Below are 115343 nucleotides of genomic sequence, written 5' to 3'. Positions count from 1 at the left end.
GGAAAAGTGGTTGCAGCGATTCAGCGTGAAGCGATGCCCGGAGAATTCAGAGCAAACATTCACCTTGGCGGAACTGCATCTATTATCAAAGTAACTGCCGAAGAGAAAAAAATTGCTATAAAAGCTGCAAAAGCAATGGATTTGAAGGTAGCAGGAGTTGACATTATTCGTTCTTCAAAAGGGCCATTATTACTTGAGGTAAACTCTTCTCCGGGACTTGAAGGAATCGAAGGCGCAACCAATAAAGATATTGCCGGCGAAATGATCAGAGCAATCGAGAAGAATTTTAAAATAGTCAGTTAGTTCACCCTAACTTAATATTATATATTTATTTTAGCAGCTTTGTCAAAGTTTTGAACTTTGACAAAGCTTTTTTTTTATTATTTAAATCTTTAAAAAATGATGCTATACCCTTACCTGGATATTATTGCAAGAAGTATTGCTGTTTATTTTTTCATGACAATTGCATTGAGAATCTTTGGAAAAAAAGAACTTTCTCAACTGAATACGGCCGATATCATTCTGATTTTATTGATTAGTAACTCCGTTCAAAATGCAATGGTTGGGCCTGACACCAGTCTTTCAGGAGGTTTAATTGCCGCTCTGGCATTGTTTATCATTAATTACATTATAAAAAAGCTTACACACAAATACAAAGGTCTGAACAATTTATTATTAGACAAACCCGAAATCCTGATTCATAACGGAATAATAGATTTTAAAACTTTGAGTAAATTAGACATTTCGCACGAAGAATTAAAAGAAGCGGCACGTGAGCATGGTTTAGAACATTTGACAGATATAAAGCTTGCTATGTTAGAAATAGACGGTACTATTAGTATTATTTCTGAAGACAAAAAGAATATCAAACAAACACACTACAAACGTAAACACAATCATAAAAATCTACAGAAATAAAATTACAACATTTTAATTATTTGATTTACAGTTAATTAAAATGTTTTAATTAAAAACCTAGCTATATACTTTGTTATACTATGTATTTTGTTATACATTAGCAGAATGAACGAAACATTTGTAACAAACTGGAAATCGCAGGTAAAGAAGGGTACATTGACTTTCATTATCCTGAACGTGCTCAAAAATCATGAGTACTACGGTTATGAACTTATCGAACAAATAAGAAAACATACTGAAATAGAAATTGCCGAGGGAACGCTTTATCCTTTGATGAATCGTCTAAAAACCGAAGAATTGGTAGATTCAAAATGGGTAGAACAAGAAACAGGCATTCCCAGAAAGTATTATTCATTAACCGAAGCCGGAATAGAAACTCTAAGTCAGATGAATATTTACTGGGAGAATCTTGAAAAATCAATCAAAAAAATCATTCAATGAGAATAGAAGACATCAAATTCGAACAAAAAGCTTCGCAAAGGATTTATAGCGATTATATGAAGCGTATTAAAAAAGCAACAGCTTCGTTATCAAAAATAAGTCAGGATGATATTTATATGGAATTTAACAGCCATATTTTTGAAGCTATTCAATATAAAAATCAAGAAAACGAAATAGATTCACTTTTAGACATTATCGAAAAATTAGGAGCACCAGAAGAGGTTTTAAAACCCCTTGTTGCCGATAAAAAATTAGAACAAGCCACAAGAACATTTAATCCTGTTCATGTTTTCAAAGCTTTGATCTTAAACTTTACCAATGGTATTTCGTATGTTTTTTTCTTTGTTTTGTACCTTTTCCTTTTTGGTTTTGTATTCCTGATTTTTGCAAAAATCTTCAATCCAAATCTTGTAGGCCTTCATATGAAAGATGATTCCTTTTCTGTTTTTGTATTAGGAATAATGAGTCAGGAAGACAAAATTAAAAATCATACGCACGAAGTATTGGGTAACTGGTTTATTCCTGTAATGTTATTAGCAATCGTAATTTTCTATTTTCTTATCACCCTTTTATTAAAGTTCAAAAAATCAATTAATCAAAAATCATCATCATGAAAAAAATCATCAGCTGCTTGTTTGCTCTCGTCTTTACGAGTGCATTTTCTCAAACCTTCAATGCAAAAAAACTGGATAGTTTGTTTCTTCTTTTAGAGAAAAACAACAAATACATGGGAAGCATTGCCCTTTCTGAAAACGGAAAAACAATTTATACAAAATCAATTGGTTTTGACGATGTTGCGACTTCAAAAAAATCAAGTATAAATACAAAGTACAGGATTGGTTCCATCTCTAAAACATTTACTGCAACGCTTATTTTTAAAGCGATCGAAGAAAATAAAATCGCTTTAAATCAAACTATTGACAAATATTTTCCAACGGTAAAAAATGCCAAAACAATTACAATTAGTAATTTATTGAACCACAGAAGCGGTATACACGATTTTACAAACGACGATGATTACCTAACCTGGAATACTGAATATCAATCGAGAGCTAAAATGATCGAACGAATTGCAGCCGGCGAAATTGCTTTTGAACCAAACACAAAAGGACAATACAGCAATTCTAACTATGTTTTATTATCTTTTGTATTAGAAGATATTTACAAGAAATCTTTTGGTGAAATTTTAAACCTAAAAATTGTTAATCTATTAAAATTAAAAAACACTTATTTAGGAAAAAAAACAAATATCGCGAACAACGAATGCTATTCGTATACAGCTGAGAATGGGAAATGGAAAAAAGAAAGCGAAACAGATATGTCTATTCCGCTTGGTGCCGGAGCAATTGTTTCTAATCCAACTGACTTAAACATCTTTTTTGAAGGTCTTTTTGCCGGAAAAATTATTTCAGCAGATCATTTAAATCAAATGAAAACTGCACAAGATAAATTTGGAATGGGATTATTTGAATTTCCTTACTACGAAAAGAAAAACTACGGTCATACCGGAGGAATCGATGGTTTTAAATCTGTTGCAGGCTATTTTCCAAATGAAAAACTAGCTTTAGCCTTAACTTCAAACGGTTTAGATTACGACATTAATAACATCTTATTATGCACTTTAAACTCCTATTTTAATAAACCATTTACAATGCCGGTTTTTGGAAGCGTTGCTGTTAGTCCGGAAATTCTGGATTTGTATTCCGGAACCTATGGTAGTACACAAATTCCAATAAAAATAACGATCTCAAAAAAAGACAATACATTAATCGCACAAGCTACCGGACAACCTTCTTTTCCGTTAGAAGCCACAAGCACCAAAGTATTCAAATTTGATACTGCGGGTATTGTTCTTGAATTCAATTCTGAAAAAAAGGAAATGATTTTAAAACAAGGCGGTCAAGAATTCTTGTTTACCAAATAGTAAATACACAATTACATGTTTAACAAAAAAAGCTAGTTTTAATAAAGAAACTAGCTTTTTTTTATTTTTAAAAATGATATTTTACCTTCTATTACTCGCAATTTAAGAATCTGTAGCAATCTTTTTAATTGTCTTATTAGTCAACCCAAACGGTTTTAACCTATGATTTAGATTCACTAAAATATAATCTTTTTCTACAGGAAATTTTTCAGCTATCAATTTATAATGTTTCAAAAGCCTTTGATCTTCTACCCCATCTAACGCCTGCAAAGTAATATGAATAACTCTATTTGAATGATCCTTTAAACCAGCTACAAAAACATCAATATAATTACTTTTATTCTCTAATTGTCCCAGCGCATAATAAGCACTAATTCTTATGTTTTCATTTTCATTAAAAGTAAACGGCACAATAATATCGCCATAATCAATATTCATTTCCTTTAATAAATAAGTACAAAAACTAAAGGTTTCGTCGTCGCTAATATTTTCAGCATTTGATTTTATAACATCCAGCCAATCCGAACTTTTATCTTTTGCATACCAAAACACAAACTGAAAAACATCTAATAAACTTTCTTTTGTAAAATCAACCAAATAAGGATAAGCCCTTTGATAATCAAACTTTGTAAGGATTTGAAGTATCTTTTTATGAATTGCTCCTGAACTTAATTTATATTCAGCTTCTAAAACATCAAGAGCTTCTGAAGCTATTTTTTCTTTCTTTAAAATCCCATTTAAACCTTCAATCTTGGTTTCATTATCATGCGCAGAAAAATATACTTCCAAAATATAAATTACACTACCTCCTAATGTATACTGAAACAAATCAGGTTCATCTATCATTATATTTTCAGGTATAATTTCATCCAGCCAACGTTCGTACCAATCTAAAAAATTAGATTCAAAAGTAAAAAATGGCTTTTGTCGATCTAGATCAACATTCACAATCTGACCTTTAAATTCACCGTTTAAAACAAGCCCATAATAATAAGTACAGCCTTGAGTACCAATAGGCAAAATCCCCGAATATATTTTTCCTGATTCCGCCTCAAAATCTTCATTAGAAATTTCATCATTCTCCTCAATATTTCTGGTCAGATCTTCCCAGAAATCATCACTCATATTGGGGTACAACTTACAGTCTTCTTTTAAATATTTTTCGGGATTAGCATAAATGAATTCTTCCACGTTTTTTCCGAAAGGAAATATTCCATAACCTGGTCCTGCTGCAGAATTTTGATACGATTTTCCGCCATTGCCAATATGAAGCAAAAAAGCGCTATAATCTTCAGGAAGCTCCAGATTATAGTCTTTTTCGAAGTTTAAAATTTGATCGTTATTTGCAGTTTCGTCCAAAAAGTATTTATGACTGTTTGCACCAAATACTTTTAAATCCTTATCTGTATTTTTTACTATAACTAACTTCTTTTTTATTCTTTCTATTTGGCTTGAAGTTTTTTGATCTATCATAAATGGCTTTTAAATTAGCATCAAATATATTACTTTATAATAATTGAAAAAGATATTTTCAAAAACAAAAAAGCCGATTTCAATTTGAAATCGGCTTTTTATATGTGTTTTAAAATGCGATTTTATCTCTCACATTTTACAAAAATCATTTTATTAGGATATAAATACACTTAGGATGTAATATACCAAACCTGCTAAAATAGCTGAAATTGGAATAGTCAGAATCCATGCCCAGATTAAACTTACTGTAACTCCCCAACGAACGGCAGAAACACGTTTTGTTAATCCAACCCCGATGATAGAACCTGTAATGGTATGCGTTGTACTTACCGGAATTTTTAAATGCTCTGTAAAATAAAGTGTCAAAGCACCAGCAGTTTCAGCAGCAACACCTTCAAACGAAGTTACTTTTGTGATTTTAGAACCCATTGTTTTCACAATTTTCCAACCACCACTTAAAGTTCCCGCAGCAATTGCAGAATAACACGCTAACGGAATCCATCCCGGCATTACTCCTTTTATACCTAAATCATCATTTGGCAATACAACATCTAACCATTCAGCCATATGAACACCCGGGTTTGTATTGATATAAACCGCTACAGCAGCAGCAATAATACCCATTACTTTTTGAGAATCGTTTCCTCCGTGTCCTAAACTAAAAGCCGCGGAAGATAGTAATTGCATTTTCTTTAAAGCTGCATCTGCCTGATGTAGATTTAAACTACTAAAGATCAAACAAAATGCACTTACCGTTAAAATAATAAAGGCTACTAAGAACCATTTAATATTATGCGGATCGAAAGCTACACTCCAAAAATGCGAGTCGAATCTTGGTTTTCCATGTTTAACAATCTCTTCATAAGGTACCATTAAAGTACTCACAAACCAAACCGTAGCAATCATCAAAACCACTGTAAATATCTTAGGTCCAATAACTTTACGAGAAGCATTTAACAACCAGATCGAAATTAAATAAGAAGCCAAAGCTCCTAAAAGCGGTGCCAAAACAATAAAAGCAATGATAATAAGAACCCCCGAAGGCATTCCGCCATCTTTTCCGGCCTTATACCAGCTTACGATTTGATACCAATATTGCGTAGTTCCGTCTTCACCAATATAACCTGAAAAACCATGTACAGCGATCGCATGAGCAACTGCTGCTCCGGCAAAACCACCAATTAAGGTATGAGAAGAACTCGAAGGAATCCCCAACCACCAGGTCAATAAATTCCAGCAAATAGCTGCAATAACACCGGCAAGAATAACTACCAGGTTAATCTCCATAGTGTGCGCTGTTTTTGCAACAGTATCCGCAACACCAAATCCAAAAACCCAATAAGCCAGGAAGTTAAAAAATGCTGCCCAAAGAACCGCCTGAAAAGGCGTAAGAACCTTTGTAGCAACAACTGTTGCAATAGCATTTGCCGCATCATGAAAACCATTGATGTAATCAAAAATTAAGGCTAATACTATAATAATTATAAGTAGCGTCATAAATTATAACTTCAGAATGAAATAAATTGAATTTAAGAATGTTTTACAGAAATAGATTCTAGTATGTTCGCAACACTCTTACATTTATCTGTTGCTGATTCTAAAACAGATAACACTTCTTTATATTTAATAATATTTTTAGCGTCTGTTTCGTTTTCAAAAATTTCAAAAACTGCTTTATTATAAACGTTATCTGACTTGTTTTCCAGTTTATTAATTCTGGCACAAGCATCTTTTATGACTTTGAAATTCTTTAAATTTCTCAATTCTTTTACTGCACTATCAATATTTTGACAAGCTTCAAGATTGATTTCGGTCATTTTTCTGATCGATTTTGTAATCTTATCAACCTGATACAATCTCATTCTGCTTGCTGCTCCGTGCAAATAATCTGCAACGTTGTCAATAGAAGTAATCAATGTGTGAATATCCTCTCTGTCAAACGGAGTAATAAAGTTTCTACTCAATTCAAGATTGGTCTGACGTGTAATGTCTTCTCCTCTTTGCTCTAATTCGTCAATTTTCTGAAAAAGAACTTCTCTTTCTTTTAATGGAAGATTTACAGCTTCGTGTAAATTAGAAGCTAATTCAATTAAATTGCTTGAAGCCTCTTCAAAAAGTGGAAAGAATTTCTTGTCTTTCGGCACTAAAAATTGGAAAATACTGTTTATTGACATTTTTATATTTTTGATAGTGCAAAATTACTTCATTAATATTCTACAATGTTAAGCCATTGTTAACAAATCGTTTTCAATTTGGAAACTATCAAGGAATTCAACGGTTTTTTCGATGTCATAATGTAAGATTCTATCCTCCTTAACAAGTGGTACTACTTCTCTGTAACTACTCAAAAACATCTCGATAAAATCACTAGATTTCAATGGTTCTCTGTAAGCAATCGCTTGTGAAGCATTCAGTAATTCGATTGCCAAAATGCGCTCTAAATTATCTAAAACACGTAACGCTTTTGTCGCTCCGTTTGCCCCCATACTTACGTGATCTTCCTGTCCGTTGCTTGATACAATACTGTCTACACTTGATGGAGTTGCCAATTGCTTGTTTTGACTTGCAATACTAGCTGCTGTATATTGCGGAATCATAAATCCTGAATTCAATCCCGGATTGTCGACCAAAAATGCCGGAAGATTACGTAATCCTGAAATCAATTGATAGGTTCTTCTTTCAGAAATACTTCCTAATTCGGCCAAAGCAATTGCCATAAAATCTAAGGCCAAAGCCAAAGGTTGTCCGTGGAAATTTCCTCCCGAAATAATCTGATCTGCCTCAATAAATATATTCGGGTTATCGGTAACTGAATTAATTTCGGTTTTGAATACTTTTCGAACATAATCGATCGCATCTTTTGAAGCGCCGTGAACTTGTGGCATACAACGGAAAGAATACGGATCCTGAACGTGTTTTTTCTCCTGAGCAATAATCTCGCTTCCTTCCAAAAACTCATTAATACGTTGTGCTGTCACGATTTGCCCTTTATGCGGACGTATATAGTGAATCAATTCATTAAAAGGTTCGCTTCTTCCATCAAAACCTTCCAAAGAAATTGTTCCTATTAAATCTGCCAAATAAGAATATTTATAGGCTTTTATTAAAATGTGAGCTCCGTAAGCACTCATAAATTGAGTACCGTTCAACAATGCCAAACCTTCTTTTGACTGTAAAACGATTGGTTCCCAGCCAAAATGTTTCAAAACTTCGGCAGAAGCCACTTTTTTTCCTTCAAACAAAACTTCTCCTTCTCCTAATAAAGGTAAAGACAAATGTGCCAAAGGTGCTAAGTCGCCCGAAGCCCCAAGAGAACCCTGAGTATAAATAATAGGTAAAACATCATTATTATAAAAATCAACCAAACGATGTACGGTTTGTAACTGAATTCCGGAATGTCCGTAGCTTAAAGATTGAATTTTAAGCAACAACATCAACTTTACAATTGCAGCAGGAACTTCTTCTCCAGTTCCGCAAGCGTGGGACTTTACAAGATTTTCCTGAAGTTTGGATAAATTCTCATTAGAGATTTTTACATTACATAAAGATCCAAAGCCTGTATTGATACCATAAATAGGTTCAGAATGCGAAGCCATTTTTTTATCTAAATAATCACGACATTTTTGAACGTTTACTTTCGCTTCCTCTGATAGTTCAAGTGTTTTCTGGTTCACTATGATTTCTTGTAAAGCTTCTAAGGTTAAGACTTCAGTACTTATATAATGGATTTCTCTCATGTTGTTTGTATTTTAAGACATCAAAATTCAGCAAATCAATATTAAAAAGCAACATTTGTTCATAATAATTAAATTTTATAGCATCTCGCCTTCTTAGCTTTATTTATTTCATAATGTTTATCGTACCAAAATCAGTCCTTTAATTATCACAAATGTCAATTTTAGGTTTTTATCCAAAAAACATAAAAAAACATTTCCTACTTAATATATAGGATAAAATCGTTGTTTTTTATCTGCTTTCTAATAAAATGAACATCATAAAAACTTTAAAGCCTTTATAGAAAAAGCGTTAATTATATGAATAAGCCATATTTAGAGTTTTAATTTTAACAATTACTCAATATTAAAATGCTTACATTTGAATTATTGAAATATTCGTAAAAAGGATTTTCAGTTTTTTAACTTTTATAAAAAACTGTACTTTTGAAAAATCAAAATGAAAAGTAACAGCGCAAAATATCAATCTACAATGACAACTCTAACCGGGGTTGCAATTGCTGCTACAACAATTTCTACTACAACTACTACTACCCCTTAGGGGTATACATTTTACATATAATCCTTGGTTATCTATACTTTTTTCCTGAAAGAAGAAAGACGATGGGTACATAAAAAACATTTACAAAGAAAAAAAATAGTCGCAGTTTTCAGTTTCAGTTCACAGTTGATAACCTTTGAACCTTTGTTACTCAAAATCTTTGCACCTTATTAAAAAACATAAAAATGAAAGTATTAAAATTTGGCGGAACTTCGGTTGCCAATGCTCAAAATATAAAACTCGTTCTCGAAATTATAAACCAGAATTCTAAACAAGATAAACTAGTAGTTGTTGTTTCAGCTTTAAGCAAAGTAACCGATTTATTGCAGTCAGCGGCAGCAAAAGCAGCAGCCAACGATGAAAGCTTTAGAGATATTGTTGCTGAAATCGAAAAAACACACCTTGATACCTTAAAAGATCTTATTCCGGTAAGTGAACAAAGCAGTTTATTAAGTCACGTAAAAAGAATCATCAATCATCTTGAAACTTTATTAGATGGCTGTTTTCTATTGGGCGAATTATCTCCGAGAACTGCTGATACTATTTTAAGTTTTGGAGAATTACTTTCGTCTTACATCATCGCGCAGGCTTATCAGCAAATCGATAAGGATGTAGTTTATAAAGACAGTCGTGAACTGATTAAAACGAATAACAACTTTGGTAAAGCAGTTGTAAATTTTGAAGTTTCGAACCAATTGATTCAGGAATATTTTGGTGGAAATCAATCTCAAATCAATATTTTACCAGGGTTTATCTCTCAAACTTCTGACGGAATTACTACAACTTTAGGTCGTGGAGGTTCTGATTATACTGCGGCTATAATTGCCGGAGCGCTCAACGCATCACAATTAGAAATCTGGACTGACGTAAACGGAATGTTTACTGCAAACCCTAAAATCGTAAAACAAGCACAGCCAATTGCAAATATCTCTTATCAGGAAGCAATGGAATTATCGCATTTTGGTGCCAAAGTGTTATATCCGCCAACGATTCAGCCCGTTTTAAGAAAAAATATTCCAATTTTAATCAAAAATACTTTTGAGCCCGAAGCTGTAGGAACTTTAATTTCTAATCAGGTTTCATCAAAAGATACTGTTGTAAAAGGAATCAGTCATATCGATCATATTTCGTTAGTAACTCTTGAAGGTCCGGGAATGATTGGAGTTTCGGGTTCATCAAAACGTTTGTTTGAAGTATTGTCTCAGGAAAAAATCAATGTTATTTTTATTACTCAGGCTTCTTCTGAACATTCGATTTGCATCGGAATTTTAAACTCTGATGCTGAAAATGCCGAAGCTGCGATCAATAAAGCTTTTGAAGTAGAAATTCTTCAAAACAAAATTGATCCTGCCATTGTAGAGAAAGACTTGTGCATTATTGCTTTGGTTGGAGAAAACATGAAAAATCACCAGGGTTTAAGCGGAAGAATGTTTAGTACTTTGGGAAAAAACAACGTAAACATTCGTGCGATTGCACAAGGTGCATCTGAGCGTAATATCTCGACTGTAATCAACGAAAGAGACGTTAAAAAAGCATTGAATACTTTGCACGAAAACTTCTTTGAAGAAAATACCAAACAGCTGAATTTATTTGTAATGGGCGTTGGAAATGTGGGTGAGAAATTCATCGAGCAAATTCACAATCAAAGAAAGTTTTTAAAAGAAAATTTAAAGATCAATGTTCGCGTTATTGCTTTATCGAATTCCCGAAAAATGCTTTTTGATGAGGACGGAATCTCTTTAAAAGACTGGAAATCGGCATTAGATAAAGGTGAACACGCTATTCCGACAGAATTTATCGCACGCGCCAGAGAACTGAATTTACGTAATAGTATTTTTGTGGATATTACAGCAAACGCAAGCGTTTCTGAAACTTACGAAAAATTCTTAAAAGAAAGTATTGCCGTTGTAACTTGTAATAAAATTGCCTGTTCATCTGCTTACGAAAATTATAAAAAACTAAAAAGTTTATCGCGTCAATACAATGCGCCGTTTTTGTTTGAAACCAATGTTGGTGCAGGATTGCCTATTATTGACACAGTGAAAAACTTAATTGCTTCTGGCGATAAAGTGCACAAAATTCAGGCAGTTTTATCCGGAAGTTTAAATTTCATTTTCAACAATTTTGATAAAAACAATTCTTTTCACGATGTCGTAAAAGAAGCCGGAGTACAAGGTTTTACAGAGCCCGATCCAAAAATTGACTTAAGCGGAATTGACGTTGCACGTAAAATCCTGATTCTTATTCGCGAAAGCGGTTACGAAATGGATATTGACGCCATCGCCAACGAATCATTCTTACCTGCTGACTGTTTAGCAACAACAAACAACGAAGACTTTTTTGCCTCGTTAACCAAACATGCTGCTCATTTCGAAAAAATCTACGAAGAAGCATTAGCTAAAGATTCTAGATTAAAATACGTAGCACAATTCGAAAACGGAAAAGCAAGCGTAGGATTGCAATTCATCCCAAAAGACCATCCGTTTTACAATCTTGAAGGAAAAGACAATATCGTATTGTTCTACACAGATCGTTACGTAGATCAGCCGTTATTGATCAAAGGCGCCGGAGCCGGAGCTGCGGTAACAGCATCAGGAATTTTTGCGGATGTAATTAGAATAGGAAACAATTAAAGTTGCTAAGGTTCTAAGATGCTAAGGTTCTGAGTTTTTTTCTTAGTATCTTAGAAACTTAGAGTCTCAGAAGCTAAAAAAAATAAACAGTTGCAAAGAAATCTTAGAACCTTAGCAACTCAGAACCTTTAAAAAAATGGAAATTAAACTATTTTGCCCGGCAACTATCGCGAATCTTTCGTGCGGATTTGACGTATTGGGACTTTGCTTAGACAATGCGGGTGATGAAATGATTGTTCGAAAAACAGAAGAAAAAGGAGTTCGCATCACCAAAATTGTGGGTGCCGATTTACCTATGGAAACCGAAAAAAATGTTTCGGGTGTTGCGGCAATTGCGATGCTTGAAGCTTATGAAAGAGATTTTAATCCGATTGATTTTGGATTCGAAATTGAAATTTATAAAAACATAAAAGCCGGAAGCGGAATTGGAAGCAGCGCTGCAAGTTCTGCCGGAGCGGTTTTCGGGATTAATGAATTATTAGGAAAACCGTATTCGCGTAAAGATTTGGTGCAATTTGCCATGCAAGGCGAAAAATTAGCCAGCGGAAATGCCCATGCTGACAACGTTGCTCCTGCCCTTTTAGGCGGATTTACTTTGGTAAGAAGTTATGCTCCGCTTGATATTATCAGAATTGACAGTCCGGAGGAATTGTTTGCAACGGTAGTTCATCCTCAAATTGAGTTGAAAACCTCTGATGCGCGTTCGGTATTAAAACAAACCGTTTCCCTAAAAAGCGCCATTATGCAATGGGGAAATGTGGGTGGATTAATAGCAGGTTTATACACAAAAGATTATGATTTGATTGGAAGATCGCTTCATGACGAAATCGTTGAACCTTTAAGAAGCGTTTTGATTCCGGGATTTGATTTAATCAAACAAACGGCTCTTGAAAACGGTGCTTTAGGTTCCGGAATTTCAGGTTCTGGTCCGTCGATTTTTGCTTTAAGCAGAGGGAAAAATACCGCCGACCAAATCGCCAAAGCCATGAGCGATGTTTACGAAGCAATGAATTTGCCGTATGAAATTCACGTTTCGAAAATTAATCCTGATGGAGTTAGGATTCTTTGAAAGAATTAAAAATTTATAATTAAAAATTAAAAATTGTGCGTCATGTTTGTCAGACTGAGCGATCCCGAGGCTTCGGGAGAAGTCCCGCAAAGTATAACAAACAAAGTATAACACAAACAGTTTGTCATTCCGAGGAACGAGGAATCCCCTCGAGAAACTCGACAAAGATTGACGATTTAGTTTGCGGAGCTACTTGCGGGGATTTGCTTCGCCAGTCGATATCGCTCGAGTCTCCTCCGTCGAAATGACAAAAAAGCGTTTAATCAATACAATTATCAAAATAAAAATAGTACCACAAAGCTTTGCGAACTCTGCGTTTTCAAAAGAAACCGATTCCTTGCGACCTTTGCGGTTAAATAACAACAACCAATGAAATACTATAGTTTAAACCATAATGCACCGGAAGTTTCTTTTAAAGAAGCTGTGATACAAGGATTAGCGAGTGATAAAGGATTATATTTTCCTCAAACTATTACGCCATTAAATCCTGCATTTTTTAATGTAATCGAAAATTTAAGCCATAACGATATTGCTTTTGATGTGATTCAGCAATTTGTAGGCGATGAAATTCCTGAGGACAATTTAAGAGAAATCATAAAAGATACTTTGTCTTTTGATTTTCCGGTTGTAGAAGTTGAAAACGGAATCTATTCGTTAGAATTATTCCACGGACCAACTATGGCTTTTAAAGACGTTGGCGCGCGATTTATGTCACGTTGTCTGGCCTATTTTAATAAAGATAAAAAAGACAGTAAAAATACGGTTTTAGTAGCTACTTCCGGAGATACCGGCGGAGCTGTTGCAAGCGGATTTCTAGGCGTTGACGGCGTTGATGTTGTCATTTTATATCCGTCAGGAAAAGTGAGCGATATTCAGGAAAAACAATTGACTACTTTAGGAAAAAACATCAAAGCACTTGAAGTAGATGGCGTTTTTGACGATTGCCAGGATATGGTAAAAAAAGCGTTTTTAGATGAAACTTTAGCACATAAAAACCTGACTTCGGCAAATTCTATCAATATTGCGCGTTGGCTGCCACAAATGTTCTATTTCTTCTTTGCTTACAAAGCCTTGAAAAGCCAAAACAAACCGTTGGTTTTCTCTTGTCCAAGTGGAAATTTTGGGAATATCTGCGCCGGAATTATGGCAAAAAAATTAGGTTTGCCAATTGAACATTTTGTAGCGTCTACAAACGTAAACGATACTGTACCAAGATTCTTAGAAAACGGAAAATACGATCCAAAACCTTCTAAAGCGACAATCTCTAACGCCATGGATGTTGGAAACCCAAGTAACTTTATTAGGATTCAGGAATTGTACAACAACGATTTAAAAGCTTTCGAAAAAGACTTCTCATCTTATAGTTATACTGACGAAGAAACGCTTGAAGCTTTAAAAAACATTTATAAAGTTGATGGTTACATCGCAGAACCACACGGTGCTGTTGGGTATTTAGGTTTGAAAAAAGAATTACAAAAACACGAAAATGCGATTGGTGTTTTCTTAGAAACGGCACATCCTATTAAGTTTTTGGATGTAGTTGAACCTGCATTAGGAATTAAACTTCCTATTCCGGAACAAATTAAAAGTGTTATTAATGAGGAAAAAGTGAGTGTGAAGATTAAGAGTTATGAGGAGTTGAAAGCGTTTTTGGGATAACATTTAACTTTTAAATATTAAAAATATGACCGTAACCGAATTAAAATCAAATTTGATTCCTAAACTTGAAGAATGGGTTAATTTTTTAGACATCTCTATTAAATCATTAGGAAAGGAATTTGATTCTTCTTACGGGTTTGGAAATTACATTTTAATAAGTAGACTTGAAAATCATTTTGCAATTGAAATCTATGGTTTTCAAGAAATTAATGATAAGCCAAAATTCATTATTGAGGACAAACCAAATAAGTACAATTTAAACTTTTTTATAAATGGAGGAAAATATTATTCACAATACGATGGATTAAATTGTATTGTAAATGGTAAAAATGCAAATAATCAGCGAGCAGTTTACAGTTTTTCAGATTTGCTTTTAAGCGTTTCAAACTCCAACGATGTTATTGATGTGCTTTTTGAAGACACTAAATTATATAAAGATAAAATTCTTAAAGAAGGATGTGATCTACCATTTCATTTTTCAAATGAATGCTCTAACATATTTTTCAGTAATATCTCAATTGTAAGTCAAATTAATGGTTTTTATTCATTTAGAAGACATTCAACAACATTAATTGTGAATTCGTCAATTAGTGAACAAGATTTTACTTACTTTTTAAATGAAGTTTTTGATTGTGCAAATTTTGATATTGGGAAACCATTGAATGGATGTAAACATAAATTTCAAATAATATCAGAATTAAAAAGTCTAGCTTATTATAGAATAGATGAAACAGCAATAGATAAATTTATTCAATTAATTTCAAATCAATTCGCTAAGTCTTTAGGATACATTTCGGCAAAAAGTAATTTAAGATTAGAAATTCAAGATTCTATAAGTTCAGATACAGAAAAAAAATATTTAACTCCTGATTTTTTAATGGAAAGAAGCGATGGCTTTTATGATATTTTAGATCTAAAAATCGGGTTATTAAATTATGATTTTGCTTTTGGAGATTGGACAAATTCTCATTTTAGTGGTTATGCTTCAAAATTAATCGGACAATTAGCAGGATACAAAAGATACTTCTCTGATTCACAAAATGCTAAATGGGCATACGAAAATTATTCAATTAGAATAAAAGATCCAAAATTAATAGGAATTGCTGGAAATCATAATAATTTCGATAGGGAGATTGTTGATAAAGCACTTGAAGGGCAAATTTCTGATTTTCATTTTATTAGTTATAACGAACTAGCTGATTTATTAAAAAGACATAGTTAGACTATGCAGTTGCAAACCCGCTCACGCTAGCAATTAAAAAACACATATATTTGAAAAGAAGAAAACAAAATTAACTTTCACCAAACCAAACTGTTTTTTTTAGACTAATACATTTTTTCATTCATAATTAACAGCAATTTTGCAATGACTACACAAGAAAAAATTTTACAGGATAAATGGCTTGAATGCGTTTTTCATCTAGATAGAATGAACGAAAAATGGCTAAAAATTCAATCTGAAAAAGCAGAGAAAAATATAGTTTCCAGAGAATTTAAGTATGAATTCAATTCTTTTGTTAATAGTTGTAGAAGTGTAACATTTGTTATGCAAAAATGTTTCAAAAATAAAGCAGTGGGTTTTGAAGATTGGTATCAAGGAGTACAAGATGAGCTTAAAAAAAATAATTTTGCGAAAATTTTAGTTGATATAAGAAATACCAATCAAAAAGAGGGTAATAAATATCCCGATATAATCCAAGTTAAAGCTATAAATAAATATTTCCAATCAGAAACTACGTTTTCACCATTTCCAATTCAAGAAAGCAATTTTCTTAACGGTTTAGAATTTTCAGAAGAAGAAAAAAAATTGTTACCGAACAACATTTCTAATTTCAATCTTGTTCCTATAATTGAAAATTTTGGTATTAATTTAGTTTATGATAACAAACCAGACGAAACTTATGAAGAAGTAAGAGATAAAATGGAAAAAATATTGTTACAGAAAATTTCAAAAGAGATTTCTATTAAAATGTCTGAAATTACAGAAGAAGAACTTAGAAATGCACAAATCACACTAAATAAATTAAAAATTGAACAGAAGATTTTTACATGGGAGGAATTTTATGGAGAATGCAAAAAAATATTATTATTCCATAAAGAAAAGTGTCTTGAGTGTATTAAACTATTTGTTTAAAAATTATATAATAGATATTTGACAACTATTAATTATGTCTTATTAGAATGAGCATTATATCCATGATAACTAATAAACAAAAAAGAGATCTATTAAGTAAGCTCTTTTTTTTATTTAATATGTCTAAAACGTTATTTCCCGTTCAATAATTTCTCTAAATATTCCACTTTATCTTTTTCAGCTTGCACCCGCTCTGCAAAGTATTACGATCGCTGTGCGAAGTCTCCCGACTTCGTACCCGTTCCAATTGAGCAATTTATGTGGAACATAGTAATGTGCACGAAGTCGGGAGACTTCGCGCAGCGGGTGGGAAATAAAGAAAATTAATTTCAAATGAAAAAAGAACATAGGATCATACTTGATTTATTAGAAGAATATTTAGAAAAAAATCCAAGTTTAAGATTTGGGCAAGCACTTTTTAATTTAGGTGTTAATCAATTTCAGGAAACTACTGATCCTCGAAATCCCAATTATAATTTGAGAGATATCCACAATGACCATGATTTAGATATTATTGAAAGAATTAAAAATCAATTAATTTGGTTTGAATCTCAAAGAAGCAAATAATCTAATGGCAGAGAAAAAACAGACTAAAAGAATAATTCAACTCACTATTGTGGGAGGATTATTTATTTTTATCCTTTACAGATCATATCAGGCAGATAATGTTTTTGCTCCTTTTTTCTACATCATTTTAGGCGTTTTAGAAATTATCTTATTATCAAATGTAATTCCTGAAAATTTTAAAATTTTCAAAAAGCATAAAAACATTTATAATTTACTTCCAACTTTTTTAGCTTCTTTCATTATCCTTTTTACTTTAGGGCTTTATCTCTATTATGAAAGTTTAGAAAATTCTAAAACATACATTCACGCAAGTGGAAATGGGCTAATTATCGACTTAAAAGAAGATGGAAAATATATCATTAAAAGTGGAAGCTGGGGAGGACGAACTCATCATTATGGAAATTACAAAATAAATGACAGTATCATATTTCTTGATAATAATAAGTTTGGAAAAATAAACATATCTGGTCAATTTAAACAAGGAAAAATTTATATTGATAAAGAAAAAATAAGAGAAAATGTGCTTTTTCAAACTAAAGAAAATAAAATTTTAGAAAATACAGAGTATTTCTACATTAATTAAACCTTCTTTTTAATTGCTTTATTTAATAAAGAATGCAATTGCTTTGTCAATAAAATTTAAATCATGGAGAAGTTTTTCCTTATAATATTAATTATTCAAATGCTATGTTATGGCATTGCGGATCACTTTAAAATTAAATATGGCCGTTTTATAATTCTATCAATATTTCTATCGCTTTTTTTAATTGTCTTCCCTCTTTATTTTCGTTTACCGGAAGAAGCTATTCAAAATTATTGTGGATTTCACAACTACTTTGATTACTTTCACATCTACTGGAACATTGGGATGACTTTAGTTTTAGCAGCTCATTTTACTTATTGTTATTTAATCAATAGAAAAACAAAATAACTTACTACAATTTCGGCTAAAGCCAATGCTAAATATCATAATTTTGTTCCTCCAGCTAAAGCAGGAGGCTATTCAAATATTAAAAACCGCATAATATAAACATGATTACAAAAGCAACATTACAAGATATTCCATCATTAAACATATTAATAAACTCAGCATACCGAGGAGAAACTTCTAAAAAAGGCTGGACTACAGAAGCTCATTTATTAGAAGGAAAAAGAACCACCGAAGAAGAATTAACTGAAATCATTTTAGATCCTAAAAATACATTTTTGAAATTTACTGAGAACGATCAAATTATTGGGTCGGTTTTGTTGGTTGAGAAAGAGCATCAATTGTATGTGGGAATGTTGACGGTTTCTCCTGAATTGCAAAATAGAGGAATCGGGAAAAAGATGTTGGCTGAAGCCGAAAATCATGCTAAATCTTTAGGATTGTCTACTCTTAGTATGACGGTTGTTTCGGTTCGTGCAGAACTTATTGCCTGGTACAAACGTCATGGTTATGTGGATACTGGCAAAAGAGAAGCTTTTCCTTCAAGCAATATTCATATTAACATTTCTGATAAGCCATTGGAGTTTATCTATTTAGAGAAAAGCCTTTGAGAATTTAACCGCTAAGATCGCAAGGGTTTACGCTAAGTTCGCTAAGCTTTTTATTGCTTGACTTTTATAATCTCCCAAAGGCGCAAAGTTTTTTCACCATATAAGTGATATAAGTTCATTTAAAAGCAAGGTTAAAATCCATCTGGAAACTTGAAGTCATATAAAATATTCAATAAATGAAAATAAGCTTTTTGCCTAAAAAAGACAGCAAAGCCTCTATTTGGAGTGGCGGATTGACCTATGAATATACGATCTATCCTGAAACAGCAAGTTATGCCGATAGAGATTTTGCATTCAGAATAAGCAGTGCTACAATAGAAAAAGTTCCTTTAGAGTTTACCAAATTTAAGGGCTATCATCGCTATTTGGTTATGCTTGATAACGCTCTTGATATTGAGGTAAACAAAGAGAAAAAAATATATGAGAAATATGAAATTATGGAATTTAATTCGGATGATGAAGTGACTTCTTATACAAAAGGTACTGATTTTAATTGGATGGTTTCTGAAATAATAAGCCATCATAAACTGAAAATAGCAAATGGTAATCAGAATTGTAATGCTCAAATAATAATTTTATTTTCTTTAGATACAACAGTTATTACAATTAATGAGAAGTCATACAATCTACAACCTCATGATTTATTAGTCATTGAAAATCCAGAAAAGGAAAATGTAATAACTCATCTTTCTAATGAATGCCTTATCGGAATATTGGTTTTTTAATTTGGAATGTTTCAGGTTTAACCGCAAAGAACGCAAGGTTTTACGCGATGTTCGCTAAATTTTTTAATCGCGCAAAGACGCTAAGTCGCTAAGTTTACTTTCTTTGCGACTTAGCGACTTTGCGCGATTTTTTTTAAAGTCTTAGAAACTTAGCATCTCAGGACCTTAGCACCTCTTTTTAATCTTCGATAAAAACTCGTGCGACACACCAAGATAAGAAGACAAATTTCTGTTATTGATTTTATCTGCTTTTTGCGGATGTTTCTCAATAAACTCCAGATACCTCTGTTTCGAGGTTTTGTTTAAGACATCTATAAGTCTTTGCTGAATGGCAATATTGGCTTTTTCGACCATAATGATGTGAAACTGGATTAGCTTGGGTACTTGCTCAAATAAAATTGCTTTGTTTGTTTTGTTAATCACCAGAATCTCGCTGTCTTCTATCGCCTTGATGTTGTAGGTTGTAGGCTTTTGATGATAGAAACTTTCGAGGTCACACATCCATTCGTTTTCGAACGAAAAGAAAATTACACTTTCGGTACCATTATCATTCAAAATGTAGGTTTTGAAAGCACCTTTTAAAATAAAGCCTTCGTAGGAACTATTAGAATTCTGAATCTGTAAAAATTCATTCTTCTTGAGTTTTATGAACTCGGCTTTTTCAACAATAAAATTCCATTCTTGATCTGTTAACGGAATTTTGAGTTCAATACTTAATCGTAGGTTTTTATACATGTGGTTTTTTACTTTTATTCTTACTCAGGGGCGTAAGTAGGTGAATGAATGAAAAATAATGTAATCGATTACGTAAAAGTACCCTTTTTATGCATTTTTGTAAATTAACAACTGTTAAAAAAACACTTTTAATCAATTTATTTTCAAAATATTGAACTTGTTCAACTTTTTAGCAAATATTTATAGTCAGTTTTGCAGTGTTAAATTATATAAACCCCCAAATTTATTATTATGAAAATTAAATCAACAATGTCAGTGTTCTTACTAACACTGATTTTAGGTTTTACAGCCTGTAACACGGAAGAAATTGCTTCGTCTGCAAATGATGAGAGTGCTAGTATTGAAACAACTACACCTGTATCTGGTAGTGTAACCGCAAAAATTGGAAACTGTGCGCAGGTTCCGGGATGGGCTTCGCAAAACGGAAGTGTAACTGGTGGAGGAACTGCTGCTGAAACAAATGTTACTACGTATGCTCAATTGAAATCTGCAATTGAAAACAGTTCTGTAAAAGTGATCAAAGTTACGGGTACCATTACTGTTACAACAAGATTGTCATTTCAGGATCAAACAGGTAAAACTATTTATGGTGCGAATGGTGCAAAATTAGTTTCGACTAATCAAACTAAAGATGCATCTGGTATTATCAACATCAAAAGATGTAAGAACATCATTATCAGAAATCTTATTTTTGAAGGACCTGGTGCTTACGATACTGACGGTTGGGATAATGCTATTCTTGACGAATGTACAAACGTATGGGTTGACCACTGCGAATTTAGAGATGGTGTCGACGGAAACTTTGACATCAAAAACAAATCTGATTATATTTCGGTTACTTATTCTAAATTTCATTACCTGAAACCACCAAAAGCCGGAGGTTCAGGAGGATCTGATGATCACAGATATTCTAACTTAATTGGTTCAAGCGACGGTGCTACAGGAGATCGTGGAAAATTAAGAATTACTTTCGCTCGTTGCTGGTGGGCTCCGGGATGCAAAGAAAGAATGCCAAGAGTACGTTTTGGAAAAGTGCATATCGTAAACAGTTTCTTTAACAGTACTGTGAGCAATAAATGTATCGCTGCCGGTTTTGAAGCTGATATTCGTGTTGAAGCAAACGTTTTTGAAGGTGTAAAAACTCCTATTGATTTGATGACAGGTTATACAGCTGTTACAGCAGTTGATAATGTTTTCACCAATACATCTGGAAATCAAACAGGAAGTAAAACCGCTTTCACTCCTCCTTATTCGATCGTAAAACTGGATAAAACGGCTGTGAAAGCTGATGTTTCTGCAAATGCAGGAGCTACTTTAGGCGGAAACATCTGCGGATCGTTTTAATAATATGAGTTAGTTTTTTAGTTTTTTTTTATTTTAAACCATATAAGTTTATGAGGAAATTTAAGTCACCAGGCTTATGATTTCTTATATAACTTATATGGTTATTTTTTTTACTGTTTTTTGCCACAAAGGCACTAAGACGCTAAGTTTTTGTTTTAGCCTATTTTTATAATCTCGCAAAGACGCAGAGTCGCAAAATTTTTTTCTTATAATTCTTTGCGATTTCGCATCTTTGCGAGATTATTTTAAGTAAAGGCTTAAATTTTCTTATATAACTTATATGGTTTAAAACGATTATAACACCTGTTCTTCAAACAAACGCTGAATCGTTTTTTCTAAATCCTGAGATAATCCTGAATGCGGTCTGGAAGTTTGAATCGCTGAACTACGAATAGCGGTTAACCAGCGAAAACGTTCCGGAATCTCCATTGCTCCTATTGGGCCGCTGTCTTTGGTTCCGTTTACTATTTTTTCTAATGCTATTATATTACAATGCAGTTGTTCGATATCAAAATCGTTTGATAAGGCTTCGATTTTAGCATCGTTTATGTGATGCAATACTTTTATAAATTTGGCTCTTTTACAAAACAAAATGATTCCGATATTCAGGAATTCTTCGCGCTCTACTCTTGGCACAACACGAATTACGGCATACTCATATAAGTGACTATCTTGCATTTTGAGCCTGATTTACAAAGATTTCGGAATTATTTAATCTGGTTTGCAAAAACTGTAAATATACATTTCGCAAAGCTTCGGGAGTTTCATCTGTGTCTTCCCATTGCAGCCACTCTTCTGGAATTGTATTTACAATATCTACCAGAATTTCGGGTGTTAAAAGTGCTTTATATTCGGCGTCAACTTCTTTTAGAAGTGAGGCTTGTGGCAATAAAACATGATCTTTTATCAATGCAAAAGGGCTTTTGGCGTGTTGTTCCCAATTGTTCCAGGAATGATGAAAATACAAACATGCACCGTGATCAATAAGCCATAATTCTTTATGCCAAATCAGCATATTGGTATTTCTGAATGTACGATCGACATTGGTAATATAAGCATCAAGCCAAACAATTTGCGACGCTAGTTTTGGGTCTACAGTTGTTACAACAGGATCGAAAGTAATAGCACCGGATAAAAAATGAAGTGCCAGATTTAATCCCTGGCTTCCTTGTAGTAAATCCTGAATTTCTTCATCGCCTTCGTTTCTGCCAAAGGCTTCGTCGAGATTAGCAAAAACCAATTCGGGTAATTGTAATTTAAGGGCTTTTGCGATTTGTCCGCCTACTAATTCGGCTATTAGGGCTTTTACGCCGTGACCGGCTCCTCTAAATTTTAGGACGTATTTAAAATCGTCATCGGCTTCTGCCAAAGCGGGTAAAGAACCGCCTTCGCGCAAAGGCGTTATATATCGGGTAACGTTTACCGTTCTAAGATCGAAATTGTTTTTCATTTTTTTTAAGATTCAAAGATGCTAAGAAACTGAGTTGCTAAGTTTCTAATCTTTGATATTACAAACTTACGTTTTTTTGATTTTAGATTGTAGAAGGTAGATTTTAGATTTTTTTCTTGTTCATACAGATTTTGCAGATTTATTCTCATTTTATGTCATCCTGAGCGAAGTCGAAGGACTTGCCAATTGGAACGTGGGCTTCGACTTCGCTCAGCCTGACAAGCTTAATGCAACAAGCTACAACAAAAAATCTTTGCGAACCTTGCATAAACCTTAGCGTCGTTTGCGGTTAATTTTTTAAGTTTCCAAGCTCAAAAATGCTTTACCAAGATTCTCAATAATATCTGATGCTATAAAAGATTGATATCCTGTTTGTGGCAAAGCAATATCGGCTGTTAGGCCATGAAGATAAACGCCCAATTTTACGGCATATCTGGGTTCGTAACCTTGCGCTACAAAACTTGTTATGATTCCGGTTAGGGTGTCGCCGCTTCCTGCGGTGGCTAAGGCTGCATTTCCTGTTGTATTTTCGTAGATTTCGGTTTTATTGATGATGTAGGTTGGTGCGCCTTTCATGACGATAATCACTTTGTATTTTTCGGAGAAAGCGATTGTTTTTTGAAATTTTTCGGATTCTGAATTCCATTTGCCTATTAAGCGTTCGAGTTCTTTTGGATGTGGTGTAAGAATTGTGTTTTCGGGAACTAATGCTAACCAGGATTGATTCTCGGCGAGGATGTTTAACGCATCGGCATCGAGTACCAAAGGTACTTTGTTGATTCTTAAAAATTCGAATAAGGCTTTTTGTGTGCCCAGCTCCTTCCCTATTCCGGGGCCAATTGCGATGGCTTGTGGCTGAATAGGAAAATGAATATTGGTGATAAAATTGGCATTTTCATCGGTGACAACCATCACTTCGGGAATTGAGATTTGAAGGATTTGATAGCCACATTTTGGTGTAAAAGTAGTTACGAGTCCGCAACCGGATTTTAGGCAGGATTTTGATGCTAAAACTGCCGCTCCTATTTTGCCGTAACTTCCGGCAATAATCACTGCGTGGCCCTGAAGTCCTTTGTGTGTATGAGGATTTACGGGCTTGTAGAATTTTAGAATTTCTTCTTTTGTGATTAAAAGCGGATCTTTCATTTGAGCTTATTTATCTATTGTAATATTTTAATTATCTATGAATTTAGGTTAATTCTAACGCGGATAAAACGGATTTACTTCGTAAAAACGCGGATAAAAACGGATTTTTAATTTGGCTGCTGTACGCTCTTTCTTAATTTAATAAATAGCACGTTGAGTATATTTTTTAAACACATAGAAACATTAGCATGATTGAATTCAGAAAAGGCGTTTTACTTGCATTAACACATCCCGATAGCTATCGGGACTATGTGTGAGAAACGAGTTTCTTTTTAATTTACTTTTTCAAAATCATAAAAGCTATGTTTCTATGTGTTTAATTATTTTTTTTACGCTTACACCAATGGATTAAATTAGTTAATTAAAGTTACATAAAAATTGAAGAAGAAAATGTTTCTTATTATCGAAATGTCCTAGCCCAGATTGCAGTGAAAAGCCCGGAGTAAAAAAAGCAAAAGTTTCTTGTTCTAAAAAAGCGACCAACGGAAGCTCTTTTTAGAACATTAGAAACTTTGCTTTTTTTATGAGGACTTGTAACGAAAAGCTGGAATTGCTCCCAATTATTGCGAAATTTATAATTTAGACTATCATTTTTATATATTTTTTGAATAAATTTGCGACACAATTTTATAAAACAACACAATGAAAAATACTGCGCTTACGCACATACATGAGAGTTTGGGAGCGAAAATGCTTCCTTTTGCGGGTTATAATATGCCTATTACTTATGAGGGAATTAACGCTGAACACGAAACGGTTCGTACTGGTGTGGGCGTTTTTGACGTTTCGCATATGGGTGAATTTTTGTTGACGGGGCCAAATGCTTTGGCTTTGATTCAGAAAGTAACTTCGAATGATGCTTCGACTTTGACGATTGGTAGAGCGCAATATTCTTGTTTGCCAAACAATGAAGGCGGAATCGTAGATGATTTGATTGTGTATAAAATGAAAGAGGAAGAGTATTTATTGGTTGTAAATGCTTCGAATATTGACAAGGACTGGAACTGGATTTCATCGCACAATGATTTGGGTGTTGATATGAAAAACCTGTCTGATGATTACTCTTTATTAGCGATTCAGGGGCCAAAAGCGGTTGAAGCTATGCAGCCTTTGTCTTCTATAGATTTATCGGCGATTGCTTATTACCATTTTGAAGTGGCTGATTTTGCTGGTTTTAATGATGTAATTATCTCTGCAACTGGTTATACCGGTTCTGGTGGATTTGAAATTTACTGCAAAAATGAAGATGCTGAAGCGATCTGGAATAAAGTTTTTGAGGCTGGTGCAGCTTTTGGTATTAAACCAATTGGATTAGCGGCTCGTGATACTTTGCGTCTTGAAATGGGTTTCTGTTTGTACGGAAATGACATTAATGACTCTACTTCTCCGCTTGAAGCAGGATTGGGATGGATTACTAAATTTACTAAAGATTTTACCAATTCTGAAGGTTTGAAAAAACAAAAAGAAGCTGGTGTTACGAGAAAATTGGTAGCTTTTGAAATGCAGGAACGCGCGGTGCCAAGACATGATTACGAAATTGTTGATGCAGCTGGCGAAGTAATTGGTATTGTAACTTCGGGAACAATGTCGCCTTCTATGAATAAAGGTATTGGTTTAGGATATGTTACAGTAAACAATAGCGCGGTTGACAGCGATGTTTTTATTAGAATCAGAAAAAATGATGTTCCGGCTAAAGTGGTTAAATTACCTTTTTACAAGAAATAGTTTTTAATATAAAAATTTCAGCAATGCGTTACTTAAAAGTAGCGCATTTTTTTTTGGCACGAACTCACGAATTTTTTATTTAAACGCTATCAAATAATTCATGAATTCGTGGCTATTTTTTTTAGTGATTTGAAAATCGCCTATTAAAAACAAATCGTTACGATGTAAGAAATTTTAGAAAAATTGTAACTTTTTATCAAAAAATAAAGTGTAATTTTAGTCTAAACGAAGATTTTCGATTTATGAAAAAAATATTATTAGTATTGATGTTGTTTACCAATGTTGTATTTAGTCAAAGTAGCGACAACACTTGTGAAATACTAAACAAAATAAATGCACTTATTCAGGAGGAACATATTAGACCAAAACTGGTAGACGATAGTTTATCGGTTTTTGTTTTTGATAATTTAATTAATGAATTAGATCCCTCGAGAAACATCTTTTATAAATCTGAATATGACGAATTAGCCGATAAATATCGTACCAATCTGGATGACCTTATCCTGAGCGATCATTGTGATTTTTTAGCCGATATTACATCTGTATATAAAAAGGGCCTTTTGAGAACGAAAACTGTTCTAGAAAAAATTCAAAAAGAACCGATGGATTATGCTAAAAAAGACACCATCAGGTTTTATAAAAAATCCTTTGCTTTTTACCTTAAAAAAGAAGATCTCGAAAAAGTATGGTCTAAAAAAATCCGTTATCAGATTCTGGACGAAATTGCTGAATCCAGTGATAATTTAGATTCTCTTAAAACTAATTTTAAGTCGATTGAATTAAAGTCTAAAAACCTGATTGTTGCAAATGAAATTTGCAGAATAAACACACTTTTAGAAACCAATACGAAACAGGAAGAAAAGCTCTACAATTACTTTTGTACTTATTTTGATCCGCATACAGCCTATTTTAGTGATGATTCTAAAACGAGTTTTGTTGCTTCGTTATCAAAAGAACATTTGTCTCTTGGGATGACTGTGAGCCTAAACGAAAAAAATGAAATTATTATAGCAGAACTTGACCCTAATGGCCCGGCTTATCAGACGGGGCAAATAAAAAAAGGCGATCAGATTGTTTCGATATCCAATCAAAAAGAATCGCTGCAGGTTTCATGTGCTTCGTTAGAATCTATTTCGACTATGATTTTGTCTGAATCGAATAAAAGTATTACGCTTACGCTAAAGCGAAATTCGGGTAAAAGCTTTGATGTGTATATCGAAAAGCAGGTAATGAAGGATGAAGATAATTCGGTTTTCAGTTTTATTATTGGCAAAGACAGTAAAATTGGCTACATCAAAATTCCGAGTTTTTATGCTGATTTGGATGGTAACAGCCGAAAAGGTTGTGCCGATGATGTGGCTCGAGAAGTGATAAAACTGGAAAGAGATAATATAAAAGGCCTTGTAATTGATTTAATTGACAACGGCGGAGGATCTATGGAAGAAGCCATAAAACTGGCCGGAATGTTTATAGATTACGGTCCGCTTTCGATTGTTGTAGATAACAAACATGGTACATCGGTCATAAATGATCCTTATAAAGGTTTGATTTATAAAGGGCCAATTGTGATTTTGGTGAATAGTAATACAGCTTCGGCAAGCGAATTTTTCTCTTCTATAATGCAAGATTATAATCGTGCGCTATTGTTAGGCAGCAATACGCTTGGAAAAGCTACGATGCAAACTATTCTTTCGCTTGACGAAACTAAAAATACCGACTTTCTAAAAATTACAATAAACAAATTTTACCGGGTTACAGGGAAAAGTCATCAGTATATTGGAGTAAAACCTGATGTAGTTTTACCTGAATTTTACGAAGGTGTTTATCAAAAGGAAAGCGATTTCCCTACGGCTATTAAAAATGATAGCATTCAAACCTCTTTAAAATTCAGACCTTACGTAAAAAGAGCTCTCATCGATAAACTGGCAAAAAACAGTACGAACCGATTGGCAGATAATTATTTCTTTAATAATATTAAAAAGATAAATCTTAAAATTGATCAGCTTGTTAATACGCCAAAAGCAGAGATTCCGATGACTTTGGATGCGGTTTTTAAACAGAAAAAAACTGTAAATTCTCTTTGGAAAGAAATCAATACTTTTAATGATGAAAATAATCCGTTAGACGTTTATAACTCTACCGTGAATCAGTTTTTGTTAGGTGCTTATCCTAATGACAAAACCATAAATCAATACCAGATTAATAATCTCAAAACAAATCCGTACCTGAATGAAGCGGTGAATGTTATTAATGAGTTTAATGCGGCGAAGTAGATTTTAGATTTTAGATTTTAGATTTTAGATTTTAGATTTTAGATTTTAGATTTTAGATTTTAGATTTTATCACATTTTCAAAGTCTTCTACTTTGAAAATGATATTATGGATAAAACTTGTTGAAGTTATCTAAGATTAATCTTTAAAACCTTTGCGAGCTTAGCGTAAATCTTAGTGATCTTAGCGGTTAAATTATTCGCAAAACATAATTTAAAAAAGAATACAATTGATTTTGCTAAAAAAAGGAATAACCGTATTTTTGCATCTCAAAACTAAAAATTAGAAATGGGAAGAGCGTTCGAATTTAGAAAAGGAAGAAAAATGAAACGTTGGTCAGCAATGGCCAAAACATTTACCAGAATTGGTAAAGACATCGTTATGGCTGTTAAAGAAGGCGGTCCTAACCCTGACGCCAATTCTAGATTAAGAGCTGTAATACAAAATGCAAAAGCCGCTAACATGCCTAAGGACAATGTAGAGCGCGCGATAAAAAATGCAAGTAATAAAGATACTGCCAACTATAAAGAGATTTTGTTTGAAGGATATGCTCCTCACGGAATTGCGATTTTGATTGAAACTGCCTCTGACAACAATAATAGAACTGTAGCCAACATTCGCAGCTATTTTAATAAATGCAACGGTACAATGGGAACTCAGGGTTCTGTTGAGTTTATGTTTGACCATACTTGTAATTTCAGAATTGCAAAAGGTGATCTTGATCCTGAGGAATTAGAGTTGGAACTAATTGATTTTGGTGCCGAAGAAGTTTTTGAAGACGAAGACGGAATCTTAATCTATGCGCCTTTTGGAAGCTTTGGTGCTTTACAAAAAGAATTAGAAAACAGAGGTCTTGAGATTTTATCTTCTGGTTTTGAGCGTATTCCGCAAATCACCAAAGAACTTACTGAAGCTCAAATCGCTGACGTTGAAAAACTAATCGAAAAAATTGAAGAAGATGATGACGTTATGAACGTTTATCATACTATGCAAGAAGCGTAATATTCTCTTTTTTTATAAATATCAAAAAGTCCTGAAATTTTTCAGGACTTTTTTTATGACATCATTTTACTCTTTTTTATATCATCTTAATAAAGTAAATCATAGACTCAGATATTAATATAAAAGAATATAGGCTAATTAAAATAAACTGTTATATTTGTTAATCTCAGTAAACAATTAATTTAAAATATACTTCTATGCAAACATCAAAATATACAAGATACGCAGTTATCGTTTTGGTAATTTTATTTGTAGTTCTTAGCGTTATCAGCTAAAAACATATAAATTACAAACTTAAAAAAGCCTTCTAAGAATCAAATTCAGGAGGCTTTTATTATGTTTTCAACTTTCATAAAAAAAACTTCACAAACAATAGGTATACTTTTATAGCATCAGAAACTTCATTAAAAATAAATGATTTTTCAGTTCTCAAAACTGAATATACAGTTGCATTTTGTGAAAATGGTTCTTAATTGGGGATACCGTCATATTTAGAAAACTTCACAATGGTGATTCAAAATCTGTACTAATGATAAAACGTAATAGAGAACAAATAAGAAATTATTATGGCTTTGTAGATTATGTTAGCTTAGTATTATTAATTTTAATAATTCTTGGCTATATCTTGATCCCTGAAATTTTGAAAAAAATAGAGTAATCTTATAAATTATAATTTTAAAAAAAACTTTTATTTTAACTTATTTATGGATTCAATTCATGAAGGACAAATGAACCAACTAAAGAAAGTTTTTCTTGCTCCCATTTTATTACTGATCTCTACAATTCTATTCTTTATATCGTCACATTTAATCAAATTAGAATATCAAGAATATTTTAATTACGGACAAATTATAACAGGAAATATAATTGATACTTATTGGGAAAGTTCCGGAGACAACCCACCAACTTCTATCTTTTTTTGTAAAGTAAAAACAGGATCAAAAAATTACATTTACGAAATTCAAAATGCAGATAATTCTTTTGCTTTATCTGATGAAGAACAACATCTGATCGAACAAATAAAAAAAGGTGATTCTGTTAAAATAAAATTACTAAATGAAAAAAAAGGAAAGATTTTAGAATGGAATAAGGCAGTCATTAATTCCTCAAACTCCTTTTGGAGTATTTTCGGAATTTGGCTGACAATTTTTATTTTATTAGCGGCAGCAATCGCTTTATTATATAAATTATTTTTAATAATAACAAAAGCATGAAATGTCATGAAAGAAATTCAAATTGAAAAAATCAGGCTATTATGAATAAAATTTCAATTATAAAAAAAATACAACTAGGAGATAATAGTTTTCCTATTCAAAATCTTTATTCAAAATTAAGTTTTAGCTTTTATTGTGTAAATGGTAGAATTAAACATGAAGTAATTTTATCATTTGAGACTTCATTTTTGCTGAATGATTTAATAAAAAACGAACAAATAACCACAGACACTTTAGCAAAACATCAAATTAGCAAACTTGAAAACCTGAATAATACTGAAAGAAGTTTTTTATATCGATATCAATTCTTTCAACCTAAAGAATGTAATAAATCTTATATGATAATTTTTGATATTGATGAATATCGGGAATATTGGGGTTGCCATATTTATGGTGTATTAGAAATTGAGTAACTTACAAATATTAAAATTGGATAAAAAAATAACTTATGAAAAAATGGTCAATAGATAATCTGCAAAAAACCCGATCGCTCAGATATATTAACGAAACGATAGCGCAGAAATTCTTTCCGTGCCCGCTGCTATAAGACACAAGAAAAGTCATAATTAAAGAAATCTATTAAATTGAGAGATTATTTTTCTACTTCAATGGGAATCATGCAGATTTAGAAATTAATTTAAGTTAGTTCTTCTAAATTGATATACTTTGCGGGCACGGAAAGAATTTCCGCGCTATCGTTGTCTAAATCTGCCATATCCGAGCGATCGGGGTATTTATTTAGAATTAAAGGCATCTGGATATATAAACACTCTAGGGAAAAAGTGGGAGACAGAAAAGTATAATGAAAAAATAATGTTAGTAAAAGAAAATAAAAAACCATGAAAACACTTTGTTTAATATTAATATTTTTAGGAGTATCAATAATAGGAATTGAAATAGTAAATGATTTTACTAAGACTAAGATATTTTTTGCCTCATTTAATCCTCAAAAATATTATCATAAAGATATATTGGTGGTAAACGAAAAAATTCCCCCAATGAGCAGTAGCAGTAATAAAACTTCTTGGATATTTTATGGATATTGCAAATCTGATAAATTAAAAAGCGGAATTACTCTTTCTACAAGCACAGTTGAAAATCAAAATACAAGTGAAATTCCAATTTGGAGAATAAGTTCTGTAAAAAATAAAATAATTTACAGACGACAAGATAACATAATAAATAGTCCTTTTTCTTATGAAATGCGCGACTACTGGATGACTCCAATATTTATGTTAGCCATAATACCGGCCTTATTTTATTACATCAAGATCAAAAGAAAAGAAAGAAAAACCCCAGTAAAATTGACATGAAAAACTTAATAATAACTATAATTATCCTTTTTTTTTAAACAACTTTATTTGCACAAGTTAATGTAAAAGAAGGCATTCCTTTAGAGTATAATGATCTAAAAGAAATCATTTTTAAAACTTTTAACCCCGCACTCAGAATTAACAAAACAGATTATACTTCAGAAATAGATTATACTAAAGTTGAAGGTTTAGTACAATCTTATTTTTCTGCTTCTGACTCCATTTGGGATAAAAGTGACTATTATGATAAAGATCATAAATCTGTTAAAGATCAAGAGCACTATAATTTAGTAAAGAAATCAAACAAAGAAAAAGAATATATAGAAATTGAATCTATCTACGAGTTTAATCAAAATGGGGAAAAGATAAATTTTGTAAAATATGCAATAACAATGGATGGCTTGCCTTTTCAAATTATAGCAGTAATGTCTTGTGCTAAAATTAACAATCGTTGGTATATTTATGATATGTTTAATCAAGGAAATATTCAAACATTAATTAAAGGTCTTGATTCTAAAAAGCTTAGCTCCATTTTTCAGGATAACAAAGAAAACAATGATCTCCTTAAAGATATAAAGAGAAAGATATCAATAAATAACCTTATAGATATAAATGCTTTCTACTCGTATTATAAAACTTGGTACAAAGAAGAAAATTCACAATATCTAAAAGAAATTAGAGATGAAAGAAATTGGATTGAAAATTACCACTACACAAAAGCAGAATTAGGTATTATGCCAACGGTAACTAAATGTCAAATCAGCATGCCTTTTAGTTTGGATAATTCCATTTTTCAAATCTATAAAAAGGGAAGTGACATCTTGATTAACACTCCTGAAAATCTTGAAAAATATAAAAATTCTATCGAAGAATTTCTAATTCCATCCACAAATGAGAGTATTAAATTAATTCATAAATTTAAATTTTCTTCAAATAACTCCACCTATTATATCATTAAATACGAAAAAAAATGGCAAATTTTATACAGAGACTTTTTTAGAAAATAAAGGAAAAACAGAAGTTAATTCCCCCCTATTTAACACTCTCAATAATCTTATATTAAAACTAAAATCTAATACATTTATTGATTTAAACTCCACTGATCCTATTCAAAAAGATTTAGAACCTATTAGACTAAAAGCACAAAATCAATCACAGAAGATGATAAATATAAACGTTCTGAATCAATTGATAGAAAAAAACAAAGCCTCGCTCTCAAAATATTTAGATAATTAATCTCAAAAAATATGCAAACATCAAAATACACAAGATATTTAGTAATTATTCTGGTAATTCTATTTGTAGTACTTAGCGTAATTAACTAAACATACAAACTATAATACAAAAACCTTCTACAGTTAAACTTCAGAAGGTTTTTTAATATTAACCCGATCGCTCAGATATATTAACGCAACGATAGCGCGAAAATTCTTTCCGTGCCCGTTGCTATAAAACACAAGAAAAGTCATAATTAAAGAAATCTATTAAATTGAGAGATTGTTTTTCTACTTCAATGACAATCATGCAGATTTAGAAATTAATTTAAGTTAGTTCTTCTAAATTGATATACTTTGCGGGCACGGAAAGAATTTCCACGCTATAGTTGTCTAAATCTGCCATATCCGAGCGATCGGGTTATTTGGGTTCCTTAATTTAAGAAAGAAAACAAACAATAATCAACATATAATAATAGAGGGAAACCATTTATTTTATGTTAACCTGTTTATAAGTATGAAAAAATTCATTTTTTATGTTATTATTATTTATTCAATCTTTTTCTTAATTATTGAATTAACATATAATTTTCCAAAAACAAAGACAGCATATTCATTTTTATTTACTAAAAAAGGAATAATCAGTGATACACTTATAGTGAGCTCTGATAATCCAGCCTCACATTCAAATACAACTTCTACATCAATTGTATATAAAGGAAAATTAAGCTCTAATAACAAAGTCGCACAAATAACATTATCTAATACTATCTATCCCTATTTTAACGAGAGACACAAAGATTATTCTATATTGAAGCCAAATAAAATAGTTGTTTATCATTCAAACCTATCAAGTCACTTTTTATTTTATAAAAAACCTGATAACTTTTTGTCACTTGGATTAACCTATTTTATTGACCCTATACTTTTTTTATTATCAATATTTCTGCTACCAAATTTAGTTTTTCGAATGAAGAAGAAATATAAATAATAATTAAATATCTAAAACAAAACCTTAGGAACGATATCAGGTTATTTTTTCCGATTCTGACACGAGCATCATGCTCGTAAACGCGATGTATTACTTTTAAAATAACAAAAAAATATCCCACTCAAAAAAAGAAGTATTTCTTACATTAGTTCAAAAAAAATAAATAAGCAGAAAATACAAGTTTGGAGAAAAAACCGTAGCAAACTTATCAGTTTTACTACTGTTTACTGAATAGATGTATTTACAAGAGACTAATAAAAGGTATTGATAGTTAGCGAACTTTCATTGTTTATATATACTCTAAATAGACTCTGGATCGTTTAAAATTCATATTATCCCATATATTTGTTCCAAAACAAAAAATCAACGATCTCTATGAAAACATCTAAATACACTAAAGTTGCCGTAATCATTATGGTAGTCTTATTTGTTGTTATTAGTGTTATTAGCTGCAGCACTCATGTTCACAATAGCAACAATAACGGAAATCAAAAAATTCCACCAGGACAAGCTAAAAAAATGTCAGGAAGCAAAAGTGCAAAAGCATATGCTCCCGGACAACAGAAAAAGAAATAATAAAAAACGCCTTCTAAAATCAGAAGGCGTTTTTATTTGTAAAATTAAATCACGTTCTAATACAAAATGCAATAAGAAATCCGATTTAAGAATTGATTTATATTGTAATTTACTTTTTAGAAGGATTATTTGTGACTTTAATCAAATATGTCCCCTCCGGTAAATCTCCAATATTAGATGCATTACTTCCTGCTATTTTTTTTCCTTGCGAGAAAACCTCAACGGTTTTAGAACCAGTATTTGCTTCAGTTGTACTTGCCGAAACAGACGGTAACGATTTTGCAGCAACTACAGCTTTTACAGGACTAGCTTTTTTTATTGCATTAGAAGACTGAGTATTTTCAGCTACAGCTGTAGTAGTTGGTTTCGAACTGTTGTAAGATTCCATAACTTGCTCATCTGTCATTGCAACACTGTATATCTTAAGGTCGTCTATGTCAGCATTAATCCCAACCGTGCCATTTAATGCACCCAATCTTAAAATGTATCCTTTTGTTAAGCGCGAAACACCTTCAACAGATTTTAATAATTCGCCGTTACGGTATATTTTTGATTTGGCACCATCATAGGTTACAGTGTATTGATACCAAACGTCTTTTGCAAGAGGAACTGAAACTATAATATTATTTGTATCTCCCCATCCTACAAGACTTAAATCTGAATTTCCTGATGACGCCGCCTGTTGTAATAAACCAAAATACTGGGTATTTACTGCACTTCCATATCCAAAAATATAATTTGCCGAAGCAATAGCATTGAATTTTACCCAAATAGATATTGATCTGGGTTTATTATCCTGCGGAAGATCTCCCACTACACCCTGCAGAACTTTATTAGTCAGGCGCTGTGCTCCTTTTGCAACGCCTATTCTGTCATTTACAAAATTGGGTGTACCTAAAAATGAGATTGTATTGTCGGTATTGTTCAAATTTCCGTTGAAATTGAATTCCTGAACCGGATTTTGGGCATTGGTATTTAAAAAACTTACAAACAGTAATGTCAGTAATAATTTTTTCATAGGTAACAGATTTTAGGGGATTTAAAAAAGTGTTCTTTCACAAACACCAAGCTATATTAAAATGCAAAAACTCAACAAATCTCAGTATCACAAATCACTATTTTAATGTTTTAAATACTTTTAAAATTCAATTATAGTTTCAGAAATTTTGTTAAAACTATAAATTTTATTCAAAGCTACCAAACTCTTACTGACTATAAGTGCGATATTCTTATTTTAATTAATAAAATTGAAAACTAAATGACATTATCCGATTCTTTTGTAAAAACATCTTTACAAAAAATCATTTACTATTAAATAAATAATTAAAAAGCCTCCCAAAGTAAACTTCACAAGGCCTTTTACTATCAAAAAAAATTAACTGAGACTAAAAAAATAACTAACTAGTAACTATAAAATAAAAATCTTGTTCTTAATTTGAAGGTGCATTCGTTATTTTTAGCAAATATGTTCCTTCAGGAAGATCATTTATACTCATTGTATTATTACTACTTCCATAAATCTTTTCTCCTTGTGAGAATACCTCAACATTTTTAGGTACATCATTAAGATCCGCTGGCGCAATAATTGCCGATGAAGCAGACTTTGGAGCTGTTTTTGCTTTTACCCCGTCTTTTTTTACTGTTTTTGCAGTACTTACTGGTTCAACAGCAGCGATTCTAACAGGTTTGGAACTGTTGTACAATGCAATAACCTGTTCTAAAGTCAAAGCAACATCGTAAATCTTCAAATCGTCTATATCAGCATTAATACCCACTGTAGTGTTTATTTCACCAAGCCTAAAAATATTACCTTTAGTAGAGCGTGTAATTCCTTCTGCAGATTTAAGCAACTCTCCGTTACGGTATATTTTAGAAACTTTTCCGTCGTATGTTATTGTATAATTGTACCATGTGTCTTTTGCAAGCGGCGTAGAAACAATTACATCATTAGAAGCTCCCCAACCCGCTAAACTTAAATCTGAGTTAGAAGAAGTCGTCCCTTGCTGTAATAAGCCACAGTATTGCGCATTATAAGCCGTACCGTAACCCCATATATAATTTGCCGAAGCAATATCATTTAATTTTACCCATACACTAACTGATCTCGGACCATTACCCTGAGGAAGATTGTCTACAACAGCCTCCATAGCTTTATTAGTTAGTCGTTGCGCTCCTTTTACCAATCCTGCTCTGTCTGCAACAAAATTGTTTGCACCAATAAAAGAAGTGGTATTGGCCGTATTATTTAAAGTCCCATTGAAATTAAACTCCTGAATTGGATTTTGAGCATTAACATTCAAATAACTTACAAACATTAAAGTGAGTAGTAATTTTTTCATAATAGTAGATTTAGGGATTAAAAAACATTGTGTCTTTTTAACACCGCTAAACTATATTATTATGCATTTGACCTGAAATTTATTCGACAACGAACCTAAATAATCGTTTAAATAACCAAAATCGATTATTTAAAAGCCTCAATTGTATTTATTTATAGTAATAGTCATTTTATTAAAACGATAAATTAAAATCAAATAAAAATATATTTTCTTACGTATAAATACGGTATTCGCAAATAAAACTAAAACATTAACACTTAATAATAAGGTGTTTTATATTAAAATCTAACAGACAAATAAAAACTATTAAAAAAGCACATAAAAAAAGCTCCATTCGATTCACGAATGGAGCTCTATATTTTAAAAAAGCAGTTGAACTACTTTACAAATTCAATTTTTTGAACTTCCTCTTCATTGACACTGTCAAAGAATCCTTGTTCATTCATCCAGTCATCACTAAATACTTTACTCATATAGCGAGAACCGTGATCAGGGAAGATAGCAATAATATTACTGTCTTTCGTAAATTCACCTTCCTCTGCGTATTGTTTAATAGCCTGCATTACTGCTCCTGAAGTGTATCCAACAAATAATCCTTCTTTTCTGGTGATCTCTCTGGCAGAGTGAGCACTTTCCTCATCAGTTACTTTAATGAACTTGTCGATGATGTCGAAATCTGTAGCAGATGGAATCAGGTTTTTACCTAAACCTTCTATACGATACGGATAAATTTCTTTGTTATCGAATTCTCTTGTTTCGTGGTACTTCTTTAAAACCGACCCGAAAGCATCTACACCAAGAATTCTAATATTTGGATTTTGCTCTTTCAGGAATTTTGCAGTTCCGGAAATCGTTCCTCCGGTACCGCTACAAGCTACAAGATGTGTAATTTGTCCTTTTGTCTGTTCCCAAATTTCAGGACCTGTAGTGTTATAGTGGGCATCAATATTCAATTGATTAAAATACTGATTGATGTATACTGAGCCTTTTGTTTCTTCGTGTAAACGTTTGGCTACGTTGTAGTAAGATCTCTCATCATCTGCTGATACGTGTGCGGGACAAACATAAACCTTTGCTCCTAAACTTCTCAACATGTCAATTTTATCTTTCGATGATTTTGAGCTTACTGCTAAAATACAATTATACCCTTTTATAATACTCACCATTGCCAGACTAAAGCCCGTATTACCTGATGTCGTCTCAATGATCGTATCACCTGGCGTTAGGATTCCTTTTTTCTCAGCTTCTTCAATAATATATAACGCTATTCTATCTTTTGAGGAATGTCCTGGATTAAAAGCTTCTACCTTTGCGTAGAAATTACCTTCTAACTCTTCGGTAATTTTATTTAGCTTAATAAGTGGGGTATTACCTATTAACTCTAAAACATTATTATAAGCGTTTATTTCTTCTTTCATAAAAAAATAGTTAATCGAAGGTATTTTTAAATACCCTTGATAGGTTGCAAATTTAACAAAAAATTTCTAATTAGCTTTTAATTTTTTCTAAATCTAATAAAAAACTAAATTCCTTTGCTAAGTCTCTTAAAGCCTCAAAACGTCCTGAAGCTCCGCCATGTCCGGCATCCATGTTGGTATCTAAAAATAAAAGATTATTATTTGTTTTTATATTTCTCAACTTCGCTACCCATTTAGCTGGCTCCCAATATTGTACCTGCGAATCATGTAATCCGGTAGAAACGTACATGTTAGGATAGTTTTGCGCTTTTACATTATCATACGGTGAGTAAGATAACATATAATCGTAATATTTTTTATTATTTGGGTTTCCCCATTCGTCGTATTCTCCAGTTGTTAACGGAATACTGTCGTCTAACATTGTTGTAATAACGTCAACAAAAGGCACCTGAGCAATGACCCCGTTATATAATTCCGGAGCTTCATTTATAATTACGCCCATCAAAAGTCCTCCTGCAGATCCTCCTTCAGCATATAAATGTTCAGGAGATGTAAAATTTTCGTTAACTACAAATTTAGAGCAATCAATGAAATCTGTAAAGGTATTTTTCTTTTTTAACAGTTTTCCGTCTTCGTACCACTGTCTTCCTAAATCTTCTCCGCCTCTAATATGTGCTATGGCGTAAACAAAACCACGATCTAACAAGGAAAGTCGTGTCGATGAGAAATAAGTATCCATTGTAATTCCGTAAGATCCGTACGCGTAAAGTAACAACGGATTTTTACCGTTTTTCTGTAATCCTTTACGATAAATCATCGAAATAGGCACTTTTACACCATCTCTGGCAGTTGCCCAAATACGCTCTTCGATATAATTTTCTTTATCAAATTTTCCGCCTAAAACCTGTTGCTCCTTAAGGATTTCCTTGGTTTTAGTTTTCATATTAAAATCAATTACAGATGAAGGCGTAGCCAGCGATTGATAGCTATAACGTAAAACATCTGTATCAAAATCGATATTGGTAGTTGTGTAAGCATTGTAGGTTTCGCTGCCAAAAGGAAGGTAATAATCGGCATCACCATTCCACGGCAGAATGCGAATATGATTTAATCCGTTTGAACGCTCTTCAACAACTAAATAATTTTTGAAAATTTCGATATCTTCTAATAAAACATCTTCACGATGCGGAATAAGATCAACCCAGTTTTTCTTTCCTGTCTTATTTTCAGGCGTTTTCATCAACTTAAAGTTGGTCGCCTTGTCTTTATTCGTTAAAATATAAAAAGAGTCCTCAAAATGCGAAATACTGTATTCTAAACCACGTACACGAGGCTGAAACACCACAAATTCTCCATCTGGAGTATCAGAATTCAAAATTCTGTATTCTGTCGTCAAAGTGCTTCCTGAACCAATTACAATATATTTTCTTGATTTTTCTTTACTTACAGACACATTAAAAGTATCATCAGTTTCATTAAAAACCAAAACATCAGCAGTAGATTCTGTATTTAATTTATGTCTAAAAACCTTATCCGCTCTTAAAGTGACTTCATCTTGTTTGGTATAGAAAATCGTATTATTGTCATTTGCCCAAACAGATCCTCCGGTTGCATTTTCGATTTTATCTGCTAAAATTTCTCCTGTTTCTAAGTTTTTGACCTGAATAGTGTAAATTCTTCTTCCCACAATATCTACTCCAAAACTGGCAAATTTATTATTTGGACTTACGCTTAAACCTCCTAGTTTAAAGTAAGCGTGATCTTTTGCCAATTCATTGCAATTGAATAAAATTTCCTCATCTGCCGAAAGGCTTCCTTTTTTTCTTGAAAATATGGGGTAATCCTGACCAGTTTCAAAACGAGTGATGTAATAGTAACCATTATAAAAATAAGGAACAGATGAATCATCTTCTTTAATTCTGCCTTTCATCTCTTCATACAAATTTTCCTGAAGATCTTTTGTATGCGATGTCATACTCTGGTAATATGAATTTTCCTGATTCAGATAGTCGATAACTTCAGGATTTTCGCGGTCATTTAACCAAAAATAATTGTCAATTCTTGTCTCTTTATGTTTTTTTAATGATTTAGGAATTTCTTTGGCTTGTGGAGCCATTATATCGTTTTGCATTGATTAAGCATTAGTTTTTAAATACGAAGGAGCAAAAATACTACAAAGACAACAGAACCAAATTAATTTTTTCATAAAATATTCTATTGATATCATAAAGCAATATACTAATTTTGTACGAAACAATTTAAAAAATCAACAAAAATGGATTTAATGGGAATGATGGGCAAACTTAAAGAAACCCAACAAAAAATTGAAGATACGAAGAAGCGTTTGGATACTGTTTTGATTGATGAACAAAGCGCTGACGGATTACTAAAGGTAACATTAACTGCAAATAGAAAAGTAAAATCAATCTCTATTGATGATTCTTTGCTTGAAGATAAAGAACAATTAGAGGATTACTTAGTTGTAACGCTAAACAAAGCAATAGAAAGAGCTACAAGCGTTAACGAACAAGAACTTGATGCTGTTGCAAAAATGGATATGCCAATGATTCCAGGAATGGATAATTTATTCAAATAAGAGATTTTTTTATTTCTTTTAATTAAAATCCGATTCATTTTTAACGAAATGAAACGGATTTTTTTTATGCCTTTTTCTTTCCTTTTTTCTTTGAAAATTTCTTTGTTGCAATCGAAATAGTCAAGCCTTTACGTTTTATTTAGCGCCTCCTTTTTTTTGTTTTTCGAAAGTACAAAACACCTCTTCCACCCTTCTTTTTTACCTCACTTTTCAAGTGTAAAATGATGATTTTCAATAGAAAACGTTTGCGTAGATTTTTTTTTCGACTGACAAATATCATCTTTATTCTATTGATATGTCTTGATATTTGATACAGATAAAAAGCAAAATCTTATCCTTTTTTTTTCTTTAGAAGCAAAAATTTGTAAGGATTAAGCAATCCAAAAAACATTAAAAAAATGAATAAAAAAAGATAGAATGAGAAATTAGTTATAATTAGATTTTTAGAGTTAATCCTACATCAGACTCAAAAAAACTTTCGTCGTAAAAATAATTAGTGATCACAATCTATAAAACTGCATTAAAAGTGAATATTAACTATAACACAAATTACTATGAATGAGAAAACTTTAAGTCCAAATGGAACCGAAAACAAAACAGCAGAAAAACAAAGTGCTGGATTAGTAAAAGATCCCGTAAAGGAAACTCCAAAAGTTGATGCTATTGCTCATGTCGAAGAACTTGCCAAAAAAGGAGCCATTGCTCTGGAACAATTCCTGGAACTTAATCAGGAACAAGTTGATTATATTGTGGCCAAAGCTTCTGTTGCTGCTATAGACAAACACGGCGAACTTGCTTTGCATGCTGTCGAAGAAACAGGCCGTGGTATTTTTGAAGACAAAGCAACCAAAAACATGTTTGCTGCCGAAAATGTAACCAATAGCTTAAAAAACTTAAAAACCGTAGGGATTATAGGTGAAGATCAATTATCTGGAATTGTAGAAATTGCAGAACCAGTAGGCGTAATTTGTGGTGTTACACCAACAACCAACCCTACTTCTACCACTGTTTTCAAAGCATTAATCGCTCTTAAAACCCGTAATCCAATTATATTTGGTTTCCATCCGTCGGCTCAACAGTGCTCTAAAGCTGCTGCAATTGTAGTTCGCGATGCTGCAGTTGCTGCCGGAGCTCCGGAAAATTGTATTCAATGGATCGAATATCCATCTGTAGAAGCTACCAATTCTTTAATGAACCATCCTACAATTGCCACCATTCTGGCAACCGGAGGAAATGCAATGGTTCGCGCCGCTTATTCTTGTGGTAAACCAGCTCTGGGCGTTGGTGCCGGAAACGTTCCTGCATATATTGAGAAAACCGCCAATATAAAACAAGCCGTTTACGATATCGTACTTTCAAAATCATTTGACTGGGGAATGATATGCGCCTCTGAACAAGCTGCTATTATCGATAAAGAAATTTATGAAGAAACAAAAGCTGCTTTTAAACACCATCATGTTTATTTTGCTAATGAAAAAGAAAAAGCAAAACTTGAAGAATTAATGTTTGGCGTTACTGCAAAAGGTATAAACTGCGGTGGTGCAAAACTAAACTCAAGTGTTGTTGGAAAATCTCCGCAATGGATCGCAGAGCAAGCTGGTTTCTCTGTTCCTGAAAATGTGGTCATCATTGCAGTTGAAGTAACAGAAGTTGGCGTAAATGAACCTCTGACCAGAGAAAAACTTTCTCCTGTTTTGGCGATTCTAAAATCAAATTCAACAGAAGAAGGTATTAAACTATCTGAACAAATGGTAGAATTTGACGGATTAGGTCACTCAGCAGCTATTCATACAAAAGACGAAAAAATAGCTAAAGATTTTGGAGTTGCCGTAAAAGCGATTCGTGTAATCTGGAACTCGCCTTCGACTTTTGGAGGCATCGGAGACGTTTACAATTCATTTATTCCGTCTCTTACCCTTGGCTGCGGGTCTTATGGAAAAAACTCTGTTTCAGGAAATGTTGGTGCAATAAATTTAATAAATATCAAGCGAATTGGTAGAAGAAATAATAATATGCAATGGTTCAAAGTCCCTTCAAAAATCTATTTCGAGCCTAACTCGATTCAATATTTAAAATCAATGCAATCTCTTGACAAAGTAATGATTGTAACTGATTTGATTATGCTAAAACTTGGTTTTGTTCAAAAAATCATAGACGTTTTAAACCGTCGTGCCAACAAAGTCGATGTTAGAATTTTTTCTAATGTAGAGCCGGATCCAAGCATCGAAACGGCCAGAGCAGGTGCAGAAACCATGTGTGAGTTTCAGCCGGATACTATTATTGCGCTGGGCGGAGGATCTGTTATGGATGCTGCAAAAGTTATGTGGCTGCTATACGAACAACCTCAGGTTTCGTTTGATGATGTCAAACAGAAATTCCTGGACATTCGTAAACGTGCCGTGAAGATCCCAACCTTAGGAAAAAAAGCAAAAATGATTTGTATACCAACAACCTCAGGAACAGGTTCAGAAGTAACTCCTTTTGCGGTAATTTCAGATCATTCTGTCAATAAAAAATATCCTTTGGCAGATTATGCTTTTACACCAACTGTTGCGATTATCGACTCTGAGTTGACGAAAACCGTTCCTCCGTCAGTTACTGCAGATACAGGAATGGATGTACTTACGCACGCAACAGAAGCCTATGTTTCGATTGTAGCAAATGATTACACAGACGGACTTGCTCTTCAGGCTATTAAAATGGTATTTCAATATCTGGAAAGAACCTATCTTGACGGTAAAAATGACGACGAAGCGCGCGATAAAATGCACAATGCTTCGACAATTGCAGGTATGGCATTTGCCAATGCGATGTTAGGAATCTCTCATTCTATGGCGCATAAAATTGGCGGAATGTTCCATACACCACACGGTCGTACAAATGCTATTTTATTGCCTTACGTGATTAAATACAATGGCGAAGTTCCAGGAAAACTCTCGGTATGGCCTAAATATTCTACTTATAAAGCAGATCAAAAATATTTCGAAATTTGCCAAATGTTAGGCCTTCCGGCAAAAGGACCAAAAGACGGACCTCAGGTCTATGCTCAGGCCTGTTATGAACTGGGTAAAAAAGTAGGCATAAAAATGAGTTTTAAAGAACAAGGTCTCGATGAAAAAGAATGGCTTGCAAAACTAAACACACTTGCCATGAATGCTTTTGAAGATCAATGTACTCCGGCAAACCCTCGTTTACCTTTGGTAAAAGATATGGAAGAAATTATGCGTAAAGCGTATTACGGAGAAAAAATCTAAATCATAGATTTAGATAAACACTAAAAAAACCGCCTTTTGGGCGGTTTTATGTTTTTATAAAAATACGAAAATTAAAACTTCTGAAGCGTTTCAATCACATACGTATGCATCACTTCTTTATAATCTAAATGAGTTACAAGCCTTAGTTTATTGCTCCCCATTGAACTTATCAAAATATTTTTTTGTTTTAATTTTTCAATCAGAAGCTGATCACTGTAACCTTCTGCCAATGAAAAGATCAAAATATTGGTTTCTACAGGTTCTATATGCGATACCCACGGTTTTGTGCTTAAAATTGCAGCGATTTCTTTGGCGCGTCTGTGATCTTCTGCCAATCTTTCGATATTATTGGCCAAAGCATATAATCCGGCTGCAGCCAAATAACCAACCTGACGCATTCCACCACCCAATATCTTCCTGATTCTCAACGCCCTGTGAATATCAGCTTTACTTCCTAGCAAAATTGAACCAATTGGAGCGCCTAATCCTTTTGATAAACAAACCGAAATAGTATCGAAAATAGCACCAAAATCTTTCGGATTTTGTCTTTTTGCTACCAATGCATTCCAAATTCTGGCTCCATCAAGATGGAATTTCAAATTATTAGCATCGCAAACCTTTTTTATTTCTCTTAAATCTTCTAATTCATAACAAGCTCCGCCACCTTTGTTGGTTGTATTTTCGACACAAACCAAACTCGTTAACGGACTATGATAAAATTCCGGATCATTAATCGCTGCTGCAACCTGACTTGCCGTAATCATACCTCGATTTCCATCTAATAAGCAACAAGAAACGCCACTATTAAACGAAACTCCTCCACCTTCATAATTATAAACGTGGGCATATTTATCAGCAATTAATTGCTCTCCGGGCTGTGTATGTAATTTTATAGCGGTTTGGTTAGCCATAGTTCCTGACGGAAAAAATAGTCCGGCCTCCATACCAAAAAACTCAGCGACCCTGGTTTCCAACTCAATAACTGTAGGATCCTGTCTGTATACATCATCGCCAACATGAGCGTTAAACATATACTGCAACATTTCGTTGGTAGGTTTGGTAATAGTATCGCTAATTAAATTTATCTCCATATTCTAAAAAGTATATCTTTTTTGTACAGCAAAATTACGTATTACTGATAGTTATTCTTGGCAAGTTTTGCTAAAATTTAACTTGTAAATACAATTAAACCAAATTAACGTAATATTTACAAAAATCATATAAAACTAACATTAATATTCTAAAATTAGCTTATAATTTTAGAAACCAATTTGTTAGACGCAAAAATTACTGCTTATATGCATCAAAGGCCAAACACATAAACAACTGATATTCAAACAATAAATTCAATATTAAAATTAAACTTAAAAAAGTCCATTATTATTACTTTAGCGCGAAGCAAACAAAAAATAAATGCTAATTTTTTTCTTTAGTAATTAATTCCTGAAAGCAAAATTATCTTCCGGCAACTTATTTAATGCAAAAAGACTTTTAGAGACTATTTTATATGTTAAAATTAATGTTAGAATCTAAAAACTATATCTTATTTTTGTACAATAAAAATTACGTGTTTATTAAGAGTTCTTTTTCTATAAGCTTCAATAATCACGTAAAATTCAAGAAACAATAAAAACTACTATTAATTTATGACAACTACCGAACAAATAAAAGGTATTGTGGAGCGCCTTGGTGCGTTGAGGAGGTATCTTTGACGTTGATGCCAAACTAATTGAAATTGCCAACGAAGAAGAAAAAACCTTCGCACCAGACTTTTGGAACAATGCAAAAGAAGCCGAAGTCATTGTAAAAAACCTTCGAAACAAGAAAAAATGGATCGAAGATTATAACAAAGCCATCGAACTTACAGATGAATTGCAACTAGCGTATGATTTTTATAAGGAAGAGGAACTTTCTGCAGAAGAATTAGACGAGCATTACAATACAACGCAAGCTCATATCGAAAACATCGAATTTAAAAACATGCTTTCAGACGAAGGAGACAGTTTGAGTGCCGTAGTACAAATTACTGCTGGTGCGGGCGGAACCGAAAGTTGTGATTGGGCAGGAATGCTAATGCGTATGTATATGATGTGGGGCGAAAGTTATGGTTTTAAGATAAAAGAACTGAACTTTCAGGCTGGCGAGGTTGCGGGAATTAAAACCGTTACGCTGGAGTTTGAGGGCGATTATTCTTTTGGATATTTAAAAGGAGAAAACGGCGTACATCGCTTGGTTCGAATCTCTCCTTTTGATAGTAATGCTAAACGTCATACTTCATTTGCATCTGTATATGTTTATCCGCTTGTTGATGACAGTATCGAAATCGACATTAATCCTGCCGATATCGAAATTACAACTTCACGATCCAGTGGTGCCGGAGGACAAAATGTGAATAAGGTTGAAACCAAAGTACAATTGGTACACAAACCAACCGGAATCCAGATTCAATGTTCTGAAACCCGATCTCAGCAAGACAACAGACAACGTGCCATGCAAATGCTACGTTCGCAATTGTATGAAATCGAATTGAAGAAACAGCAAGCACAACGCGCTGATATCGAAGCCGGAAAAATGAAAATCGAATGGGGTTCGCAAATACGTAATTACGTAATGCAGCCGTATAAGTTAGTAAAAGATGTTCGTACAGGCTATGAAACCAGTGATGTCGATGGCGTTATGAACGGGAATATTGATCCTTTCCTAAAAGCATTTTTAATGATGATGGGGCAAAAAGAGGAAGAATAAATGAATAAATATATCAAAGGTTGTTTAGTAATAATAGGTGTTTTTATTACTCTGGTAGCAATAATGATTGGTTGGTTCTTGTGGTCATCAGATCACCGAAAAAAACAAGCCGAAATTGATGCAGTCGAGTTCTCAAAAGAATGCGATACAGTCAAACTTATTACTGAACAACCTGAGATTCAGTTTGCAAAATTCAAAAAGAATGAAATTAATATTCTTAAGTTTCAGATACTAAGACAAGGAAAATTTATTCAGGACACATTGATTAAAAATGGGTTCAATAAAAGAACCAGTTATGATGAATATAAATCCATCAATATTCCTTATAAAACATTCTTGAAAACAGACACCATTGTAGTTACCACACAAAACAAATTACATTATTATATTTCGGGCTATCATCATTATGCTTACTTACATTACGGAATGACGGGATATGTTGGAAGTAATGACTGTAGATTTTCTGATAATCCTACAATTAACAATGAAGTTTTTTTGCGACCGGTACTTTTCAGGGAACACGGTTGGATTAATCCCGAAGTATCAAAACATATTCGTAAAATTAGCGTATCAGATAGTATCGAGTATTATAATTTTGCCAAAAAAAGCAAAATAAAAATAAAAGACGCAGATCGTATCCTGAAAGAAAAAAGAAAAGATCAGGTTTTTAGATCAATCACAACTGACGGAATTGAGGTTGGCCCAAAAAATAGTTACTACATATTTGGCGAAGAAACAGAATCAGGAACACTTCCTGATGACTTAGTTCCCAGAAACCTTAAACATTATGTGGTTAAAATAAATTGCGAAACCGGAGAATATAAACGATATGAAAATTATCCATTTGATAATTAATTATTTACTTTTATAAGTAACAGTAAATATTCTTATTACCTTTTAAGTATCTTAAGAATAGTTCAATCTTTTTAATTTAAAATTACGACAATGATAAAATGGGCAGATATAATTCGTTTTACGAATAAAGGAAATCCAACTCCGGATAAAAGAGTGGAGAAAACACCAGAAGAATGGAAACAGCTTTTAACGCCGGAAGAATTTCAGGTGGCACGATTAAAAGGCACCGAAAGATCTTTTAGTTCTGAACTTTGCAGTTTATTCGATCCGGGAATTTATGAATGTAAATGTTGTGGCACTTTACTTTTTGACGCAACCGAGAAATTCGAATCAGGAACAGGCTGGCCTTCTTTTACACAACCATTAAAAGAAAATGCTATTGCTTATCATGCAGACAAATCATACGGAATGATTCGTGTTGAGGTGGTTTGCAATACCTGCGATGCACATTTGGGACACGTGTTTCCTGATGGTCCTGAACCAAGCGGTTTGCGTTATTGTATTAATGCTATTTCTCTTTCTAAAATAAAAGAATAATATTTTAAAAGCGATTCACTTTAATAAAAAGGAGTCGCTTTTTAATTTTAATTCTGTTCTAAAAGCAGTTTTTAAAATAATTTCAAAAAAGAAAACCTTTAAAAAAATAAGATTTAACTTACTAATTATAATATCTATAAAAAATAATTTGAAAATTCAATCAAAAAACTGAAATCAATCTTACCATTTTCATTTATCTTTCTTTAAATATTCTGTAGTGTGATTCAAAAAAGCGTTTTTAAATTCACAGATCATAAACCTACAAAATATCATGATGCTTTTGCAATCGCTCACAAAGCCATTTTAAAGATAAAAACCAATTGATTTAAAACAAGATAACATCATAATAATTACCTAAAATACTTAGTTTTAAATTTAGAAACTAACACTTTAAAACCTACAAAATATCAGACATAAAGTTTACATCACGGTCTGACAATTCAAAATCAATCAAAAAATTAATAGATTTTATGTTAAAATTGTAATATTTAAACTATTATTTAAAATACTATATAAAAAACTTCAAAATAAGATTAGGTAATTTAAATCTAATTGATTTTATTTGGTGCGAATTAACCCCTAAAACAATTAAAATCATTCGATGAAATCCTATTCAATTCAAGAAATTAATGAAGTTATTAATGGCGTAATTTACGGCACAACTTCGCAAAGCATAACCGCAACAGAACAATTAGAAAAAGCCACCACTTCTGAAATTTCATTTATAGGAAATAAAAAATATGAAAAATTTTGGGAAGGATCAAAAGCTTCAATTGCAGTTGTTAACGAAGATATTTCAATTGAACCCGGAGATAATCGTGCTTTTATAAAAGTAAAAAATGCTGATTTGGCTATGTCTCAAATTTTAGCACTTTTTGCACCTCCTACTCCAATATTTCGTAATAATATCCATAAATCAGCTAATGTTGATGAAACAGCTATTATTGGCGAAGGTGCAAGAATTGGTGCTGGTTGCTATATTGGTCCAAAAGTTGAAATTGGTGCAAATGTTACTATTTATCCAAATGTTACCATTTTAGACGAATGTACTATTGGTAAAAATACAATTATTTGGTCAGGGGCTGTAGTTCGTGAACGTTGTCATATTGGTAATGATTGTATCATTCACCCAAACGCAACAATCGGAGCTGATGGTTTCGGATTTCGTCCTTGTAGTGAAAAAGGTTTAGTGAAAATTCCACAAATTGGAAATGTAATTATTGGTAACGGTGTTGAAATTGGAGCAAATACTTGCGTTGATCGTGGAAAATTTAGTTCTACAGTTCTTGGAGACGGATGCAAAATCGATAATTTAGTTCAAATTGGACATAATAGTAAATTAGGTAAATTTTGTATTATGGCCGGAAATAGCGGTTTAGCTGGTTCTGTAACATTAGGAAATGGTGTTATTATTGGCGGAAGCGCTTCTATAAAAGATCATACTACTATAGGAGACGGCGCTATTGTTGGAGCTGGTTCAGGAGTCGTTGGTGATATTCCTGCCGGAAAAACAATGTTAGGATATCCTGCTGTCGAAGCTCGTGATGCCTTAAAACAATGGGCAATTCTAAAAAGAATGGTTGGCGATTCTAAAAAATAAAAGTCATTATTTTATGCATATAAAAAAACAGAAGCTTGCTTCTGTTTTTTGTTTTATAAAGCTTCGCATTCAAAGCCTACAACTTTCATTAAAAAAATTACCTTCTCGATAATATTGTCACTACATTCGAATCTTAGAATATTATCACAATCTTCCAAATCAAAATTCCATTTCGAATTAGGAAATAACTTATTCAGTTTAGGCGCTATCTTTTTTACTTTTGATATATTATCAACGTTTGTTTTAAATACAAAAATCATAGTTATTACTGGTTTTTAATTTTACTTAGAATTTTAGCATCGATATAAAAAGTTCCAAACGGAATAACACACGCCAAAAGCACTTTCCAGGTAGTGTCTTTAAAATTCCAGTTTTGCTCTACACCAACACTCAAAGTATTAAAAATAAAAAGCAGAAATAAAGCGCCATGTATGGTTCCTATTGGCCTTGTTAGAAAAGGCATTTCAAATAAATACTTCATAGGCATTGCTATAAAAAGTAACGTTAATAGAGAGGGTCCTTCAAGAAATCCAATAATTCGTAATCGTCCGGTATTGGTTTTTAATAAATTTTTCATGTTATCTAAAATAAGGTCGGTTTGCGAGAAATGAGAATGGCCACGGAATTGCTATAAAAATGATTAGTACTGCAATAGAAAACCAAACTAACATGGTTTTAAATTTATCGCGATCACTTTCTTTTCTTTTTGCCAAAGCGGAGCCAATTGTTATTAAAACAATCGAAACCAGCATTAATACAATATGAATCAATCCAAAAAAAGCGGCATCAATATTTTGAATAGCGGTTGTAAAATTTGCCCAAAAGTATTTTACAATAGGACTTTGCACATAAATTAATATTCCAAAAATCAATTGAATATGGGCAATAGTTGCCGTCCAGTGCCTGACTAAATTATCTTTTTTAGTGAAAGATAATTTTAGCGAATAACCTTTGTAAGCTATAAAAATCGAGTAGAATAAACTTCCTAAAACAAACCACCGTAGAATCGAATGGCAAAATAATAGTGTTGTATACATTGTTTTAAAATTAAGACAATGCAAATATATTCAAAAAACATACTAACTAGTATGTTTTAGTTTTAAATTTTATTTCAAATTATCCAAATAACTTCTAAGCTCCTTTATATAAACAATATAGCAAGAATTATTATTCTTAATTTTTCCAAAATTTCGTATCCCCCAATATCCAGATATCATAAAAAAAGCTACTTGTTCGCCACTTACTTCTTTTTTGATTAAACCTGAGTTCTGAGCATTTAAAATCGTTTTTTCAATAGTTTGCTTCCATTGATCAATTAGTCCTAATAAAGCCTCACTAAACTGATTATTCCATGGTGTCATTTCCTGCGTTAAATTTCCAACAGGACAGCCATACCTTATTTGTAAAAAAGGATCTTCAAGAAGTAGATACGAAATCATATTATATAAATCATCAACAGGATTTTGTGAGTTTTCAATCGGTTTTATAAAACTTTCGAGCATCACAGGTTTTAAAATTTCCTCGATTATAGCAACTCCCATTTCATCTTTGGTCTTAAAATGGTAATAAAATGCACCTTTTGTAACTTGTGTAGTCGCTATGATATCATCAATACTTGTTGTTTGATATCCTTTTGAGTAAATTAATTCAAATGCTTTCTGAAGAATTGTAAGTCGGGTATTGGCAGCTTTTTTAGACATAAAAAATACTAATTGGTATGAAATAACAAATTAAAGCAAAAAATACCATTTAATACATATTTTATCTTTGGCTTATCTATAAACAAAAGCTGGGTTTATAAAATCTATAAATTCATTTATTACTCATTAAACCTCTATTATTTTTAAAATATCAATGCCTATTTTTTATTATAGTTAAGAAAACATTTATTATGTGGGTTTCAATTGATTTTGTAAATTAGCCAACACTATTTTGTAAAAACCACAATATATCATGGATTTAAACTTCAATAAAAACGAAGATCACAATAAACTATTACTTTCTGACTTAAAACAAAGATTTGCCAAAGTAAAATTGGGCGGAGGCGAAAAACGTATAGAAAAATTACATGCCGAAGGAAAAATGACCGCACGTGAGCGTATCGCTTATTTGCTTGACGAAGGCTCAAAGAGTATTGAAATTGGAGGATTTGTTGGAGACGGGATGTATGCAGAACATGGCGGATGTCCTTCAGGAGGTGTTGTTATCAAAATAGGCTACATAAAAGGCAAACAATGTATAGTTGTTGCCAATGATGCTACTGTAAAAGCTGGCGCCTGGTTTCCTATTACCGGAAAGAAAAATCTACGTGCGCAGGAAATTGCCATGGAAAACAGATTGCCTATTATTTATTTGGTAGACAGCGCAGGGGTTTACTTGCCACTTCAGGATGAAATTTTTCCTGACAAAGAGCATTTTGGCCGAATCTTTAGAAACAATGCGCAAATGAGCAGTATGGGTATTACTCAAATTGCTGCTGTTATGGGGAGTTGTGTTGCCGGTGGCGCTTACTTACCTATTATGAGCGACGAAGCTTTGATTGTGGATAAAACCGGAAGTATTTTTCTTGCAGGAAGCTATTTGGTAAAAGCTGCCATTGGAGAAACGATTGATAACGAAACTTTGGGTGGCGCCACAACACATTGTGAGATTTCTGGCGTGACTGATTATAAGGCTAAAGACGATAAAGACGCATTAGATAAAATAAAAAATATAGTAGATAAAATAGGCGATTATGATAAAGCGGGCTACAACCGAATTAAATCTGAAAAACCTGCTTTAGAACCTAAAGACATTTACGGAATCCTGCCAAAAGCGAGAAACGAACAATACGATATGATGGAAATCATCAATCGCTTGGTTGATAATTCAGAGTTTGAAGCTTATAAAGATGGTTACGGTCAAACTATTATTACCGGTTATGCCAGAATCGATGGCTGGGCGGTAGGAATTGTTGCCAATCAACGAAAAGTGGTTAAGACCAAAAAAGGAGAAATGCAATTTGGCGGAGTTATTTACTCTGATAGTGCTGATAAAGCCACTCGATTTATTGCCAATTGTAATCAGAAAAAAATTCCGTTGGTATTTGTTCAGGATGTTACCGGTTTCATGGTAGGATCAAAATCTGAACATGGCGGAATTATAAAAGATGGTGCCAAAATGGTGAATGCCGTTAGTAATTCGGTGGTTCCAAAATTTACTGTAATTGTCGGCAATTCGTACGGAGCAGGAAATTATGCCATGTGCGGAAAAGCCTATGATCCGAGATTAATTTTTGCATGGCCAAGTGCAGAACTTGCTGTTATGGGAGGAACTCAGGCTGCAAAAGTTTTAGCCCAAATCGAAGCTTCTTCGCTTAAAGCAAAAGGAGAAATCGTAGACGAAGCCAAAGAAGCTGAATTATTTAATAAAATTAAAGCGAGATACGACGAACAAACTTCTCCCTATTATGCTGCGTCAAGATTATGGACAGATGCCATCATCGATCCTTTAGATACGCGTACCTGGATTTCTATGGGAATTGAAGCTGCCAACCATGCTCCTATTCAAAAACCATTTAACCTAGGAGTTATTCAGGTTTAAATTTATCATATTTCGATATATGCGTTAAAAAAATACAAAAATCTCACTTTCAAATACTTAAAATTAAATATCTCATTAAAAAGTAGTAACTTTATATGTAATTTTTAATCACGTAGTATCATGGAAAATGTAAAAAGTTTAAATAAATGGGCAAATGCGCACACTTATTTACCAGTTGATTTAGTACGTATTGTTTTGGGTGTATTTTTATTTATGAAAGGAGTTTCATTTGTAACCAACATTCAGTATTTGCATGATTTAATTTCGCCAATTGATCAGTTTGGCGGCGGAATGTTTCTCTTACATTATATTGCACCAGCTCATATGATTGGTGGTATTATGATCTTTTTCGGATTACTTACCAGATGGGCAATTGCAGCTCAATTACCGATATTATTTGGGGCAATTCTCATCAATTTTATGGGGCATATGCATTCTGAAAGTTTAATTCTGGCAATTGTCGTTTTATTAGTTTGCGTTTTCTTCCTGTTTTACGGAAGCGGAAAACATTCAGCTGATTACTATTTCAAAATGCAACAGTAATTTTATTTTATCCTCAACTCATTCAAAATTTTGAGGATAAAATAATAACCCTACTTTTAAAGTTAATTAATTCTTTAAAATTTCTTTAATTGTATTTTATGAGTTAAATTCGCCACCATGAATTGGATTCGTAAAACTGTTATTTTTATATCACTTTTGATAATTGCCTTTTTTGCCGCTCAGGCAAACGAGTCTGCTATTGAAATAACTGAAACTCAAAAAACGGATACCAATTTCTCTATAGATCACGCCGATTCACTGGCTTTTATACAACCGCAAACCAGTTATCAGTTTGCAGCAAATATAAAATCAAACTCATCTGGTTTAATTAAATGGTTTGATTCTGTACTGATGGTGATTCCTCAGCATAAAGCAGTTAAATCAACATCTAACTTCGCAAATCAATTTTCAGCTCAGAGCAAAAAAGTACTTTTAATGCTCTACCCCTTCCATTTTTTCTGGTAGAAATTATATGAATTTTAATTAAGGAAAAAAAAACCTTACCAATTGAGCTGTTTTCTATTCTGAAAACTGCCTCACATTTCATAATAATTTACCCAATTTTTTTAAATCAATGGAAACAAGTGTAACCATAATTGGTATTGTGATCGCGATCATAGTAGCAATTCCAGTATATTTTTCAGCACGAACGAGCGCTGCAAGCAAATCAAAAATTTTAAACATCAAAAAGAAATTCAATCCAACACATCCGGAAGATTTCGATTTAACTGAATCTCAAAGCAATAAGACGCTTACAATTGATCAAAAAAACAGACGATTTATATTGATGAATTTCAATCCAAATCAACAAGAATCTACTTATTTAGATCTTAAAAGTGTTTCATCCTGTAAACTAGTTTTAACAACTGAAGGACCTTCTGACACAATTGTAAAAATTGATTTTGAATTTCAGGATAAAGACACTCCTAAAAAGATCACAATACCATTCTATGATTTTGACGATGACCGTATCAAACAAATAAGCGTTTATCAAGATCATGAATTTGCAAAAAAATGGCTTAAAATCATCCAAGATTCTATTTCACGTTAATTATTTAATTCAGAAAAGAGGCTCCTAGTGAGCCTCTTTTTTTTGCCTAATATATGATATTTGTCATTTTATGCCTCATCCATAAATTCTAATTTTGAATTATACAAAATCCGACTTTATGAAAATCTCACTGACCCAAAAATACAATGTCCCAGGTCCCAGATACACTAGTTATCCAACAGTTCCATACTGGAATGAAAGTGATTTTACTACTCAGGAATGGATAGCGTCTTTTCATAAATCATTTTTAGAAAGTAACTCTCAAAACGGAATTAGTTTATACATCCATTTACCATTTTGCGAAAGCATGTGTACTTTTTGTGGCTGCAATAAACGCATTACAAAAAACCATTCGGTAGAAGAAACTTATATACAAGCTGTTTTAAAAGAATGGGATTTATATTGTAATTTATTACCTGACAAACCACTCATCAAAGAAATTCATTTAGGCGGAGGAACTCCAACCTTTTTCTCAACAAACAATTTAGAATTCCTTATAAATGGCATATTCTCCAAAGCTGATAAAGCCGAAAACTACGAGTTCAGTTTTGAAGGTCATCCTAACAATACTACCTACGAACAACTTAAAAAATTATACGATTTAGGCTTTCGCCGAGTAAGTTTTGGCGTGCAGGATTATGCCGAAAAAGTTCAAAAAGCAATTCATCGAATTCAGCCATTTCATAATGTCGCAAAAGTAACTTTTTGGGCAAAAGAAATTGGTTATAAATCGATAGGTCATGATATTATTTTTGGATTACCATTTCAAACGATTGAGAACGTAATTGATACTGTCGAAAAGACAAATTCTTTAAAACCGGATCGTTTGGCATTTTACAGCTACGCTCACGTACCATGGATAAAAGGTAACGGTCAACGCGGTTTTAATGAAGAAAACCTTCCTAAAGATGCTGAAAAACGCAAACTATACGAAACAGGGAAACAAATGTTATCTCAAAATGGTTATCACGAAATTGGTATGGATCATTTTGCACTAATTTCTGATAGTTTATACAAAGCAACCGCTAATAAAGAATTACATCGAAATTTCATGGGTTATAGTGCCTCAAAAACGCAACTTATGATTGGTTTAGGCGTTTCATCTATTAGTGATAGTTGGTACAGCTTTGCGCAAAACACAAAAAGTATAGAGGAATACTATCAATTATTAGAAGAAGACAAATTGCCTGTTGTTAAAGGCCATATTTTAAGCGATGAAGACTTAATCATTAGAAAACACATATTAAACCTAACCTGCGAATTTGAAACTTCCTGGAATAATGAAGACTTATATTTCAAAGAAATCCCAAATGTATTAGAAGACCTAAAAGAAATAGAAAAAGATCAGTTGATTATAATCGAGGAAGGTAAAATAAAAATCACTGAAGCAGGAAGACCTTTTGTTCGAAATATATGTATGGCATTCGATTTACATCTAAAAAGAAAATCACCGGAAACAAACTTGTTTTCGATGACTGTTTAATGACAATTAGGAGTTCCTTGTACAAACAAACTCATATTTGAAGGAGAAATATAAGAAATTCCTAATCCCAGTCCTCTAAGGATAAATAAAACACCAATTACTACAGCTACATACGGAATTGCCTTTTGGATTTTATTTCTGAAAGGCAATTTTATTAATGAATGTACATAAACAACCACTGTCATTAAAGGAATTGTTCCCAATCCAAACAAAATCATATACAAAACTCCAAAGCCTGCACTTTGCATGGCAATTGCGCCAAATAGCGCTACATACACCATTCCGCAAGGCAAAAAACCATTTAATAATCCTATTGTAAAAAGAGATTTATAGGTTTTCTTTTTAAATTGATTTCCTAAACTTGATTTTACTCTGGAAATAATTTTATAAACCGGTTTTGAAAAATTATACTTTGAAAAAACTTTCTCCGGAATCAAAACCACAAGAATCATCGCCAGGCCAATAAAAATAGACATCTTTTGCTGCAAACCAGCCAGAAAAAATCCTCTTCCCAATAATCCAAAAATTAATCCAATTGTGGCATAAGCAGTTAATCTTCCTAAATGATATGTAATGATCTGTGTTACTTTTTTAGCATCATTTTGCTGATCTACAGGTAACATCATAGCTATTGGACCGCACATTCCTATACAGTGTAAACTACTAATTAAACCTAATATGAAAGCTGAGTAGAGCATATCTATTTTAATTTTTCTTTTATCAAATGAATACGTTATAACAGAAAGAATATCTCTTTAAAACAACATATCAATTTACATAAATCACTTCTTTGGACAGGTATTTTGTGCCCTTATATTCCCATTCCATATTAACATCCCAACGTCCTTTAATCAATTTCTTTTGTGGAATAAGTAATGATGAATTGGTTAAAGCAATTTGTGTATCAAAATCAAATTTTTTATTTGATGGTCTGTATAACAATATATTTCCCTTTACTTTATCATTTTCAAAAGTTGCGGGAAAAGCTACTTTTACACCATTTTCAGTATAAACGATAGACGGTTTTTGTTGTAAATCATGAGCATTTTGAATTCGGGCCATTTCATCCTGAAAATGCGAATCGTGTTTATAGTATTCTTCAACAACCAAATCATTGTCGTATTTACTATTAGACTGAACTTCAAAAACAAAATATAAAATAAAAGACATAAACAATGCAAATGCTATGACAATTCCTGTTCCCCAATTTATTTTCATAATACTATATTTTTAATTAAAACTTCGTGGGCCTAAAAAATTAGTTGTTGTGGTTTCAAGCAATTCTTTTCCATTATAAACTCCAATTTGAACTTTGGTTTTATCACTTTCCAAAAGAGCCTGATCAATCTCTATAAATAATGTTCCTTGCGAAATCCCTTCTTTTAAGACTTTAAAATGCTGTTTACCAACATTTTTAATATTTCCTTTTTGATCTATTAATTCAAAATGAATATCGTGGTAATCTTTCATTGTTTTGTTAACGATCTTATAAGTATAAACATTACTGATCATATCACCTTTATGCTGAAACAATTGTCCCGGCAAGCGTAAAACAACAGCCTGAACTTCGGTTCTCAAAAATAACATCCCTACAAAAACACTTAATAAAATGAATAAAACGGCTGTATAACCTTTCATTCTTGCTGTAAATTTAAAAGGTGCTTTCTTCGTAATTTCATCTTCAGAAGCGTATCGAATTAAACCTTTTGGCAAACCAACACTTTCCATAATGGTATCACACTCATCAATGCAAGCAGTACAATTAGTACATTCCAGCTGTGTTCCGTTTCTAATATCAATTCCCATTGGGCAAACATGAACACACTGATGACAATCTATACAATCTCCTTTTCCGGTAGTTGGTCTATCTTCTTTTTTATTGAATTTTGCACGACCGGCTTCTTTTTCTCCTCGTACAAAATCATAAGCTACATTAATCGATTTATCATCTAAAAGTACTCCTTGCAATCTTCCGTACGGACAAGCAATAATACAAACCTGTTCCCGAAACCAAACAAAAACAAAATAGAAAACTCCTGTAAAAATTAGCAGTGCAATAAAGTTGCTAGCTTGCTCAATAGGTCCTTGTTCAACCATCAAAAACAATTGGTCACTTCCTACTAAATAGGCCAGAAATACATTTGCAATACCAAACGATATCAGAAAAAAGACCGTCCATTTAGTTACTCTTTTTCTAATTTTTTCCGAATTCCATTCTTGTCTTGCTAATCGCATTTGAGCGCCACGATCACCATCAATCCAATATTCAATTCGGCGAAATACCATTTCTAAAAAAATAGTCTGCGGACAAATCCATCCACAGAATATACGACCAAATACAACTGTAAACAAAAGAATAAAAACAATACCCACGAGCATTGAGATTACGAAAAGATAAAAATCCTGCGGCCAAAATGGAAAACCAAAAATATTAAAACGACGTTCTAAAACATTGAACATCATAAATTGGTTTCCATTTACTTTTATAAAAGGATTGGCAATTAAAATAGCTAATAAGATGTAACTAACTATTTTTCTATACTCATAGAATTTACCAGACGGTTTTTTAGGAAAAATAAATTTTCGATTACCTCCTTCATCAATAGTTCCGATGGTATCTCTAAAAGCTTCGTCTGGTAAATTTGACATGATGTATTGTAATTATTTTTTAACTTCAGTACTATCTTTAGCAGTACTTGCTGTGGTATCTTTTGTTGGAGCAGTTTCATCGACCCAAATTTCGCCTTCTGCTTCTTTTGGATCTTTTGGATTACTTCCTTGTAAGGATAAAATATAACTTGCTACTTTTTGAATTTCTTTTGGTTTTAATGTTCCTTTCCAGGCAATCATCCCTTTTCCGTCACGACCTCCATTAGTTATAGTATGGAAAAGATTTTTAATTCCTCCGCCCAAAATCCAATGATTATCGGTAAGGTTTGGCCCAATTTGCCCTCCAGCATCGGCACGGTGACATGCAGCACAATTGGTTGTAAATATTTCTTTACCTGTTGCCAGATTTTCAGGATCTGTTAATAAAACAACTGTTTTTTCATCCATTAAATCCGGTGCTGTTTTTAGGTATTCATCTACATCAATTTTTGCCTGAGCCATTTCTTTTTTAAGCTCCATCTCCTGATCATCTCCACCAAAAATTTCATAACGGGCAAAATAAACTACTCCAAAAACAATACAGATATAGAATAAATACACCCACCACGGCGGTAAATTATTATCTAACTCCTTGATTCCGTCATAATCATGATCCATCAGCAAGTCACCTTCTTTTTCTATAGGTTGGGTTTTAGTAAGCTTCTGCATTAAGTCCTTATACCAGGTACTTTCTGTTAAACTCAGGCTATTTTCATATTCCAGTTTCGCCTTTTCTTCCGGCGACATCAATTCGTACATAACGCGATCAACTGCACTTAATGTAACTTCGATCGCGATCAAAATAAAAAGAAAAACAAACAAAAAAACCGAAACCATTGGATATTTTATAAATGCAGGTCTATCGCCTGAATCTATAAAATATTCCATTAAACCAAACACGATGAAAAAAATCAGCGGTACTCTTACATATACTGGGAAAAACTTTTTCATTTTAATTATCTTTTGAAATTATACTATTCCCTTCATCTAAAGGTATCTCACTCATTTCCTTAATCTTTTCTTTTCCATATGTAAATACCCAAAAGCCTAATCCTACAAAAAAGAAAAAGAATATCAGGAGAGAAACTATCGGGTATACTTCAATACCCGAAATAGTCTCCATATTGTGTTTTATTTGTTCAAACATAATGTTGTTATTTAGAAGTCTCTTTTACTTTTATATCAGTTCCAAGTCTTTGTATATAAGCAATCAAGGCAACAATTTCTCTCTCGTTCATAGGAACAAATTTTTCGCCTTTTGCAGCTGCTTTTTTCTTACTTTCTTCATAACTTTTTACAAAGTCAGGATCGTTTTCTAAGTTCTTTTCGATTGCGATAGCCTGAGCTCTCAATGTTTTTTGAGCATTTGCTACTTCAGCTTCTGTATAAGGAACTCCAAGAGTAACCATGGCTTGCATTTTCTTTTGAGTTAAAGAGATATCCATTGGCTCATTATCAAACAACCATTTGTAACCCGGCATAATCGAACCTGCAGAAATACTTTGCGGATTCCAGAAGTGATTAAAATGCCAATTGTCATTATATTTTCCTCCTACTCTCAATAAATCAGGACCTGTACGTTTTGATCCCCAAAGGAATGGGTGATCGTATACAAACTCACCAGCTTTTGATTGTGGTCCGTAACGCTCTACTTCACTTCTAAAAGGACGTACGGATTGCGAGTGACATCCCACACAACCTTCTCTAATATATAAATCACGTCCTTCAAGTTCCAAAGGTGTATAAGGCTTAACACTGGAAATAGTTGGTATGTTCGACTTCACCATAATAGTTGGCACAATCTGAATAATACCTCCAATTAAAATGGCAATTGTTGCTAAAATGGTTAACTGAATTGGTCTTCTTTCTAACCAGGTATGGAATTTTTCACCTTTTAATCTTCCGGTGCTTATTCTTTGTAAAGCCGGAGCCTGTGCTAATTCATCTTCAATAGTATTACCCGCTCTTACGGTCATGATAATATTGTAAACTAATGTCAGCATTCCTACAAGATACAAAGTACCTCCTATTGCTCTCATCCAGTATAATGGCATGATTGCCGTAACTGTTTCAAGGAAATTACCATAAGTTAATGTACCATCAGGATTAAACTGTTTCCACATTGAGGCTTGTTGAAAACCTGCCACGTACATTGGTAAAGTATATAAAATGATACCTAACGTACCGATCCAGAAATGGAAATTTGCTAATTTTTTTGAAAACAATGTGCTTTTTGTCATTCTTGGAATCAACCAATAAATAATACCAAAAGACATAAATCCGTTCCAGGCTAATGCACCAACGTGTACGTGAGCAACGATCCAGTCAGTATAATGCGCGATAGCATTCACATTTTTTAGAGAAAGCATCGGACCTTCAAAAGTCGCCATTCCGTAACCAGTAATGGCTACCACAAAGAATTTTAAAACTGGTTCTTCACGCACTTTATCCCAGGCACCTCTTAATGTTAAAAGTCCGTTGATCATACCTCCCCAAGACGGAGCAATAAGCATTACAGAAAATGCAACTCCTAAATTTTGAGCCCAGTTTGGTAAAGCTGAATATAATAAATGGTGTGGACCTGCCCAGATATAAATAAAAATCAAAGACCAAAAGTGAATAATAGATAATCTATATGAGTAAACTGGACGGTTTGCAACCTTTGGAATGAAGTAATACATTAGACCTAAAAATGGAGTTGTAAGGAAAAATGCAACTGCATTATGTCCATACCACCATTGCACCAACGCATCCTGAACACCCGCGTAAACAGAATAACTTTTTAATGCTGATACCGGAATTTCGATATTATTAAAAATATGTAAAACGGCTACGGTAACAAATGTGGCCAGATAAAACCAAATCGCTACATATAAATGACGTTCTCTACGACGCAACATTGTACCTATCATATTGATCCCCATTACTACCCAAATAAGCGCGATAGCAATATCAATAGGCCATTCGAGTTCAGCATATTCTTTTGATGAAGTATAACCTAAAGGCAATGTAATGGCTGCGGCAACAATAATAAGCTGCCAACCCCAAAAATGCAGGTTACTTAAAAAATCACTAAACATTCTGGCTTTCAACAATCGCTGTAACGAATAATACATTCCCGCAAAAAAAGCATTTCCAACAAAGGCAAAAATAACAGCATTGGTGTGCAAAGGTCTTAAGCGGCCGTAGCTAAGCCACGAAATACCATCTGTGATGTTGGGAAAAAGGTACATAACCGCTAAGGTTAGCCCTACTAACATACCTACTACTCCAAAGAGAATAGTGGCGTAAATGAATTTTTTTACAATTTTGTTGTCGTAATAAAACTGTTCCATTTCCATAATTATACTTGTTTTTCTTCTGTTGTTGATTTTTTATTGTGGGAGGTAATTTTCGTTTCATCGTCAAAAAGCATTCTGACTGAAGGGGTATAATCATCATCATATTGTCCTGATTTTACAGCCACAATAAAGGCTATAAAAAAACAAATCGCGACGAAAATACTAACTGATATTAATAGATAAATGACACTCATATCCTTAAATTTATGTTAACAAATTTACTAGTTTAGAGGCTTTTAGAATATGATAATTATCATGCTTTCAAGAATTATAAATGTAGGAAAAATAAGTTAACAAACTATTCATAATCATTTTAAATTACTATTACTGAAATAGTTAGACATTAAAGTAACAAAACTGACAATTGTAATTGTACTTAAAGGCATAATAATAGCAGCTACTAACGGAAGTAAGTTCCCGGTTACTGCAAAAGAGAGTCCAACAATATTATAAAGCAGCGATAAAACAAAACTCATCTTAATTATTGTAATTGATTTTTTGGATAATTTTAAAAAATAATTCAGACGTGAAAATTCAGTTGCATCTAAAATAGCATCGCAAGCCGGAGAAAAAACATTCACATTTTCAGAAATAGAAATCCCAACATTACTTTGCGCCAATGCTCCTGCATCGTTTAATCCATCTCCTACCATCATTACATTTTGACCTTTATCTTGCAAGTTTTTTATAAACTCAAGTTTTTGCTCAGGTTTCTGATTAAAAATTAATTCTGTTTCCAGAGGTAAAATCGATTGTAGACTTGCCCTCTCTCCATCGTTATCACCAGAAAGAACCTTTATTTGATAGGTTTTACTTAAATTAAAAAATAAGTTTTCTAAACCTTCACGGTATTGATTTTGAAAAGTAAATTTTCCGTAATAAATATCATCAATCTTAATATGAAGTGCCGTTTTTTCAATTTGAGATGTATCTAATCCTGGACTTTCCACAAATTCAGCAGAACCAATTTTGATCGCTTTATTATTGGCTGAAGCCAAAATTCCTTTTCCGGTGATTTCCTGAAAATCATCTATTTTAACCTTATTTGTTTCTGATAAAAAGTCGTAGAGCATACGGCTTAGTGGATGATTTGAACCTCTAAGCACATTCTTTATCAAAATATAATCTTCTTCAGAGAGTATGTTTCCTTCGTATGAAATATTTGATTTTTTGTTGGTGGTGATCGTTCCTGTTTTATCAAAAACAATAGTATCTACCTTTGCTAATTGTTCAATCACCAAGGCATTTTTCAGATACATTTTCTGTTTTCCCATTATTCTGAGAATATTTCCGAAGGTAAAAGGCGCTGTAAGAGCCAATGCACAAGGGCAGGCAACAATTAAAACCGCTGTAAAAACATTAAATGCTGTATTGGCATCAATAAATATCCAATATCCAAAACCTGCAAAAGCAATTAGTAATAATATAGGAGTAAAATAACGGCTTATAGCATCTGTAATCGTTTTGTGTTTTTGAAACACATTTTTCTGGAAAATTTCATTACTCCATAATTGGGTAAGATAACTTTGTGAGACTGAGTGCAGCACTTCCATCTCGATTACTTTACCAATTTGTTTACCGCCGGCAAAAACTTTATCTCCGGATTTTTTAGTAATAGGAATAGCTTCACCGGTTACAAAACTATAATCGATTTCGGCTTTCTCACTAATTAAAATACCGTCTACCGGAATTAATTCCTGATTTCTGATCAATAATCGATTTCCTTTTTGAACATCATATATTGGAACACTTTCTTCTGATGTATCTGAATTTATTCTGGTTACTGCAATTGGAAAATAAGATTTAAAATCTCTTTCGAAACTTAAAAAACTATACGTTTTAATCTGGAACATTTTTCCGAGAAGCATAAAGAAAACCAGTCCCGTTAAACTATCAAAAAAACCTGATCCGTAATTCATTACAATATCAAAAGTACTTCGAATAAACATTACGATTATCCCTAAAGCAATTGGAATATCAATGTTGAGCATTCCTGATTTTATACTTTTGTAAGCCGAAACATAATAACCACTTGCTGAATATAAAAAACTTGGCAAAGCCAAAATAAAAATTAGAATTCTAAAAAATGGTTTGTAATTATCTAGCCAAAATTCTTTGATCTCAAAGTATTCCGGAAAAGACAGCAACATTATATTTCCAAAACAGAAAAAAGCAACACCTAATTTATAGGTTAAAGTTCTATCGACATTTGTTTTTCCTGTTTCATAGTTTTCTAAACTAATATAAGGTTCATAACCAATAGAACTTAGCAGATAAACAATAGCTTTTAAGGAAACGAGATCTGAATTGAATGTAATTCGGACTCTTTTTTCAGGAAAATTAACTTGTGAAACACTTATTCCCGGTTGAATTCTGTTTAAGTTTTCCAGAATCCAAATACAAGAACTACAATGAATATGAGGAATATTTAGTGAAACAATTGCCGTATTTCCTTCCTGAAACTCTAGTACTTTTGATAAAATTGCTTCATTGTCTAAGAAGTCATACTTGCCTTTAATATCTTGCGGAGTAGCACCTGGCGATTTTTCAAAATCATAATAGCAGGTCATATCATGAAGACTAAAAATTTCGTAAACGGTCTTACATCCGTTGCAACAAAACTTTTTTTCATCAAAATTGATTTCTTCATTTTTAGCTATGGTTAACCCACAATGAAAACAACTCTGCTCACTCATAAAATTTGCTTTTTTTGATACAACAAATGTTAAAAAAACTAGAGACGATAAAAATGATATTTATCATGTTATCGTGAAATCGAATTCTAAATTTAACGAAATAAAACAGGGAAATAACAATTATATATTTTTTCTGCATTTTTTTCAGGAATAATAGCACCTACCAAAGCTAATATTGGTTAATTTTGCAATAAATATTTTTTGCCATGAATAAATGTGATCAATGCATCGTACGACAGCTTTCTTCTCTTAAAGCACTTAATAAGGATGAAGTTGTAAAATTGGCTAACAGCAAGACTACCTATAAAATTAAAAAAGGAGAATCCATTTTTGAAGAAGGTGAAGTAACTAATGGCGTTTTTTGTATAAAAGATGGTGTTGGAAAACTTTCTAAATTAAGTGCAAACGGAAAAGATCAGATTGTAAAACTGGTACAATCAGGGGAACTTTTGGGTCAACGTTCTATGATTAGTAATGAACCTGCCAATTTATCTGCCAAAGCAGTTGCAGATATGGAAGTTTGTTTTATTCCTAAAACTGAAATTTTACACTTTTTTAATAATAACAATCAGTTCTCAATGAACCTGATGCAATCTGTTTGTGAAGATTTAAAAGAGTCTGAAAATGACAAAATTGCTTTAGTTCAAAAAACCGTAAAACAACGTTTGGCCGAAACGTTATTGCAATTGCATGATTCTTTTGGTGAAAATGCAGATAAAACTTTGAAAGTTCAACTTACAAGGGAAGAACTGGGTGGCATAATAGGTACTGCTACAGAAAGCTGTATCAGATTATTATCTGATTTTAACAAACTGGATCTGATTGAATTAGTAGGTAAAAAAATCATGCTTAAAAACATTAAAGCATTAAAAAAAATAGCGGAGTAATTATAGCTTTTTAGCTTCGTTCCAAAATACATCCATTTCTGCCAAAGTCATGTCCATTAAAGGTTTTCCTAACTCTCCGGCTTTACTTTCGAGATATTGAAAACGCTTAATAAATTTTTTATTTGTGCGTTCTAAAGCATCTTCAGGATTTACATTTAGAAATCTGGCATAATTGATCATAGAGAATAAAACATCACCAAATTCAGCTTCAATTTTATCCTGATCACCTGACTTTACCTCTACTTGCAATTCTTCTAATTCTTCCTGAACTTTATCCCAAACCTGGTGTGGTTCTTCCCAATCAAAACCTACACCTTTTACTTTATCCTGAATTCGGCTTGCTTTTACCAAAGCTGGTAAACTTCTTGGAACACCTTCCAGAACTGATTTTTTACCTTCTTTCAGCTTTAATTTTTCCCAATTTTGTTTTACTTCTTCTTCATCCTTAACAATAGTATCGCTATAAATATGAGGATGGCGATGAATTAGTTTCTCGCAAATTTCATTACAAACATCTGCAATATCAAAATCGTTGGTTTCAGACCCAATTTTCGCATAAAAAACAATATGCAGCAGCAAATCACCTAATTCTTTTTTCACTTCATTTAGGTCATTATCTAAAATAGCATCTCCAAGCTCATAAGTTTCTTCGATAGTAAGATGTCTCAGAGTCTGCAAAGTCTGCTTTTTATCCCACGGACATTGCTCACGAAGTTCATCCATAATAATTAATAATCTTTCGAAGGCTTTAAGTTGAAGTTCTTTGCTCATTTTATGAAGTTTTTTTTCGGATTGTAACAAGTAATTGTAAAAGTAAAAAATCCTGTCAAGAAAACATCTCAACAGGATTAATATATTTGAATGCAGTAAACTACTATTCTTCTTTTTTAGCTTTTGCTTTTTTAGCAGCAGGCGCTTTTTTTGCTTTTTCTTCAACAACCGGAGTTTCCTCAGGAGCTTCAGCAGCGGCCGGAGCTAAATCAGTTACTAAACCTTTTGTCTGAAGCGTATTGTACCAGTTTAATACTTTTTTAATATCAGAAGGATAAACTCTTTCCTCATCATAATCAGGAAGAATTTCTTTAAAATAAGCCGCTAATGTAGCATTATCTTCTTTATGAGAAATTGCCTGACCTTTGTTTTCTTTAGTAGCAATACGTTGCATTACTTCAGTCAATGGTTTTTCTCCGTCGTAAGTATAAATTGAAATCTCTGATAACAAACTAACGTTACTTTTCAGGTTAACAGTAATTTTTTTTCCGTCTGTCAATGATTCTGCCACAAAGCCTGTACGAGTTTGCACTTTCAATACATATAAACCTGGTTTCCCAGAAATGGCTAAAATTTTCTCTAAATTCATGTTTATTAAAATTAGTATTAAGAATTTGATTTATTATATTTTATTGATTCTAATTTCTTAGATCAATTATCTCCCTTTTTTAGCAGCAGCAAATTTCATTCTATATTCCTGAAACGTTTTGCCTTCGGTAATATTTTTTAATTTCTTTTGAATCAAACGTTTTTTCAAAGATGATATTTTATCTGTAAATAAAACTCCTTCGATATGGTCGTATTCGTGCTGAATAACTCTAGCAATCAAACCATCAAAAACTTCTGTTTTTACTACAAAATCTTCTTCGCAATATTCTATCGTCACGGTTGGTTTTCTGTAAACATCTTCGCGAACATCAGGAATACTCAGGCAACCTTCATTAAAACTCCATTCTTCACCTTCTTCTTTTACAATCTTAGCATTGATAAAAGTTTTCTTGAAACCTTTTAAATCTTTTTGCTCATCTGAAGGTAAATCATCATCATCACTAAAAGGAGTAGTATCTATAACAAACAAACGAATTGGCATACCCACTTGTGGCGCAGCAAGTCCTACTCCGTAAGCGTTGTACATGGTTTCATACATGTTTGCTATTGTTTCTTTTAAGTTTGGATATTCTGGCGTAATTACCTCACCCACTTTTCTTAAAACAGGATCACCATATCCTACAATTGGTAAAATCATTTGTCTTTTTTTAATATTTTATCTAATGAAAACTCCTGAATTTAGTTCTCATAATTCAGCTGGCAAAAATAGTAAAAAATAGTCAATGAATAATTCTAAAGATATATTATATCGCATTTTTTAGCAGCTTCGTAAAATCTCATCCATAATTATGCCAAATTAATTCGTACAATTCGTACTTTTGTTGGTAAACCTTACCATAATGTTTGATCGTATCTCGAAATTTACTAACAGTACTTCTTTTTTAAACGCCTCTAAAGTAACTATTGCTTCTGTTGTTCCTGTTTTAATTTTGAATTTTCTAGGTCATTTCGAAATTGGCTTTACAATTGCCTTAGGAGCTTTCTATACTTATCCCAGTGATGTTCCAAGCTCTCTAGGACATAAAATAAAAGGCCTTATTGTAGCTTCTTTTATAGTTTCGGGTGTCAATTTATTAGTAAATCTGGCATACCCCTATCCTTATTTATTTTATCCTTTTTTAGGATTGTTGCTTTTTTTATGTTCGATGATTTCTGTTTACGGGCAGCGCGCTACCTTGGTATCGTTCTCGGCTTTATTATCTATTTCACTATCCTTTGGACATTTACATGAAGGTTGGGAAGCTTTTGAATATTCCGGTTTTATATTTATTGGCGGTATATTGTATTTGATTGTTTCACTGGTTTTTCATTTTGTACAACCTTATAAATATGTCGAATTACAAATTGCCGAAGGCATAAAATTAACCGCTAAATATTTAAAGTTAAGAGGTGATTTATGGAGTCCTGAAGCCAATCGCCAGAAAATCATCGAAAAACAACTTGCCACACAAGTCGATCTGAATTTAATTCATGAGGATTTGCGAAGAATGCTTATTGGCAATCAAAACGCATCGGCAACTACAAGTCAAAACCGAAAAATGCTGCTCGTTTTTATCACTTTGGTTGAGATTCAGGAACTTGCCTTATACACATCATTCGATCACAGCAAGCTTCACGAAAAATTTGCCAAACATCCTGATGTTTTAAGAACCTATCAAAATGTAGCGTATAAACTCGCATCGACATTAAAAAAACTTTCTAAAAACGTACATAATATTAGTGTATACGTTGATAAAAATGATTTGAAGAATGAACTTGATGCGCTTGAATTTGCCATTTTTGACTACGAAAAAACCTTAGGAAAGGAAGAAGCGGCAGAAGGCGTTTTGATGCTGACCAATATGCTGAAATATGCGAAGAATCAGGTTGGGAAAATTAAAATTATCCAACGTGCTTTCTCACTTGCCATGCAGTCATTTAAATTAAAGGATAAAGATAAAGAGTTAGAAAAATTCTTAACTCCTCAATATTATCCGTTGCGTACTTTAATCGAAAATTTAAGTTTTTCTTCTTCTATTTTCAGGCATTCTGTACGATTAACTATCACCATTTTAATTGGCTTTACAATTGGACAATTTTTAGCCTTTCAGAACGTCTATTGGATTTTATTAACCATTGTCGTGATCATGCGTCCTGGTTATGGCTTAACAAAAGAACGTTCCTATAACAGAATCTTCGGTACTATTCTTGGAGGTTTATTGGCTTTTGGAATTGTATCTGTAATACAAAATCACGTTGCACTTAGTATATTATCTATTATATGTATGCTTTTAGGAATTTCTTTTACACAAATCAATTATAAAATAAGCGCCACTTTTGTTACGATGTATGTGGTTTTTATTTACGGAATTTTAACTCCTGATGTTGTCGAAGTAATTCAGTTTCGTGTTTTAGATACATTAGCCGGAGCGACTTTAGCCTTTTTGGCTAATCAGTTTTTATGGCCGGCCTGGGAATTCATTAATACACCAATTCATATTGAAAACTCGATTAGAGCCAATAGAAATTACCTTAAAGAAATTGCAGATTTTTATAATAAAAAAGGCGAAATCCCAACTTCATACAGATTAGCAAGAAAAAATGCCTTTGTTGAAATTGGCAATTTAATGACCTCGTTTCAGCGTATGATGCAGGAGCCAAAATCGAAACAAAAAACGCTGCCGTTAGTTAATAAATTGGTAGTTTTAAATCATTCGATATTATCAGCTTTAGCATCATTATCGACTTATATTCAGTCACACCAGACAACATCAGCCTCAGAATCATTCAATTATATTATTAAAACAATACTTTCAAACTTAGATCATTCGATTTCTATTTTACGAAATGAAGTGATTTTAACAGACACTTTTTTTGATAAGGAAGATGTGACTTTGCAATTTGAAGAACTCAAACGTGTTAATTTTACCCGTTTGATTAAAGATGATGAACTTGACAAAGAAACACGTCAGGCCAAAATGCAGGAAGCTCAAATGGTCATTGAACAATTGATCTGGATGAGTAATCTGGCCGAAAAGATCTTGAAAATTACAGAAGAATTTAAAGCAACAAATCCAGATTAATTCATCTGGATTTGTTGTTTTATACTATAAAAAATTGAGCTTAATTATTTAGTTTTAAAACTTCAGAAGTATGTTTTCTAAGTTCTTTTAAAAGCTCTGGCTTATCATTTAATGTCTGTCCGTAAGAAGGAATCATACTTTTCATTTTCGCTTGCCATTCCGGTGTTTTCAACTGATCAGTAAAACATCTGCTAATTAGATCCACCATAATTGCAACTGCAGTAGATGCTCCGGGAGAAGCTCCTAGTAATACGGCTAATGTTCCGTCATGAGTATTAATTACCTCTGTACCAAATTCTAAAACTCCACCTTCTTTTTCATCTTTTTTAATTACCTGAACACGTTGTCCAGCTTTCTCTAATTTCCAGTCTTTAGAACGTGCTGTTGGTAAATATTCGCGTAAAGCTTTCATTCTGTCTTTTGGAGACTGACTAACCTGCTCAATTAAATATCTCGTTAAAGGTATATTATGAAATCCCGCTGATAACATCGGAATTAAATTATTTGCTTTTATTGATAATGGTAAATCCAAATAAGATCCGTTCTTTAAGAAACGAGTCGAAAATCCTGCGAAAGGTCCAAAAAGCAATGCTTTCTCACCATCAATAACACGTGTATCGATATGCGGAACAGACATTGGCGGCGCCCCTACACTTGCTTTACCGTATACTTTTGCCTGATGTTTAGCAATTACTTCAGGATTGGTACATTTTAGCCATTGACCGCTTACAGGGAAACCTCCGTAACCGTTTCCTTCAGGAACATTTGCTTTTTCTAATAAAGGTAATGAACCTCCACCGGCACCAATAAATACAAATTTGGTATATGCTTTTCTTGTTTGACCGGTTGTTAAATCAGTGATTTTAATTCTCCATGATTTATCCTCGCGTTGTCTTAATTTTTTTACTTCATGATTAAAATATAGAGAAACACCATCTAGTTTTTCTAAATAATTAAACATACTTCTGGTCAAAGCTCCAAAATTCACATCGGTACCAATTTCCATGTGGGTTGCTGCTAATTTTTCAGTAGCTTCTCTACCTTCCATGACAAGTGGCATCCATTGTTTTAGTTTCTCAAAATCAGTACTAAATTCCATTTGAGAAAAAATAGGGTTGCTTTGTAAAGCTTCGAATCTCTTTTTAAGATATTCGACATTTTTATCTCCCCACACAAAACTCATATGAGGAACACTTTTAATAAAATTATCTGGAGACGGTACTTTGTTTTCTTGTACCAAATAAGACCAAAACTGACGCGAAATCTCAAAAGATTCTGCTATACTTATTGCTTTTTTAGGATCGATACTTCCATCAGCCTTCTCTGGGGTGTAATTTAATTCACAAAAAGCAGAATGTCCTGTTCCTGCGTTATTCCAAGCATCAGAGCTTTCGGCAGCAGCGACATCTAAACGCTCATAAATTTCAATTTTTATATCGGGTTGCAGCTCTTTTAAAATTAATCCAAGAGTTGCGCTCATAATTCCAGCTCCAATAAGCACTACTTCACTATTGGAACGTATTGTATTGTCAGGCATAACAGTAATTTGTTTTTAAAGTGCAAAGGTACTTTTTATAATTGCAAAAAAAAACTAAAATCACATGATAAAAGTTATGTTTTTACTAAAAAAAGCAGCGTTAGAAAATTGGAAAACTGTAAAAATTAGAAACGATTTGATGAAAGATAATCCTGAAGCATTATCGTAGCTGAGATTTCATCAATTAGCCCCTTGTTTTGACGCTGTTTTTTGCTTAATCCGCTATCGATCATGGTTTGAAATGCCATTTTCGAAGTAAAACGTTCATCAACACGAACCACTTTCATATCCGGAAAAATATTAGAAAAATGAGTAACAAATCCTTTAATTACAGCAGCACTTTCTGATGGCTGACCGTTCATTTGTTTGGGTTCGCCAATTAAAACGGTTTCTACTTTTTCTTTCAAAAAATAATCCTTCAAAAAATCGATCAAAGTATTGGTTGGAATTGTAGTTAAACCTGACGCTATAATTTGCATTTCGTCAGTAACAGCAATTCCTGTACGTTTTTGTCCGTAATCTATAGAGAGAATTCTTGGCATTTTTCAATTTTCAACAAAGATAGAAAAGGAATTAACAACTTAAAAAATAATCTCTGTGTTTATATCTCTAATAAATATATACCTATTAGGCTATTAATTTGCAATATTATATACAAAATTAACATATTATCTTTTTAATCAGAAAAATGTTGTTTATTATTTCATAATTTGAAAAAAAATAAGTTCTTTTGCGAGAAATTTAGCGGATCCTTTTAAACAATTAAATACCACGTATTTAAACCAAATAAGAAGGCGTAAAAATAATTTAAAAACATTAAATCTCAAATGAATAACTACAAAAAATGTATTGCTCTATTTTTAAAAAGATTTTTTTTAATCGTTATCATATACCAGTTAAGCAGAGCTCTATTTTATTTTATGAATTTGGATTTGTTTGATGATTTTACACTTCAAACTTTTACAGGAGGAATTTTGTTTGATTTGGCTGCTATCAGTTATTTAAATATTATTTTTCTTGTTGCTCATTTAATTCCGGGAAATTTCAAATACAACAACCTTTACCAACGCATACTTAAGATTACTTTTTATGCTGTAAATCTGATCTTTATAGCAACTAATTTTATCGACATTATCTACTATCGCTTTACTTCAAGAAGAAGTACTTTTGGCATGATTACCGCAAAAGGTATGGAGCAGGAAGCAATTGGATTAATACCTTCATTTTTAGCAGAATTCTGGTATATTGCGCTTATTTTTATTGCCATTAGCATCTTATTTTGGAAATTACTTCCTGATTTGAATAAAAACATTACAAGACAAGATTTAACTAAAAAAGACTACTTTTTAAAATTTAGCTATCTTATCGTTTCGGTTGCAGTTTTATTAATTCTGGGACGTGGAGGACTGCAAAAAAAACCTATAAAAATTGTTGACGGAATTAAATACGGCGCCTTAAGTAACACTGCTTTAGTACTGAATACTCCTTTTACTATTTTAAAAACTATTGCAAAAAAAGAAGATATTGAAAACACTACTTATTATAATACAAAAGAATTAAAAGCAATATATAATCCTGTTATTTCATTACACCCCAATAAAGCTGCTATCAAAAAAAACGTAGTAATTTTGATTTTAGAAAGTTTTGGAAATGAAAATGTGGGACGCGGACAAACTCCTTTTTTAGATTCTCTTATTACAAAATCATACTATTTTAAAAATGGTTTTGCCAACGGAAAAGTATCTATCGATGCTGTTCCTTCTATACTTTCGAGCATTCCTAGTTTAATGAATAATTCATTTATCACCTCTAGTTATTCTTTGAACAAAATAAATGGTCTTCCGAAAATTTTTAAAGAAGAAGGTTATAAAACTTCCTTTTTTCATGGCGCTTTCAACGGAAGTCAAAACTTTGACCAATATGCAAAAGTAGCTGGTTTTGATCAGTATTTTGGAAAAGATGAATATACAGGTAAAGAAGCGTTTGACGGACGATGGGGAATTTTTGACGAAGAATTTCTACAATTTTACGCCGAGAAATTATCCTCATTTAAACAGCCTTTTTTCAGTTCGCTATTTACCATTTCTTCTCACAATCCTTATATTATACCGGAGAAATACAAAGGAAAATTCCCTAAAGGAACAACTGTTATCCAGGAAAGTATTGCTTACAGCGATTATGCATTGAAAAAGTTTTTTGAAACTGCAAAAAAACAAAAATGGTACAACAACACTCTTTTTGTAATTTCTTCTGATCATACTTCCGCGGGAGGCGATAAAGAGACTGATCAAACCAATATTGGAAAATTTAGAATTCCAATTTTATTCTTTGATCCTTCAAATCCTGAATTGGTAGGTGTTAATGAGAAGAACTTTCAACAGATAGACATTATGCCAAGTATCTTAGATTATCTAAACATAAAAACCGATATGATAAGCTTTGGTAAAAGTTATAAGTCTAAAGATAACTTTGTGGTGTATTATCTTCAGGGAACATACCATTATATTAAAGACGACTATTATTTAGCCTTTGCAAACAACCAAACCATCGGTCTTTATAACTGGAAAAAAGACGTTTTATTAGAAGACAATTTAATTAACAAGGACAAACCTAAAGTTAAAGAATACGAAAAATTTATAAAAGCTTACATACAATCTTTCAACGAAAGAATTATTTATAATAAGCTAGCACTGTAAATAAAAAGTCCGTTTTGATAACTCAAAACGGACTTTTTTTCCAAATATTCAAACCTAAAAAAATCAAATACTATCTATTAAATAATCTTCTGAAGAAACCTCTTTCTTCCTCTTCTTCCTCCTCCTCTACTATTACTCGTTCTTCATATTGAGTAAATTTTGCCTGACCTCTTTCGTGTTCAAAAATTAAGTCCTTAATATATTCAACATAACTTTTCTTTTTTTCTTCTAAGAATCCAATCAGGTATTTTTCACTAAATTCCATTCCGCTTGCTGCTTCAATCTGCAAAAGTTTTTTATAAAGAGGCTCAATATGCAATGCAATAACTTCTTGTGGTACGGCCTGGCGTCTTCCAAAATAATTCACAATAACATCGTTCTCATCTCTCGAAATTTCAAAATCCGTAATAACCCAATAGAACCTTCCTGATTTGGCCAGATTTTTTACAATAGCGTGAAAGTTTTTTCCGTTTTTAAGGTTTTCCCAAAGTACTTTAAAGATTACTCGCGGCATATCCGGGTGGCGAATGATATTGTGCGGTTGCCCCATTAATTCATAATCCTCATAACCACAAACATCAACAAAAGTCTCATTGGCATATTCAATAATACCAAAGGCATTTGTTTTACTCATAATCACCTGAGTTTTGTCCCAAGAGACTTCTTTATCAATAATAGTTCTTTGTCCCTGAAGTTGATTTTCCTGATTCATGTCTTGCTGCTTATATAATTTGTTTTGGAATGGTATTTTAATTTCTCTTATCTTTTTCGAGAAATTCATGGTGCGAAATTACTTAGAACAAAAAAGTCAAAACCTGACTTTTGTCATATTCTGACATTAAAAAAACTTTTAGTGGCGTCATTTATCGAAAAAATCACTTATAAGAATTGTATTTTATTTATCAAATTAAAAACAAAAAGTTAAATCTGTAACATTTTCAAAAGCTTTTACCTTTTTGCATTTGCACAAATACGCTATCTTTGCCAAAAATTAAAACTTATGAATTCTTTACAGACTATAATCGAACAAGCTTGGGAAAACAGAGCTTTATTACAAGAAACTACTACAACTGATGCTATCAGAGAAGTTATAGAATTGGTAGATGCAGGAAAATTACGTTGTGCTGAACCAGTTGGAGACAAATGGCAAGTAAACGAATGGGTGAAGAAAGCTGTTGTGATGTATTTCCCAATTCAAAAAATGGAAACATGGGAATCTGGTATTTTCGAATACCACGACAAAATGTTACTAAAAAGAGGTTATGCTGAAAAAGGAATTCGTGTAGTACCAAATGCTGTTGCGCGTTACGGAGCTTATATTTCTAGTGGTGTTATTTTGATGCCAAGTTATGTAAATATTGGTGCTTATGTTGACGAAGGAACTATGGTTGACACTTGGGCAACCGTTGGTAGTTGTGCTCAAATTGGTAAAAATGTTCACTTAAGCGGTGGTGTTGGTATTGGTGGAGTTTTAGAGCCATTACAAGCTGCTCCTGTAATTATCGAAGATGGTGCATTTATTGGTTCTCGTTGTATTGTTGTCGAAGGTGTGCACGTAGGCAAAGAGGCTGTTCTTGGTGCTAACGTTTGTTTGACAGCTTCTACAAAAATTATCGATGTTACCGGAGATGAGCCTGTTGAAATGAAAGGTTTTGTTCCTGCACGTTCAGTTGTAATTCCTGGAAGTTATACTAAAAAATTCGCTGCTGGTGAGTTTCAAGTACCATGTGCCTTGATTATTGGTACACGTAAACCATCTACAGATTTAAAAACTTCATTAAATAACGCACTTCGCGAATACGACGTTGCGGTATAAATTTTAAATTGTAATATTTTAAAATCCAAATTCCAATCTTATCAATTGGAATTTGGATTTTTTTTGCTTCAATTTGTAGACTCTTAATAAGATTAAGCTTTCTATATGAAGATACTTGTAATTCAACAAAAAATGATTGGTGATGTTTTGATTAGCAGTATAATATGCAATAATTTGCGTGCTGCTTATCCAAATGCTCAAATAGATTATTTAGTTTACACTTCTACAACTCCTGTTTTAGAAGGGAATTCAAATATAGATAACATCATTTTGTTTGAAGAAAAACATCGAAAAAGCAAAAAAGAACTACTGAACCTTGGAATTCGGATTCGAAAAGAAAAGTACGACTTACTTATTGATGCTTATTCAAAATTAGAAAGCTGGATTTTGGTATTATTAAGTAATGCCAAACAAAAAATCTCATACAAAAAACCAGGAAGAAACTTTTTATATACTGATAATGTTCCGTTTGAAGCTCTTCCTAAAACCAATCTAGGTTTGGCAATAGAAAGACGTCTCTCGCTATTAGAACCTCTTGATTTAACAATACAAATTGATCCAATTCCTAAATTGTTTGTTTCTGAAAAGGAAAATCAGGAAGCAATTGCTCTTTTTGAAAAACATAACGTTCAAAAAGACCGAAAAATAGTCATGATTAGTCTTTTAGGAAGCGAAAAATTAAAAACATATCCTCTAGAATTCATGTCTAAAGTGGTTGATTATGTTGCGGATAACGCCAATGTAAATATTCTTTTTAATTACTTCCCAAAGCAATTAGAAGATGCCAAAACCGTTTTTAATGCATGCAAACCTTCAACTCAGGAAAAAATATATTTTGATTTACTGGGCGATGATCTTCGTTCGTTTATTGCTATTATGAATCAATGCGATCTCATTATAGGAAATGACGGTGGTGCCATAAATATGGCAAAAGCACTCAACAAACCATCATTTATTATTTTCTCTCCTTGGATAGAAAAAAGAATCTGGGCAACTTTTGAAGACGGAATTCATCATCTTTCTGTACATTTAAAAGATTATCGTGCCGATTTATTTGATCAGAAGACAGAAAAAATGCTCAAAAAAGAGTCTTTGTCATTGTATAAAGAATTTAAACCTGAATATTTTACAACTCAAATCGAATCGTTTTTAAATCAAAATTTAAGCAATTCGATCTAATGACTTTGTCTAATAAACAAGCTTTAACAGCATTAGTTATTACTTATAATGAGGAGCACAATATAAAAGCTCTTCTTGATCATTTGGCTTTCGCCGATGAAATAATTGTTGTGGATTCTTTTAGTTCAGATGTTACTTTTGAAATAGCTTCTTCCTTTAAAAATGTAAAAGTTGCTCAACGTATTTTTGATAATTTTGCCTCTCAACGCAACTATGCGTTAAGTTTAGCTACAAATTCATGGATTCTTTTTATTGATGCCGATGAAAGACTGACAACTGAACTTGAAAAGGAAATCAGCACTATTATTAACGAGCAAAATAGTGTTTCGGCGTATTTTATATACAGAACTTTTATGTTCCAGAATCAAAAATTGCGTTTTAGCGGCTGGCAAACAGATAAAATCATCCGACTCTTCAAAAAAGAAGAAGCATATTACAATCATGAAAAAATTGTACATGAAAAATTAATCGTAAACGGAGCAATCGGAAAATTAAAGAATAAATTAATCCATTATTCGTACTCCGATTATGAGGATTATAAGCAAAAAATGATTCTTTACGGACAATTAAAAGCGCAGGAAGAATTAGTGAAAAAGACAAAACCCCAATTTTTCCATTTTTATATACGCCCAGTTTATCAATTTCTAAATCAATATATCATTCGCTTAGGAATTTTAGACGGAAAAAAAGGGATTATTATTTGTTACTTAAATGCTTTAAGCGTTGCAGTACGTTTTCAGGAGCTTAAAAAACTAAGATCGAAAATTACGATTTCCAAAACTTAAGTTTCTTTTTCAATCTTTTCTTTCTGGCAAATTCTTCCTGAAAATGAGCAGTTGCCTGCCACATTTTTTCGAAAATTTCATCTTCTGTTTTTTCTTTATAGAACTTAGAATATTCATTACTCATTATGGCAATCATTTCTTTTTTAGGTGTTAAGCGGCTAAAGTTATTCATACGTTGCTCAAAACTCATGTTTTCGTGAAAATTCATTCGGTTTAGATCAACTAAAAAGAAACTATATATATTGTTTTCGTTCTTCTTGATCAATGTATTTCCCGGAGAATGATCTAAAAACTCTACCCCTTTTTCATGAAGGCCGAAAGTGAATTTTGTAAACTGTCTTAAAATCGTATCGTTATCGGGGTAATCCGGAATTTCAACCAATTCTCTATAAGTTAATTCAGTTACCAAATGTTCACTCGCATAATAACTGTCTTTTAAGCCTACAATATTAAAATTTTCAAGAAATGCGATTGGCTGCGGAGTTCCAATTCCTTTCTCTAATAAAATGGTAGCATATTGAAAAGAACGCTTTGCTTTTGATTTTCTAAAATAACGATACGCTATTTTGTTTACTATATTCGGAATTTTAAACGATTTAATATTAATCTTTTTTCCGCCTAAATCAAACAACTTTATTTTATTGCGATCTCCATTCCCAAACAGTTCGCCTGAAGAATTAAACTTTTTAATTGTATCAAGTAGTAAAGGAGTATTGTTTTCGAAAAGAGGATTTACTTTAAAATTCATCAGTAGCTTTTTATAAGGGACAAAAGTACATATACGATTTAACACTTCAAATTATTATTGTATTTTCGTAAAAAAAAGAACAAATGTCACAAAAAAGTATTTTCCTTGAAACGCATAATATAAACAACAGAGCATCCGGTTTAGGAACTTTTAATTATGAATTAATCAAAGGATTGTCGACATTAGACCTTAACAACTTCGAATTAACTTTAAACAGCGCAAAACCAGAGCTCCTTAAAGATGAATTCAATGATAAATTCAAATATCATAAATACAGCAGCCTTTCGCGCCATCCGTTATTTAGAATTCGAAAAAAATACGATTTATGGCATTCTGTAAATCAAAATATAAAAGTTGAACCTTTTTTCAATACTAATTACTTGCTTACGGTTCATGATATTCATTTTGTCGAAGAAGTTTCCTCTGATAAAAGTGCTAAGCTGCATAAGCTTTTTGAAAAGAAATTAGAAAGATCTACGGCAATTACCTATATCTCAGAATTTGCCAAGAAACATACACACGAACACTTTAACGTTCCCAATGTTCCTGAATATATCATTTATAACGGAAACCCGATTTCGACAATTCTGGATACCTCAAATTTCATTTCGGCAGTTTCTGTAGACAAGCCTTTTTTCTATTCGATTGGAGATTTTATCGAAAGAAAAAATTTCGATTCGATTATCCTTATGATGAAAGAAATTAAAAATTTTAATTTGATCATTTCAGGAAATAATGATAAAAAGTATGGTGAAGAAATTAAAAAGCTAATTATTGATAACGGCTTAAGCAATCAGGTTTTCCTGACCGGAAAAGTATCTGATGAAGGAAAACAATTCTACATGAAAAACTGTACTGCATTTCTTTTCCCATCTATTCGCGAAGGTTTCGGACTTCCGCCAATTGAAGCTATGAGTTTTGGTAAACCTGTATTTTTATCGGATAAAACCTCACTGCCGGAAATTGGAGGTGATGTATCAAATTACTGGACCAATTTTGATCCCGAATATATGAAAGAAGTTCTTTTTGACGGATTAACACATTTCGACAATAATAAAATTGAAATTGAAAACCTGCTCAAAAAAAGAGCTGCAAGTTTCGATTGGAAAATTGCAGCTGCTGAATATTTTAATGTTTATAAAGAAATACTAAATAAATAGTATTTCTTTATAAATGTTTGAACCATTGCCCGATATTCTTACCCCAAACATATATATTCGAAGGTATTACTCTGCAAAAACTAATATTATCTCTGATTTCATTAAAACTTGAACCTTCTACAAAGGCTAGTTTTTTCCATTTTTCAGGCTCCATATAAAAGAAGTTTCTCATGCTTTTATAGTTGCTTTTATTAACTAATTTCCATTTGCGCATAAAAGATTCCGGGTTCACTTCATCATTATGCCCCCAGTTCTTGAATTTATATTCGATTTCTTCTGCAGTTCTTGACAATGTTTCATGCCATAAAACATTACGCGTATATATAATTCTCTGGCGCGTATTTCGTGCCACTTTATAATCAGGATAATTTGTAGCCATAAGCCCTCTCGTGGCTTTATCTACATACAATAAACCTCCATCAGTATACTTAAACATATTAATTAAAAAAGCAGCAACCTGTATTCTGTTATTTTCCGGATCATCTAAAAAGTTGTCATGTTTTCTTAAATCTTTTACAAACTTTTTAAAATCTAAAAAATATTCATCACTGTCCACTTGTATAAGCCAATTCCCGATTCCCATTTTCAAAGACAGCATATGACGCTCTCTATTGTCATTTTCGATAGCCGAAAGTTCGGGCACATAAAAATTATCCCGATAAATTGTAATTTTATTCTGAGTATCAAATAGTTTTATCCACTCGAAAAACTCATCATCAACCTCAAAAATTTCACCTGACCAGGTTCGGAATTTTTCATCAACTGCTAAAAAGATAGCATCAGCATCATTATATACAAGAGGGATTGATATTTTTAGTTTTTCGTAATCATAAGAAAATAAAAAGCCAACGTGGATTTTTTTCATTTATTTAAATTTGTTAGGGCAAAGATAAAAACATTCCGAAATTATCTATAAAATTACCACTGATTCTTTAAGATAATTTTAACTTAAATATTATCTTTGCCATATTGAAACAAAAACCATGCAAAATCATGCGAATTCCTCAAATTTCTGTTATAATTCCTGTTTTTAACGCTGCTCCTTTTTTGAACGAAAGCATTGAAAGTATCCTAAATCAAACATTCTCAGACTTTGAACTTATTATATTAAACGACAAATCTACAGATGAAAGTTTAGAAATAATCAAAAAAAAACAATCTAAAGATAATCGAATAATAATTATCGATAAAGAACAGAATGTAGGTCCTGCAAACCTAAGGAATGAAGGAATAAACGCGTCAAGAGGTAATTTTATTGCCTTAATGGATGCTGATGATATTGCTGCACCAACACGTTTTGAAAAACAGATAACAGTATTTAAAAATAATCCAGAAATTGGAGTTTGTGGCACAGGGTTTACTTTTTTTGGATCAAAAAAAAATAAAACCATACAACACAGCACACATCATGATGCAATAAAAGTATCTTTTTTACACAGTTGTAACATTGGCAACCCAACTGTTATGTTTAAAAAAGAGTTTTTGGGCGATTTAAAATTCGATAATGATTTTGTTCCTGCTGAAGATTATGATTTATGGAGTAGATTATTAGCTAAAACTAATTTCTATAATATACCGGAATCTCTGCTTAATTACAGACAACACGATAACAATATCAGTAAAACAAAAATTGAGAATGTAAACCGATCTGTAAAAAGGGTAAAAATAAATCAATTAACTGCTCTTGAAATAAATCCTGGAGATCCAAAAATTGATTTCTACTTAAATGCAGTTTCATTACAAAAAAGACTTTCGCCTCAAGATATTATCGAGACAATTAATGCCTCAAAAGTTTTGCTTTCGCAGAATGAAAAAATAGGATACTTTAACCAAAACTTACTTGAAAAGCATATCAATAAAGTTTTGGTGCGCACTATTCGTAATGCCAGCTCTTTTAATATTGTCTTTTATAAGCATTTAAGCAAAAACGAAAAGGCTTTATTACAGAAAATAAGCCTATTCGATCGAATGATTTTATATTTTAAATCTTTATTTGGACGATAAGAATTTTAAAATCCTGATTTTATATATTTCAATAAATATTTGAATTTTAAAGATAAACCCGCTTTATCTAAAAATTCATTGATTGCTTTTTGAGGTTCCTCTATATTTTGAAACTCTTTGGTTTTACGCAATTTTAAAGCCTCAAACGCAGAAGCTTTTAATAACGAAGCCATAACCTTTTCGATATTTTTCGTTCTCGCTTGCGGAATGTTATCATAAATCTCTTTTATATTGAGATAAGAAGAGTAACGCTGAAAAAAAGTAGATTTTAAAGAAAAAACTCCACCTGGATGCACTCTGTAAACAGCCGCCTGAAAATTCATAAAAGCGCCTTTTCCATGGCAAAGCGCCAATGCATAAAGTGTATTATCTTTACCGTATTTGAATTTTTTATAATCTAAAGGATCGACAGCATCTTTTTTGAAAACACTGGTCAGCGTCAAGGTGCAATAAGGCTGAAAAATTGTATCAAAATCAATTGTGTATACAGATGGCAAAGTCTCTTTGAAGTCATTAGGTACTAATTCAGTTCCTTTTTTACTAAAATAATCTGTCCATGTTATCACATACTCTTTATTATTTTCTAAAAACTCGACCTGTTTTTGCAATTTCAATGGATCAATCCAATAATCATCTCCTTCGCATAAGGCAATATATTTTCCTTTTGCCATTGGAAAAGTAAGATCACTCCAAAAATTAACTTTTTTAGAATACTGGTTTTCTTTTTGTAAAATGGGCTTAATAATAAAAGGATATTGCTCTGCAAATTCTTTGACAATACTTGCAGTATTATCTGTAGAGGCATCGTCATGTACTATTATTTCGAAAGGAAATGTAGTTTCCTGTTTTAAAAAACCTTCTAAAGTTTCACGAATAAATCCTTCATGATTAAAAGTATCGCATAAAATACTGACAAATGGTTTGTGTATATCACCAGTCCAGTTTAAAACAACATTACTTTGATCCTTCATGAAATATTTATTTTGATAATTTTTATTCTTTTTTTATTCTTTATGATTTTAGGACTGCCTTAAAATTCAAGTTTTTTAGCAGGAACTCCAAAAACCGTAGTATTTTCTTTTACATTTCTAATAACAAGACTCGCTGCACCAACAGTTGCTCCTTTGCGAACAATTACATGAGGCAATACTGTTGCACGTGTATTAAGGGTCGATTCTTCTTCAAGTACAACGAAACCACCTGTAAAAGAATAAGAACTTAAATGCGCCCAATTATGAATTTGGGTATCATGCCCTAAACCAACATATCCTTGTATCGTTACAAAATCTTTAATTATGCAGTCATTGCTGATATTTGCATACATAAAAACCAGCAAACCAGTACCAACAACAGCATTTGTATTTAATTTTGTCGATGGATGAATCAAATTGATAAACGAACCTCCTTTTGACATAATTAATTCAGCGTAATGTTTTTTCCATTTTACGGTTCCTAACGCACAAACAAAAACATCATCCTCCTCAATTTTATAATCTTCGACAGAAGAAAGTATAGCAGGATAATTTTCGAAACTATCCAAAGCATCTGCTTTATCGTCCAGGAAACCTTTTATAACATATTCAATATTAAAACCTGAGCATTGTGTGGCAAGATCATAAACCTCACGGCCAAATCCTCTCGCTCCTATTATGATTAAATTCTTCATTATTCTATGATTAAATTACAGGCTCCCCACGAATATCCTACACCAAAACCTGCCAATATAAAGTTGGTTGCATTTACTAGTTTTTGTTGTTTTTGAGCTTCATACAAAGCAATAGGAATGGTAGATGAAACTGTATTGCCACAATGTTCCATGGCAATAAAAAACTTATCTTCGGGAATTTTTATTTTTTTTCTCAAATGATTAAGCATGTATTTATTTGCCTGATGAAAAATAAATAAATCGATATCTTCTTTTGTTAAGTTTGATTTTTCTAAAATCGCTTCGGTAAGTTTTGGAACAAATTCTCCAGTAAAATTGAAAATTTCGGTTCCGTTCATGAATAAATTTTTATCATTTCTCACGTTTCCAAATTCATCTTTAATATCTTCATTTTCATCCGAAACAGGAAAACGCATACCACCTTGCTTTACAATCAGGTTTTCTGCCCCTTTTCCGTCTGTACCAAAAACAAAATTACCAATAGAGCAAAAACCTTTTTCGATACTTATTAAGGTAGCTGCTGCAGCGTCTCCAAAAATTGTTTTGTTGCTTTTATCATTTGGATGAATAAATTTCGAATAGGTTTCTGAGGTAATTAGCAAGACATTTTTAGCCATTTCTCCGGCAATCAAACCTTTGGCTAAGCTTAAACCATAAACAAAACCGGAACATCCTAAATTAAAATCTAATGCACCTATTGATGTATCCAGACCTAATTTATCCTGAATAATACATGCCGTGGTTGGTAAAAAATAGTCAGGACTTTGAGTACAAAATAATAAATAATCAATAGTTGATTTATCTATATTATGCTCTTCAAATAATTTTTCAGCAGCTTTAACCGCCATATCAGATGAAAATTCATCCTCGGCACTTATATGTCGCGAATTAATTCCAGTTTTGGAGCTAATTTTTTCGATATCCCATTCAGGAAATTCCTGATGAATTAAATCATTAGATAAAATGGTTTCAGGTAAATAATATGAAATGGCCTTTATATTCGCTTTCATTGTCAGAATTATATCGTTGATGTTCTTCCTCCGTCTAAAACTATATTTTGGCCCGTTATCCAGCTGCTTGCTTCAGACAATAAAAAAACAATAGGATTGGCAACCTGTACAGGATCTCCATATCCTAATGGGTATTTTTTTTCATCTTGCTGAATAACTTCTAAAGATAAATCTTCAATAGATTTTGATGTTATTTCGGTTTTAACCATTCCTGGCGAAACACAGTTTACACGTGTTTTACTAGCGGCAAATTCAGCCGCCCAAACTTTAGAAATAGCAATTAATGCTCCTTTGCTTGCCGCATAAATTCCGTTTCCTTTCATCCCGAACAAGCCGGCTATAGAGGAAACCAGCACAATCGAACTTCCTTTATTTATTTTTTTCTTTTTAAATATCAAATTAATCAGATAAGCAATCGAATCAAAATTGACACTTCTCATTTCATTCATCAATTCTTCTGAATAAAATTTTACGGGCGCCAACGACACTATTCCTGCTGAATGAACGACACCGTCAATATTTTCGATTGAATCAACAATAGTTTTGATATCTTCTATTTTGGATAAATCTGCGGCTATAAAGCTATTTTCGCTTCCGCATTCTTCGATTAATTTTTCGAGAAAATCCTGACGTCTTGCAATTGCAATAAAAGTTCCTCCTTGTCTGGCTATGGCCAGACAGGTTTCATATCCAATACCTGAAGATGCTCCTGTTACTACTATTTTTTTTCCTGATAAATCAAATGGGTTCATTATATCTCTTTTAATTCTTTTTTAGCATTAAAATATTCGTAAAACTTTAGAATTCTAAATTCTTCATCACCAAATATTGGCGAACTGTCTTTAAAATTTACAAGATTTGTCTGAATATTTTCTACTATCTTTTTATCTTCATTTAAAACCAAATCCAAAGATTCGTTTGTGCTATTATTAATAAAATCAATAATATTTTGTTCAGATTCGCTTAATTCTTTATCAAATTTGGGAGAGAAATAACGCACTCTTAAATTTGTTTTCGAAGGCGATTCGGGTAACATAAAACCAAAGTAAAATCCCTTTCCTTCTACAGAACTTATAAAAGCATTGGGATAAATGTAAAAATGCAAATATCCTTGTGTTTTAAAGGTTCGGCTTGCGAGCGATTTTTCGATAATTTTATTTTGTTTGGCGCTTTCTCCTTTCGGGAATTCACACCAACTGTGCGCATCAAAAAAATCGAATTTTTCCGGAGCTATAGAACCAAATCCCATTTTTGCAAATGAGTTTTCGTGCACCGAAGTACAATGATAACACTCGAGGACATTTTCGACCAGAAGTTTCCAATTTACTTTATGCTCAATTGTATAATCGATTGTTTTTGATCCAAAATGTATGCTAATCTCCTGTAACGGAACAAATATATTGCCTAGATATTCTTCTAAATTTTGATCAAGCTCATTGTTTAATTTTATAAAAACAAAATCACCACAGTAATCAACTTCATATTCTTTAAGTCTCAATTCGTTGATATTGTCTTTCTCGAATGAGTTGCGACACATCAAACCTATAACATTGCCTTTTTTCCCGTACGTCCAGTTATGATACAAACATGATGAAACTCTGTTTCCATAAGGTTCTTCATGTATTGTATTGAATCTGTGCAAACATACATTCTGAAAAGACTTTATTGCACCATTATAATTCTGAACAAATATTTTATTTCCAAAATATTCAAAAGTTACAAAATCATTATTGTTTAATAATTCATTTTTATGCGCAACAAGAATCCAGGATTCCTCCAGAAATAAAGATTTTTCTTTTTGATAAACTGCTTCGTCTATGTAGTTTAAGTTTTTTGTCATATTTCTATCAAATCTGAAATCACAACATTATCCAGTCTTATTTTAGCTGTTCCCCAGGATAACCCAACTCCAAAACCACAAATAATCAAATCCTTAGACTCATTTGTTAAACTTTCTTTCAGCTGAGCAGCAATAGTTAGAGGAATTGTTGCAGATGATGTATTTCCAAATTCTTTTAATGAATAAGGAACTTTTTCTACCGGCAATTTTAGTTTTTTAACAATCATTTTATTCATCATCAAATTGGCCTGATGAAATACAAAATGATCAATAGCATCTTTATCGATTTCAAATTTCTCGATAAGTTTATTTACTGTTTTAGGAGCCTGGGAAATTCCAAAACCAAAAACATCCATTCCGTCAAGAATCAAATTGCAGGAATTACGACTAATTCCTTCTTCGATATTTATTACTTTAAGAGAATCTTCATTTATTCTGTTTCTTGATCCTCCGTCTGGTATCATAATAGCTTTATAACCTGAACCGTCTGTACCTAAATCAAAAAGTAAATTATCGGCATTTTCATCGAGCTCAAATGCCGTTGCACTACCTCCGTCACCAAAAAGCGGAACTGTACTTTTATCTGATTTCGAAATCAATTTACTGCTTGTATCTCCAGCCAAAAGCAATCCTTTTTTGATACCGATTGCTTTCATCATACTCGCTATTATCGATATTCCGTAAACATAACCGGAACATCCTAACGGCACATCAAAAGCGATACAATTAGTAGATAATCCTAGTCTATCCTGAAGTATTGCAGCAGAAACAGGTAAAATATAATCGGCAGTTTGCGAAACAAAAACCAAAATTTCTATTTCTTCTTTTTGCCAGTTTAAGTCTTTGATTAATTTTTCAGCAGCTTCACAACATAAATCCGAAGTACAAATTTCCTTAGTTACTACGCGTCGTTCTTCGACTCCGGTGGCATCAATGAATTTTTGAATTTCTTCTGGTGTTAGTATATCTAAATCAATGTTGCGTTCCGTATTTTTTGGAACGCAACAAGATATACCTTTTATCGCAATGTTATTTACTGAAAAAGTAGCCATTTGATTATGCTTTATTTTTAATTATTTCGAAGATATCATTTAATGAAGTTGAAGATTTAATATCATCTCCTGTTAATTTTACAGCGTATTCTTCATCAGCCATAGCGATTAATGACAAGGCTGTTAAGGAATCCCATTCTTCCAAATCTCTAAAAACAGTTTCTTGTTTAATTAATGCCGCATCTGTATCGTCTAAAATATCTGCAAAATTTCGCAAAAAAGTGTTGATTTCCATAGTATTCTTAAATTTATTTTGATTTTATTATTGTTATTACTTTTATAAAAAAGCCGCATAAATTATTGTCATTCAAACAACTCTGCTGTTTGTAGTTTTTCTTATAATGTTATAATACTGACTTATGCCAAAAATTCAGGTTTCTTTTGCTATTTTTACCCCACAAATATAACAATAGTTTGCCCTTAAAGATAAATTAAAAACCACTAATCAAAAATTTAATGATTCCTGTAACCAAAACTTTTTTACCTCCACAAGAAGAATACAATCTTTTTGTAAAACGTGCATGGGACAAAGCTTGGCTTACAAATCGCGGTGAACTTACCATAGAATTAGAAAACAAACTCAAAAATTATCTTGACGTTTCTAATGTAATTATTACTAATAACGGCACAATACCAATTCAAATTGCCTTAAAATTATTTGGCAAAGGAGGCGAAATAATCACCACTCCTTTTTCTTATGTGGCCACTTCTGCAGCAATTGTATGGGAAAACTGTACGCCTGTTTTTGTCGACATAGATCCGGATTATTTAACCATTGACGAAACCAAAATCGAAGCTGCAATTACTCCAAAAACCACTGCAATACTGGCAACACATGTTTTTGGAAATCCTTGTCATGTAATCGAAATTGAGAAAATTGCAAAAAAACACAATTTAAAAGTCATTTACGATGCCGCTCATTCTTTTGGAGTTAGATACAATAACCAGTCTGTATTTAATTTTGGAGATGTGAGCACTTGCAGTTTTCACGCAACAAAATTATTTCATACCGGAGAAGGTGGTGCAATATTCTGCGATGATAAAGAAATTTTCCATCAGTTGTATTACAGCCATAATTTTGGGCATGATGGGCCTTTAGCATTTCATGGTTTAGGAATTAATGCTAAAATATCTGAACTGCAATCGGCAATGGGTTTAGCAGTGTTTCCTTACATGGATCATATTATTGCCGAAAGAAAAAAAGTAGTCGATTTTTACCATGAAAATTTAAATTTTGAAACCGTAAAATCTTTAAAAATAAGAGAAAACACAGAATGGAATTACAGTTATTATCCTGTAATTTTTAGTTCAGAAGATGTTTTATTGAAAGTTCAGAATGCTCTGGCAGATGAAAATATATTTCCCCGACGTTATTTCTATCCGTCTTTAAATACAATAGAATATACAAAAGGCAATGAAATGCCAATTTCCGAATCGGTAGCATCACGAATTTTATGCCTGCCTTTGTATGTAGGAATCGCTGTAGCTGATTTAGAAAAAATAGTTCAAATTATAAATAAACAAACCTTATAACAAAGCTGTTTTGTTATCATTAAAAATATTTTAGGTTATGAGTCAAGACATTAACACTGAAGTTCACAACGCCTACGAAGTCATAAAAGAAGGCGGAATCATACTTTACCCAACCGATACCGTTTGGGGAATTGGCTGCGATGCAACTAATCCTGAAGCTGTTGCCAAAATATATAAATTGAAACAACGTGCCGAAACACAAAGCATGATTGTATTAATGAATGGCGAAAAAATGATGTACAATGTATTCAAAAACATCCCTGAAGTTGCCTGGCAGATTTGGGATTTATCTGAAAAACCAACTACATTAATTTTAGATGACCCACGAAATGTAGCAGCAAATATTATTGCCACAGATAAATCATTAGGAGTTCGTTTAGTAAAAGAGCCTTTTTGCTTTAAATTATTAGAACGAATGAAAAAGCCTTTGGTTTCAACTTCGGCAAATATTTCAGGACAGCCTACTCCTATCGCTTTCAAGGATATTAGCCCTGAAATCATTAAGGGAGTTGATTATGTAGTAAAACTAAATCACGATAAACTAGCCGGAAAACCATCAACAATCATCAAACTAACGAATGATTCGCAGGTGAAAGTGATACGCAAATAATTTTAGATTGCAGATTATATTTTAGATTGCAGATTTTAGAATATAAATTATCTAAAATCTGCAAAAAACTTAGCATCTTAGAATCTTAGTCCCTTAGTATCTCAGAAACTTTAAAGAGCTTTCAAACTCTCAATCAACCAATCGATATCTTCTTTGGTATTATAATGACTAAATGAAATTCGGAGATTTGGTAATTTTAAATCTGTCTCCGAAAGCATTTCTTTTAAAACATGCGAAGGTTTTATACTTCCGGACTGGCAGGCACTTCCTCTCGAAACCGCAATTCCTTTCATATCTAAACTAAACAAAAGCATTGAAGTTTTATCTGCAGAAAAAGGCAATATGATATTAATGATATTATAAAAGTCATCTTTTTTACCATTTATTCTAAAGCCTGGAAAATGAATTTCTAACTGATCAATCAGGTACATTTTCAAATCTGTAATATATTTTCTTTCCTGATCTAAATTCTCATACGAGAGAGACAATGCTTTTGCCATACCCGCAATTTGATGCACAGCTTCGGTTCCTGCGCGAAGTCCTTTTTCTTGTTCTCCGCCAAAAATAAGCGGCTGCAAACCTGAATTTTTTCGAACAAAAGCAAAACCAATTCCTTTTGGCCCATGAAATTTATGCGCGCTTGCAATGATAAAATCGACTGGCGTTTTTTGTAAATCAATCTCGGTTTTACCAACAGATTGCACAGTATCTGAATGAAACAAAGTATTGTATTGTTTACATATAACACCAACTCTGTCCAGATCTAAAATAGTTCCTGTTTCATTGTTTACATGCATTAAACTCACAATAGTCTTTTTCTCTTCTGCCAATAAATTAGACAAATGAGTAAGATCGATACTTCCGTCAGGGTTTATTTTGACATAATCAACCTGAACATTATATTCAGATTCTAAGACTAAAACAGTGTGCAAAACGGCATGATGCTCAATTTTTGTAGTAATGATGCGCTCGATTTTAAGATCTTCTACTGCCGAACGAAGAATCCAGTTATCCGCTTCAGTTCCTCCCGAAGTAAAAATAATTTCTTGTGCAGAACAGTTTAAATGTTTGGCAATACTTTTTCTGGAAAGCTCCAAAATAGTCTTTCCATTTCTTCCAAAACTATGTGTAGAAGACGGATTACCAAAATCTTCTGTCATTACTTTAGTCATTTCCTGAATAACTTCAGGACGCATAGCGGTTGTAGAGGCGTTATCGAGGTATACTTTTTTCATTACTGCAAAGTTATGAAATATCAATTGTCTAATCTTAAATATCATTTGCCAAATTTTTCACTATTTTTGACATCAAATAAAATTACGATGAAAAAATATGCAAGCCTTCTATTGTTCGCCCTATTACTAAACGGTTGCGATGATGGTGATTTAACAGTAGATACTATTGATTTTAGCGATGAGAGTATTAGTTCTCAAACCTGTGACCCACTAACCAACAATCTAATATACAGACTTAAAACTCAGGAATCATTATTACTTCAATTACCTGATAATAGCATTAAAAATGATCCGTCTGTTTATACCTATGATATCGATAATAGCGCATATCGTGTGGTATACAGAGCTTATGATGGTACTGTAGCCACTGCCAATATATGTGGTACAATACCGCCAAAAACTCCTAACATTACAGAAGAATGGCTTGGAACAGGAGGAATAATAGAAATTACTACCAGTTCTAATATTGAATCAAATGCGACCGACGGAAGTACTAAAATCACAGGCTACAATCATAACATTGTTTTTAGAAATATCACTTTTGCCAAACCGTCAGGAGATCAAGTTGAAAAGGAATATGTTTTTGGGGTTTATAAAACTTCATATACTTCACCAACTACCGCTTTTACCAATCCTGTTCAGCAATGCCCAACTTCAAAACAGCTTTACAATTATAGCACATCATCAGCATTAACGATTGACAATATCGACCCTGCATTGATTGTTAACGAAATAACTACTACACCAAGAAGTGGCCTTATTAACGCAAATGGTACAACAAATAAAGTTTTATTACGTACTTATATAAACGGTACACTAACGCAAGGTTACTTTTGTAATACAACAATACCATCAACTCCTGCTGTCAGCGAAACATGGATTGCTCAGGATGGAATTGCACAAACAAGCGGAATTATAGAAGTTACAACAACAAATGTCAACAACGTTTTCACCCATACTATTGTTCTTAAAAATGTGACATTACAAAAAGATCACAGTTCTTTTAAACTGCCCACAACTTATACTTATGGAAACTTAGAAGTGGTAGTAGCACCATAACTTAAATCTGGTTTTCAAGCATTAAAAATCGAGATTTAATTCCCACAAAAAAACATCCGTTTTTCAACACTAATTTCAATAGAAAATTAGGCTGAAAAACGGATGTTTTTTTATGCTTTAATACGGATAAATTCAACCCTAAAAAAGAGTGTTATTTATTATTTTGTCTAAAATAAACTTCAGTGGCACCTAAGCCATATTTTTGATAATTGGCATCCTGAAAATCTATTCCGTCGTAACGGCCTAATAAAAAATCAAGTTCAGCTTTTAGAATTCCTTCACCAACACCATGAATAAAAACAATTTTTGGAATGCGGTTTCTAATCGCAAATTCAATATGTCTTTTTGCTGTTTCCGTCTGTAAAGTCAGGATGTCATAATTCGACATTCCTCGTTTATTAGGAACCAGTTTTTCAATGTGTAAATCAAATTCCGGTGCTGCAATTTCGCGTTTATCTTTCTTTTCTTTTACAAAACTCCTTGCTTTTGGCTCTTCTTTCTCTTTTGAAACTGCATCTAAATCAATTCTTTTAATAGAATTCATTAAATTACTGGAATCCTGAATTTTAAGCAGCTCATTGACAAAAAATGTCATCACAAATCCATCCTCTGTTTCGATCAAAACCTCATTGTTTTTCACCGAAACTACTGTTCCGTTTATAGCTTCGTCTAAGACTGAAACCTTATCTCCTTTAGTCAACATCCTCTTCTTGTTTATCTTGATTTTTACTAGGCGTTTTTGCACTCAATTGCATCATTCCAAACATGAAAACTACAATTGCAATTACCGTTATATAAATATTTTTCTCTGCCGAAACCTGCTCGTATAACGCAACCGAAATAGCAAGAATCATTATTAAAATTTTAAAAGTTTTCATTTTCTATGTATTAAGAATTCAAAAGTATGAAACTTTAAAATAGTAGTTCACTACTCTCTAAAACGAATCAAATATTTTTCTTGTAAAACAACCTAAAATATTCATGGCTAAACCGGCAAAATTGGCCTGTCAAAAAAGATAAAAAACGGGCTTCTTTTTCTAGTAGTAAAAAACCATTTTCAAATACACTTTATTCTTACTTTTTACTCAAGAAAAATTTCTTTAATTACTCTTCTTTGCATCTCTATTTTCTTCCTGTTTTTAGCACCTTTTAACTTTTATAAAAATCAAAAAATCATCTCAAAAAAATGTTCTTTTCAATTTCAAAAAAAGTTGATCTCTAATTTTATTTGATTTTTTTATGACTCGAAATTTTGCTTAGTTTATTTTTTAATCTGGTTCAAAATATCATTCATCATCTCGATTTGCACTTTCTGAATTTCGATTAATTCTTGTTGCTGATGCATAATCATGTGATCGATTTTATCATGAATCATTCTGATTTCTAATTCTGATTTCAGGTTAATCATATAATCTTTTTTGGCACGATTTCTATCTTTTTCTTCCTGACGATTCTGACTCATCATAATTACCGGAGCTTGCAAAGCGGCAATACAGGATAAAATTAAATTCAGTAAAATAAACGGATACGGATCAAAACCTTTATTAACCAAAATATAAACATTGGCACCAATCCAGACGACGATAAAAAGCAAAAACGAAATAATAAAAGTCCAGCTTCCGCCAAAGTCAGCCACTTTATCGGCTATTTTTTGTCCAAAACTTCTCACCTCTTCCTCATCTTCAGCAATACTAACTATTGATTTATCTTCTTTAAGAGAATTAATAACACTTTTTTCAAGATCAGAAAGCGTTCCTATTTCTGTAGATAAATATCTCGAAATGTATTTTTGGCGGTACTCATTTAATTCTTTTACTGCTATACAATCCTGATCGCTAAAAGAAGGAAAGTCTTCTATAATAAGCCCTAAAATTGGATCATGAATGGAATTTCCCCAAATTTTCTCGCTTTCGGGAAAAGAAAGATTAGAAATAGCGCTTTTAAAAGTCGAATTGTTTTTCATTTTATAAATTTTACTCGCTAATTTACGCATTTAACTTCTTAAGAATCCTATAAAAAAATCGCCTTTATTTTTATTTTATTTATCACAAATACAATTCTCAAAACAAAATTTCTTTATCTAATTCGTGTTCTTATTTACAAAAAACGCACTACTTTTAACGTTTTAAATTATCCACTCAATTTTTCAATTGTGACAAAAGACACTATCATACAAAATATAAAAGCTCTAAAAAGCCATTCTAATATAAATTACGGTATCAAAACCAAAACAGAAGATTTTACCGAGAAGCTTTTCTATACCCTTTTTGATTCGAATGCTGCCTTAGACGAGAGTATCGATGAACTTGAAATCAGGTTTAAAGAAATTGCTGTTTTAGCGTGCAAAAAACCACAAAATTTATGCGAATCTATTTGGGACAGATTTCTAGAAAAACTTCCCGGTGTTTTGGAAAAACTAAATCAGGATGCTGAATATATTCTTGAAAATGATCCTGCATCAAACAGTATCGATGAAGTTTATTTAGGTTATCCCGGTTTTTATGCAATTGCAATTTATCGCTTAAGTCACGAATTATACCATTTGGACTTATTGCTGTTTTCGAGATTAATGAGCGAATATGCGCACCGAATTACTGGAACTGATATTCACGCCGGCGCTGATATTGCTTCTCCTTTTTTTATCGATCACGCTACCGGAATTGTTATTGGCGAAACGACAGTAATAAAAAAACACGTAAAGATTTATCAGGGTGTAACTCTTGGTGCTTTGAGCGTGAGCAAAGACATGAAAAACGCCAAAAGACACCCAACCGTAGAAGCTAATGTTTGCATTTATGCAAATGCAACTATTTTGGGAGGCGAAACTACTATAGGCAAAAATAGTATTGTTGGAGGAAATGCCTGGGTAACCAAATCGATTCCTGAAGATTCTATAGTCATCAATACCACTACAACTGAAGTTAAAATAAAAGAAAAAAAATAAAATGAACGCACAGAAATTGCTAAACCTGATTGGAAATACTCCTTTGATGGAAACTGTCAATTTGGTTAAAAATAAAAATGTAAAACTTTTACTGAAGCTGGAAGGAAATAATCCGGGCGGAAGTGTAAAAGACAGAGCGGCTTATAACATGATCGCTGCAGCTCTTGAAAGAGGCGATATTAAAAAAGGCGACAAACTGATTGAAGCGACAAGCGGTAACACCGGAATTGCTTTGGCTATGATTGCGCAATTGTTTCAAATCGAGATCGAATTAGTATTACCCGAAGATTCTACAAAAGAAAGAACTCAAACCATGCGTGCTTATGGCGCTACAGTGATTTTAACGCCCGCTAGCGAAGGAATTATTGGTTCAAGGGACTATGCCGATAAAAAAGTGGCAGAAGGCGGATATATCATGCTAAATCAGTTTGCAAATGATGACAACTGGAAAGCACATTACAAAACCACGGGTCCTGAAATCTGGAATGACACTGATGGTACGGTAACGCATTTTGTTTCGGCAATGGGAACCACAGGAACCATCATTGGAACTTCGACTTATTTAAAAGAAAAAAATCCCGCCGTTCAGATCATTGGTGCGCAACCAAGCGACGGATCTCAAATTCCGGGAATTCGTAAATGGCCACAGGAATATTTGCCTAAAATATTCGACGCTTCGAAAGTAGATACCGTTGTAGACGTAAGCGAAGAAGAAGCTCGCGAAATGACCAAACGTTTAGCACTTGAAGAAGGTGTTTTTGCAGGAATGAGCAGCGGAGGTTCTGTTGCCGTTGCCCTAAAAATCGCCGAAAAATTAGAATCAGGCGTAATTGTTGCCGTTATCTGCGATCGCGGTGATCGTTATTTGTCTTCGGATTTATTTGATTGAGAAAAGAGATGCTAAGGTTCTGAGTTGCTAAGATTCTAAGTTTTTCAACTTTGAATTAAAACCTTAGCAACTCAGAACCTTATAAACTTAGCATCTTAAAAAAAAAAAACTTAGCATCTCAGAACCTCAGTCCCGAAACTTCGGGATAGCATCTTTAAAAAAAAACTTAGCATCTCAGAACCTTAGAAACTTAGCATCTTAAAAAAAAACTTAGCATCTCAGAACCTTAGTAACTTAGCATCTTTTAAAAAAAACTTAGCAACTCAGAACCTTAGAAACTTAGCACCTTAAAAAAAATGAACTACAGAAAACTAGGAAAAACAAACTTTAATATATCCGAAATCTCTCTTGGCACCTGGCAGGTGGGTGGAAAATGGGGATCAGGATTTAATGATAAAACTGCCGACGAACTTATAAATACGGCAATCGACAATGGTGTGAATTTTATTGATACTGCCGATGTTTACGAAAATGGCTTAAGCGAAACAGCTGTTGGAAGAGTTGTTCGTTCCCGCTCTGAACGAATTTATGTCGCTACAAAATGCGGCCGTCATATTAATCCTCATGTAAATGAAGGTTATCAGCTAAAAGTACTTCAGAAATATGTTGAAGACAGTTTGAAAAGAATGAAATTAGAAACATTAGATTTAATTCAGTTGCACTGTCCTCCTACAGAAGTTTTTTACCGACCTGAAATTTTTGAACTTTTTGATCGCTTAAAAGATCAGGGGAAAATTTTAAATCTCGGCGTAAGCGTTGAAAAAGTCGAAGAAGCTTTAAAAGCAATCGAATATTCGAATGTAACAACGGTTCAGATTATTTTTAATTTGTTTCGTCAGCGTCCTTCTGAATTATTTTTCTCTGAAGCCAGAAAAAAAGATATCGGGATCATTGCGAGAGTTCCCCTAGCCAGTGGACTTTTGACTGGTAAATTTGACGCAAAAACTACTTTTGATGCTCAGGATCACCGTAATTTTAATCGTAACGGAGATGCTTTCGACAAAGGAGAAACTTTTTCAGGTATCGATTATAATTTAGGTCTTGAAGCAGTTGAAAAATTAAAAGCATTATTTCCTGAAACAGCCAACCTTGCTCCTATTGCTTTACAATGGATTTTGAGTTTTAAAGATATTAGCTGCATTATTCCGGGAGCTTCTACGGCAAATCACGTAATGTCTAATTTATCGGTATATGATTTACCCAAATTAACTCCGGAGAAAATCGAAGCAATGAACAATATTTACGAAGAATACGTAAAACCATCCGTACATCAGTTATGGTAGTTTTTTTTAGTTTCTAAGGCACTAAGATTCTAAGGTTCTAAGTTTGAAAAAAAAAACTTAGAACCTTTTTTTTTCGAAACTCATAAACGACTCTAAATGTCAATTCCTCCTCATAACCCATAACTCATAATTCATAACCCATAACTCATAACCCATAACTTCTCAAGCTTCAAACTCAATTCTAAACTCGGCACCTTTATTCTTGCCTTCGCTTGTTGCGTTTAAAGTTCCTTTGTTTTTTTCGATGATTTTTTTGCAGAGGTATAATCCAATTCCGGTCGAAGATTCATTTGCAGTTCCTAATCGGCTCATTTTTGTGAATTTCTTAAACAATTCATCAATCTGATTTTTATCAAAACCAATTCCTTTATCTACAACGGTGATGATCACTTTTGAGTTTTCACTGTAAATTCTAACTTTAACTTCACTATCAAAATAAGAGAATTTAATAGCGTTACTAATTAAATTAACCAAAACCTGAACAAGCAAACCTTCATCTAATCTTAGTTTGACTTCATTTATTTTCAATTCTAAACTCAGCGTTATATTTTTATCCAGCAAGCGTTGTTCTACCTGTTCATTTATAAAAGGTAAAATTCCGGGCAACAAAATTGTTTTAATCTCCTGATTGCCTTTTACGACACGATCTTGTTCTTGTAATAATTTAATAAAATTTTCGATATATCGAAACTGTAAATTAGTAGATTCACGAATCAATTCTGCCAATTGTCGCACAGAATCAGATGGTTTTTCGCTTATAATTAAATTAGCTAGACCCTGAGGATTACCTGCGAAATTTTTCAAATCATGCGAAAGCATGTAAATTAAATCCTGTTTTTCGTTTATAAAACTTTCGGCCTCGTAAATCGATTCCTGAATATTAGCGAGCAATAACCCAGCTTCATCTGTATATTCTGTGGGTAAAATAGATAATTTTCTATTATTCCTGTAATCGTCTAATGATTTTGAAGCAAGCGATATGGGTCTAATTAACTGATTTAAAACCAAAAGTGTTATCAAAGTAGCCAGCAAAGTCATGATCAAAGAGAAAATCAAAATCGAAGTAGGCGAAACACTGTGGTTATAATAAAGTACAAAAAATAATATCCCTATTAACGGAATATGAATTCCTATAAAAGCAACAAATAAAAATTTGAAAGCATAACTTTTTTTCAGAAAGCCAATTTGTGAAAGGTTATGATATAACTTCATAAAAATATAACAATCAATGGATTAAAAATAGCAGATTTGGGTAAATTGCCAAAAACAAAGTTAACTTTTAATGTCAATTAAAATAATAAATTAAAGAATTTGATAAAATATTTTGAAAATTAAATTTGAAAAAGTTTACAAACCCTTATTTTTGCGCTATGGGAAGAAAAAATACAGACAAAGTTGTCTTTCATCAAATTCAGGTTCTTGATGCCGGAGCAAAAGGTGTATCAGTAGCAAAGGCTCCTGACGGAAAAGTAATCTTTATACCGAACGTAGTTCCGGGTGATGTTGTTGACGTTCAAACTTTCAAAAAAAGAAAAGCCTATTATGAAGGCAAAGCCGTAAAATTTCATGAATTATCAGAACATCGCATTGAACCTATTTGCGATCATTTTGGCGTTTGTGGAGGTTGTAAATGGCAAAATATGAAATACAGCCAACAGTTGTATTACAAACAAAACGAAGTAAAAAATCATTTGCAGCGTATAGGAAAAGTAGAACTTCCGGAGTTCGAAAATATTCTTGGATCTGAAAAACAGTTTTTTTACAGAAATAAAATGGAATTTTCGTTTTCTAACGCTCGTTGGTTAACCGAAAAAGAAATTGAAAGCACTGAAGATTTAGGTAACAGAAATGCATTAGGTTTTCATATCCCGAAAATGTGGGATAAAATTCTTGATATTCAAAAATGTTACTTACAGGAAGATCCTTCTAATGCCATTAGAAACGAAATTAGGGATTTTGCTAACGAACATAATTTAGCATTCTTTAACCCAAGAGAGCAATCCGGGTTGTTAAGAACTTTTATGATTCGTACAGCTTCGACTGGTGAAATCATGGTTTTAATTCAGTTTTACGAAAATGATAAAGCAAATCGTGAACTGCTTTTAGATCACCTTTATGAGAAGTTTCCACAAATTACTTCTTTGCAATATGTCGTAAATTCAAAACAAAACGACACTATTTACGATCAGAATATCAAACTATATAAAGGTAGAGATTATATTCTGGAAGAAATGGAAGGTTTAAAATTCAGCATCAATGCTAAATCTTTTTACCAGACCAACTCTGACCAGGCGTATGAATTATACAAAATAACACGTGATTTCGCAGGACTTTCAGGCGATGAAACTGTTTATGATCTATATACAGGAACTGGAACTATTGCACAATTTGTTTCTAAAAAAGCAAAAAAAGTAATTGGTGTCGAAAGTGTTCCGGAAGCTATTATAGATGCTAAAGCCAATGCAGAACGCAATAATATAACGAATTGTGAGTTTTTTGTAGGTGATATGAAAGTAGTATTTAATGAAGCCTTCATTGCCCAACACGGAAAACCGGATGTAATTATTACAGATCCGCCAAGAGATGGTATGCACAAAGACGTTATTGATCAGATCCTGAAAATTGCTCCTAAAAAAGTAGTATATGTAAGTTGTAATTCAGCAACACAAGCGCGTGATTTAGCTTTAATGGACGAAAAATACAAAGTTACCCGCGTTAGACCAGTTGATATGTTTCCGCAAACACATCATGTCGAAAATGTTGTACTTTTAGAACTTCGCTAACAAAATATAAATGAAAAAAATAATCTCTCTTTTATTGGTCTTTACGTTTGGTTTATCAAGCTGTGAAAAAGATGATATTTGTGATGCAAATACGCCCACCACTCCTCGATTAGTAATTTCATTTTACGATATTAATGATCCGTCAAAACCTAGAAATGTAAATAATTTAATGGTTATTGGAGCAGGAAAAACAGAAGGAATTATTTTTAATAAAAGTGTGACAGATACTACTAAATACGTAACAAGTGCTAGTACTGTTTCTGTCCCGTTGCGAACAGACACGATTTCGACAACATACAAATTTGTCTATAACTCATTAAGTCCAAATGCTGCTGCCATAAATACCGATGTACTAAAAATTGATTATACACATCAAAATGTATATGTATCGAGAGCCTGCGGTTTTAAAACTACTTTTACACTCGCTCCCGTAAATCCTTTTGTACGAACTGATCCGGATGGTGATGGTAATTGGATGCAGCAAATTTTTGTAAAAACCCGTAACATTGAATCTGAAAATGAAACACACCTTGAAGTATATTTTTAGTTCTTTCTTATTGTTTTCAATGTTTTTGGGCTATAGTCAGGAAACAGCAACTAAAACAGTAACAAAAGAAAAGCCCAAAACCGAAACTGCAAAACCTGCTCTTGAGGAAGTAAAAAAAGACAGCATCAAAACAGATCGCTATGGTCTTCGTGTAGGTGTTGATTTATACAAACTGACGCGTGGTCTTTATGACAAAGATTATAAAGGAATTGAAATTGTAGGCGATTTTCGTTTAACGAAAAAATACTATATCGCAGCCGAACTGGGTTTTGAAGATAAAACCACAGATGATGACAGATTGAACTCAACCGCCACAGGAACGTACATAAAAGGTGGTTTTGACTATAATTTATATCAAAACTGGCTCGACATGGAAAACTTAATTACAATAGGTTTACGAGGCGGATTTAGTACTTTTAGTCAGCAGCTTAATAATTATAAAATATACAATGCAAATCCGTATTGGGGAGAACAGCCCCCAATTGCTGCTGGTCAAAAATATACCGGCCTAACAGCAGGATGGCTGGAAGTTGCTTTAGGTTTAAAAGCAAAAGTTTTTAATAATGTATTTGTTGGGTTTGGCGTTCAGCTAAAAATGCTCGTAGCCAATTCAAAACCATCAGGATTTGATAATTTATACATACCAGGATTTAACAGAACTTACGACGGAAGTTTTGGAGTAGGTTTCAATTACACCGTTTCCTACTTTATTCCGCTTTACAAGAAAAAAACTATTATTCCGCAAATTATAGAAACTCCTAAAAATTAGTTTTGAGCTAAATGAACAAAATCCTTATTCTTTTTGCTTTTAGCCAAATCGCTTTTGCTCAAAAAACGATTGTAAAGACTTCGTTGCATTTCTCCGGAAAAATAGACAAGTATCCTATAGAAATGACTATTGAATTCATTCAGGGACAAGATTCTGTTTCAGGAAGCTATTATTACGGAAAAAATAAACAAAACATGCCTATTTTTACAAAAGGCATCTATAAGGCAGGCGAAATAAAACTTGACGAAACAACCTATACCGCAACTAAAAAAGGAAATGTGCCTACAAAAACAGGCTCTTTTTCATTACAATTAGACAGTGAGTATAAACTAAGCGGGATATGGCAAAACGCCAAGAAAGATAAAAAACTTAATGCCACTCTTTCTTGTCTGGAAGATTTATCTTCGTTTAATCCAAAAAATTACAGTTACAAATTAAACCAATATAAAGGTAAAGCTGAAAACACAAATGGCGAATTAGCTGATAATTTCTTAATCAGCAAACTGGATATTTATAATGCTAAAAAAGAAAAAGTACAAACAATTTCCGGCTTTAATAAAGCCATTTACGAAAAAGACGCAACAGTAGAATTAGAAGATCTAAATTTTGACGGACTTCTTGACATTAAAATTCCCATCTATTTTCCGGATAGAATTAAATTTGATAGCGGTTACCTATACTTTGTTTATGATAAAACTAAAAAACAGTTTATAAGAAATACAAAACTTGAAGCTTTAGAATCTTTAAATTTCGACCAAAAAAACAAAGAATTTGTAAAATTTGAAGCTGACGGAAGCGGAAACGAAACCGACTATTACTACAAATGGTCGAATAACAATTTCTATTTGATTAAAAAAGTTCAAAGTTTCGAAGACAACGATAAAACAACTTATACTGAGTATGAAATAAAAAACAACAAATCAGTAAAAGTCAAAGAATATCAAAAATAAAAAAAGCCATGAATTTAAATTAATAAGTTCATGGCTTTTTCTATTATATAAAAACTCTTAAGACAGCTGAAAATCAACAGCTGCTTTTGAATGCATCAAAGTAGTATCAAAAATAGGCACCGAAAGATCTCCGGGTTTTATCACTAACGGAATTTCGGTACAACCTAAAATAATTCCTTCAGCTCCGTCTTTTATCAATTGGTTGGCAATTTCCAGATAACGTTTCTTAGTTTTCCGCGTGAAATAAAAATCTATCTTTCTGTGTGTAATAGTTTTTCACGCAGATTTTAAAAAGATTTAAGCAGATGCACTCAGATAATTATCAGATTTTAATCTGCTCAAATCTGCCAATCTGCGTGAAATAAAAAATCTTTATAATCCTTTAATTCTCTGGCTAACTAAATTATCCTATTTCTCTGATTCCTTTTATAAAAATCCATTTCATGTACAGCTTTTCACCATCTTTGGTTTTTACTGCCTGAAATTTAGGCGAAATCAAAGTAGCCACAATAAAAGCAGTCATAGGAATCCAAAGTCCCGTTAGTCCTGTATACATTGCTACTATATATCGTCCTGCAATAAATAAAATTGCAAAACATCCTAATTGGTATAAAAAAGCTCTTACTTGTAGTTTTGACATTTTTTTTTAAAAGTTACTAAGGTTCTGAGAGGCTAAGATTCTAAGTTTTTTTCTTTTAAAACTTAGCTTCCTGAAACTTAAATTATTTTTTTTAAAGGCTCTAAGGTTCTGAGATACTAAGATGCTAAGTTCTTATTAGTAAGCAATAAAGCAAAGCTAAAAAAAACTTAGCATCTTAGTATCTTAGAAGCTTACTCAGAAACCTGAAATTTCGTTCTCTTACTTCCTTCGTACATTTCGTATTTTACCAAACGCGCTTCAAGACTTGCGTTAAAGAGTTTGATTTTTCTTGAAGGTTTTAATCCCACAAATTTCAGTGCCTCAAGATTTGCTGTAATAAACCAGGCATTTGTTCCCGGGTAGCTTTTCTTTAAAGTATCACCAATATTTTTGTAGAATTCTTCCATGTGAATGTCCAAACGCTCATCATAAGGCGGATTAAAAACCATGTGCAGCTTTCCTTCTACATCTTTTTCTGTATCAAAAAAGTTTTCCTCTTTGATCGTAACATAATCTTCTAAATTCGCATTTCTGATATTGTCTTTGGCTTTATTTACCGCACTTGGCGCTTTATCAAACCCTTTTATCGTGTAATGAAATTCTTTTGTTTTTTTCATCAGACTGTTTATAATCTGTTCAAACAAATCATTATCCCAGTCTTTCCATTTTTCGAAAGCAAATTCTTTACGGTTTATGTTTGCCGGAATATTACAAGCAATCATAGCCGCTTCTGCCAGGAAAGTTCCAGAACCGCACATTGGGTCCAGAAAATGACTTTGTCCTTCCCAACCCGATAACAACAAAATCCCTGCTGCCAAAACCTCGTTGATAGGTGCAATATTCGTAGCTGTTCTGTAACCACGCTGATGCAATGAATTCCCGGAAGTATCTAAAGCTACCGAAACCTGATCTTTATCGATATGCACATTGATTCGTAAATCAGGAAAAGCTTTATCAATACTTGGGCGTTGTCCCGTTCTTTCTCTAAACTGATCTACAATTGCATCCTTACATTTTTGAGAAACAAACTCAGAGTGATTAAAATAAGTCGAATGTACCGTTGCATCAATTACAAAAGTCTGGTTAGCATTTAATAATTTAGACCAGTTTACACCAGAAATTCCTTTATATAATGCCTGCTCATTATTGGCTCTAAACGAGTAAATAGGTTTTAACACTTTAAGTGCAGTTCTAAGAGATAAATTGGCTTTGTACATAAAACCCTTATCGCCTTTAAAACTCACCATTCTCACTCCTTTTTCGACATCCTGAGCACCAAGATCACGCAATTCTTTTTCTAATATTTCTTCAAAACCAAAAAAACATTTGGCTATCATTCTAAAATTTTCTTCCATCTTTATTTTTGTATTAAAAAAAACTCCGATCGCAAACCAACATCTGATTATTCAGGTATCCTCACGAAATAGTTATTTTTCGGCAAAAATACACTAAATTTGCGGGACTTTGAATTAATTGAAATAGAATAAATGTCTGAAGCACCAAACTCATCAACACCAAATCAGGAGCGTAACACCGAAAATTGGTTTACATCATGGTTTGATACTCCATATTACCACATACTTTATAAAGATAGAAACTATCGCGAAGCACAGATTTTCATGGATAATCTAACGCATTATCTTAATCTGCCTGAAAAAGCAAAAGTGCTGGATTTAGCATGCGGAAAAGGCCGTCATTCTATTTATTTAAATCAATTAGGATTTAATGTTCTTGGTGCCGATTTGTCTGAAAACAGTATTGCCGAAGCCAGTAAAAACAGCAACGAAACCCTGCATTTTAAAGTACATGATATGCGCGAACCTTTTGAAGAAAAGTTCGATGCTATTTTTAACCTGTTTACCAGTTTTGGCTATTTCGAAAGTGACGATGATAACCTTACCACCCTAAAAGCCATCAAAGAAAGCCTGTCTGAATATGGTTTTGCCGTTATAGACTTTATGAACGTCGCCAATGTAATCGAAACTTTGGTTCCCGAAGAAGTAAAAACAGTAGATGATATCGATTTTAAAATAAAAAGATACGTTGAAGACGGACATATTTTTAAGGAAATAGATTTTGAAGACCAGGGACGTCAATATCATTTTACCGAAAAAGTAAAAGCCCTTACGCTCAAAGACTTTCAGGAATTAATGGATGAAGCCGGAATTTATCTCTTAGATATTTTTGGAGATTATAAACTCAAAAAGTTTCATAAAACCGAAAGCGAACGATTAATCATGATTTTTAAATAGGTTTAATTGTTTAACTGTTAATTTGTTTAATCGTTAGAAAACAAAACAATTATTCGATTAACCGATTAAGCAAATCAACGATTACACCAAAACGAAATGAATTATCTATTACCCTTATTTTCTGTACTTTTAGGTTATATTGTGGCTTTGTTTTTAAAACCAAAAAGCAAGACCAATCTAAAATTATTGCTTGCTTTTAGCGGTTCATTTTTACTGTCATTAACCGTAATGCATTTGCTGCCGGACGTTTACGAAACGCACAATCATAATATAGGTATATTTATCATGGTCGGAATTTTGTTCCAGATCATATTAGAATTTTTCTCAAAAGGAGCTGAACACGGACACGTTCACGGACATGCACAAATGAGTCAAATTCCGTGGTTGCTTTTTATAAGCCTTTGTATTCACGCCTTTTTAGAAGGATTCCCAGTAAGTCACCATCATGATTTAGCACTCGGTATTGCCATTCATCACCTGCCAATTGCCGTGATTTTAACCACATTTTTCATCAATGCTAATCTAAATAAAAAAGCCATTTTTGCCTTCATGCTAACTTTTGCAATCATGACACCGCTTGGTACAATTGCATCACAATATTTGGCGTTTCTAAATGATTATTACACAGAAATTACTGCGATCGTAATCGGGATTTTATTTCATATCTCATCAACTATTATTTTCGAAAGCAGCGAAGGGCATAAATTCAATATTGCTAAAGTTTCGATGATTGTTCTCGGGATTTTACTAGCATTCTTTTTATAATCAGGGTATGACACTATTTAAAAACAGCAAAGCTTAAACACAAACTGTACGTTTAGTAATTACCGTATCTCAAAAAATCACTCGTAAAAAAATACCTAACAGATTTTAAAAACCTGTTAGGATACTACAAATTATCTAATTGACTAATTATCTAATTATCTAATTCAAAAATTATCTCGCCCTATTTTTTTCATCCTGATTTCCAAAATCACGCTGATTAACATTAATTTTTTTGTTACCAAAATTATAAACTATAGATAAGCGTGCAAATCGGTTGCTTTCATTTTGGCTATAAACCTGTTTTACACCATTTACAATCGAGACATCATCTTTTAAATAAGACGTATTAAAAACATCATTTACCAAAAAGGCAATCTGCATTGTTTTATTTAGCAAATCCTGTTTAAAACCAATATTCAGACTTGACGTATATCCCGTGGCATACAAACCACTTTTATAAGGTGCAGTATAATTAAAATCTATTTGCAACTTGCTTGTCTTGCCCAATGAAAATGTATTATTAGTAGAAAAATCGACTTCAAGGCCATTTGTTGGCGTTGCATTGATATCTTTTGTGAAGCTAATGTTTGATCCTAAAAAGTACAAAGAATTCTCGCTCTGCCACCAATCTGTAAAAGTAGCCGAATAGGTTTCTCCAATTCCATAATTTAGGCCTTTAAAATAATTATCTCTCGACACCACTTGTGTCAATGTTTCCGGATTTGCAGTAAATATTACGCCGTAACCATCTGTAATAGCATTTAGGAAAACACTGGTTCTTACTATTTTTTTATACGAATGCGAAAATTCAAAATTATCGCTAAAAGAAGGTTTCAAAAATGGATTTCCTTCAGAATAACTATTACTACTAATGTAAACCCGAAACGGATTTAATAAACTAAAATTAGGTCTTCGAATTCTTCTTCCGTAATTCAAATTAAAACTATTGTTTTCATTTTTAGCATAAGAAGCATAAAAGGTTGGAAATAATTTAAGATAATTGTTTACCGTTTCCTGATTCAGATTTTCCGAAAAACCACTTGTTTGTGTATTTTCTAATCGCAATCCTACTTGAAAATTCCATTTTTCGTTGATTTTTTTATCAGCGCTAATATAGATTGCCTGATTATTTTCGGTGTATATAAATTGGTTGGTTTGGTTAAGATCTAATTCCGGAGTTCCGGTAATAGTGTTAAAGAAAACTACATCGCTATTGCTTTTAGTAAAACTCAATTTTGCTCCGTAAGATAAATTAAAAGCCTGAAGCGGATGTTCCATATCAGCCTTAAAACTCAAATTATCAATATCCTGATTCGAAAGATTTCGTCCTGATTGGTTGACATCAGCAAAAGTTCCGTCTGATGCATAATTATTGGCTACAAAATCCCTGTCGAATTTCGAATTATAAGTAAAGTAATCGGCATCAAATGACAATTTTCGGTTAAGAGAATCGAGTTTTGTAATCAAATGCAAATTATAAGTTTGGTTGCCGGATTTCCTGTCTAAAAAACTCTCATTTATCACATAACTCTCCAATTGGTTCTGAGTATTGTATTTATTAATCCTGATATCCGAGTCAAAATCAGGGTTGCTTTTATCCTTTAAAAATTGAAAGCCAATACTTGTTCTTTCTGAAAAATCATAATCTACTGCTAATTTTCCAGATAGGTTGTCTTCATTTAATTTAGTCTTTGCTGACATTTTAGAAGGTCCTTCTAGAAAATACATATCAAGATTTTCTTCAATACTTTTATACCCCGTTTTTCCGTTAACGCTGGCTGAAAACCTAAACTTATTTTTATTATAAAAGAAATTGTTTCTTAAGGCATAAATCCCATATTTGTTTTGATCATATGATGCTGTCGTTGTATTTTTCCAGGAATTACGAGTTCCTTTTTTCATAATAATATTGATCAGTCCGCCAGTTCCCTCAGCTTCATATTTTGAAGAAGGATTACTTATAATTTCGATATTTTTGATATCACTTGCCGAAATAGATTTCAGGAAATTATTGAGTTCTTCTCCCGTTAATTCGATCATTCTTCCGTCGATCATAACACGCGAAGTTCCTTTTCCTAATATATTGATCGCATTATTTTGTACCACAACTCCAGGTGCCGTGTTTATAGCGCTCAATGCATCAGCCGCAACATTTATTACATTGTTTTCAAGATTATACACCAAACGATCTGTTTTTTGTTCGATGGTACTTTTTCTGGATTGAATAACAACTTCTCCCAAATTGGTTACATTTTCCTTTAAGAGAATCAAACCTAAATTGGTCTCTTTTTCTATTGTAAATTCTTTTTCAAATTCAGCATATCCCTGTGCATTAATTTTTACTTTATAAGATCCTTTATTCAAAATCAATTCAAAACTGCCGTCTGTTTTTGTCGTTGTTCCGTTTATAATTTTCCCTTCCTGATTTACTATTACTACATCTGTCCAGGCTATTGATGATTTTTCATCAGCAATTTTTCCACTTAATTTAAAAGAGGTTTGTGCGAAACAAAAAAGAGGTAATAGTAAAAAAATAAAGAGGTTAACTTTTTTCATAATTTCTAGTTTTAAACTTGTTCGGTTAATTTGAAGCAAAGTTGCCTTAGAAATTTTCAAGATTCGACCGACAAAAAAAAGTCGAACCAATTTCTGTTCAGGAAATTGGTTCGACTTTATTAGGCATGAAGTACGACTTTTTACAAAATGCTTATTATGAAGCGTTTCTATAAGCTGTAGGCGTTAAGTTTGTATATTTTTTGAAAGAAGTATTAAAGGACGATTTTGAATTAAAACCTACTTCATACAAAATTTCCAAAACCGTTAGATCACTTTTTAATGGATTTTTTAAAATACTCATGGCTTTTTGAATGCGATATTCATTTACAAAATCAAAAAAATGCTGGTCCATATGATGATTAATCAAAACGGATAAATCCCTAACAGGTATTTCAATTTGGTTAGAAAGTTCCTGAATAGTAAGCGACGGATTGAGAAAAGGTTCTTTTTCGGCCATATAATGTTTCAATGTAGAAATCTGACCTGTAATTACCTCATTTTGGTTTTCTTTTATCCCGCTAATCTTTTCATTTTCTTTAGGAACAATATCCCTTGCTAATTGCAATTTAGAATCGATTCCGCGAAAAAGTTCCGGATGGTTCAAAGCGTTTAATACAAACCAACAGGTAACTATTAAAACAAGAATCTGCATCACTACATTTGCCCAAACCCATAATACCTCAATATCTGTATATCTTAAAACATTCTTAGCTATTGATAAATAATACAAAATAAAGAGCACAGTAGCTATTTGAAAAAGCCACTTAAAAATAGACGTTTTAGGATTAGTATAATTTTCCTGATAGATTTCTCTATATTTTTTTAGAACTAGAAATACTGCAATGCTATAGCCTATAATTTGAAACCCTAACATTATCTGAAAACCATACAATTCAGGCAGTTGGCTACGGTGATCATAAAAATGTATTTTTTCTTCATTATTTAAAAAGTGCAGCCTGAAAATAAAAACTGCATTTGTAACTAAAAATGGAATTGCATGAAGTAAATGCTTGGTTTTTAATCGAAAATCAGCAAAACAAACTGATAATATATAGAGATAGAAAATAGGAATTATCAAAGAGCAAATAGTCCATCTGAAAAATTCTAAATTAAAATGTTGTTTAATAAAATCTTCACTTATAAAAATTCCGAGATTGTCAATTGCAAAAAATAGCAAGTAAAAAGCTAATAGTCGGTTTGATAATTTATTCTCAGTGTTTACCGTTACTAAAAAAAACATCAGCAATAATGAAATAAAGACTGACATCCCGCTCATAAAACTTAAAAAACTATCTATATCCATTACTTTTTTAGATTATTAAACAAATATAATATTTTAGTTCATGTAACAAACTTTAAAAAAAACAGTCACTAAAGAATAAAATTATAAGGAAAAAGATTTATAAAGTCCTGTTAGTTTATCTTCTAAATTTCGAGATTGCAATAAAAAAGATTAATTTTGACCCGACCAATTATACTGAAAATGACGTTTACAAAAATTACAGAACAAGCATCCAAATACGAACATCTAGAAAAAATGTCGGTTTATGAATTGCTTACCAATATCAATCAGGAAGACAAAACTGTTCCCAATGCAGTTGAAAAAGCAATTCCGCAAATTGAAGCTTTAGTCGAACAAATTGTAGTTAAATTAAAGCTGGGTGGACGTTTGTTTTATATTGGAGCCGGAACATCCGGTCGATTAGGCGTTGTTGATGCCTCAGAATGTCCTCCTACTTTTGGTGTTCCTTTTGATTTAGTAAACGGAATAATTGCCGGTGGCGACACCGCCATTCGTCGTGCTGTAGAAAATGCCGAAGACAATGCAACACAAGCCTGGATTGATCTTAAAAACAATAATATTAGTGCAAACGACGTAGTAATTGGTATTGCAGCATCTGGAACAACTCCTTATGTAATTGGCGGTTTAGAAACCTGTAATCAAAACAATATTCTTACCGGTTGTATTACTAATAATGCAGGAAGCCCGTTGGCATTAACAGCTCTATATCCTATTGAAGTAGTTGTAGGCCCTGAATTTGTGACCGGAAGCTCGAGAATGAAAGCCGGAACAGCACAAAAATTAGTTCTGAATATGATTTCGACTGCTGCCATGATTCAGCTTGGGAAAGTAAAAGGCAACAAAATGGTCGATATGCAATTGAGCAATATTAAGCTGGTAGACCGCGGCGTGAAAATGATTATGGGAGAAATTTCAATTTCATATGAAGAAGCAAGTCAACTATTAAAAAAATACGGCAGCGTGCGAAATGCTGTAGATAATTATAATTTGCAAAAAGAGTTTTGATTTAACCGCAAAGAACGCAAGGTTGTACGTAAAGCTCGCAAGTTTTAACCAAAAAAGAATGGTGGTTCGCAAAGTATCAGGATGAAACTCTCACTGTCAAACTTTGTCAAAGTTTAAAACTTTGACAAAGTTGCGATAAACCTGAAACAAAAAAAAAACGTGAAACCTGAAACCTTCCAAAACCTGAAACAAAAAAACAAATGGCAACAAATAAAGAATTACTGGGAAAAGGAATTAAATATATGTCAGGTTCATTACCTCTATTGTTTATTGGTCCTTCGTTGATATATAATGCTTTTATGAATCAACATACAAATTGGCATTATCTCGTTTTAGGAATTGGAATTGTAGCTTGCTTAAGCGCCATGTTCCTGATATTTTACGGATTGAAAATTATTATGAAGGGTTTGTTTAATGACTAATGTGGTCGCCTAAGCAAACCCGACAGGTTTTAAAAACCTGTCGGGTTTAAACCATTCCTTAAATTAAAAAATTTTACCTTTTATCCCATACAAAAAATGGAAAGTCTAATTCACATTCAGAAAACCTTCGAGAAAGTCGCTTATATTGACAAAAAAATCAACAATCGGGAGTTTGAAGATTGTGTTTTTAAAAACTGTGACTTTTCTAACAGCAATTTTGCTTACAATACTTTTTTAGACTGCGAATTTATCGATTGCAATTTGTCGATGACGAGTTTGTTTGGAACAAATTTAAAAAATGTAACTTTCAGGAATTGTAAGCTATTAGGAATTGCTTTTAACGAATGTGACGATTTTTTATTCCAGGTTTATTTTGAAGAAAGCACTTTAGATTACGCCATCTTTTCGAACAAAAAAATGCCTAAAACCAAGTTTATTAATTGTTCTGTTCGGGAGGTTACTTTTATAGGAACCAACCTGACGAGTTCGGTTTTTGATAATTGTAATTTAGAAGGTGCTATTTTTAATGATACCCAATTGGCTGCAGTTAATTTTAAAACGGCTTACAATTACAAAATAGATCCGGAATTTAACCCTATGCGAAAAGCGCAATTTTCTAATGATGGAATAGTGGGACTTTTAGACAAATACGATATTAAAATTGTATAAGAAACAGTAAAGCTAATAATTTTAAAAGAACGCCACTAATTCCACAAATTTTCACGAATTATGTTCTACATAGCAACAGTTAAATTTTAATTGGTGAAAATTTGTGAAATTAGTGGTGAAAAAATAAATAATTATGGAAGCAAATATCTCTTATTTAGAAAGCGTTAAAAAGCAGTTTCTATATTATAAAATGCTGGGCGAAAAAGCAATACATCAGTTAGAACCTCATCAGCTTTTTGTTAGCTTAAACGATGATACCAATAGCATTGCCACTATAATCAAACATATTTCTGGCAATATGCTTTCGAGATGGACAGACTTTTTAACTTCTGATGGTGAAAAAGAATGGCGCAACCGCGATGCCGAATTTGAAAATGATCTGCAATCTAAAGAAGAAGTTCTTACTGTTTGGAACAAAGGCTGGGATTGTTTCCTGAATACTTTAAACGACTTAAAACCAGAACAACTTTCGGATATTATTTACATCCGTAACGAAGGTCACACTGTTATTGAAGCTATAAATCGCCAACTGGCACATTATCCTTATCACGTTGGGCAAATCGTTTTTTATGCCAAACAATTAAAAAATAGCGAATGGGATAGTTTATCGATCCCAAAAAATAAATCAGGAAATTATAATGCCGAAAAGTTTGCCAAGGAAAAAGAAATCAAGAACTTTACCGATGATGAATTAAAAAGATTGAAATAAACTATTGATCCTGTTTGTCCGTCTGAGCGAAGTCGAAGACCTAATGAAAACGATATCCTTCGACTTCGCTCAGGATGACAAAGTGTAGCTCTAGCCCTGATTGCAATGAAAATCCTTTTTATTTTTTTCTTTAAAAAATAAAAAGATTGAAATGGAAAGCAGGATTAGCTTAAAAAAAAAATATTTAAAATGAAAAAAATAATATTCTTACTTCCTTTACTTGCCTTAGTCTCTTGTTATGATGCCGAACACAATTGTAAAGATTTTAAAAACGGGAAATTCAAATTTGAGTTTGACGTAAATGGTGTAAAAAAAACAACCATTTTTGAGCGTAAAGACGGTATAGAAATCGAAACTTTTGAAGGAAAAACAGATACCTCAACCGTACGCTGGGTAAGTGATTGCGAATATATTTTGCAAAAGAAACATCCAAAAAATATGGCCGAAGAAAAAGCAATCAATATGAAAATCTTAACGACATCGAAAGATTCTTATACTTTTGAGTTTGGAATGGTAGGTTCTGACCAAAAACAACGAGGAACTGTTGTAAAATTGGATTAAGTAATTTAATAAAACTTTTTTAGAATGGAAGTATTTTTGAATCCCGATGCCTGGATTGCCTTATTGACACTGACTTTTCTTGAAATTGTTTTAGGAATTGATAATATTATCTTTATCTCGATTGTAACGGGTAAATTACCCGAAGAAGATCGAAAAAAGGCAACCCGAATTGGTTTATTCTTAGCCATGTTTATGCGTATTGCTTTGCTAATGGGAATCTCGTATTTGATTGCTATGAAAGCCACGATCTTTAGTATTCACTGGGGTTGGTTTGAAGGCGATTTTACAGGTCAGGCCTTGATTTTATTCGTGGGAGGTTTGTTTTTAATTTATAAAAGTACCAAAGAAATTAGCGAAAAAGTAGATCATAAAGGCGATGAAGAAAAAACTATTGGCACAGCTGCAAAAAAATCTTTTTCGAATGTTATTGTACAGATTTTATTAATCGATTTGATTTTTTCTGTCGATTCTATTTTAACCGCTGTTGGTATGACGAACGGCGTAAATGGCGCACTGACAATTATGATTACTGCGGTTATTATTTCGGTTTTGGTAATGATGCTGTTTGCGGTTCCGGTTGGAAATTTCGTGAATAAAAATCCTTCTATTCAAATATTAGGACTTTCTTTTTTAATACTAATTGGCTTTATGCTGATTACCGAAAGTATGCACTTATCGAATGCTGCGCTTGCAGGTGAACACATTGGCGCGGTTCCTAAAGGGTATTTGTATTTTGCGATTTCATTTTCGCTGGCTGTTGAGTTTATCAATATGAAAGTTCGAAAGAAACAATCATAAATCATAATTTAAAAAGTTCCATTCATGGAACTTTTTTTATATAAGCATTTCTTAGAAATCAGTGACTGACTTGTAAAGTTGTATAAAACACAAATAATAAACAATATTTCCTGCCTTTGTGACTTTGTGGCAAAACCAAAAAAGTTTAAGCGTGTTTCTTTTACATTTCTATTTTAAGTATTACATTAGAACCTAAATCTTACGCATGAAAAATACCATTTCGCATAGAGTTGCCGACTTTTTAAAGGGCTTCCCTCCTTTTAGCTTTTTGCACCAAAAGGATTTAGAAAAATTATCCGAACAAATTTCTATTGTTTATAAAGATAAAGATGCTGTAATTTTTGCAGAAAACGAAGAAACTCACGATTCGTTTTATGTAGTACACAAAGGCGCTGTTGCACTTAAAAAGAGCCAAAAGAACACTGTTTTAGACATGTGCGATGAAGGAGATATCTTTGGCTTGCGTCCGCTTTTGGCACAGGAAAATTACATTATGGAAGCCGTTGCGTATGAAGAAACAATTTTATACGCGATTCCGATTGCGGTTTTTAAGCCTTATGCACTTGAAAACAGAACAGTTGGTAATTTTTTGATCGAAAGTTACGCATCAAACACCCGAAATCCGTATTCAGATATCCATAAAGATAAATTGTATGGCGATGATCTGGTTCACGAAAACCATCATGCCGAAAGAGATTCTTTTGATTTACAGCCTATAAAATATTCTAAGAAAATTGTTACTTGCGGACCATCGACTACTGCAAGAGATATTGCCAAAATCATGACCAAGAAAAAAGTTGGAGCCATATTGATCGTTGACGAAATGTTACCAATAGGCATTATTACGGATAAAGATTTACGGAATAAAATTGTTACCGGCGATTACTCGATCCTGACAACTGCCGAAACGATTATGACCAAGCCCGTTATTACATATCCTAAAAAAATGACGGTTACAGAGGCTCAAATGGCTATGATGAAAAGTAACATTAGTTATTTATGCTTAACCAAAGACGGAACTACAAATACCAAAGCGGTTGGCATTTTATCGAAGCATGATGTCATGGTGGCTTTAGGAAATAATCCTGCTGTATTGATAAAAGCACTTAAAAGAGCTAAAAAGGCAAAGGAAATTAAACCTATCCGGGCGAGAATCATGCAATTGCTTCAGGGATATTTAGACCAGAACATTCCGATGACTTTGATTTCTAA

111 protein-coding genes and 1 pseudogene (2 of these 112 cut by a window edge) are annotated in these 115343 nt (G+C 32.7%); 62 read left to right on the top strand and 50 right to left on the bottom strand.

The window, feature by feature from the left end; all coding sequences use genetic code 11:
- The 5 genes from rimK to LNP81_RS14855 form a co-directional block, all read left to right on the top strand.
- On the top strand, positions 1-303 hold the end of the coding sequence (gene rimK, locus LNP81_RS14875) for a 30S ribosomal protein S6--L-glutamate ligase (RefSeq protein WP_230037120.1). The gene continues 1071 nt to the left of window position 1, outside the view; the window shows 303 of its 1374 coding nt (coding positions 1072-1374); the start codon falls outside the window, past its left edge; its stop codon occupies positions 301-303.
- 99 nt (positions 304-402) lie between these two features.
- Positions 403-918 carry a DUF421 domain-containing protein gene (locus tag LNP81_RS14870; protein ID WP_230040918.1) on the top strand — a complete coding sequence of 172 codons (516 nt, stop codon included), beginning with the start codon at positions 403-405 and terminating at the stop codon, positions 916-918.
- Positions 919-1023: 105 nt separating this feature from the next.
- A complete protein-coding gene (locus LNP81_RS14865) occupies positions 1024-1359 on the top strand; it encodes a PadR family transcriptional regulator (protein WP_065447952.1) in 336 nt (111 codons plus the stop codon).
- On the top strand, positions 1356-1973 hold the full coding sequence (locus LNP81_RS14860) for a DUF1700 domain-containing protein (RefSeq protein WP_230037118.1): 618 nt from the start codon (positions 1356-1358) through the stop codon (positions 1971-1973). The genes LNP81_RS14865 and LNP81_RS14860 overlap by 4 nt, the downstream gene beginning before the upstream one ends.
- A complete protein-coding gene (locus LNP81_RS14855) occupies positions 1970-3283 on the top strand; it encodes a serine hydrolase domain-containing protein (RefSeq protein WP_230037116.1) in 1314 nt (437 codons plus the stop codon). Before LNP81_RS14860 ends, LNP81_RS14855 begins: the two co-directional genes overlap by 4 nt.
- A 102-nt stretch (positions 3284-3385) precedes the next feature.
- Here LNP81_RS14855 and LNP81_RS14850 read toward each other — a convergent pair whose 3' ends face one another.
- The 4 genes from LNP81_RS14850 to hutH all read right to left on the bottom strand — a co-directional run bounded on the left by LNP81_RS14850 (position 3386) and on the right by hutH (position 8493).
- Positions 3386-4756, bottom strand: coding sequence for an SMI1/KNR4 family protein (locus LNP81_RS14850; protein WP_230037114.1), 1371 nt, complete (start codon positions 4754-4756; stop codon positions 3386-3388).
- Between the two features lie 153 nt (positions 4757-4909).
- Complete coding sequence (locus LNP81_RS14845; RefSeq protein WP_230037112.1) at positions 4910-6253, bottom strand: inorganic phosphate transporter; 1344 nt, start codon at positions 6251-6253, stop codon at positions 4910-4912.
- Positions 6254-6285: 32 nt separating this feature from the next.
- The gene (locus LNP81_RS14840; protein WP_056250900.1) at positions 6286-6930 is read right to left on the bottom strand and encodes a DUF47 domain-containing protein; all 645 of its coding nucleotides are present in this window, start codon (positions 6928-6930) and stop codon (positions 6286-6288) included.
- A gap of 48 nt (positions 6931-6978) precedes the next feature.
- Positions 6979-8493 carry a histidine ammonia-lyase gene (hutH, locus tag LNP81_RS14835; protein ID WP_230037110.1) on the bottom strand — a complete coding sequence of 505 codons (1515 nt, stop codon included), beginning with the start codon at positions 8491-8493 and terminating at the stop codon, positions 6979-6981.
- 723 nt (positions 8494-9216) lie between these two features.
- Between hutH and thrA the strand changes: the two genes are divergently transcribed.
- The 9 genes from thrA (at position 9217) to LNP81_RS14790 (ending at position 19357) form a co-directional block, all read left to right on the top strand.
- A complete protein-coding gene (gene thrA, locus LNP81_RS14830; protein ID WP_230037107.1) occupies positions 9217-11664 on the top strand; it encodes a bifunctional aspartate kinase/homoserine dehydrogenase I in 2448 nt (815 codons plus the stop codon).
- A gap of 136 nt (positions 11665-11800) precedes the next feature.
- Positions 11801-12733 carry a homoserine kinase gene (locus LNP81_RS14825; RefSeq protein ID WP_230037105.1) on the top strand — a complete coding sequence of 311 codons (933 nt, stop codon included), beginning with the start codon at positions 11801-11803 and terminating at the stop codon, positions 12731-12733.
- A 369-nt stretch (positions 12734-13102) separates the two neighbouring features.
- Entirely contained in the window at positions 13103-14392 is a 1290-nt protein-coding gene (thrC, locus tag LNP81_RS14820) for a threonine synthase (protein ID WP_230037103.1), read from the top strand.
- Positions 14393-14417: 25 nt separating this feature from the next.
- A complete protein-coding gene (locus LNP81_RS14815) occupies positions 14418-15614 on the top strand; it encodes a hypothetical protein (protein WP_230037101.1) in 1197 nt (398 codons plus the stop codon).
- Positions 15615-15758: 144 nt separating this feature from the next.
- The gene (locus tag LNP81_RS14810; protein ID WP_230037099.1) at positions 15759-16526 is read left to right on the top strand and encodes a hypothetical protein; all 768 of its coding nucleotides are present in this window, start codon (positions 15759-15761) and stop codon (positions 16524-16526) included.
- Between the two features lie 333 nt (positions 16527-16859).
- Positions 16860-17093: a hypothetical protein gene (locus LNP81_RS14805; RefSeq protein ID WP_131425538.1), complete on the top strand. Its 234-nt coding sequence runs from the start codon at positions 16860-16862 to the stop codon at positions 17091-17093.
- A 4-nt stretch (positions 17094-17097) separates the two neighbouring features.
- Entirely contained in the window at positions 17098-17676 is a 579-nt protein-coding gene (locus tag LNP81_RS14800) for a hypothetical protein (RefSeq protein ID WP_230037097.1), read from the top strand.
- A 449-nt stretch (positions 17677-18125) separates the two neighbouring features.
- Entirely contained in the window at positions 18126-18632 is a 507-nt protein-coding gene (locus tag LNP81_RS14795) for a GNAT family N-acetyltransferase (protein WP_230037096.1), read from the top strand.
- A gap of 176 nt (positions 18633-18808) precedes the next feature.
- On the top strand, positions 18809-19357 hold the full coding sequence (locus LNP81_RS14790; protein ID WP_230037094.1) for a HutD family protein: 549 nt from the start codon (positions 18809-18811) through the stop codon (positions 19355-19357).
- A 165-nt stretch (positions 19358-19522) separates the two neighbouring features.
- Here LNP81_RS14790 and LNP81_RS14785 read toward each other — a convergent pair whose 3' ends face one another.
- The gene (locus LNP81_RS14785) at positions 19523-20092 is read right to left on the bottom strand and encodes a Crp/Fnr family transcriptional regulator (RefSeq protein ID WP_230037092.1); all 570 of its coding nucleotides are present in this window, start codon (positions 20090-20092) and stop codon (positions 19523-19525) included.
- Positions 20093-20323: 231 nt separating this feature from the next.
- Between LNP81_RS14785 and LNP81_RS14780 the strand changes: the two genes are divergently transcribed.
- Entirely contained in the window at positions 20324-21436 is a 1113-nt protein-coding gene (locus tag LNP81_RS14780) for a pectate lyase family protein (protein ID WP_230037090.1), read from the top strand.
- A gap of 294 nt (positions 21437-21730) precedes the next feature.
- Here LNP81_RS14780 and LNP81_RS14775 read toward each other — a convergent pair whose 3' ends face one another.
- The 3 genes from LNP81_RS14775 to LNP81_RS14765 form a co-directional block, all read right to left on the bottom strand.
- The gene (locus LNP81_RS14775) at positions 21731-22114 is read right to left on the bottom strand and encodes a DUF3037 domain-containing protein (RefSeq protein WP_230037088.1); all 384 of its coding nucleotides are present in this window, start codon (positions 22112-22114) and stop codon (positions 21731-21733) included.
- The gene (locus LNP81_RS14770) at positions 22104-22886 is read right to left on the bottom strand and encodes a HipA family kinase (protein WP_230037086.1); all 783 of its coding nucleotides are present in this window, start codon (positions 22884-22886) and stop codon (positions 22104-22106) included. The genes LNP81_RS14775 and LNP81_RS14770 overlap by 11 nt, the downstream gene beginning before the upstream one ends.
- A 297-nt stretch (positions 22887-23183) precedes the next feature.
- Complete coding sequence (locus LNP81_RS14765; protein ID WP_230037084.1) at positions 23184-24032, bottom strand: NAD(P)H-hydrate dehydratase; 849 nt, start codon at positions 24030-24032, stop codon at positions 23184-23186.
- 642 nt (positions 24033-24674) lie between these two features.
- On the opposite strand from LNP81_RS14765, the gene gcvT reads away from it, so the two are divergent.
- The 9 genes from gcvT (at position 24675) to LNP81_RS14720 (ending at position 34338) form a co-directional block, all read left to right on the top strand.
- Positions 24675-25757, top strand: coding sequence for a glycine cleavage system aminomethyltransferase GcvT (gene gcvT / locus LNP81_RS14760; protein WP_230037083.1), 1083 nt, complete (start codon positions 24675-24677; stop codon positions 25755-25757).
- 242 nt (positions 25758-25999) lie between these two features.
- A complete protein-coding gene (locus LNP81_RS14755) occupies positions 26000-28030 on the top strand; it encodes a S41 family peptidase (protein WP_230037081.1) in 2031 nt (676 codons plus the stop codon).
- Positions 28031-28316: 286 nt separating this feature from the next.
- Positions 28317-29030: a YebC/PmpR family DNA-binding transcriptional regulator gene (locus tag LNP81_RS14750; protein WP_029269334.1), complete on the top strand. Its 714-nt coding sequence runs from the start codon at positions 28317-28319 to the stop codon at positions 29028-29030.
- A gap of 704 nt (positions 29031-29734) precedes the next feature.
- Entirely contained in the window at positions 29735-30244 is a 510-nt protein-coding gene (locus LNP81_RS14745; RefSeq protein ID WP_230037079.1) for a hypothetical protein, read from the top strand.
- Positions 30245-30285: 41 nt separating this feature from the next.
- The gene (locus tag LNP81_RS14740) at positions 30286-30657 is read left to right on the top strand and encodes a hypothetical protein (protein ID WP_230037077.1); all 372 of its coding nucleotides are present in this window, start codon (positions 30286-30288) and stop codon (positions 30655-30657) included.
- A 426-nt stretch (positions 30658-31083) separates the two neighbouring features.
- A complete protein-coding gene (locus LNP81_RS14735) occupies positions 31084-31557 on the top strand; it encodes a hypothetical protein (protein WP_230037075.1) in 474 nt (157 codons plus the stop codon).
- Between the two features lie 392 nt (positions 31558-31949).
- Complete coding sequence (locus LNP81_RS14730; protein WP_230037072.1) at positions 31950-32564, top strand: hypothetical protein; 615 nt, start codon at positions 31950-31952, stop codon at positions 32562-32564.
- 724 nt (positions 32565-33288) lie between these two features.
- Complete coding sequence (locus tag LNP81_RS14725) at positions 33289-33762, top strand: hypothetical protein (protein WP_230037070.1); 474 nt, start codon at positions 33289-33291, stop codon at positions 33760-33762.
- Positions 33763-34137: 375 nt separating this feature from the next.
- On the top strand, positions 34138-34338 hold the full coding sequence (locus LNP81_RS14720) for a hypothetical protein (protein ID WP_230037068.1): 201 nt from the start codon (positions 34138-34140) through the stop codon (positions 34336-34338).
- Between the two features lie 109 nt (positions 34339-34447).
- Here the strand turns inward: LNP81_RS14720 and LNP81_RS14715 are convergent, their stop codons facing one another.
- The 4 genes from LNP81_RS14715 to LNP81_RS14700 form a co-directional block, all read right to left on the bottom strand.
- On the bottom strand, positions 34448-35356 hold the full coding sequence (locus LNP81_RS14715; protein WP_230037066.1) for a LamG domain-containing protein: 909 nt from the start codon (positions 35354-35356) through the stop codon (positions 34448-34450).
- Positions 35357-35768: 412 nt separating this feature from the next.
- Positions 35769-36677 carry a LamG domain-containing protein gene (locus LNP81_RS14710; RefSeq protein ID WP_230037064.1) on the bottom strand — a complete coding sequence of 303 codons (909 nt, stop codon included), beginning with the start codon at positions 36675-36677 and terminating at the stop codon, positions 35769-35771.
- Positions 36678-37054: 377 nt separating this feature from the next.
- Positions 37055-38095 (bottom strand): cysteate synthase, encoded by a 1041-nt coding sequence (gene capA, locus LNP81_RS14705; RefSeq protein ID WP_065447924.1) that lies wholly within the window; start codon positions 38093-38095, stop codon positions 37055-37057.
- Between the two features lie 70 nt (positions 38096-38165).
- Positions 38166-40226 (bottom strand): S9 family peptidase, encoded by a 2061-nt coding sequence (locus LNP81_RS14700; RefSeq protein ID WP_230037062.1) that lies wholly within the window; start codon positions 40224-40226, stop codon positions 38166-38168.
- A gap of 138 nt (positions 40227-40364) precedes the next feature.
- On the opposite strand from LNP81_RS14700, the pseudogene LNP81_RS14695 reads away from it, so the two are divergent.
- Positions 40365-40691 (top strand): annotated as a pseudogene (locus tag LNP81_RS14695) (YbaB/EbfC family nucleoid-associated protein); the annotation flags it as partial.
- A 554-nt stretch (positions 40692-41245) separates the two neighbouring features.
- Positions 41246-43945, top strand: a complete 2700-nt coding sequence (gene adhE / locus LNP81_RS14690; RefSeq protein ID WP_230037060.1) for a bifunctional acetaldehyde-CoA/alcohol dehydrogenase — start codon at positions 41246-41248, stop codon at positions 43943-43945.
- Positions 43946-44016: 71 nt separating this feature from the next.
- On the opposite strand, the gene LNP81_RS14685 is transcribed toward adhE, so the two are convergent.
- Complete coding sequence (locus LNP81_RS14685) at positions 44017-45036, bottom strand: threonine aldolase family protein (protein ID WP_230037058.1); 1020 nt, start codon at positions 45034-45036, stop codon at positions 44017-44019.
- Between the two features lie 555 nt (positions 45037-45591).
- Between LNP81_RS14685 and prfB the strand changes: the two genes are divergently transcribed.
- The 4 genes from prfB (at position 45592) to lpxD (ending at position 49682) form a co-directional block, all read left to right on the top strand.
- A protein-coding gene (gene prfB, locus LNP81_RS14680; protein ID WP_230037056.1) for a peptide chain release factor 2 occupies positions 45592-46690 on the top strand; the annotation gives its coding sequence in 2 pieces (ribosomal slippage) (positions 45592-45654 and positions 45656-46690; 1098 coding nt in all).
- Positions 46691-47545 (top strand): hypothetical protein, encoded by an 855-nt coding sequence (locus LNP81_RS14675; protein WP_230037054.1) that lies wholly within the window; start codon positions 46691-46693, stop codon positions 47543-47545.
- Between the two features lie 90 nt (positions 47546-47635).
- The gene (gene msrB, locus LNP81_RS14670) at positions 47636-48082 is read left to right on the top strand and encodes a peptide-methionine (R)-S-oxide reductase MsrB (RefSeq protein WP_230037052.1); all 447 of its coding nucleotides are present in this window, start codon (positions 47636-47638) and stop codon (positions 48080-48082) included.
- 601 nt (positions 48083-48683) lie between these two features.
- Complete coding sequence (gene lpxD, locus LNP81_RS14665; RefSeq protein ID WP_230037049.1) at positions 48684-49682, top strand: UDP-3-O-(3-hydroxymyristoyl)glucosamine N-acyltransferase; 999 nt, start codon at positions 48684-48686, stop codon at positions 49680-49682.
- A 53-nt stretch (positions 49683-49735) separates the two neighbouring features.
- On the opposite strand, the gene LNP81_RS14660 is transcribed toward lpxD, so the two are convergent.
- The 4 genes from LNP81_RS14660 to LNP81_RS14645 all read right to left on the bottom strand — a co-directional run bounded on the left by LNP81_RS14660 (position 49736) and on the right by LNP81_RS14645 (position 51382).
- Entirely contained in the window at positions 49736-49942 is a 207-nt protein-coding gene (locus tag LNP81_RS14660) for a hypothetical protein (RefSeq protein ID WP_230037047.1), read from the bottom strand.
- A gap of 5 nt (positions 49943-49947) precedes the next feature.
- Complete coding sequence (locus LNP81_RS14655; RefSeq protein ID WP_230037045.1) at positions 49948-50259, bottom strand: DUF3817 domain-containing protein; 312 nt, start codon at positions 50257-50259, stop codon at positions 49948-49950.
- A 1-nt stretch (position 50260) separates the two neighbouring features.
- Positions 50261-50719: a hypothetical protein gene (locus LNP81_RS14650; RefSeq protein WP_230037043.1), complete on the bottom strand. Its 459-nt coding sequence runs from the start codon at positions 50717-50719 to the stop codon at positions 50261-50263.
- Between the two features lie 69 nt (positions 50720-50788).
- Positions 50789-51382, bottom strand: coding sequence for a TetR/AcrR family transcriptional regulator (locus LNP81_RS14645; RefSeq protein WP_230037041.1), 594 nt, complete (start codon positions 51380-51382; stop codon positions 50789-50791).
- Positions 51383-51635: 253 nt separating this feature from the next.
- On the opposite strand from LNP81_RS14645, the gene LNP81_RS14640 reads away from it, so the two are divergent.
- The 5 genes from LNP81_RS14640 (at position 51636) to hemN (ending at position 56341) form a co-directional block, all read left to right on the top strand.
- Positions 51636-53264, top strand: a complete 1629-nt coding sequence (locus LNP81_RS14640; protein WP_230037039.1) for an acyl-CoA carboxylase subunit beta — start codon at positions 51636-51638, stop codon at positions 53262-53264.
- A 120-nt stretch (positions 53265-53384) separates the two neighbouring features.
- Positions 53385-53807, top strand: a complete 423-nt coding sequence (locus LNP81_RS14635; protein WP_230037037.1) for a DoxX family protein — start codon at positions 53385-53387, stop codon at positions 53805-53807.
- 117 nt (positions 53808-53924) lie between these two features.
- Complete coding sequence (locus LNP81_RS14630) at positions 53925-54272, top strand: hypothetical protein (protein ID WP_230037034.1); 348 nt, start codon at positions 53925-53927, stop codon at positions 54270-54272.
- Between the two features lie 109 nt (positions 54273-54381).
- Entirely contained in the window at positions 54382-54858 is a 477-nt protein-coding gene (locus tag LNP81_RS14625) for a hypothetical protein (RefSeq protein WP_230037032.1), read from the top strand.
- A gap of 118 nt (positions 54859-54976) precedes the next feature.
- Positions 54977-56341 carry an oxygen-independent coproporphyrinogen III oxidase gene (hemN, locus tag LNP81_RS14620; RefSeq protein ID WP_230037030.1) on the top strand — a complete coding sequence of 455 codons (1365 nt, stop codon included), beginning with the start codon at positions 54977-54979 and terminating at the stop codon, positions 56339-56341.
- Here the strand turns inward: hemN and LNP81_RS14615 are convergent.
- From LNP81_RS14615 to LNP81_RS14580, 8 genes are all read right to left on the bottom strand, one after another.
- Positions 56338-57039, bottom strand: a complete 702-nt coding sequence (locus tag LNP81_RS14615; protein WP_230037028.1) for a sulfite exporter TauE/SafE family protein — start codon at positions 57037-57039, stop codon at positions 56338-56340. The two genes, hemN and LNP81_RS14615, sit on opposite strands and share 4 nt — an antisense overlap.
- A 70-nt stretch (positions 57040-57109) precedes the next feature.
- Positions 57110-57559, bottom strand: a complete 450-nt coding sequence (locus LNP81_RS14610; RefSeq protein WP_230037026.1) for a FixH family protein — start codon at positions 57557-57559, stop codon at positions 57110-57112.
- Between the two features lie 12 nt (positions 57560-57571).
- Positions 57572-58990: a cytochrome c oxidase accessory protein CcoG gene (gene ccoG / locus LNP81_RS14605; protein ID WP_230037024.1), complete on the bottom strand. Its 1419-nt coding sequence runs from the start codon at positions 58988-58990 to the stop codon at positions 57572-57574.
- Positions 58991-59002: 12 nt separating this feature from the next.
- Positions 59003-59941 carry a cbb3-type cytochrome c oxidase N-terminal domain-containing protein gene (locus tag LNP81_RS14600; RefSeq protein ID WP_230037022.1) on the bottom strand — a complete coding sequence of 313 codons (939 nt, stop codon included), beginning with the start codon at positions 59939-59941 and terminating at the stop codon, positions 59003-59005.
- A 1-nt stretch (position 59942) separates the two neighbouring features.
- A complete protein-coding gene (locus LNP81_RS14595) occupies positions 59943-60137 on the bottom strand; it encodes a CcoQ/FixQ family Cbb3-type cytochrome c oxidase assembly chaperone (RefSeq protein ID WP_230037020.1) in 195 nt (64 codons plus the stop codon).
- A gap of 7 nt (positions 60138-60144) precedes the next feature.
- On the bottom strand, positions 60145-62331 hold the full coding sequence (gene ccoN / locus LNP81_RS14590; RefSeq protein ID WP_230037018.1) for a cytochrome-c oxidase, cbb3-type subunit I: 2187 nt from the start codon (positions 62329-62331) through the stop codon (positions 60145-60147).
- Positions 62332-62333: 2 nt separating this feature from the next.
- The gene (ccoS, locus tag LNP81_RS14585) at positions 62334-62525 is read right to left on the bottom strand and encodes a cbb3-type cytochrome oxidase assembly protein CcoS (protein WP_230037016.1); all 192 of its coding nucleotides are present in this window, start codon (positions 62523-62525) and stop codon (positions 62334-62336) included.
- A gap of 114 nt (positions 62526-62639) precedes the next feature.
- On the bottom strand, positions 62640-65027 hold the full coding sequence (locus LNP81_RS14580) for a heavy metal translocating P-type ATPase (protein WP_230037014.1): 2388 nt from the start codon (positions 65025-65027) through the stop codon (positions 62640-62642).
- 206 nt (positions 65028-65233) lie between these two features.
- Between LNP81_RS14580 and LNP81_RS14575 the strand changes: the two genes are divergently transcribed.
- Positions 65234-65914: a Crp/Fnr family transcriptional regulator gene (locus LNP81_RS14575; protein ID WP_065447903.1), complete on the top strand. Its 681-nt coding sequence runs from the start codon at positions 65234-65236 to the stop codon at positions 65912-65914.
- Here LNP81_RS14575 and mazG read toward each other — a convergent pair whose 3' ends face one another.
- The 3 genes from mazG to def form a co-directional block, all read right to left on the bottom strand.
- A complete protein-coding gene (gene mazG / locus LNP81_RS14570; RefSeq protein WP_230037012.1) occupies positions 65915-66685 on the bottom strand; it encodes a nucleoside triphosphate pyrophosphohydrolase in 771 nt (256 codons plus the stop codon).
- 103 nt (positions 66686-66788) lie between these two features.
- A complete protein-coding gene (locus LNP81_RS14565) occupies positions 66789-67274 on the bottom strand; it encodes a DUF5606 family protein (protein ID WP_230037010.1) in 486 nt (161 codons plus the stop codon).
- Positions 67275-67340: 66 nt separating this feature from the next.
- Positions 67341-67931 (bottom strand): peptide deformylase, encoded by a 591-nt coding sequence (gene def / locus LNP81_RS14560; RefSeq protein WP_230037008.1) that lies wholly within the window; start codon positions 67929-67931, stop codon positions 67341-67343.
- 202 nt (positions 67932-68133) lie between these two features.
- Here def and LNP81_RS14555 point away from each other — a divergent pair, with 202 nt between their 5' ends.
- Positions 68134-70356, top strand: a complete 2223-nt coding sequence (locus LNP81_RS14555) for an FUSC family protein (protein ID WP_230037006.1) — start codon at positions 68134-68136, stop codon at positions 70354-70356.
- A 40-nt stretch (positions 70357-70396) separates the two neighbouring features.
- Here the strand turns inward: LNP81_RS14555 and LNP81_RS14550 are convergent, their stop codons facing one another.
- Complete coding sequence (locus LNP81_RS14550) at positions 70397-71893, bottom strand: malate:quinone oxidoreductase (RefSeq protein WP_230037004.1); 1497 nt, start codon at positions 71891-71893, stop codon at positions 70397-70399.
- Between the two features lie 125 nt (positions 71894-72018).
- The gene (ruvX, locus tag LNP81_RS14545) at positions 72019-72435 is read right to left on the bottom strand and encodes a Holliday junction resolvase RuvX (protein WP_078008444.1); all 417 of its coding nucleotides are present in this window, start codon (positions 72433-72435) and stop codon (positions 72019-72021) included.
- Between the two features lie 378 nt (positions 72436-72813).
- Between ruvX and LNP81_RS14540 the strand changes: the two genes are divergently transcribed.
- Positions 72814-74589, top strand: a complete 1776-nt coding sequence (locus LNP81_RS14540) for an LTA synthase family protein (RefSeq protein WP_230037002.1) — start codon at positions 72814-72816, stop codon at positions 74587-74589.
- A gap of 70 nt (positions 74590-74659) precedes the next feature.
- Here the strand turns inward: LNP81_RS14540 and LNP81_RS14535 are convergent, their stop codons facing one another.
- Positions 74660-75301 (bottom strand): PAS domain-containing protein, encoded by a 642-nt coding sequence (locus tag LNP81_RS14535; RefSeq protein WP_230037000.1) that lies wholly within the window; start codon positions 75299-75301, stop codon positions 74660-74662.
- A 288-nt stretch (positions 75302-75589) separates the two neighbouring features.
- Here LNP81_RS14535 and LNP81_RS14530 point away from each other — a divergent pair, with 288 nt between their 5' ends.
- The 3 genes from LNP81_RS14530 (at position 75590) to LNP81_RS14520 (ending at position 78369) form a co-directional block, all read left to right on the top strand.
- Entirely contained in the window at positions 75590-76405 is an 816-nt protein-coding gene (locus LNP81_RS14530) for a 2,3,4,5-tetrahydropyridine-2,6-dicarboxylate N-succinyltransferase (RefSeq protein WP_026982140.1), read from the top strand.
- A 105-nt stretch (positions 76406-76510) separates the two neighbouring features.
- Positions 76511-77584: a glycosyltransferase family 9 protein gene (locus LNP81_RS14525; protein ID WP_230036998.1), complete on the top strand. Its 1074-nt coding sequence runs from the start codon at positions 76511-76513 to the stop codon at positions 77582-77584.
- Positions 77584-78369 (top strand): glycosyltransferase family 2 protein, encoded by a 786-nt coding sequence (locus LNP81_RS14520; RefSeq protein ID WP_230036996.1) that lies wholly within the window; start codon positions 77584-77586, stop codon positions 78367-78369. The genes LNP81_RS14525 and LNP81_RS14520 overlap by 1 nt, the downstream gene beginning before the upstream one ends.
- On the opposite strand, the gene LNP81_RS14515 is transcribed toward LNP81_RS14520, so the two are convergent.
- Complete coding sequence (locus LNP81_RS14515) at positions 78350-79117, bottom strand: Kdo domain containing protein (protein ID WP_230036994.1); 768 nt, start codon at positions 79115-79117, stop codon at positions 78350-78352. The two genes, LNP81_RS14520 and LNP81_RS14515, sit on opposite strands and share 20 nt — an antisense overlap.
- Before the next feature lie 83 nt (positions 79118-79200).
- Between LNP81_RS14515 and LNP81_RS14510 the strand changes: the two genes are divergently transcribed.
- Positions 79201-80277: a glycosyltransferase family 4 protein gene (locus LNP81_RS14510; RefSeq protein WP_230036992.1), complete on the top strand. Its 1077-nt coding sequence runs from the start codon at positions 79201-79203 to the stop codon at positions 80275-80277.
- 7 nt (positions 80278-80284) lie between these two features.
- On the opposite strand, the gene LNP81_RS14505 is transcribed toward LNP81_RS14510, so the two are convergent.
- On the bottom strand, positions 80285-81142 hold the full coding sequence (locus tag LNP81_RS14505; protein ID WP_230036989.1) for a hypothetical protein: 858 nt from the start codon (positions 81140-81142) through the stop codon (positions 80285-80287).
- A 104-nt stretch (positions 81143-81246) separates the two neighbouring features.
- Between LNP81_RS14505 and LNP81_RS14500 the strand changes: the two genes are divergently transcribed.
- The gene (locus LNP81_RS14500) at positions 81247-82281 is read left to right on the top strand and encodes a glycosyltransferase family 2 protein (protein WP_487318660.1); all 1035 of its coding nucleotides are present in this window, start codon (positions 81247-81249) and stop codon (positions 82279-82281) included.
- 5 nt (positions 82282-82286) lie between these two features.
- Here LNP81_RS14500 and LNP81_RS14495 read toward each other — a convergent pair whose 3' ends face one another.
- Genes LNP81_RS14495 through LNP81_RS14465 form a run of 7 tightly spaced genes read right to left on the bottom strand, consistent with a single transcriptional unit; the run spans position 82287 to position 88084 of the window.
- A complete protein-coding gene (locus tag LNP81_RS14495) occupies positions 82287-83252 on the bottom strand; it encodes a glycosyltransferase family 2 protein (protein WP_230036985.1) in 966 nt (321 codons plus the stop codon).
- Positions 83253-83311: 59 nt separating this feature from the next.
- Positions 83312-83947: a PglD-related sugar-binding protein gene (locus LNP81_RS14490; RefSeq protein WP_230036984.1), complete on the bottom strand. Its 636-nt coding sequence runs from the start codon at positions 83945-83947 to the stop codon at positions 83312-83314.
- Complete coding sequence (locus tag LNP81_RS14485; RefSeq protein ID WP_230036982.1) at positions 83947-84957, bottom strand: 3-oxoacyl-ACP synthase III family protein; 1011 nt, start codon at positions 84955-84957, stop codon at positions 83947-83949. Before LNP81_RS14485 ends, LNP81_RS14490 begins: the two co-directional genes overlap by 1 nt.
- Positions 84958-84965: 8 nt before the next feature.
- A complete protein-coding gene (locus LNP81_RS14480) occupies positions 84966-85709 on the bottom strand; it encodes an SDR family NAD(P)-dependent oxidoreductase (RefSeq protein WP_230036980.1) in 744 nt (247 codons plus the stop codon).
- A complete protein-coding gene (locus tag LNP81_RS14475; RefSeq protein WP_230036978.1) occupies positions 85709-86797 on the bottom strand; it encodes an aromatic ring-hydroxylating oxygenase subunit alpha in 1089 nt (362 codons plus the stop codon). The genes LNP81_RS14480 and LNP81_RS14475 overlap by 1 nt, the downstream gene beginning before the upstream one ends.
- A complete protein-coding gene (locus LNP81_RS14470) occupies positions 86794-87849 on the bottom strand; it encodes a ketoacyl-ACP synthase III (RefSeq protein ID WP_230036976.1) in 1056 nt (351 codons plus the stop codon). Before LNP81_RS14470 ends, LNP81_RS14475 begins: the two co-directional genes overlap by 4 nt.
- A 4-nt stretch (positions 87850-87853) precedes the next feature.
- Positions 87854-88084 (bottom strand): phosphopantetheine-binding protein, encoded by a 231-nt coding sequence (locus LNP81_RS14465; RefSeq protein ID WP_078008137.1) that lies wholly within the window; start codon positions 88082-88084, stop codon positions 87854-87856.
- Between the two features lie 221 nt (positions 88085-88305).
- Between LNP81_RS14465 and LNP81_RS14460 the strand changes: the two genes are divergently transcribed.
- On the top strand, positions 88306-89382 hold the full coding sequence (locus tag LNP81_RS14460) for a DegT/DnrJ/EryC1/StrS family aminotransferase (RefSeq protein WP_230036974.1): 1077 nt from the start codon (positions 88306-88308) through the stop codon (positions 89380-89382).
- A 37-nt stretch (positions 89383-89419) separates the two neighbouring features.
- Complete coding sequence (locus tag LNP81_RS14455) at positions 89420-89992, top strand: L-threonylcarbamoyladenylate synthase (RefSeq protein ID WP_230036972.1); 573 nt, start codon at positions 89420-89422, stop codon at positions 89990-89992.
- 110 nt (positions 89993-90102) lie between these two features.
- Here the strand turns inward: LNP81_RS14455 and LNP81_RS14450 are convergent, their stop codons facing one another.
- Positions 90103-91227 carry a cysteine desulfurase family protein gene (locus LNP81_RS14450; protein WP_230036970.1) on the bottom strand — a complete coding sequence of 375 codons (1125 nt, stop codon included), beginning with the start codon at positions 91225-91227 and terminating at the stop codon, positions 90103-90105.
- 87 nt (positions 91228-91314) lie between these two features.
- Here LNP81_RS14450 and LNP81_RS14445 point away from each other — a divergent pair, with 87 nt between their 5' ends.
- On the top strand, positions 91315-92286 hold the full coding sequence (locus LNP81_RS14445) for a hypothetical protein (protein WP_230036968.1): 972 nt from the start codon (positions 91315-91317) through the stop codon (positions 92284-92286).
- 151 nt (positions 92287-92437) lie between these two features.
- Here LNP81_RS14445 and LNP81_RS14440 read toward each other — a convergent pair whose 3' ends face one another.
- The 3 genes from LNP81_RS14440 to LNP81_RS14430 form a co-directional block, all read right to left on the bottom strand.
- Complete coding sequence (locus LNP81_RS14440; protein ID WP_230036966.1) at positions 92438-92989, bottom strand: Smr/MutS family protein; 552 nt, start codon at positions 92987-92989, stop codon at positions 92438-92440.
- Positions 92979-93164: a hypothetical protein gene (locus LNP81_RS14435; protein WP_230036963.1), complete on the bottom strand. Its 186-nt coding sequence runs from the start codon at positions 93162-93164 to the stop codon at positions 92979-92981. Before LNP81_RS14435 ends, LNP81_RS14440 begins: the two co-directional genes overlap by 11 nt.
- Before the next feature lie 383 nt (positions 93165-93547).
- Positions 93548-94249 carry a DUF1003 domain-containing protein gene (locus tag LNP81_RS14430; RefSeq protein ID WP_230036961.1) on the bottom strand — a complete coding sequence of 234 codons (702 nt, stop codon included), beginning with the start codon at positions 94247-94249 and terminating at the stop codon, positions 93548-93550.
- 189 nt (positions 94250-94438) lie between these two features.
- On the opposite strand from LNP81_RS14430, the gene epsC reads away from it, so the two are divergent.
- The 3 genes from epsC (at position 94439) to LNP81_RS14415 (ending at position 97402) form a co-directional block, all read left to right on the top strand.
- A complete protein-coding gene (gene epsC, locus LNP81_RS14425; RefSeq protein WP_230036959.1) occupies positions 94439-95230 on the top strand; it encodes a serine O-acetyltransferase EpsC in 792 nt (263 codons plus the stop codon).
- Position 95231: 1 nt separating this feature from the next.
- A complete protein-coding gene (cysM, locus tag LNP81_RS14420) occupies positions 95232-96119 on the top strand; it encodes a cysteine synthase CysM (RefSeq protein WP_230036957.1) in 888 nt (295 codons plus the stop codon).
- A gap of 296 nt (positions 96120-96415) precedes the next feature.
- The gene (locus tag LNP81_RS14415) at positions 96416-97402 is read left to right on the top strand and encodes an aldo/keto reductase (protein WP_230036955.1); all 987 of its coding nucleotides are present in this window, start codon (positions 96416-96418) and stop codon (positions 97400-97402) included.
- Between the two features lie 162 nt (positions 97403-97564).
- On the opposite strand, the gene LNP81_RS14410 is transcribed toward LNP81_RS14415, so the two are convergent.
- Positions 97565-98614, bottom strand: coding sequence for a sensor histidine kinase (locus LNP81_RS14410; RefSeq protein WP_230036953.1), 1050 nt, complete (start codon positions 98612-98614; stop codon positions 97565-97567).
- A 158-nt stretch (positions 98615-98772) separates the two neighbouring features.
- On the opposite strand from LNP81_RS14410, the gene rlmD reads away from it, so the two are divergent.
- The 4 genes from rlmD to LNP81_RS14390 are packed head-to-tail and all read left to right on the top strand — an operon-like array spanning position 98773 to position 102451.
- Positions 98773-100185, top strand: a complete 1413-nt coding sequence (gene rlmD / locus LNP81_RS14405; RefSeq protein ID WP_230036951.1) for a 23S rRNA (uracil(1939)-C(5))-methyltransferase RlmD — start codon at positions 98773-98775, stop codon at positions 100183-100185.
- A gap of 10 nt (positions 100186-100195) precedes the next feature.
- The gene (locus tag LNP81_RS14400; protein ID WP_230036949.1) at positions 100196-100732 is read left to right on the top strand and encodes a DUF6452 family protein; all 537 of its coding nucleotides are present in this window, start codon (positions 100196-100198) and stop codon (positions 100730-100732) included.
- The gene (locus tag LNP81_RS14395) at positions 100704-101501 is read left to right on the top strand and encodes a DUF6048 family protein (RefSeq protein ID WP_230036947.1); all 798 of its coding nucleotides are present in this window, start codon (positions 100704-100706) and stop codon (positions 101499-101501) included. Before LNP81_RS14400 ends, LNP81_RS14395 begins: the two co-directional genes overlap by 29 nt.
- An 11-nt stretch (positions 101502-101512) precedes the next feature.
- Entirely contained in the window at positions 101513-102451 is a 939-nt protein-coding gene (locus LNP81_RS14390; RefSeq protein ID WP_230036945.1) for an XAC2610-related protein, read from the top strand.
- 57 nt (positions 102452-102508) lie between these two features.
- Here LNP81_RS14390 and LNP81_RS14385 read toward each other — a convergent pair whose 3' ends face one another.
- The 3 genes from LNP81_RS14385 to LNP81_RS14375 form a co-directional block, all read right to left on the bottom strand.
- Positions 102509-102706, bottom strand: a complete 198-nt coding sequence (locus tag LNP81_RS14385; protein ID WP_346432756.1) for an aspartate/glutamate racemase family protein — start codon at positions 102704-102706, stop codon at positions 102509-102511.
- A gap of 148 nt (positions 102707-102854) precedes the next feature.
- Positions 102855-103091, bottom strand: a complete 237-nt coding sequence (locus LNP81_RS14380) for a hypothetical protein (protein ID WP_230036941.1) — start codon at positions 103089-103091, stop codon at positions 102855-102857.
- A 191-nt stretch (positions 103092-103282) separates the two neighbouring features.
- Positions 103283-104446 carry a THUMP domain-containing class I SAM-dependent RNA methyltransferase gene (locus LNP81_RS14375; protein WP_230036939.1) on the bottom strand — a complete coding sequence of 388 codons (1164 nt, stop codon included), beginning with the start codon at positions 104444-104446 and terminating at the stop codon, positions 103283-103285.
- Between the two features lie 132 nt (positions 104447-104578).
- Between LNP81_RS14375 and LNP81_RS14370 the strand changes: the two genes are divergently transcribed.
- Positions 104579-105343, top strand: coding sequence for a class I SAM-dependent methyltransferase (locus tag LNP81_RS14370; protein ID WP_230036937.1), 765 nt, complete (start codon positions 104579-104581; stop codon positions 105341-105343).
- A 96-nt stretch (positions 105344-105439) separates the two neighbouring features.
- The gene (locus LNP81_RS14365; RefSeq protein WP_230036935.1) at positions 105440-106108 is read left to right on the top strand and encodes a ZIP family metal transporter; all 669 of its coding nucleotides are present in this window, start codon (positions 105440-105442) and stop codon (positions 106106-106108) included.
- A 171-nt stretch (positions 106109-106279) separates the two neighbouring features.
- Here LNP81_RS14365 and LNP81_RS14360 read toward each other — a convergent pair whose 3' ends face one another.
- Both LNP81_RS14360 and LNP81_RS14355 read right to left on the bottom strand, forming a co-directional pair.
- A complete protein-coding gene (locus LNP81_RS14360) occupies positions 106280-108664 on the bottom strand; it encodes a TonB-dependent receptor (RefSeq protein WP_230036933.1) in 2385 nt (794 codons plus the stop codon).
- A 154-nt stretch (positions 108665-108818) separates the two neighbouring features.
- Entirely contained in the window at positions 108819-109967 is a 1149-nt protein-coding gene (locus LNP81_RS14355; RefSeq protein ID WP_230036931.1) for a helix-turn-helix domain-containing protein, read from the bottom strand.
- Between the two features lie 180 nt (positions 109968-110147).
- Between LNP81_RS14355 and murQ the strand changes: the two genes are divergently transcribed.
- The 7 genes from murQ to LNP81_RS14320 all read left to right on the top strand — a co-directional run.
- Positions 110148-110972, top strand: coding sequence for an N-acetylmuramic acid 6-phosphate etherase (murQ, locus tag LNP81_RS14350; protein ID WP_230036929.1), 825 nt, complete (start codon positions 110148-110150; stop codon positions 110970-110972).
- Between the two features lie 200 nt (positions 110973-111172).
- The gene (locus LNP81_RS14345) at positions 111173-111394 is read left to right on the top strand and encodes a DUF6095 family protein (RefSeq protein ID WP_072955827.1); all 222 of its coding nucleotides are present in this window, start codon (positions 111173-111175) and stop codon (positions 111392-111394) included.
- Between the two features lie 96 nt (positions 111395-111490).
- Positions 111491-112063 (top strand): pentapeptide repeat-containing protein, encoded by a 573-nt coding sequence (locus tag LNP81_RS14340; protein WP_230036927.1) that lies wholly within the window; start codon positions 111491-111493, stop codon positions 112061-112063.
- Positions 112064-112196: 133 nt separating this feature from the next.
- Positions 112197-112772, top strand: coding sequence for a DUF1572 family protein (locus LNP81_RS14335; protein WP_230036925.1), 576 nt, complete (start codon positions 112197-112199; stop codon positions 112770-112772).
- 189 nt (positions 112773-112961) lie between these two features.
- The gene (locus LNP81_RS14330) at positions 112962-113333 is read left to right on the top strand and encodes a DNA topoisomerase IV (RefSeq protein ID WP_173972787.1); all 372 of its coding nucleotides are present in this window, start codon (positions 112962-112964) and stop codon (positions 113331-113333) included.
- A 24-nt stretch (positions 113334-113357) separates the two neighbouring features.
- Complete coding sequence (locus LNP81_RS14325) at positions 113358-114131, top strand: TerC family protein (RefSeq protein ID WP_230036923.1); 774 nt, start codon at positions 113358-113360, stop codon at positions 114129-114131.
- A 205-nt stretch (positions 114132-114336) separates the two neighbouring features.
- Positions 114337-115343, top strand: partial view of a DUF294 nucleotidyltransferase-like domain-containing protein gene (locus LNP81_RS14320; RefSeq protein ID WP_230036921.1) — the 5' portion only. The gene runs 913 nt beyond the window's last position; only the first 1007 of its 1920 coding nucleotides appear in the window; it begins with the start codon at positions 114337-114339; the stop codon falls past the right edge of the window.

It is taken from the genome of Flavobacterium piscisymbiosum (assembly GCF_020905295.1).
GTDB lineage: Bacteria > Bacteroidota > Bacteroidia > Flavobacteriales > Flavobacteriaceae > Flavobacterium > Flavobacterium piscisymbiosum.
This window is presented reverse-complemented; position numbering and strand designations above follow the sequence as displayed.

Bases quoted from the DNA above. Each gene is read 5' to 3' on its own strand.
- LNP81_RS14870 (WP_230040918.1), top strand. From the start codon at position 403: ATGCTATACCCTTACCTGGATATTATTGCAAGAAGTATTGCTGTTTAT.
- LNP81_RS14865 (WP_065447952.1), top strand. From the start codon at position 1,024: ATGAACGAAACATTTGTAACAAACTGGAAATCGCAGGTAAAGAAGGGT.
- LNP81_RS14860 (WP_230037118.1), top strand. From the start codon at position 1,356: ATGAGAATAGAAGACATCAAATTCGAACAAAAAGCTTCGCAAAGGATT.
- LNP81_RS14855 (WP_230037116.1), top strand. From the start codon at position 1,970: ATGAAAAAAATCATCAGCTGCTTGTTTGCTCTCGTCTTTACGAGTGCA.
- LNP81_RS14850 (WP_230037114.1), bottom strand. From the start codon at position 4,756: ATGATAGATCAAAAAACTTCAAGCCAAATAGAAAGAATAAAAAAGAAG.
- LNP81_RS14845 (WP_230037112.1), bottom strand. From the start codon at position 6,253: ATGACGCTACTTATAATTATTATAGTATTAGCCTTAATTTTTGATTAC.
- LNP81_RS14840 (WP_056250900.1), bottom strand. From the start codon at position 6,930: ATGTCAATAAACAGTATTTTCCAATTTTTAGTGCCGAAAGACAAGAAA.
- hutH (WP_230037110.1), bottom strand. From the start codon at position 8,493: ATGAGAGAAATCCATTATATAAGTACTGAAGTCTTAACCTTAGAAGCT.
- thrA (WP_230037107.1), top strand. From the start codon at position 9,217: ATGAAAGTATTAAAATTTGGCGGAACTTCGGTTGCCAATGCTCAAAAT.
- LNP81_RS14825 (WP_230037105.1), top strand. From the start codon at position 11,801: ATGGAAATTAAACTATTTTGCCCGGCAACTATCGCGAATCTTTCGTGC.
- thrC (WP_230037103.1), top strand. From the start codon at position 13,103: ATGAAATACTATAGTTTAAACCATAATGCACCGGAAGTTTCTTTTAAA.
- LNP81_RS14815 (WP_230037101.1), top strand. From the start codon at position 14,418: ATGACCGTAACCGAATTAAAATCAAATTTGATTCCTAAACTTGAAGAA.
- LNP81_RS14810 (WP_230037099.1), top strand. From the start codon at position 15,759: ATGACTACACAAGAAAAAATTTTACAGGATAAATGGCTTGAATGCGTT.
- LNP81_RS14805 (WP_131425538.1), top strand. From the start codon at position 16,860: ATGAAAAAAGAACATAGGATCATACTTGATTTATTAGAAGAATATTTA.
- LNP81_RS14800 (WP_230037097.1), top strand. From the start codon at position 17,098: ATGGCAGAGAAAAAACAGACTAAAAGAATAATTCAACTCACTATTGTG.
- LNP81_RS14795 (WP_230037096.1), top strand. From the start codon at position 18,126: ATGATTACAAAAGCAACATTACAAGATATTCCATCATTAAACATATTA.
- LNP81_RS14790 (WP_230037094.1), top strand. From the start codon at position 18,809: ATGAAAATAAGCTTTTTGCCTAAAAAAGACAGCAAAGCCTCTATTTGG.
- LNP81_RS14785 (WP_230037092.1), bottom strand. From the start codon at position 20,092: ATGTATAAAAACCTACGATTAAGTATTGAACTCAAAATTCCGTTAACA.
- LNP81_RS14780 (WP_230037090.1), top strand. From the start codon at position 20,324: ATGAAAATTAAATCAACAATGTCAGTGTTCTTACTAACACTGATTTTA.
- LNP81_RS14775 (WP_230037088.1), bottom strand. From the start codon at position 22,114: ATGCAAGATAGTCACTTATATGAGTATGCCGTAATTCGTGTTGTGCCA.
- LNP81_RS14770 (WP_230037086.1), bottom strand. From the start codon at position 22,886: ATGAAAAACAATTTCGATCTTAGAACGGTAAACGTTACCCGATATATA.
- LNP81_RS14765 (WP_230037084.1), bottom strand. From the start codon at position 24,032: ATGAAAGATCCGCTTTTAATCACAAAAGAAGAAATTCTAAAATTCTAC.
- gcvT (WP_230037083.1), top strand. From the start codon at position 24,675: ATGAAAAATACTGCGCTTACGCACATACATGAGAGTTTGGGAGCGAAA.
- LNP81_RS14755 (WP_230037081.1), top strand. From the start codon at position 26,000: ATGAAAAAAATATTATTAGTATTGATGTTGTTTACCAATGTTGTATTT.
- LNP81_RS14750 (WP_029269334.1), top strand. From the start codon at position 28,317: ATGGGAAGAGCGTTCGAATTTAGAAAAGGAAGAAAAATGAAACGTTGG.
- LNP81_RS14745 (WP_230037079.1), top strand. From the start codon at position 29,735: ATGGATTCAATTCATGAAGGACAAATGAACCAACTAAAGAAAGTTTTT.
- LNP81_RS14740 (WP_230037077.1), top strand. From the start codon at position 30,286: ATGAATAAAATTTCAATTATAAAAAAAATACAACTAGGAGATAATAGT.
- LNP81_RS14735 (WP_230037075.1), top strand. From the start codon at position 31,084: ATGAAAACACTTTGTTTAATATTAATATTTTTAGGAGTATCAATAATA.
- LNP81_RS14730 (WP_230037072.1), top strand. From the start codon at position 31,950: ATGGATGGCTTGCCTTTTCAAATTATAGCAGTAATGTCTTGTGCTAAA.
- LNP81_RS14725 (WP_230037070.1), top strand. From the start codon at position 33,289: ATGAAAAAATTCATTTTTTATGTTATTATTATTTATTCAATCTTTTTC.
- LNP81_RS14720 (WP_230037068.1), top strand. From the start codon at position 34,138: ATGAAAACATCTAAATACACTAAAGTTGCCGTAATCATTATGGTAGTC.
- LNP81_RS14715 (WP_230037066.1), bottom strand. From the start codon at position 35,356: ATGAAAAAATTATTACTGACATTACTGTTTGTAAGTTTTTTAAATACC.
- LNP81_RS14710 (WP_230037064.1), bottom strand. From the start codon at position 36,677: ATGAAAAAATTACTACTCACTTTAATGTTTGTAAGTTATTTGAATGTT.
- capA (WP_065447924.1), bottom strand. From the start codon at position 38,095: ATGAAAGAAGAAATAAACGCTTATAATAATGTTTTAGAGTTAATAGGT.
- LNP81_RS14700 (WP_230037062.1), bottom strand. From the start codon at position 40,226: ATGCAAAACGATATAATGGCTCCACAAGCCAAAGAAATTCCTAAATCA.
- adhE (WP_230037060.1), top strand. From the start codon at position 41,246: ATGAATGAGAAAACTTTAAGTCCAAATGGAACCGAAAACAAAACAGCA.
- LNP81_RS14685 (WP_230037058.1), bottom strand. From the start codon at position 45,036: ATGGAGATAAATTTAATTAGCGATACTATTACCAAACCTACCAACGAA.
- LNP81_RS14675 (WP_230037054.1), top strand. From the start codon at position 46,691: ATGAATAAATATATCAAAGGTTGTTTAGTAATAATAGGTGTTTTTATT.
- msrB (WP_230037052.1), top strand. From the start codon at position 47,636: ATGATAAAATGGGCAGATATAATTCGTTTTACGAATAAAGGAAATCCA.
- lpxD (WP_230037049.1), top strand. From the start codon at position 48,684: ATGAAATCCTATTCAATTCAAGAAATTAATGAAGTTATTAATGGCGTA.
- LNP81_RS14660 (WP_230037047.1), bottom strand. From the start codon at position 49,942: ATGATTTTTGTATTTAAAACAAACGTTGATAATATATCAAAAGTAAAA.
- LNP81_RS14655 (WP_230037045.1), bottom strand. From the start codon at position 50,259: ATGAAAAATTTATTAAAAACCAATACCGGACGATTACGAATTATTGGA.
- LNP81_RS14650 (WP_230037043.1), bottom strand. From the start codon at position 50,719: ATGTATACAACACTATTATTTTGCCATTCGATTCTACGGTGGTTTGTT.
- LNP81_RS14645 (WP_230037041.1), bottom strand. From the start codon at position 51,382: ATGTCTAAAAAAGCTGCCAATACCCGACTTACAATTCTTCAGAAAGCA.
- LNP81_RS14640 (WP_230037039.1), top strand. From the start codon at position 51,636: ATGGATTTAAACTTCAATAAAAACGAAGATCACAATAAACTATTACTT.
- LNP81_RS14635 (WP_230037037.1), top strand. From the start codon at position 53,385: ATGGAAAATGTAAAAAGTTTAAATAAATGGGCAAATGCGCACACTTAT.
- LNP81_RS14630 (WP_230037034.1), top strand. From the start codon at position 53,925: ATGAATTGGATTCGTAAAACTGTTATTTTTATATCACTTTTGATAATT.
- LNP81_RS14625 (WP_230037032.1), top strand. From the start codon at position 54,382: ATGGAAACAAGTGTAACCATAATTGGTATTGTGATCGCGATCATAGTA.
- hemN (WP_230037030.1), top strand. From the start codon at position 54,977: ATGAAAATCTCACTGACCCAAAAATACAATGTCCCAGGTCCCAGATAC.
- LNP81_RS14615 (WP_230037028.1), bottom strand. From the start codon at position 57,039: ATGCTCTACTCAGCTTTCATATTAGGTTTAATTAGTAGTTTACACTGT.
- LNP81_RS14610 (WP_230037026.1), bottom strand. From the start codon at position 57,559: ATGAAAATAAATTGGGGAACAGGAATTGTCATAGCATTTGCATTGTTT.
- ccoG (WP_230037024.1), bottom strand. From the start codon at position 58,990: ATGTCAAATTTACCAGACGAAGCTTTTAGAGATACCATCGGAACTATT.
- LNP81_RS14600 (WP_230037022.1), bottom strand. From the start codon at position 59,941: ATGAAAAAGTTTTTCCCAGTATATGTAAGAGTACCGCTGATTTTTTTC.
- LNP81_RS14595 (WP_230037020.1), bottom strand. From the start codon at position 60,137: ATGTTTGAACAAATAAAACACAATATGGAGACTATTTCGGGTATTGAA.
- ccoN (WP_230037018.1), bottom strand. From the start codon at position 62,331: ATGGAAATGGAACAGTTTTATTACGACAACAAAATTGTAAAAAAATTC.
- ccoS (WP_230037016.1), bottom strand. From the start codon at position 62,525: ATGAGTGTCATTTATCTATTAATATCAGTTAGTATTTTCGTCGCGATT.
- LNP81_RS14580 (WP_230037014.1), bottom strand. From the start codon at position 65,027: ATGAGTGAGCAGAGTTGTTTTCATTGTGGGTTAACCATAGCTAAAAAT.
- LNP81_RS14575 (WP_065447903.1), top strand. From the start codon at position 65,234: ATGAATAAATGTGATCAATGCATCGTACGACAGCTTTCTTCTCTTAAA.
- mazG (WP_230037012.1), bottom strand. From the start codon at position 66,685: ATGAGCAAAGAACTTCAACTTAAAGCCTTCGAAAGATTATTAATTATT.
- LNP81_RS14565 (WP_230037010.1), bottom strand. From the start codon at position 67,274: ATGAATTTAGAGAAAATTTTAGCCATTTCTGGGAAACCAGGTTTATAT.
- def (WP_230037008.1), bottom strand. From the start codon at position 67,931: ATGATTTTACCAATTGTAGGATATGGTGATCCTGTTTTAAGAAAAGTG.
- LNP81_RS14555 (WP_230037006.1), top strand. From the start codon at position 68,134: ATGTTTGATCGTATCTCGAAATTTACTAACAGTACTTCTTTTTTAAAC.
- LNP81_RS14550 (WP_230037004.1), bottom strand. From the start codon at position 71,893: ATGCCTGACAATACAATACGTTCCAATAGTGAAGTAGTGCTTATTGGA.
- ruvX (WP_078008444.1), bottom strand. From the start codon at position 72,435: ATGCCAAGAATTCTCTCTATAGATTACGGACAAAAACGTACAGGAATT.
- LNP81_RS14540 (WP_230037002.1), top strand. From the start codon at position 72,814: ATGAATTTGGATTTGTTTGATGATTTTACACTTCAAACTTTTACAGGA.
- LNP81_RS14535 (WP_230037000.1), bottom strand. From the start codon at position 75,301: ATGAATCAGGAAAATCAACTTCAGGGACAAAGAACTATTATTGATAAA.
- LNP81_RS14530 (WP_026982140.1), top strand. From the start codon at position 75,590: ATGAATTCTTTACAGACTATAATCGAACAAGCTTGGGAAAACAGAGCT.
- LNP81_RS14525 (WP_230036998.1), top strand. From the start codon at position 76,511: ATGAAGATACTTGTAATTCAACAAAAAATGATTGGTGATGTTTTGATT.
- LNP81_RS14520 (WP_230036996.1), top strand. From the start codon at position 77,584: ATGACTTTGTCTAATAAACAAGCTTTAACAGCATTAGTTATTACTTAT.
- LNP81_RS14515 (WP_230036994.1), bottom strand. From the start codon at position 79,117: ATGAATTTTAAAGTAAATCCTCTTTTCGAAAACAATACTCCTTTACTA.
- LNP81_RS14510 (WP_230036992.1), top strand. From the start codon at position 79,201: ATGTCACAAAAAAGTATTTTCCTTGAAACGCATAATATAAACAACAGA.
- LNP81_RS14505 (WP_230036989.1), bottom strand. From the start codon at position 81,142: ATGAAAAAAATCCACGTTGGCTTTTTATTTTCTTATGATTACGAAAAA.
- LNP81_RS14495 (WP_230036985.1), bottom strand. From the start codon at position 83,252: ATGAAGGATCAAAGTAATGTTGTTTTAAACTGGACTGGTGATATACAC.
- LNP81_RS14490 (WP_230036984.1), bottom strand. From the start codon at position 83,947: ATGAAGAATTTAATCATAATAGGAGCGAGAGGATTTGGCCGTGAGGTT.
- LNP81_RS14485 (WP_230036982.1), bottom strand. From the start codon at position 84,957: ATGAAAGCGAATATAAAGGCCATTTCATATTATTTACCTGAAACCATT.
- LNP81_RS14480 (WP_230036980.1), bottom strand. From the start codon at position 85,709: ATGAACCCATTTGATTTATCAGGAAAAAAAATAGTAGTAACAGGAGCA.
- LNP81_RS14475 (WP_230036978.1), bottom strand. From the start codon at position 86,797: ATGACAAAAAACTTAAACTACATAGACGAAGCAGTTTATCAAAAAGAA.
- LNP81_RS14470 (WP_230036976.1), bottom strand. From the start codon at position 87,849: ATGGCTACTTTTTCAGTAAATAACATTGCGATAAAAGGTATATCTTGT.
- LNP81_RS14465 (WP_078008137.1), bottom strand. From the start codon at position 88,084: ATGGAAATCAACACTTTTTTGCGAAATTTTGCAGATATTTTAGACGAT.
- LNP81_RS14460 (WP_230036974.1), top strand. From the start codon at position 88,306: ATGATTCCTGTAACCAAAACTTTTTTACCTCCACAAGAAGAATACAAT.
- LNP81_RS14455 (WP_230036972.1), top strand. From the start codon at position 89,420: ATGAGTCAAGACATTAACACTGAAGTTCACAACGCCTACGAAGTCATA.
- LNP81_RS14450 (WP_230036970.1), bottom strand. From the start codon at position 91,227: ATGAAAAAAGTATACCTCGATAACGCCTCTACAACCGCTATGCGTCCT.
- LNP81_RS14445 (WP_230036968.1), top strand. From the start codon at position 91,315: ATGAAAAAATATGCAAGCCTTCTATTGTTCGCCCTATTACTAAACGGT.
- LNP81_RS14440 (WP_230036966.1), bottom strand. From the start codon at position 92,989: ATGTTGACTAAAGGAGATAAGGTTTCAGTCTTAGACGAAGCTATAAAC.
- LNP81_RS14435 (WP_230036963.1), bottom strand. From the start codon at position 93,164: ATGAAAACTTTTAAAATTTTAATAATGATTCTTGCTATTTCGGTTGCG.
- LNP81_RS14430 (WP_230036961.1), bottom strand. From the start codon at position 94,249: ATGAAAAACAATTCGACTTTTAAAAGCGCTATTTCTAATCTTTCTTTT.
- cysM (WP_230036957.1), top strand. From the start codon at position 95,232: ATGAACGCACAGAAATTGCTAAACCTGATTGGAAATACTCCTTTGATG.
- LNP81_RS14415 (WP_230036955.1), top strand. From the start codon at position 96,416: ATGAACTACAGAAAACTAGGAAAAACAAACTTTAATATATCCGAAATC.
- LNP81_RS14410 (WP_230036953.1), bottom strand. From the start codon at position 98,614: ATGAAGTTATATCATAACCTTTCACAAATTGGCTTTCTGAAAAAAAGT.
- rlmD (WP_230036951.1), top strand. From the start codon at position 98,773: ATGGGAAGAAAAAATACAGACAAAGTTGTCTTTCATCAAATTCAGGTT.
- LNP81_RS14400 (WP_230036949.1), top strand. From the start codon at position 100,196: ATGAAAAAAATAATCTCTCTTTTATTGGTCTTTACGTTTGGTTTATCA.
- LNP81_RS14395 (WP_230036947.1), top strand. From the start codon at position 100,704: ATGAAACACACCTTGAAGTATATTTTTAGTTCTTTCTTATTGTTTTCA.
- LNP81_RS14390 (WP_230036945.1), top strand. From the start codon at position 101,513: ATGAACAAAATCCTTATTCTTTTTGCTTTTAGCCAAATCGCTTTTGCT.
- LNP81_RS14380 (WP_230036941.1), bottom strand. From the start codon at position 103,091: ATGTCAAAACTACAAGTAAGAGCTTTTTTATACCAATTAGGATGTTTT.
- LNP81_RS14375 (WP_230036939.1), bottom strand. From the start codon at position 104,446: ATGGAAGAAAATTTTAGAATGATAGCCAAATGTTTTTTTGGTTTTGAA.
- LNP81_RS14370 (WP_230036937.1), top strand. From the start codon at position 104,579: ATGTCTGAAGCACCAAACTCATCAACACCAAATCAGGAGCGTAACACC.
- LNP81_RS14365 (WP_230036935.1), top strand. From the start codon at position 105,440: ATGAATTATCTATTACCCTTATTTTCTGTACTTTTAGGTTATATTGTG.
- LNP81_RS14360 (WP_230036933.1), bottom strand. From the start codon at position 108,664: ATGAAAAAAGTTAACCTCTTTATTTTTTTACTATTACCTCTTTTTTGT.
- LNP81_RS14355 (WP_230036931.1), bottom strand. From the start codon at position 109,967: ATGGATATAGATAGTTTTTTAAGTTTTATGAGCGGGATGTCAGTCTTT.
- murQ (WP_230036929.1), top strand. From the start codon at position 110,148: ATGACGTTTACAAAAATTACAGAACAAGCATCCAAATACGAACATCTA.
- LNP81_RS14345 (WP_072955827.1), top strand. From the start codon at position 111,173: ATGGCAACAAATAAAGAATTACTGGGAAAAGGAATTAAATATATGTCA.
- LNP81_RS14340 (WP_230036927.1), top strand. From the start codon at position 111,491: ATGGAAAGTCTAATTCACATTCAGAAAACCTTCGAGAAAGTCGCTTAT.
- LNP81_RS14335 (WP_230036925.1), top strand. From the start codon at position 112,197: ATGGAAGCAAATATCTCTTATTTAGAAAGCGTTAAAAAGCAGTTTCTA.
- LNP81_RS14330 (WP_173972787.1), top strand. From the start codon at position 112,962: ATGAAAAAAATAATATTCTTACTTCCTTTACTTGCCTTAGTCTCTTGT.
- LNP81_RS14325 (WP_230036923.1), top strand. From the start codon at position 113,358: ATGGAAGTATTTTTGAATCCCGATGCCTGGATTGCCTTATTGACACTG.